Genomic DNA, 90812 nt, shown 5'->3' with positions numbered 1-90812 from the left:
ATCAAACCGTCCGCTAAGAAAATCGCAAAAGCATATATTCTAAAAGCGGACATTTTTACTTTGGAGAAACCGGACATTTCTATTTGGGGCTTACACATTGGTTTCGTATAATGTATATTATGTTAAATAGCGTACACATGAAAGAGGCCGTTTTCTTGTAGCTTTTTAACGGTAGCATATATTAAAAAGCTTTCTTTGAATTATTAATTATTTGAAATATTTTATGCATCAGCACTGTTGTAAATAAGAAGATAAGCTGTAATTTTCTATGTTAATTACGTTTAAATTCCAACCCTCTCATTTTCTAACTAGCTCAGGTTATAATAATGGCCTCCCAAAATATGGTTGATCTATTATGAACACCTCCAATGACCCTTTACACGGCAAAAAACTTGCTGACATTTTGGATGAATTATTGGATTACTACGGTGGCTTTGAAGGCTTAAATCGTAAAATTGAAATTAGATGTTTTTGCATAGATCCAAGTATTAAATCATCATTGCGATTCTTACGTACCACACCATTGGCACGTGAAAAAGTAGAAAGCTTATATCTGTATGTCTTACGCCAAAAAGCCAAACAGAATTAGTAGCTATCAAAACCCTAGTCTCAGCATAATATTTTATATCAAATAGTAAACTACACTTATTGAATAGCCACCGATTTTGTAGACATCTTTTAATTAGTGGTGGACTGCCACCACTCTCCTAGACAAACTTAGTCTATTCTTAAGACCTTTTTAGTAGGAAAATATGTATTCATAGCTAGGTTCATGAACCAAATATTTTATAATTTATCACTTTAGTGCTCTAAGTAATTAAATTTATTGTTTATTAAACATAAATTTAATTGTGAACTAGATTCTAGGTGAACATAAGACAAATAGAATATCCAAGACTGCGACCTACTACAGTTCGACTGTAGTCGCAGCTCAACATCATGAATCTGAACAAGTTTATTCATGATGTTGAGTAAGCTAAGTAACATAATATACATTATGCCGAAATCTGACGCGCTATCTCATACGCTCAACATGATGATCTAATTTTATAAAAAACTGTTTGAGCTGATCTATTTCTATATCGTTATCTAATTCTGAATTTTGCAGTTGCTCTAACACTGTCTCCAGCAGATCGCGCATGTACACATAATCAGCCTTGGTTAAAACTCCCTTTGATCTATCATACTGACTGTTTTGTATATGTGTCTGTTCACCAATCTTTACCGACATCTTATCTATGGACTGTGGTTCGTGGTAAATCTACTTTTTTATTTAATGTTTTCCTTAATGATCTTAACAACAAACTGGGATTATAAAAAATAGTCTGTATCACTCTGAATTTTAGGCGAAATATGCTGCTCAACCCACGTTAACCATGCTCTTGTTTTAGCATCAATAAAATGACGTGATGGTAGTAAGGTATAAACACCAATATCAGGTGATCTCCAATCTGCTAAGACGCGACGTAATCGTCCAGTACGTACAGCCTCAATCACAGCAAATGTTGGAAGCAATGCGATGCCCATATCTTGCTGCACCATGTCTAGTAATAGTTCTGGTGTATCTGCAATCAATGGCCCTGTAATATCAATTTGATACGAACAACTATTTTCACTTACGAGATGCCATTGCGGTGTAATAGATGGATTCACCAATCTTAAACATGCGTGTTTTTGTAGATCATCTAATGATTTCGGTTCGCCATATTTTTCTAAATAGGCTGGTGATGCGCAAAGTAATGAAAATATTGTCCCAACTCGACGAGCAACAAATCTTGAGTCCGCCAAAGATTCCGTGAGATATAAACTTACGTCAATTCCTTTACCTAAAAGGTCTGGTACATTCTGCGAAGTACGGTATTCAACCGTAAGCTCTGGATAGGTTTGACAGAACTCAGCCATCATCGGAGACACATAATGATGACCAAAACTCGCCATACTCAAAACACGTAACCGCCCCTGTGGTTTGCTTGCCATTCCCATTGCTTGAGCTTCGGCCTCTCCCACCATTGCCAGCACTTGACGGCATTGCTCTGCATAAGTTGCACCAATATCGGTCAACGCGTGCTGTCTCGTAGATCGTTGTAGTAATTTTGTTCCTAAACGCCCTTCTAACTCGCTAATGAGTCGGGACACTTGCGCTGTTGTAAGTTCCATCTGCTCTGCGGCAGCCGTAAAACTTCCACTATCAATGACTTTTAGGAAAGCATGCATTGCATGTAGTAATCCACCATCAAGATTTTTGCGCATAACGTAAATATCTTTTTCTAATTTACGCATTGTTGCACCAGTCTGGATCAACCACAATGACATTAATGTACATACATTGAACCGTTCTAATGCCTTAAATGAACTGATCAATTTTTATCTAAGTATGTCATTTACTCCAAATATTCAACCGGATGTTGAAATAAGAAAGTAGCTCGAACTACAAAATTCTAAGGAGACATAAATGAATATCGCGACAAAATTTACGCCAAATAAGATTCCAACCAAGGATGTATCACTTGAAGATAAATATTTAAGTGATGACGGTACTGCTTACATGACAGGTATTCAGGCAATGGTGCGTTTACCACTTGCGCAAACACGGCGGGATACTTTAAACGGTTATCATACTGCTGGTTTTATTTCTGGTTATCGTGGTTCCCCTGTTGGAAATTATGATAATTTTCTCTGGCAAGTTGAAGGCATACTCAAAGACCATCATGTTGTTTTTCAACCTGGCGTAAATGAAGATCTCGCTGCTACTGCAATTTGGGGTACTCAACAAGCCAATCTCGCAGGTCAAGGTAAATATGATGGTGTGACCGCTTGGTGGTATGGCAAAGGCCCTGGTGTAGATCGTTCTGGAGATGTTCTCCGTCATGCCAACCTTGCAGGAACAGCAGAACGAGGTGGTGTGGTTGCCTTCTTTGGTGATGACCACTCTTGTAAATCTTCAAGTATTCCACACCAGTCAGAACACGTCATGATCGGTTGTGGCATTCCAATTTTTTACCCGACCTCAATACAACAAATTCTGGATTTAGGTACTCATGCAGTCGCAATGTCACGCTTTGCGGGTGTATGGACTTCGATGAAGCTAGTCAGTGAAATTGTTGAAACCTCTGCTTCTGTGCATGTGGATTTAGATCGAGTCACTCCTGTTTTACCCAAAAATGTTCAAATGCCTGAAGATGGTGTCCACATCCGTTGGCCTGATCATGGTATTCAACAAGAAGAACGTCTTTATAAATATCGCTTACCCGCTGTATTGGCTTATGCACGTGAAAATGAACTGAATCAGGTGACATGGCATTGTCCTGATGCTCGTATTGGTATTGCAGCAAGTGGTAAAGGTTATTTAGATACAATTGAAGCGTTACGTATTCTAGGAATTGAAGGCGAAACAGCCCAACAGTTAGGACTTCGAATATATCAAGTTGCTTTAATTTGGCCCTTAGAGCCGCAAGGTCTTCGTGAATTTGCCGAAGGTTTAGAAGAATTGATCGTTGTAGAAGAAAAACGCCCTATCCTTGAAGCACAAATTAAAGATGAACTCTATGCACTTCCAGATGACAAACGCCCTCGCGTCATTGGTAAAGCTTGTGATGGAAAAGGTGAATGGAGTACATCTAGTGATGAAGCGCCTTTGATTGGTCACTATGAGTTCCAACCTGAACCTATTGCAAAAATGTTGGCAGCTCGATTCTTAAAATTAGATCTTCCAGAAAGCTTAAAAACACAAATTCAGAATAGAGTTGAGTTGTTAGAAAAAGCAGAGCAAGCGTCACGGCGTGTTCTTGATATTGCAGAACGCAAACCTTTCTTTTGTAGCGGCTGCCCTCACAACTCATCAACAGCATTACCCGAAGGTAGTCGTGCATTAGGTGGGATCGGTTGTCATTTTATTGCAGTCTCACTGGATCGTGGTACAGAAACGTTCTCGCAAATGGGTGGCGAAGGTGTGAGTTGGGCTGGCGCTTCTCATTTCACCAATGAAAAGCATATTTTTGCCAATCTAGGCGATGGAACGTATTTCCATTCAGGTTATCTTGCAATACGCCAAGCGATCGCTGCAAAAATCAATATGACCTACAAAATTCTGTATAACGACGCAGTTGCAATGACGGGTGGGCAGCATGTCGATGGTCATCTCAGCGTGGCACAGTTAACACGACAACTGGATGCTGAAGGAATCACAAAACAAGTCATCGTCACGGATGAACCTGAGTTGATTCATGCAGAAGAAGGGATTGCTGCTCACGTCGAGATTTACCACAGAAATGAGCTGGATGATGTGCAACGCAAATTACGTGAGATTTCTGGTGTTACGGCGTTAATTTATGTTCAAACCTGTGCCAGTGAAAAACGCCGTCGCCGTAAACGCAATGCTTATCCAGATATTGCAGAGCGAGTTTTTATCAATAGTGAGATTTGTGAAGGTTGCGGTGACTGTTCTAAAAAATCGAACTGTTTATCGATTGAACCCGTTGAAACAGCGTTAGGAACGAAACGTCAAATCAACCAAAGTAGTTGTAACAAAGATTTCTCTTGTGTCGAAGGTTTCTGTCCAAGTTTTGTGACCGTCCATACCCGCGATACGAAACGCCCAGAAATATTCGAAGGTATAGACGCTGGCTGGCCAGAAAAACCAATTATTCCTGAACTGGATCAACACCCCATCCGTATCATGGTCGGTGGTGTTGGTGGTACAGGTGTGGTTACAGCAGGTGCTTTACTTGGAATGGCTGCTCATTTGGAAGGTAAAGCTGCACGTATCATGGATATGGCTGGACTGGCTCAAAAAGGTGGTACAGTTTATTCCTACATACAACTCGCGACCGAAGATGATCAAATCTCTGCAACCAAAATCCCTGCGGGTCAATGTGATTTATTAATTGGTGCAGATGCGATTGTCGCAGGAAGTAATGCAGCACTTTCTCGTTTAAAAGCTGATGCTGTTGTCATCGTCAATGAAGATGGTTCCCCTACTTCTGATTTCCTTGAGTCTCGTGATTGGTATGCGCCAATTACGGATTTGATTCATCGACTTCGTGGTCGAACTACACAAGGAAAACTCGTATCCTTACCTGCAACACGTATTGCCACACAAGTGCTGGGGGATGCGATCTTTGCAAATCAGATATTACTTGGTATGGCTTGGCAATCAGGTCAAATTCCGTTGAAGCGTGAAAGTATTGAGCAGGCAATTCGTCTGAATGGCACTGCTGCTGAAAAAAACCTTGAGGCTTTCCGTATCGGCTGTCATCTGATGAGTGACCCTGACTTAGCCAAACGCATTATTGCAACCATACCAACAACGCGTAAACCAACCACATTGGCTGAACTCGTTGAAGATCGTTCTGCTCGTCTTGTCGAGTATTGGAATCAAGATTATGCGATTCAGTATCGAACGCTTATGGAACAAGCTGCCAAAGTATTACCTGAAGAATTAACGGGAACTATTGCGACACAATTATATAGAGTCATGGCATATAAAGATGAATACGAAGTTGCGCGCTTACTCACAGGTAAAAGCTTTAAACAATCGATTGAAGCTCAGTTTGGTCAAGGTCTACGTTTAACCTATCACTTAGCCCCTCCTGCTTTAGGTGCTCATGGCATCATACGCAAACGTGCTTTCGGATATTGGATGCGTATTCCGATGATGATTCTTGCTCGTCTACAGTGGCTTAGAGAAACTTTTCTTGATCCATTTGCTTTACAGCAAGAACGTCAAAAAGAACATGCTTGGCGTGACCGTTATATCGCATTTGTCAAAGACATTAGTTCTGCACCTGAAAATTACGACTTATCTGTTGCTGAGAAAATCGCTAAATTACCAGCAGATGTACGAGGTTTTGGTCATGTCAAAACGCAAGCGATGGACGCAGCGATACAACGTTGGGATGAGCTTTCATTGAGTCTTCGTAAAGAACATGAATAAAGGAAATAGCTTTATCTAAATAAGTAGCTGAAACAGGATCAAACTTAGGTTGTATTGATACTAAGGTTATAGATCAGGTTCAGCTACTTCATATTTATTTGTTGCCAAGTCGACTAGATATAAAAATTACTTGGTAATCTGAACGGTTACAGCAAGACAAAGAGGTTATTTATGTTTCTTTGCGATGCACTATTGAAAATGGTTCAATTAGTTTTGAATTAGGTAAAAGTCCCAAATTTGAGACTAGACTCCACCATTAGATAACGTGGAATCTTTTTTATTAACGAACATAATTGAATGATATACCTCTTTTATGAAACTCAGCGACATAAGCTCCTAATATTTTCATAGAAAAGACAAAGTACAAAAATACAATTCTGTCTTTAGTGGAAATATTTATTCCATTCCAAGATAAAATTTTATCTCCGACTGGAGTTTCAAATAATGGATCATCACATTTTGGTATTGGCTGTGATCCAAAATTTGGAAGGCTATCTATTTTAATTCTAATATCATTTAATTGCTTTATCGTAATTTTGGCAGAAGTATCATGCGCATACTTATTACGAATAGAATTAAATAATTTAAAAATAATTGATAAGTTTTCGGGTAAACCTAATTTTACTGCAATCTTTATTTTTTTATCAAATCCAATAAAACCGAAATCAAAAAAATCCTTATTGTCTGTAACTTTATTACACCAAATATTTAAAAACTCCTCTAAACAAAAGTGGACCCTTAAAACTGCACCAATTAAATCTTGAGTATTCGTAAGTGCAGTAATTACTTCATCATTAAAAGCTCCCAATACATCACCACCAATACGCACTACTCCTTGATTCATCATGTTCATTTCTTGATCTGGTGAAGTAACCCCAATTCCATTAATTTTCATATAAAACAATTCACTGATTAAGTCATTCTGAAATTGCATAACTTCATTTTATATTAAATAGAATATCTAAAGATTGTAGTCTGCACAATTATATGCACGCTTTCCATTATCAATGTCATTAATCATTCTCCCTTTCTTTCATGCTAAGCGTATATTATTAGGTCTAGTTTATGATTTATTTAATTCTCATATGAAGAATACATTTTCTGACAACAATCAAATTAAAGTGGTTTCTACTCTTTCTGAACTTGTAAATTCGAGTTTTCAAGCAGATATGAATGCACTTTGCTGGTATAGAAGTTTGGTTGGCGATTTTAAAGAGATTGTGGCTAAACTTGAGTTAAAAGAGAATATTACAGAAGTTTCTGTTGAAGATCTTTTAGTATTACAACTTTCAGAAAATGGTCATTTTGCACGGGAAATTATCTTAAAGGATATACAGCTCTTAACTGATTTTGGAGCATCCCCTTCGCTTAATTTACTTAAAAGTTACGAACGGGATGATGAGCTAGATTTTATTTCAACAGATGTATATTCGTTTCACATTGATCGCTCACCCATCGAAACAGATACTTTTCTATGTACCTACCATGGTGCTGCAAGTGATATTCTGCCCAATGCTCAAGTTGAGCAAAAGATTTTGATTCCAGAAATCAGGGAACAGCTCAAAAAATTACATGACGGCCCAGAAATTGAATTTGAAACGTTCCTAAAAGACTATTTTTTTGATCTGCATTATCAACCTAAACCCAATGCAAAACCTGTGAATTTAGGCTCAGGACATCTTTGGCGGCTGGCGGTAGATCATCCAACGCAACAGGTTTTGCCCTGTGTTCATAGAGCACCTGCTGAAAAGGATGGTGAGTATAGACTGCTATTGATTTGTTAAATATTGATTTGTTATTAAGAATTTTTTAATCCTCCCCATCCCTCCTTTTTCAAAGGAGGGATGAGCAGCACTGCTGCGCAAGGAATCTAAAATTATTTTAAATTATCGATAGTTCCCCTCTTTTGCCTTGCGCCATATATGGCTCAGGGTTAGGGGAGATTTATCAATCAGTAATAATGAAATTACGCTTAGTTGATCAGCATTACTCTAATGGGCTTTTTATCACAGGAATTAACTTAATATATTTCAACGTATTCCTTTAAAAAGGAAAAAGCATCCTACGATAAATAACAATGCGGCAAAACATTTTTTAAGCACTATTGGTGATAATGCATGTGCCACTTTAGCACCTAACTTCGCTGTAAAAAAACTCATTGAGCTTATACCCAAAAAAGCATAAATATGAACATAGCCAATACTGTTTGAGACCAAAACTTTGTCTTGTACCCCAAAAAATATAAAGCCTAGCGCACCAGCGACTGCAATTGGCAAACCACATGCTGCCGATGTTCCAACAGCTTTTTGCATGACCACGCCATAATGGTTTAGGTAAGGTACTGTTAAACTCCCTCCTCCAATCCCAAAAATTGCAGAAGCCACTCCTATCCCTGTGCCTGCAAATACTTGTTTAGTCACCGGTGGAAGTACTTTATTCTGATCTACTGCCTTTTTTGCACCATCAAACATCTTATATGCAACCCAAATTGCAAATAAGCCAATAATTAACTGCAACTTAGCACTCGATAGTAATCCAGCAACACCAGCCCCCAAAAATGCACCCAAAACCAAACCCGGTGCTAAATTTTTAAATACTGACCACAATACAGCTCCATTTTTATGATGCGCCATCAATGAACTTATCGATGTCACAATAATGGTCGCTAATGAAGTACCTAAAGCTAAATGCATCACAACTTCAGGGTCATAACCCATTTGCGTAAAGACCACATATAAAAGTGGTACGATGATAAGCCCACCACCAACACCAAAGAGCCCAGCGGTAAATCCCGCTAATGCGCCTATGGCTAAGAAAATAATTAATTCCACGATATATTTACTTGCTTAAGAATTGATATGAATTGAAAAGTGACTTTAGGCAATTTCAACTTGCCCGACATGATGATAAGCGCGATTAAAATAAACTAAACTTTGATCCTGTTCACTGCGCTGAATCGCGGCAACACGGCACATGAAAATACTATGCGTTCCGACTTCTTGAATTTGTTCAATCTCACAATCAAAACTCACCAAAGCATCCTCTAAAACGGGTGCGCCAGTTTCTAATTCTGTCCAACGGCCATATTCAAAACGCTCTTCTGAACTCATTTTAGATGCAAATACGTTAGAAATATGCTGATGATCTGCGCCTAAAACATTTACAGTCAAAATTTTATTTTCTATAAAATATTCATGTGACCGAGATGCTTTATTCATACAAACCAATAATGTCGGTGGTGTATCCGTGACACTACATACGGCAGATGCAGTGAATCCATAACGACCAGACACCCCTGCTGTGGTAACAACATTGACCGCACTTGTTAACAAAGACATTGCATTTTTAAAGTCTGTTGCTTGAATCATCACTTTGTTCCTAAATTGCACCGCATCTTTTTTTTATACTTCGCTATAACGCGTAATTTCGTTACACTGGCATAGCATCTGAATGAGTTCTGATTTGAGCGAGTTCTGAGTAGAACACTTAATCTTGATTGAGCTTAGGGTTAGCGTTTGGCCATTGAATATCAAATCCAATCAAGCCGAAACAGCTAACCCTGCACACATCACTCAATCAGTGATTAGTTGTTCGAGAGCTCTTTACGAACAATTTCCGCGCCAGCACTTAAAGCATTGAGTTTGCCGCGCGCCACTTCACGAGCTAAAGGCGCCATACCACAGTTGGTCGATGGATAAAGCTTATCAGCATCTACAAACTGAAGTGCTTTGCGTAAGGTATCAGCCACTTCTTCTGGCGTTTCAACCGTATTGGTTGCCACATCAATCGCACCGACCATGACTTTTTTACCGCGAATCAGTTCAATCAGATCCATTGGCACACGAGAGTTTTGACATTCGAGTGAGATGATATCTATTTTCGATTGTTGCAGTTTAGGAAATGCTTCTTCGTATTGGCGCCATTCTGAGCCTAACGTCTTTTTCCAATCTGTATTGGCTTTGATGCCATAGCCATAGCAAATATGAACCGCTGTTTCACACTTCAAACCTTCAAGTGCTCGCTCGAGGGTGGCAACACCCCAATCATTCACTTCATCAAAGAACACATTGAATGCAGGTTCATCAAACTGGATGATATCTACACCAGCAGCTTCTAACTCGCGCGCTTCTTGATTGAGAATTTTGGCAAATTCCCAAGCCAGTTTTTCACGGCTTTTATAGTGACCGTCATACAGTGTATCAATCATGGTCATCGGGCCAGGCAGCGCCCATTTAATCGGTTGATTGGTTTGGCTACGTAGAAATTTGGCATCTTCAATAAAAACAGGTTTTTGACGGCTCACCGCACCAACCACTGAAGGTACACTCGCATCATAACGATTACGAATTCGCACTGTTTCACGTTTCTCAAAATCAACGCCATCCAGATGTTCAATAAACGTGGTGACAAAATGCTGACGAGTTTGTTCGCCATCACTGACAATATCAATCCCTGCGTGCACTTGTTCTTGCAAAGATAAACGCAGCGCATCTTGCTTTGCTTCGATTAATGCATCACCTTCTAGTTTCCAAGGTGACCAAAGTTTTTCAGGCTCTGCAAGCCAAGACGGTTTCGGTAAGCTGCCAGCAGTTGATGTTGGTAATAAAATTGCCATTTTTAATCTTCTATCTCTATTTTAGGTGAATTACGCAGCGTTCGTTTTAACGTCATTACGCTCTACAGCGTAGTTGGCAGCCCATTGCTCAAGAATATTTTGATAAGGTTTAATGAAGTTTTCTTCAGTCCATTTACCTTGTTTTACCGCTAACTGGCCACGCTCAACACGGTCATACACAATTTGCGTCAATGAATAATCTGGGTACTCCAGACTTGCTTGATACACTTGCGCCGCTGAAGAATTTGCATTGTAAATTTCAGGGCGATAAACCTTTTGGAACGTTTCCATGGTGCTGATTGCGCTGATCAATTCAAGATCGGTGTAATCACGCAGCAAATCACCCGCAAAATAGAATGCTAAAGGTGCTGCGCTGCCTTTTGGCATAAAGTAACGAACCTGCAAGCCCATTTTGTGGAAATAGTCATCTGTACGTGAGTATTCATCTTGCTTATACTCAACACCTAAAATAGGATGCAGATTGGCAGTACGGTAATACGTTTTGGTCGTTGAAACACTTAAGCAAATCACAGGCGATTTTTTAAATTCTGCTGTAAATGCATCTGAATTCACCAAATATTGATAAAGCTTGCCATGTAAATCACCAAAATTTTCTGGTGCATTCGATTTAGGCTGATTTTGAAAATATGCTGGCAGCACCACGCTAAAGTCATAATCACGTACATAAGAAGAAAAACTGTTGCCAATCATGCCATCAATACGTTGATTTGTTTTGTGATCTGTAATGGTGCTTTTCAGCATTTCAATGACAGGGAATGTTTTACCATTACCCTCAATATCTAAATCTGCAGAAATAATATCAATTTCAATTGTATAGCGATCACCGTTAGGATTATCACAATCGGCTAAAGCATTAAAACGATTGTTAATCATTCGAAGCGTATTACGCAGGTTCTGTTCACGGCTTTCACCACGAGCCAAGTTGGCAAAGTTAGTCGTCAAACGTGTGCTTTCTGCTGGCTGATAGCTCTCATCGAAACGAATGCGTTTAATTGAACATGCAAATTCTTTACTCATGGTGATCCGCTACCCTAATTTTTAAAATAAAAGCAAAATTTCTGTATGGAATAATTTATACTTGAAATAGAACATGAATAAAAATGATTTAATCTAACCACAAGATGAGTAAAATTCATTGTTTGTGTTCTATGGTACTCATTAAGCATGAAAAGTAGAAAAGTTGGATATAGCTATCCTTGATAGATTGACTTATCAAATATATGGTTAAGTTATTGACAATAAATACTTATTATTTATTTTAACTTCGATGCCAACAACATGGAAAATTGAAATAGCTCAACATCTGTTTAGGAACAATAGGTGTTACTTGCTATGAAGTCCAAGAGCTCTTGTGATGAATACACTTCATCTTAAACTGAGGAAATATCATTATGTTCATCCTCTTAAGCTTATCCAAATAGCTGTATACCCCATCTTTAGGTGAAGCTCTGGAAATCCGAATAGAATCCAGTATCAACTTTCTATCTTTTTCTATAATTCCAATATTCACCCAATAAAGGAATATCTGATCGGTAGGAAGGCAATATTCGCTGTGCAGAGAATTACATATCCCTTTTATTAACAGCGAATTACGATACCAAAAATTGGTTTGAGCGAGCAAAGGTATGGAAGAATGAACTTGGAAAAGGTATTCGCTATTATGTGCTTCGATTATGTATTTCGATATGTGCTTGTGAGCGCACTACTTTTTTAAATCCACTTATAGCTTTAGTGTATCCACCACCAATCTCAATGCTGGTGAAACATTTTTGTGAGGATAGTATAAAAATAGACCTTCATAATGATGGTTGTACGGTTTTAATACCTGAATGAGATTTCCTTTACCGATGTCTTCGGCAACCAAACTATAGTGTTACTGTATTTTTATTATCTAGAAAAAAAGATAATGAATTTATTTAATATATTTATAAACTAAACTTAGATGAATATAAGTTAAATAGCATATCCAGAACGATAATCTAACAGAACCTCAATTGTTGCTACAGCTCAGCAACATAAATCTATAACAGTTTATTCATGTTGCTGAGTATCGTAATAAATCTAATAATCTGTTCTAAATTTATAAATTACTTCGCTTCAAATTCTTTAAAATCTGCCTTACGAATTTTAGCGTGAATTCCTTTCGTTTTATCTACGACTTGGGAAACTTCAAAATCTGTAGCAGCACTGAGATAAGCATAAGCCGTTGCTTCATCAATACCATACTCTTTATTTAAGAATCGAATTGCTTCACGTGTAGACTTTCTCATCGCTTCATCCAAATCCTCATCTAAACCAGGAGTAATCCAAAACTCAGCATTTTCTGCTAAAGGTTGAACGATTTCTTTACCCGGTATTTTATCCTTCCCTGTCTTGAGTAGCGTAAATTTAAGTGTAGCTCGAGCAGATGCTTCTAGTGCTGTTAAAGCGACTTCGCCATCACCTTGTGCGAAATGACTATCGCCTGTATAAAAAAGAGCTCCAGGTACTTGTACAGGGTAATAAGCTGTTGAACCCGCTCCTAATTCATTAATATCAATATTTCCACCATACATTGCAGGCGGAACTGAATGTACAGGCTCAGAAGTGTTTGCAGCTACCCCCATGATGCCCATAAAGGGATAAAGCGGAAAACGAATAGATTTCCCTGACTCTGTTTTAAGAACACCTTCGTACTCACCATTCGTGTTTTTTTCAATTGGTGTAAAAATAGATACATTACCAAATCGTTCAGGATGTGCCGCAGAAGCATTTTCTAAAACTTGTTTTTTAGGAAACTCTCCAACTAAAGCACCCTTACCGTGACGGTTTGAGATAACCCCATAAGGCACACGAGGTTCTACTTTTATAACTTCCACTTTTAAAATATCGCCAGGTTCAGCACCATCAATAGCAATAGGTCCTGTAACAATATGAGGGCCATCTTTATGAAAGTCATGGTTTAATTTAGATTGAGTAATTGTTTTTGCCTCATCTAAAATAAATTCAGATTTAACTCCTTTAGATTTGAAAAATTTTTCTGCATCGCGTCCTTGATCCTCAAGTAAACCTTCATGTGAAACAGTATCAAAAGTCACAACACTTCCTGAAGCAACGTTTAAAACTGGTTTAGAGTTTTTATTTGGCAAATAACCCCATGTAATTGTATTAAGAGTTGAAGGAACATAATAATTATTTTTATATGTACCATTTTTGATAAGCGTAGGAGTCTCAGAAATTTGTTTTAAAACCTTAAAATCTTCAGCATGAGTTAAGTTAACTGATGTTGCCGTCATTATAGCCAATGAGAGAAGCTTAAATTTTAACATTGTTTAAAATCCAGATATATTTAAAGTATTGAATATTTAGCAAATATTATGCCAATATAAATATTTATATAATTTATCGTTCTTTAAATTTTTTTAACTACCTATGAATAAATTAACTTATCCATAAAAAACTTTCCTTAATGATGCAAACTTAAGCTATTTATAAATGAGTCACTTTTTATTTTTTAAAATAAAAAAGACAATAATTTTGTCATCTATATTTCAATTTTTGACAAAAAACTTAGGAAATTTCTTATTAAATAAAATGTTGATTTTTATTACTTTAATTTAATTGTTATGGCTTTACGTATCTGTAAAATAAAAACTGCCTGAGCTAAATACTCAGACAGTCTTGTGGAGCACAACTACAGCATTAAATTAGAAGTTCACAGTCCATGACAGCTGTGCTGTACGTGATGCACCAAGGAATAAATAGTCATCTCCAAAGAAGCTACCTGCATCTCGCCAGTATTTTTTATTGAACAGGTTGTCAATGTTAAAGCGAAGCATATTGTCATAACCATACGCATGAAAGTTATAAGCTGCACCTACATCGAACACAGTATAATCCGATACTTTCACTGTGCCTGATTTATTGGCATATTTGCTACTGCTATATTGCATGCCTGCCAGTAAACGTAAGCCCTCGACTTGAGGCATTTGATAAGACAGATGGCTAGCAAAGCGGACAGTCGGCACATTTTGAGTTTGATGCCCTTTATACTCATCTACTTGTACACCTTCCAAACGTGAACGAGTCAGTGCCAAAGTAGATGTCATATCCAGATTTTCAGCAACGCGACCTTGCAATCCCAACTCCAAACCTAAGTTGTGTTGTTCGCCATCGGTGACATAGTAATTATCTAAGTTGGTATATTGGTGGTCTTGTGTTAAGTCAAACAAAGCGGCAGTAAAGAGCAGCCCTTGCCACTGTTGTTTAAGACCCAACTCATACTGGGTTGAATGTCTTGGTGCTAATGTTGCAAAGGCATTTCCTACGATGCCTTTGTCAGGATTACCATAGGCAGACCACGGCGCTTGACTGCCATCACTTAAACCTTTGGCATAAGAAGCATACAGATGAGTGTTCTGCCAAGGCTGATACATCAAAGCCAGCTGTGGCAGGAAGCGATTGAAGTCGGTGTCACGAATACTGTTACCATCCGCAGCATAGGCACTTTCATTTAAATGCAAAAGCTTCCCACCCAGCAAAACTGACCAAGTATCATTAAAATCAATCTGGTCGAGCAAGTTTAGCGCTGTTTGCTGACTATCTAATGATTTGTAATGATTACCTAGAGCTTTGTTCGTAGGTGTGTAGGTGATCGGATCATGATCAATATTTCCTGTACCCACCCATTCATTAATTGCATCATACTGTGCATGACGTTTGTAAGCATGTGACAGTTCTAAGCTAAGGTTATGTTGCCATGTTCCAGTGTTGAATTTACCATTTAAGCCTGTTTTAAATTGATTAGTCAGATAGCTATCATCAGGGCTACGGAAATCATAAATGTCATAGTTACCATTTTGGTCGAAGGTATATGCAAAGGATGAATAGTCATCCACAACTACACGGCTTTGTGAAGCTGACAGGTTCGTAGTCCAGTTATTATTGATTTGATAGCTATATTTTAGGCTGGCATTTAGGCTTTCATTGGTTACAGGGTTGCTCCAGTTTTGATACCCCAGCAAACGATCCCATTCAACACCAGTGGGTACAGTTTTACCACCAAGCAACTGATAACCAGGTACTGAGCGCTGTTGTTGGCGCTGTGATTCAAGATCAAATTCTAATTTTGAACGATCCGAAATTTTCCAGTCCAAAGCCAAAGAACCGAACGAACGTTTTCCATCAGCATGCTCAACATAAGGATGGATTTCTTCATGCGCCAAATTCACGCGATAGCCAAGCTGCTGATCGTCCCCTAACCAGCCACCAAGGTCAGTTGCTACACGATTGCCACCATGACTGTCGGCTTCAACACTTATAGAGCGAATATCTTTGGGACGTTTGCTGACATAATTGACCACACCGCCTGGCGTCGACATGCCACTTTGAATGGCACTAATGCCTTTTAAAATCTCGACTTGTTCTTTGTTTTCAAGCGCCACATTTTGCTCACCACGAAGTAAGTTGCCATTCAGCAAATAACTTGATCCCAAATTTAAAGCAAAGCCGCGCATGACAAAGTTTGAATAGTAACCAATTGGCGCATAGCCATCACCGACGGCGGCATCATTTTTAACCACATCGGCGAGTGTTTTCGCATGTTGATCTGCCATAAGTTCGGCTGTGACTGTGCTGATGGATGCTGGAATTTCTGCAAGGTTTTGTTGAGTAAACCCTGATAAATTCACTTTTGGTTGATAATAAGCAGTTTCTGCTGCTTGAGCTTTTACTGTGATCGTTGCGAGTCGTTGTGTATTATTTTCGACTTCAGCATGTGCCAATACTGGACTTAGCTCAAGACAAGAAAATGAACCAACTGCCAGTAATGCTTTTTGTAAACGAGAAAATGGATACGTTTTCACAATAGTTGCCTAACCCCAAAAGATAATCTTACAGCCTGAATTTTGTGGGCACGAGTATTCACAATTTTCTCAGATTGAACAAGCGTTTCTACAACATATCTAAAATTTAAAAAATTATCCCGATATGGTTATCTCAATGATAGTGAGGTTCAGAATCATTTTCTGAAGTCCGTGACCTATTTTAATTTTCAACCATTCAATTCATTTTCTTGTTTGAGCATAAAGCTTTTAACTGAATGAAGAATAGTTAAAGCAAATTCATGATTAACCGCACGTGCCAAGATTAAAGAACCTGAAAGCAAGCTCAGTTGTACAATAGCCTGCTGAGTAATTTCCTGTTCTTCGCCCTGCCCGCCTAATTGACTCAGGATGCTCAGTAACGAATGAATGCCTTCCTCAAAAGATTTTTTAACAGGTTTATCTTGTTGTTCTCTGGCCACATCAATGGTCAGGCTTGACAAAGGACAACTTTCAGCAGGATTTTCTATATTTTTTTCAGCCAGATAACTTTGAATAATTTTATTCAATGCCATGTCATTATTGTTGGATTCAGCAATGATCTTCTCCCATTTGGCAAGTGATTCAGCAAAAATGTGCTGACAGGCAATATCAATCAATTCATCTTTATTTTGAAAATGCTTATAAAAACCACCATGAGTTAAACCTGCTGCATTCATCAGGTCTGCAACACTAATAGCAAAGCCTTGATCCCGAATCAGCTGTGAAGTAATTGCTTCTATATTCTTTTTGTTCTCGATAGCTAACTGTTTTGAGGCACGAGGCATAGATCTAGCTCCCTGTAAAAGATGTCATGTGCATAAAGTAAAGAACACCTTATTAGAAAATAAAAATACTTACTCATTATAGATTGTTTATGAAATCTATTTCAAAAATTATAGATTATAACTATAATCTATTTTGATAGTAGAAATGATTATTCCTATAAATTAGCAATTAAATTCCTAATGAATGAATAACTTGATACTGCAATGGTTGATAACAGCACCTCTCCGTTGATCCTCACGGTGCTATTCTAATTTTTAATAGGATAAACATATGGAAACCGTTGAACACCACAATAAATTTTCCAAGTCTTTAATTTATATGTTGATTGGTAGTGCTTTAATTCTCGGGCTCTCGTTGGGTATCCGCCACGGTTTTGGCTTATATTTGGTTCCAATGAGCGACGAATTTGGCTGGGGTCACAATGTATTTAGTCTAGCAATTGCCATGCAGAACCTAGTTTGGGGAATTGCACAACCCTTTACTGGAATCCTTGCTGATAAATATGGCAGTAAAATTGTGGTTATAGTCGGTGGCGTGCTCTATACACTGGGCTTATTGCTCATGGCTGTGAGTTCAAGTAGTACTTTACTTAACGTCAGTGTGGGTTTGATTTTAGGACTGGCATTATCTGCGACCTCTTTCACCATATTATTATCTGCGGTTGGTCGAGCAGCCCCACCTGAAAAACGTAGTTTCGCGATGGGCATAGCCAGTGCAGCAGGCTCTTTTGGGCAATTCATTATGTTGCCGTCCACCCTACTCTTATTACAAAGCATTGGTTGGTCTGCTGCATTAATCGTCAGTGCTATTCTTGCTGCTTTTATTATTCCGCTAGCTTGGATGCTGAAGGCCCCTATTTATGTCAGTCCAAAATCGGGCAATCATTCGGATAAACCGACCTTAAATTTTAAACAAATTTTAGTGATTGCAAAAAACCATAAACCTTTTTGGTTTTTATCTCTTGGCTTTTTAGTTTGTGGTTTCCAAGTTGTCTTTATTGGAATTCACTTACCTGGTTATTTAATCGATCATGGCTATACTGCAACGACAGGCACTATTTTCTTAGCTTTGGTTGGGCTTTTTAATATCATTGGTACATTTGGAGCGGGCTGGCTCGGTGGAAAATACTCAAAAACCAAATTACTCATGGGCTTGTATGGACTTCGTGGAATTACCATTAGCACCTTCCTACTATTACCGTTAAGTCTATGGACGGTATATAGCTTTGGCATCATTATGGGGCTATTGTGGCTTTCTACGGTTCCGTTGACCAATGGCATTGTTGCAAATATGTTCGGGGTAAGATACTTAAGCATGCTGACGGGTATTGTGTTTTTTACCCACCAAGTTGGCTCATTTTTTGGTGGCTGGCTCGGTGGCATAAACCATGATATGAGTGGTAACTACAATATGATTTGGATGGTGTCGATTGCTCTAAGTGTTGTTGGCGTTTTGGTGCATTTTTTTGTTAATGAAGAGGCGATTGTTCATGACTAAATCCATATTTTCTCTCCAAACAGGTATCATCTTCGTCATCATTATGCTGCAAATTTTTGCAATCTTTTTGTGGTTAAAAACTCCGTTGTTGTTTGAATCTTTCAATCAAGCTTTTTGTGCACATTAATCATTCAGTCAATAGTTTAAATTTTTCAACGTGCTTCTTTAAATTTATAATGAGTTGCTTAGATATGAGCAATATTCATTACAGGTTAAATTCAGCACTTAAAAATATTGAGTACCTTTGAGCAAAATTTCAAAGCTTTCTTTTCATCTAAATTTTCATGAAAACTACGCTACTGCTGCAATATGTACAGATAAAGAATCTCATGAAGATCCCTCAAAATGCTGGGAAGCAAGCCATTGCTCAGCAATGTACACGTTTATATTGGCATACGCAGGAAATCAACCATACTGCCCAAAAACTGTATGACTGGGTTGCTGAAAAACCAGGTGTAATTGAATATCGTATGTCCCTAGAATAAAAAGTTTTATGTGGAATAAAAAAACACCTTCATAGAAGGTGTTTTTTTAAGATTAATTTTTTTAAATTTCAATCTGGCTGCCTAATTCGACGACTCTGTTCGAAGGAATTTTATAAAAATCACTCACAGGGCTGGTATTTTTTTGCATAGTCACAAATAGCTTCTCACGCCAATTGGACATCTTATTTGACATGCTTGGAATCAGCCTTTCTCTAGACACAAAGAAACTTATATCCATTAAATTATATTCAATTCCTAATGTATCGAAGGCTTTCTCTAGTGCTTTAGGTACATCAGGTTCTTCTTTAAAACCATAATTTAAACGTATTCTATAAAAGCCTTTATCCAGTACTTCTGTCTCAATCCTATTTTCCGAATCGACATAAGGAATTTCCATAATATTTATGGTTACCAATAAGTTACGTTCATGAAGAACCTTATTGTGTTTTAAATTATGTAAAAGAGCATGAGGTACGACTTGTGGTGTTCCCGTTAAAAAGACTGCATTTCCGCTAATATTTTGAGTTGTAGCACCCATATATTGAATAAAAGTATTCAAAGCAAGCGTATCCTTCTGCAATTTTGCTTGAAGAATTTCTTTGCCTTTTTTCCAAGTCATCATTAAAGTAAAAACGATAATCGCAATAAATACAGGCACCCAACCACCAATAAAGACCTTGAGCAGATTAGAACTCAGTAAAATAAGGTCGATAAAGACAAAAGGAATAATGAAAAGTAATACTTTCCATGTTTGCCATTTCCAATAACTGTAAGCAAGAAAAGCAACTAATAACGTGTCACAGAACATAGTGACTGTCACTGCTAAGCCGTATGCGCCTGCTAGACTGCTACTATTCTCAAATATTAAGACTAAGATTGTAATAGAAATAAATAAAAGCCAATTCAGTAAAGGTATATAAATCTGCCCAATTTCTGAATCAGAGGTATGCAAAATTGTTAGGCGAGGTAAATATCCCAATTGAATGGCTTGTTTTGCCATAGAAAATACACCGCTGATTAAAGCTTGAGACGCGATTACTGCGGCTGCTGTTGCAAGAATAATCATCGGATAGAGAAAAGCTGAGGGTAAAAGTAAGTAAAATGGGTTGGCGATTGCGCTTGGGTCTCGTAACAATAATGCGCCTTGACCAGCATAATTCAGGATTAAACAGGGCAAAACGATTAAAAACCAGCCTAATCGAATAGGCAAAATTCCAAAATGTCCCATATCAGCATACAACGCTTCTCCACCTGTAACCGTTAGAACGACTGCTCCCATCACAAAAAATGAAATAAAAGGATTATTCACTACAAACAAAAAGGCCCAATGTGGACTAAGTAATGCGAGCACAAACGGACTTTGAATAATACTGCTAATACCTATAGCCCCAATGGAGAGAAACCATATTAAAGTTATAGGACCAAAAAATTTCCCCATGACTGCAGAACCATGTCTTTGAACAGCAAAAAGTGCGACTAAAATTCCAATACTGATTGGAATAATGAAGCGATCAAAAGCTGGTGTTGCAATGGAAAGACCTTCTACTGCTGAAAGTACAGAAATTGCAGGGGTAATAATTCCGTCCCCAAAAAATAAAGAAGCTCCCACAAAACCTAAGATAATTATTATAAATTTCTTTCGAGAAGAGAGACCTTTTTGGCGAAGATTTAACGCCAATAAAGCCATAATTCCCCCTTCACCATTGTTGTCAGCTCTCATGATGACCAATACATATTTAATTGAAACAATTAACGTGATAGTCCAAAAAATCAAAGACAGAATGCCTAAAACATTAATTTCATTAATAGGTAATCCACGCGTTGCATGAAAGCTCTCTTTTAATGCATATAAAGGACTCGTTCCGATGTCACCGAATACCACTCCTAGTGCAGCCAGTGTCAATGCTGGTACTGCCGGCTTACTCACTTTATTCTGCATGATATGCGAATCATAAAATTGATAAGCCTATAATTTTATCATTAGAGTGGTGTTAAAATTTCTTAGACATAAAAAACAATGCTTTATCAGAAATTAATAGATTTTTTATGTAAGTCTGTTCCATATAAGTGCACATTCAAAGAATTTTAATGGAAATAATGTTGCCCTAGCGCTAAATATTATTTCATCTATACACATATACATACGTTTTAAAAAGTACGATCATGACCAAAATGCTTGAGTGACAACACGAATTAATGAAACAGTTCAACAAAAATAGCTAAAAGATTTGCTTTAATAAGACTCCATGTTTTGCTTCATCTCCAATAGCAGCATGAAAGATTAAAAAGACAAAAAATCCTGCTCTAAAAAAGTATGCTTAACCAGAAAGCAATCATTAAACCCCGTAACTAAAATCAGTAATTTAGATTCTGTGCTTGATTATTTGATCAAAAAGACATTTCCTGTTATCGCTTAGATATTCATTTCATACTAGCTGTACTATATGAATTGTATGCAATTCAAACAAAGCCTTATCTAGATAAATTTTTTATGGCTTTTGCACATATTCTTATTCAAGAAAAACCATTTTTCAATCCTGTAAAATTGTTATAAATTAAACAAAATATGTTGAGTTTATAACATGAAATTAGTATTACTTATCTCATCACTTCCCAGTCAAAGCACAACCGCAAGAATGCGAATTTGGCGTTCATTAAAGTCAAATGGTGCAGCAACTTTAAGAGATGGTGTCTACCTATTACCAGCAATACATTCTGAAAAATTCCAATCCGTTGTTCATGATCATCTCAATGAACATGGTCATGCCTATATCTTTCAGACCGAAGCGCCTGAAAATTTAGACCTTGCCCAACTTTTTGACAGGACTGAAGAATATGAAGAACTGAGAACCGAGATTTTACAAATACAAAATAATCTTGAGGAAAACAAGAAAAAAGAACATCTGAAACAGATTCGAAAATTAAGAAAAAACCTCAATTCACTGATAGAAATTGATTTTTTCCCCAATACGCATCAAAGCAAAACATTAAATGAACTCACTCGATTAGAACATGCCATTGCTCGGTTAGGTGAATACGATGAACCCAATAATTTTGAGCAGCCATTAGACGTCCTATTCAAGCAAGATTTTCAAAATAAAATCTGGGCAACCAGAAAGCGTCCTTGGGTTGACCGCTTGGCATCTGCATGGATCATTCAAAAATTTGTAGACCCTCAGGCAAAGTTTATTTGGTTAGAGCACCCCAATGATTGTCCCAAGGATGCCTTAGGTTTTGATTTTGATCATGCCCAATTTACCCATGTGAATAATCTAGTCAGCTTTGAAGTTTTAATACATAGCTTTGAATTACAAAATCCTGCGTTAAATAAAATCGCTGAAATTGTGCATTTTTTAGATGTTGGAGGAAATGAGCCTGCCGAAGCCCTAGGCATTGAAAAGATTTTACAAGGGCTTAGAAGCACAATCACAAATGATGACCAATTACTTTATCTTTCAAACCATATTTTTGATGGCTTATATGCAGACTTTCAAAGGAATCTAACATGAATAATAAGCCATCTTTAGCAGATCAAACAGAAATTGAATCTATCAGCTTTTGGCAAGCCTTCAAGTTTTGGTTAAAACTTGGATTTATTAGCTTTGGCGGCCCTGCTGGGCAAATCGCGGTTATGCACCAAGAGTTGGTTGAAGAAAAAAAATGGATTTCAGAACAGCGTTTTATGCATGCATTGAATTATTGCATGCTCTTACCCGGCCCCGAAGCTCAACAACTTGCCACTTATATTGGCTGGTTAATGCATAAAACCAAAGGTGGCATCATTGCAGGGGTTTTCTTTGTTCTACCTTCGCTTTTTATCTTGATTGGACTGTCTTGGATCTATGTGAAATATGGCAATGTTCCCATCATTGCAGGTCTGTTTTATGGCATTAAGCCCGCGGTTGCCGCCATTGTATTTCACGCCACTTATCGTATTGGCAGTCGATCATTAAAGAACAAATTCTTATGGGCGATTGCGGTTGTGGCTTTTCTGGCAATATTTATTTTGAATATCCCTTTTCCTTTAATTGTTTTATGTGCAGCAATATCGGGTTATCTGGTCGGTAAAAAGTATCCTGATTTATTCATGCTCAATGCACATCAGTCCAGTCAAAAATCTTATGGCCGCGCCATTATTGATGATGATACCCCTACACCTGAACATGCTATTTTTAAATGGTCTCATCTAATCAAAATAGCGGTAATTTCAGCACTTTTATGGGCAATTCCACTCGCTTCTTTAACAGCAGTTTTAGGATGGAGTCATTCTTATACTCAACTGGCGTGGTTTTTTACTAAAGCTGCACTGCTGACATTCGGTGGTGCTTATGCTGTTTTACCTTATGTTTATCAGGGTGCGGTTGGTTTTTATCATTGGTTAACACCTACTCAAATGATTGATGGCCTAGCTTTAGGTGAAAGTACTCCTGGCCCCTTGATCATGGTGGTGGCTTTTGTCGGGTTCTTAGCAGCTTATAACCATTCACTGCTTGGAGCTGAACATCAATTTATTGCAGGTGCATTAGGTGCAATCATCGTCACGTGGTTCACTTTTATTTTCTCGTTTTTCTTCATTTTAGCAGGCGCACCTATTATAGAATCTACGCATAATCAAATTAAATTCACCGCCCCTTTAACCGCCATTACTGCTGCCGTGGTGGGAGTCATTTTAAATTTGGCACTATTTTTATGTTACCACGTACTTTGGCCACAGGGTTTTGAGGGGAATTTCGATTATATTTCTGCCATTATTGCTATTTTAGCTGTAGCCGCACTGTTTAAGTTTAATCAAAGTGTGCTCAGGGTCATCATCGGTTCTGCTTTAGTGGGTTTAACGATTAAACTTTTAATGTAATTTCTATTTGAAGCCTAAATTTTTCGCTATAAAACCTCGACAGGATGTCGGGTTTTTTATTGCCAAATGTTTATTCTGTCGTGAGTTAAAGAATACATTTACATATTAAAACAGAGCCTGTTTTAAACTTTGTTATGCTAAATAGATAAGCTGTGGTACAAAACTCTAGCAGCAAGATTGAAAATGATAAAACAATAACAAAGGAGAATCAGCATGGCACAGACCAGCCAAGACCGTAATCCAACTCCTGACTTAGCTGAAGATAATGCCTTTTTCCCTTCACCTTATTCACTTTCCCAATACACCGCCAGTAAAACTGATTTTGATGGAACAGACTATCCAACGCCTTATATTGGGCATAAAAAAATTCTGATGATCGCAAGCGATGAACGCTATTTATTGATGAAAAATGGTAAGTTTTTTTCTACAGGCAATCATCCAGTGGAAACTTTACTGCCGATGTACCATTTAGACCGTGCGGGCTTTGATATTGACATTGCCACTTTATCGGGCAATCCCGTTAAACTTGAAATGTGGGCAATGCCACATGAAGATACTGTCGTGCCTGCAACATTCCAAAAATACTTAACTCAGTTTAAAAAACCTTTAAAATTAGCAGATGTATTGAAAAGCAGTTTAGGTGACAACTCTCCTTATTTGGCTGTTCTTATTCCTGGTGGACATGGGGCTTTAATTGGTCTACCAGAAAGTGAAGACTTAAAAACCTTACTAAAATGGGCAGTAGCCAAAGATAAATTTGTCATTTCCTTGTGTCATGGGCCAGCAGGTTTATTGGCTGCTGCATTGAATGAAGCACCCGAAAACTATATTTTCAAAGGTTATAAAATGTGTGTTTTCCCCGATGCACTGGATCAAGGAGCCAATTTGGACATTGGTTATATGCCGGGCGAATTACCTTGGTTACTGGCAGATCGCTTAGAAAAGTTGGGTGTCCAAGTGGTTAATAAAGAAATGTCTGGGCAGTGTATTCAAGACCGTAAGTTAATTACCGGAGACAGTCCTTTGGCATCAAATACTTTGGGTAAAATGGCAGCGCAAGCACTCTTGGCTGAGGTTCAATAGTTAAATTTTGTTAAATCAAGAGCGCCCAGGCGCTCTTTTTGATGCATGCATTGCCTATAAAAGATTCTATTTACGCATCAATACTGTACTTTTAATGTGTAAGTTATATTTCGTAGAATTTAGCCATTAGATAACCTGCATAAATCACAAATTTTTTCATGAAGAATAAAAGTTAAAGAATTTATGTCTAAATTCTTTAACTAACAGACATTATTTGTGCCCTAAGATTAACTAAAATTTAATGTATGGCTGAAATAGCAACGGACTCTATTTATTTAAAATAGCATTAAGACAAAGCGTAATTTCCACCCAATGCTGCAATCAATTGTGCTGTATTTTTAAGCTGCAACTGCTTGAGTTCTAAAGCAGCCTGTTCTGCTTGCAGTCTTAAATTTTGAGCACTCACCACTTCCAGATAGCTCACCAAACCTGCATTATAGCGCCGTGTAACGACTCGCTCATTTTCCACAGCCAGCGCAGATAATTTAGCTTGCTCTGCCTGCTGCTGCCTGAAACTGGCAGACTGCATCAGTGCATCTTCCACTTCTTTCAAGCCTGTCAGCACAGCCTGTTTATAGGCTAGAGATTTTTCATCATGATTTGCTTGCGCGGCAGCGATGTCGGCTTTTCTTTTACCACCATCCCATAGCACAGCAGCGGCTTTTAGCCCAGCCGACCATAAATACTGCGGAGACTGGAACAACTGACTGAAAATCTGGCTGTTCACAGCGCTGTTCAAACCAATACTAACGTCTGGTAGCCATGCAGTTTGCGCCAATCCCAGCTGCGCATGGGTCGCAGCTAAATCACGTTCAGCACGTATGACATCAGGTCGCTGTATTAATAAACGACTAGGCAGTTGTGTCGGCAACTTCGGTACTTGAAATACTATTTTTTGTGGCAGCAGTTGAAATTGAGCAATGCCCAGACCTTGTAAAATAGCCAAAATATTTTCTTGTAAATTACGTTCTCTTTGCTTTTCAAGCTGCTGTATCTGCACCTGTTTGAGCTGGGTTTCGGCCTGTATCACATCTGCACGCGCAATCATGCCAGCAGCATATTGATTCTTTAAAATCTGTACTGAACGGACATAACTTTGCTGTGTTTGCTGAAGAATATTGATTTGCGCATCCAATACACGAATATTCCAATAGGCTTCTGTGGCCAGCAGCTGCTGGCTTAATTTGACCGCCTGCAATTCTGCGCCAGAAGCTTCAAGATTGGCTTGCTGTCCTTCTATAGCCTTTGCAACTCGCCCCCATACATCTGGTATCCAGCTGGCCTGAATTTCGCTGCTGAATTGACCACTTGAAGCTGCATTTTTTCCGCCACTGCGGTTTGCAGAGGCCTTCAGCGCCAAACTCGGCTGGCGGACAGCCCGCTGTTGTTCCAGCAATGCATTGGCATAACGGAAACGAGCTTCCGCCTGTCGCAGGCTTAAATTTTCCTGATTCAACTGCTGTATCAGTTGGCTGAGCATCGGGTCATGATAAATCTGCCACCAATCTGCCTCAATTGGCTGTAGCGCGTCGGTTGCTGTCCAGTTTAGGCTGGCATATTTATACTGTTCATCTATCTGAACCTTAGGCACCTGATATTCTGGTGGCCGCAACACAGCGGTCGAAGCGCATGCTGTCAATATCATTAAGCCACTGAGGCAAACTGCATTTTTATAGCGCAAACTCTGCATCCACATTGTTCCTATTTTCCTAAGCTCAAGGCATTTTTTATATTTAATCGTTGAAATTGCTGCGCTGTTTTTTCCAACAGCAAATACATAATGGGTGTGGTATACAGCGTCAGCAGTTGCCCCAGCGCTAAGCCGCCAGCAATGACCACGCCTAAAGGCTGGCGCAGTTCCGCACCTTCACCCCAGCTGAATGCCAAAGGAATAGCGCCCAGCAAAGCCGCTGTATTGGTCATTAAAATCGGGCGGAAGCGCAATGCCGCTGCCGACAGGACTGCGTCACGGGCAGATTTTCCTGCACGGCGTTCCTGCAAAGTAAAATCAATCAGCAGAATGGCATTTTTCACCACAATGCCAATCAGCAGAAACATACCCAGCAGTGCAATTAAGGTGAATTGAAAATTAAACAACCACAGCGTCAGCAATGCACCTAAGGCGACCGCTGGAATCGTGGATAAAATCGTTAAGGGATGCATTACGCTTTCATACGTCACCCCCAGTAGAATATAAATCAGACCAATCACTGCTAAAATTAGTAATGGTGTACTTAATCCTGCCTGTAAGCTTTCTGCCTCTACATCTTTGTCTGCGGTCATGAAAATCTCATTCGGCAGCATAATTTCTGGCAAAAGGCTGCGAATGGCTGCATCCGCCTGTTCAGCACTGTAGCCTTGCTTCACCACATAGCCAATGCCCATGGCAGCATACTGATTACGTCGGTAAACCCGATCATTACTAATGCCATAAGACCATGTAGCGAAGTTGCTGAGCGGCACATATTCGCCTTGCTGATTTGGAATTTTCACATTGGTCAGTGATTCTGGCTGCTGGGTAAACTGCTGATCAACTTCCATCACCACATGAAATTGATTGCTTTGATCATAAATCGTAGAAATCTGGCGCTGCGAAAATGAGTTGTTCAACACGCTGGAAATGCTTTCAATATTCACGCCCAAACGCTGCGCTGCTTCACGGTCAATATCCAGCGTGACATGCTGTGCGCCTTCATCGCCCGTAGTTTCCACTTCTTCCAACTGCGGCAGCTTCTGCATCGCTTGGGTAACTTTTGGCGCCCATTCACGTAATAGTGCAATATTATCTGACTGGAGCAGTAGCATATGATCTTGACCGCTGCTACTGGAAAATGGATCATCCAGTTCAAGCTCCTGTTCAACCCATGCTGAAAAAACTGCGCCAGCCTGCCACGGCGCATTTTGCTTCATCCGCTCGACAATTTCATGTGAAGCTTTACCCTCACGCTCGGCCTTAGGCTTGAGGTTCACCATTAAAAAGGAATTGGTTGTTCCGCCTGCACCGCCCGATGTGCCGATCACATCTTTGACTGCTGGATCGCTTAACAGGCTTTGGCTAAACGCCGCAATTTTCGGCTGCATAATCTGGAAAGAAAATCCGTCATCACCGCGGATAAACGCTTCAACGCGCCCAGTGTCCTGTTCGGGCAGTACCCGTTTCGGCAGTGCCTGATATAGATAGACCGAAGCTGCAATGGCACTGCCCCACAGTAAAATTACCACATAGCTATGCCCGATCATCCATTTTAAGGAATGCAAATAGCCTTGGCTGAGTTTCTGCATACAGCCTTGGCTGATTCGGTATAAAGCATTATGTTTAGCGCTTTCAAGCGGTTTCAGGCAGCGTGCCGACAAACTTGGTGTCAGTGCCAGCGAGATGAAAACCGATAAAAGCACGATAAATACCAGCGTTAAAGAAAACTCCCTAAATAGCCGCTCGATCACACCGCCCATAAACAGCACGGAGATAAAAATCACCGCCAAGGCCAGATTCATGGCAATTAAGGTCATGCCGACTTCCTGAATGCCCTTAAGGGCAGCTTGCACAGGCGGCTCTCCCTGTTCAATGTGACGCTCAATATTTTCCAGCACCACAATCGCATCATCCACCACCAAGCCAATCGCCACAATTACCGCCATAATGGAGAGATTATTCAGCGAAAAACCCGCCAAATAAATCAAACTGCACGCGCCAATCAGGGTAACCAGCATCGTAATGCTTGGAACCAAAGCACTTTGCAGACGCCCCAGCATCAACGCCACCACAATAATCACCAGTAGCATCGAAAACAGTAAAGTATCACGCGCTTCATTTAATCCAGCGCGGATCATTTCCGAACCATCCATCACAATGCTGAGCTGCGCATCGGCGGGAATCTGCGAACGTAGCTGCGGCAGTTTCTGTTTAATTTTTTCAATTACAGCCACGGTATTGGCATTCGGCTGCCGGCTGATTTTAAGAATCACCGCAGGTTCACCATTATGAAAACCACTGACATAACGGTTCTCTACCGCATCCTGAACTTCGGCTACATCTTTAAGGCGAACGGCGGTCTGACCATGCTGATGAATAACCAAATTGGCAAAATCCGCAGCATTTTTCAAATTGGCCGAGAGCGCCACCTGCCAGCGCAGCTGCTTAGTTTCCACCACACCCAAAGCCTGCTGCACATTGCTTTTGACAATTGCTTCACGCACTTGCTCCAGTGATATGCCTTGCGAAATCAGCGCATTCGGATTTAAAGTAATCCGCACCGCTGGCATGGATGCCCCATCAATGCTGACATCACCAACACCGCTAATTTGTGCCAAATTTGGCTGTAACTGATTGCTGGCAATTTCATACAGCTTGCCAGCCGATAGATGCTTTGAACTGAATGCCAAATAAAAAATCGGGCTTTGGCTCGGATTGATCTTAAAATATTCAGGTGGACTGGGCATGCCAGAAGGAAGCTGCGACATGGCGGCATTAATGGCTGCTTGCACCTCTCGCGCTGCTTCGTTGATATCAGTATCTAGGTCGAAATGTAAAACCACCTGTGTGGCATTTTGGTTGCTAGATGAATTAATGCTTTTTACCCCAGAAACGCCCATCATGGCACGTTCCAGTGGTGCGGCAACCGTAGCCGATATACTTTCAGGGCTGGCCCCTGGCAAGCTGGCCCGAACCACAATAGTTGGAATATCTGCCTGCGGCAAGGCCGCGACTGGCAAGCGAAAATAGGCCAATATACCCAGCAGCACAATCGCGATTACCAGTAAAACACTGGCCACTGGACGGTGAATAAAAGTGGAAAGTAGGCTCAAGGCGCATCTCCCGTTTCATTCATGGCTGGCACTGCCGACTGGGCTTGTTGCAAGCGGTCAAAGAACAGATAAACTACGGGTGTGGTGAATAATGTCAGCAACTGGCTTAAAATCAAGCCGCCCACCATCACAATGCCCAAAGGCTGGCGCAGTTCAGCACCAGAACCTGAAGCCAGCATCAGAGGAATGGCTCCAACGAGAGCTGCCAGCGTGGTCATCAAAATTGGCCTGAAGCGCATTAAGGCAGCTTGATAAATCGCCTGCTGCGCTGAGAGACCGTCATTACGCTGTGCTGCTAAGGCAAAATCCACCATCATAATGCCATTTTTTTTGACCAAACCAATCAGCAGAATGATGCCAATTAAAGCAATCATATCCAGTGGACGGCCAACTATAAACAGCGCCAGCAGCGCACCAATGGCCGCTGAAGGCAAGGTCGAAAGAATGGTAATTGGATGAATAAAGCTTTCATACAGCATGCCCAACACCAGATACATGGTCACAATGGCTGCCAACACCAGCCAAAAGGTATGCTGCAATGAGTTTTCAAAGGCCGCTGCTGCGCCCTGTAACTGCACGTTGACCTCTGCTGGCAGATTCAGAGAATCTTCAACACGGTGAATGGCTTGAATGCCTTCACCAAGGGAAACTCCCGATGCTAAATTGAAAGACACACTATGGGCGGGGAACTGCGCCTGCTGCTGCAAAAGAACTGGAGTGCGCTTTTGCACAACCACAGCCACGGAACTGAGCAGCACTGGCTCACCGCTGGCATTTTGAATATAGGTTTGATTCAGCGCATCAATGCCTTGCGTCAAGCTGGGGTCAAGTTCCAGCACAATGCGGTACTGATTCGCCTGCGTATATAAAGTAGCAATTTGGCGCTGCGCAAACAAATTCTGTAAGGCTCGGCTGATATCTTCAATACTCAAGCCTAAACGCGCAGCCGCATCGCGGTTGACATCAATAAATGCTTGCAGACCTTGACCTCCGTCTTCACTAGCAACGTCCGAGAACTCTGGCTGCTGCCGTAGAGCTTCGACAAAGACAGGACTAAACTGCTGCAAATCTTCCACTTTGGCTGCGGTTAGACTCAGTTGGTATTGAGTCCGACTGATTTTGTCCTCAATGCTGAGCTCCTGCACTGGCTGCATCCAGCCTTTAATTCCCTGCACATGGCTGAACTGCTGTTTCAGGCGCGCTATGACCTGATCTGCACTGTCGCGCTCGGCATGCGCTTTCAGGTTAATCAGAATGCGTCCATTGCTGAGTTTTGGATTATTGGCATCAATGCCGATAAATGAAGATAAGCTCTCAACCGCAGGGTCTTTTAAAATCTGGCTGGCCAGTGCCTGCTGCCGTTCACCCATCGCCGTAAAGGAAATATCATCTGGTGCTTCGGTCACCACCTGTATGACTCCACTGTCCTGTATGGGGAAAAAACCTTTAGGAATGATCCAGTACAATGCACCAGCCAAAACTACGGTGCCAAGCATCACCGCAAGCATTAGTGCCTGATGCTGAAATACCCATTGCAGCGCCTTGCCATAGCGCTGAATAATCCGATCCAAACTCCAGCGGCTACGGCGTGGCGCATGTTTTGCATCTTTAAGCAAATAAGCGCACATCATCGGGGTCAAAGTTAAAGATACAATAAGCGATAAGCCAATTGCCGCTGCTAAAGTCACAGCAAATTCATGGAACAGCCGACCAACAACATCGCCCATAAACAACAAAGGAATCAGCACGGCAATCAGCGAAATAGTTAAAGAAATTAAGGTAAATCCAATTTCCCTTGACCCTTTGAGCGCAGCCTGTAGCAGACTTTCCCCCGATTCGCGGTGCCGTGCAATATTTTCCAGCATCACAATCGCATCATCCACCACGAAGCCTGTCGCGATGGTTAAAGCCATCAACGTCAGGTTATTGACCGAAAAGCCAAGAAAATGCATCAGCACAAAGGTGCCGATGATTGACAGTGGCACCGCAATGCTCGGAATAATAGTGGCAGACAGGTTTCTTAAAAACAGGAACGTCACCATCACCACAAGGCAAACTGCAAATACCAGCTCTTTCTGTACATCCTGAATGGCGCTGCGGATGCTTTCCGTGCGGTCTGTCAGTACCCTAATTTGCACATTTTCAGGCAGATTACGCTGTAGTTCTGGCAAAACCTGCTTAATTTGATCCGCCACCTGAATAACATTGGCATTCGGCTGGCGCTGCACATTAACCAGAATGGCAGACTGGCTGTCCGCCCATGCCGCCATGTATCGGTCTTCACTGCCTTCAATCACTTTCGCGACATCTTTTAGGCGGATCGGCGCACCGCTGTTCCAGCGTAAAATCAGATTTTCATAATCCGTAATAGAGCGGATTTGGTCGTTGGCATCTAGCATGGTGGTGCGGTAAGGCCCATCAAAACTGCCCTTGGGTTGATTGGTATTGGCCGCATTAATTGCTGCACGGACATCCTCAGCGCTCATTTTATAAGCCGCCAAAGCAGCAGGATTCATCTGCACCCGTATGGCTGGACGCTGCCCGCCAGCAAGGCTGACCATACCAACCCCTGAAAGCTGTGACAGTTTTTGCGCAACCCGTGTATCTACCATGTCATAGACTGTAGTGAGCGCTAAAGTTTTGGAGCTGACCGCCAGCGTAATAACCGGAACATCGGCTGGATTAACTTTGCGATAAATTGGTGGTGTAGGTAAATCACTAGGCAGTTTGCTGCTGGCTGTGCTGAGTGCTGACTGTACTTCCTGCTCCACCACACCCAGTTCTGCGCTTAATTCAAATTGCAGCGTGATGACCGATGCTCCGACTGAACTGTTCGAAGACATTTGCTTCAAGCCTGCAATTTTGCCCATTTCCCGTTCTAACGGCACCGTCACCGTGCGCTGCACCGTATCTGGATTAGCACCCGGCTGAAAGGTATAAATTTGAATAATCGGATAATCCACCTGTGGCAAGGCGGAAACTGGTAGAAGACGCCACACCAGCAGCCCACTGAACAGTAACGCCAGCATCAGCAGCACGGTGGCGACGGGGCGCAGAATAAAGAAACGTGAAATATTCATGCTTTATCCAGCAGTCGGTGGAATTGAAACAACCGCTTGCGGACTGTTCTGCACAATTTGTACCTCCTGCCCATCCGATAGCCGATCTATCCCCTCTAAGACCACACGTTCTGTTCCATTTAGCCCAGCTAAAATTTCGGTTTGGCCCTGCGAAGTCACGCCCAACTTCAGCATGCGTATTTCAGCTTTATTTTGAGTATTGATCACATAGACATAAGTGCCTTTTGCACCATGCTGAATAGCATCATTCGGAATACTGACCGCATCCCGAATGGTTTGGGCATTCAAGCGGATATTGACAAACTGATTCGGAAACAGCGCATCATCGCGGTTATCAAACACCGCTTTTAATTTCAATGTCCCCGTATTGAGATCAATCTGATTATCCAAAGCCTGCACCTGTCCTAAAGCCAATTGCTTTTGCTCGGCTTTGTCCCATGCACTGACTTGCGCTTTCTGCCCTTTGCCGGCTGTTGTGCGCAAGGTGTCTAAATAGTTTTCCGCCACCGCAAACTGCACATAAATTGGATGAACCTGTGTCACGGTGACTAAGCCAGCTTCTTCATTGGCCTGAATTAAATTACCAGCATCTTTTTGCTTAAATCCAACTCGCCCTGCAATGGGAGAATAAATTTTGGTATAAGACAGTTGCAGTTTCGCGGCATCCACTTGTGCCTGATTGGCCTGAATTTGTCCTTTCAGTTGATTCACCAAAGCCTGCTGTTGCTCCACCTGTTGTTTCGCAATCGAGTCCTGCTTAAATAGCAATTGATAGCGCGCCAGCTCAGTTTCGGCATTGCGCAGCTGCGCCAAATTTTGCTGCTGCGTGCCTTGCGCCTGAGCCAATTCCACCTGAAAAGGTGCAGGATCAATTTGCGCTAGCAATTGACCTTTGCTAACCAAATGGCCTTCCTGAAAATAAATACGTTGCAACGTGCCCGAAACCTGACTCTGAACATTTACCGTATGCGCAGGAATAACCGTGCCAATGGCTTTTAATTCAACGCTTAAATCACGGCGCTCAACCGCAACGACCCGCACGGGAACAGGCTTACTCCATTGGCTAAACTCCTCTGTAGGCTTAGAAGATGCGGCTGCCCAATACCCATAGCCTGCGCCCAAAGCCAGAATAAGAATCAATCCAGTTAAATATTTAAATTTAGGGGCAAGAGGCTTTTTTTGGTGGTTTAAATTTTCAGTTAGATCACTCATGAACAACGCTTACCCATATATTCGAAAAAATTGCAGCCCAAGCGCCAAACACAGCAGGACTACAGAAAAATGTAAATTCAGCCGAGGTCGGTAAGACTGAATAAAAACGATGCAGCCTGCGGCCGCAGTGGCAATGCCAAAGCATGCCGTAATGCCGACCGCCCAGCCCCATGCCAAAATGCCAGCACATAATGCAAGTAGTAAACTGCACCAGCCCAAGCCATAGCTGAGCTTGGCCAGTCTGAAAGGAAGCACACGGTTCAGGACTAATTTGGCATTGCGCTCCATAGAAAGGTTCAATGCGAACATGCCCAAATAGCAAAGCGCGCAGGCAGTTAAAATATTGACTGCATCAAGGCTCATGGCAGCTCCTCACTGACCAGAACCGCAGCAGCTTGAGTTTGTTTTGGCAGGCGCTTGGCCTTGGCTACGGGCTTTTTTAAAATTGCTTCACGCTTTAGCCAAACTTTATAGGCAGCCCAAGCCAGAACACTGCCTAAAAACACAAAGCCAAGGTCAATACTGGCCAGCACATAGTCCTGATGTGCCAGCGAAGCCCCCAAATGCCGTTCTGTCGTCAGCGCATTCAGAAGCGGCAGTAACAAATAAGCAAGGGAAGCAGCGCTCAGAATTTCCAGCCAAGCGCGTACAATTGGCCTGCACAGCGCATAAAGAAAACTTAGCGCCAAAGTGATATATAAACTGTGGATTTCCCAAGCGGCCCGATCAGCCAGATGTGCTGGAATTAAACGATTGGCCCAAAAATATACGGCAATCGCTAAAGGTAGCCCCGCAATCATGGCAATATTCAATCGCTCCACCAGTGCATGACCAAAGCTCATACGTTCGGCTTTTAGCTGTTTTGGTCTACGCTTTACTGTCCACAGCACCAAACCTGTCGCAATCATCGCTGTACCCAACAGTCCTGTGATGACATACAGAATCCGAATTAGCGGTGAGGCAAAAGAGCCTTCATGTAATCCCAATACAGTCGTGGCAAATTGCATTGGTGCTTTGTCCTGATTAGATGGATTGTCAGCAATTTTTTTTCCATTGGATAAATCAAAATTTAGCGAGGTGCGTTGTCTAGCAATGCTGTCATGGCTGATTTGATAGAGCTCTGCTTTGGCAGGTACTTCACCTTTGGCTGGATAGAAATTCACGCTGCCAATGCTATGCGCTCCCCATTCCCGCTGCGCCTGCTGCAATACAGGTTGGATTGGCACAAAATGCTGCGCGTTCTGTCCCATCGACTGCGAAGCGATAGAAGTCTCTGCACCAAAGCGTGAGTTAGGATACAGTTCTGCGTAGTAGCGCTCTGAATTTTTCTCGTCAAAACCATAGACCATCGGCACACCAAAGGGCATATAGGCATTGGCAAAGAAAATCAGCCCGCTATAAGTGATCATCAAATAAAACGGCAAAGCAATTACGCTGATGACATTATGCGCATCCAGCCATGAACGCTGACCTTTGGCGGGACGGAAAGTGAAAAAGTCCTTGAAAATCTTTTTGTGGGTGATGACACCCGAAATAATCGCCACGAACATGAACATGGTACAGATCCCGACGATGCGGATGGCCCAGTCATAAGGCAGATAATGTAAAGCATAATGCATGCGGTACAGCGCATCTCCGCCAGCGGTTTCCCGCGGCTTGAGCTGCTGTACTGGCGGCTGTCCAGTGTTTATATCCAAAACTTGAGTGCGGTATTCACCGTAGCGCTGGCCTTCCTGCGCAGGCAGCGACCAGTTCACGGAGAATTCATCCCAGCCCCGCGCATTTGACAGTAAATTGATGCCCCAACGCTCAGCCTGCTGTGCTTCTTGCTGCTGTTTCAGATAAGTATAAGCTTTGTCCAATTGATCTGCTTCAGCTGGAACGGCTGCAACCTGCATAGCCCTTTCTGGCTGCATCCAACGCGTCAGTTCAATCTGCACATAGCCTGCTGTTCCAGTTAAAAATACAAAAAACAGCACCCAACCGACCACTAAGCCAGTCCATGTATGTAGCCAAGCCATGCACTGGCGGAAGCCTTCCTTCATAGCGTTCCCCACGGCTTGAGTAATACTGCCAATAAACCTAAACCCGCAATGCAGCCTAAAGTCAGGCAGAACGCATGAAACACATTTTTAATACTGAATATGGCCAAGATAAAAACCAGCCACACCACAAAACTCAGTTGCAGTCCAGCATATACAGCAAGCGCCAATTGCTCTGGAAACATTAGTCCAATGACTGGCACGGTTAAATTGGCAATACAAAAACCGCCCAAAGAGGCAAGCAAAATATGCAGCAGTACCATAAAGCGGTAATGCTGCTGATCATTCAGTCTAAAAATCATGGGCTTCATTTATCTATTCACTACTAACATGCAGAAACTGCTGTACAGCCATTACTGGCATTTACTACTAAGACGAGTGAAATAAAAAAAAAGCTCATCACAAATGTTGCGATTTGTAACTTTTAGTTGTTGCGTTTAAGAATGATTCTTATTAAGATTATCAGGTAAATCATTACCTCCTAATTTTCAGTACAAATTTTAGGATTGTTGTCGCCAAGCCAATAGGCAAAACTATGAATCTGAATGTACAAAAACAGCTCTGGCTGAGCCATGTTTATCAAACGCATCAAACAACCTTATTGTCTTGGTTTAAGCATAAACTTCAGCATCACCATCAATCAGAAGATTTAAGTCAGGAAGTTTTTTATCGCGCTTTAAAAAGTAATTATTGTTTTACCAGTATTAAAGAACCGCAAGCTTGGTTAATGGGTATAGCAAAACATGTGATTATTGACCATTGGCGTCGTCAACATATTGAACGTTTATATTTAGAAGCACTGGCTCATTTACCCGAAGAATTTTATCCCTCTGCTGAGCATGAAGTGTGTATTCGGGAAACGTTATACCAAGTTCATTTAATGCTAGAAAAACTTCCACAACGTACAGCTCAAGTTTTTTTATTGTCACAATTGGATGGTCTGACCTATTACGCCATCGCTGAAAAGTTAAATATTTCTGAAGCAACGGTAAAACGTGATATGAAACAGGCTTTTCTCGCCTGTATAAATCTTTATAATTCTGAACATTAATTTAATTTACCACGGGTCTTTATGTCTGCTTCTCAGCCCATTCCTGAACATGTTATAGATGAAGCTACAGATTGGCTGGTCTTGTTACATTCAGGAGAAGTCACTGAATTGCAACGTCAACAATTCGAGCAGTGGAAAGCAGAAAACAAACAAAATGCCTTAGCCATTCAGCAAATCGAAAGACTGACGCACGGCCTATCTAACCTTCCAGCAAACTTCCAACCTGAACTGTTGGTGAATTCCGAACAAAAATTTCATTCGTCACTCAAAAGAAATATTGTATTTAGCCTTTCAGGACTATTTTTCCTTGGATTCATGGCATCTTGTTTTCCATGGGCAAAATGGCAAGCGGACTATCACACTGAAGTGGGTGAAATTAAATCAGTGCTATTAGAAGATGGTTCACAACTGATTTTATCCAGTAACAGTTATGTCAATATTCAATTTTCAGCACAAAAACGTCAGGTTAAGTTAATAGAAGGTGAAGTTTATATTCAAACCGCTAAGGATCAAAAAAGGCATCGTCCCTTTATTGTGAAAACACAAGATGGTCAAGTTGAAGCTCTAGGTACACAGTTTACGGTTCGTCAGGAAAATAGTCACAAAACAAAAGTGAGCGTTTATCAACATGCCGTAGCCATACGTGCTGATCGGCTGACAGAAACCCGTATTATTCAGCAAGGTCATCGCGTTGTTTTTGATGACAACAATATTTCGAAATCAATCGTACTTCAAAATGATCATCCTTATTGGACGCAACGACTTTTAGTGGTTGAAAAATGGCCTTTAGAAAAAGTTTTATCTGAACTCTACCGTTATAGGAAAGGAACTTATTTTCTGGATGAGAGTCTTAAAGCACTACCTGTATCTGGTGTTTTCTCACTCAAAAATACACAGCAAAGCTTAGAAACATTGGCTTATACACATCAACTTGAGCTGAATTTTTATAGTCCTTATCTTTTGAAGATTAAAAATAAATAAAGATTTGACCTTTTTTTCTGCGACATCCGACTTATAGAGAAATACACTCTTAATCGAGAAAGCGCATGACGGATTATCAGGCAAAAAGTACCTTGGCAATAGCGATACGGGCAGTATTATGGGGTATGCCCTTGGTTGTAACCAGCTTTACCACCAGCGCTATCTATGCTGCCAATGTGCATCCTATATCTATTGCTTCTACATCCCTTGACCAAGCTCTTAAACAGCTCGCTATTCAAACAGGAACAACCATTAGTTATGACACCGCCTCTCTGTCGAAAATAAAGAGCACAGCACTTAAAGGAAATTATTCTGTAGATCAAGCCTTAGCTTTCTTACTGCAACCGCATCAGTTAAATTCCGTGAAAACAGCCAGTGGTGGCTATAGCATTCAAGCCAAAACCAATACAGAAAAACCTCAAGTTACCACTCAGCATCAAGCAAATGAACGACCCGCGACAGGAACAGATTCGGCACAATTAGCAACCATCTCTTTAACAGCCAATCAAGGCAGGACTTTAACTACTGAGGGTTCTGGTTCATATACGGCAAAAGCAACCACGGCTTCCACAGGCTTGGCACTTAGTTTAAAAGAAACACCGCAATTGGTTAGTGTCATTACTAATCAGCAAATGAAAGATCAAAATCTAACACAATTGACAGATGTCGTTAATCAAGCTGCGGGTTTGACGATTAATCAGGGTGGGAACATCGGTAGTGATAACTCGCCAATTTATGCACGTGGTCAACAAGTAGATAGCTATTTACTCGATGGTGTGAAGCTACTTAATTCATATTCAAGCATTTTCCAAAGTCAGGATATGGCACTGTTTGACCGCGTTGAAGTGGTTCGTGGTGCAAATGGATTAATGACTGGAGCTGGTACAGCCAGTGCAAGTATTAATATGGTACGGAAAAAACCTTTACAGAATGCCAAAGCCTCTATCAGTGCTAGTGCTGGATCTTGGGATACCTATCGAACAGATATTGATGTGTCATCCCCACTAAATGCATCTGGCAGCATTCGAGGTCGTGCAGTACTGGCCTATCAAGATGGCGACTCTTATATTGACCGCTTGAGTGAAGAACGCAAAGTGGCTTATGGTGTGGTAGAAGCAGATTTAACTGATCAAACCAAAGCGAGTCTTGGTGTCAGTTATCAAAAAATTGATATTTCAGGTATTGCCCGTGGTGGCTTACCGTCCTTTTATACGGATGGCACATTAATTAATTGGTCACGTTCAGATTCAGCAGCAGCAAACTGGACGTATTCGGATCGTTCAACAACGGCTTATTTTGCAGATATTGAACACCAATTCAATGAAAATTGGAAAATCAAAGGTACAGTATCTCGAACCATTACTGCTTCAGATGAAGTTGTCGGCTATACATATAGTTCTGGTATTAATAAACAAACTGGTGCTGGTGCAATGCTTTATGCAACACGCTGGGACTATGAACCGACTCAAGATTTATTCAACCTAACACTCAATGGTTCTTTTGATTTATTTAATCAAACCCATGAAATGGTTTTAGGTGCAACTTATACCAAAAGTGACAATGAACGCCCAACTTATTCAGGCTGGAATAATGGAATGTCTTGGGATGGTGTTTTAGGTAATATCTTCGCATGGAATGGCAGTACGCCAAGTCGTCCGGCAACACAAATTAATGGCTGGTATGGAAGCGAAGACAGTAGCCAATCTATTTTTGGTGCAGTTCGCTTAAAACCATCGGATCAGGTAGCCATTATTTTAGGGGCACGACTTGAAGATTGGAAAAGTGTAAAAAAAGAGCATATCAATGCATCTAACAAGACCACAATTACACCACATGAAGAAAATGGTGAGGTTATTCCCTATATTGGCCTAACCTATGATTTTACTGACCATTGGACAGCCTACACCAGCTACACCACTATTTTTTCGCCTCAAGATAAAAAAACCACCGCTGGGACTTTTATTGATCCATTGGTGGGAAATAGCACCGAAATTGGGATAAAAGGTGAATTTTTTGATAACCAATTAAACATTGGTGCTGCCATTTATCAAACCAAAGAAGACAATAAAGCGATTGCACTAGATATACCCGCTCTAAATGGAACTAGATTTTATCGAACTGAATCAGGTACAAAAAGCAGAGGATTTGAGTTAGAAACCACAGGAAAGTTAACGGATTTGTGGCAAATTTCTACCAGTTTTACGCGAAATATATCTAAAGATAGTAAAGGTGATGCACTCAATACCAATATCCCAAATAACACGGCCAAGCTATTTACAACATACACACTACCCTATTTTGACGAAGCGTTGACTATAGGCGGTGGCATACGTTGGCAAAATGAAATCCATTCTGCGGATCGAAAGTTCACACAAAGTGAATATAGTGTTGTGGATTTAATGGCGCGTTATAAAATCACGAATAATTTGACGACAAACTTAAATCTAAATAATCTTTTTGATAAAAAGTATTATTTAACAACAGGAAATAGCTATTATGGCGCGCCAATAAACTTTAGAGTTGGGCTGGAATATGACTGGTAACAGTTAACGCTATTGGCGCTTTTTAATAGGCATCTTTAGATGCCTATTTTTATAAAACCTAGAGTTTTAGTTCAATTAAATTATAAATTAAAAAAAACTACATAAAAATGAGCTTTTATTTGTTCTTGTCCGACTTATAGAGAAACATACTCTCAGACGAGAAATCTCATGAAGGAATATCGAGCAAATAATGCCTTGGCTCTTGCTATCCGTGCAATCTTTTTAGGCATGCCACTCGCTGTATGTAGCATGACAACGACATCTATATATGCAGCGACTGAGCACAATATTTCCATTGCAAAAAAATCACTGGATCAAGCTTTAACAGCGTTGGCTATCCAGTCAGGTATTACCCTTAGTTATGATTCCGCTACTCTTTCTAAATTGCAAAGTTCAGGCTTAAACGGTCACTATTCAACTGAGCAAGCTTTGGCATTATTGTTAGCACCACATCAATTAGAGCCAGTAAAAATAGCCAGTGGTGGATATAGTATTCAAGCTAAAGCAGCTACTGCACCTCAAGATGCTCCAGTCGTTCAATTAGCACCGATTCATAGCCAAGCTGCACATTTAGACAGTCAAAACCGAGTATCTAGCAGCAAAAATGAATTGGGTGTATCACAATTACCCACTATTTCAATGGTTGCAGCTTCTGACAAACATATGGTTAATGTCGGAAAGTCAGCACAAAATTTAAAAGAAGTACCTCAATCCGTAACGGTTATTTCGCGTGAACGTATGGATCAACAAGGTTTAAAAACATTAGATGATGTCATGCTACAAACCACAGGTGTGACACGAGAACAATTATGGCTAAACAACAACTACACTTCGCGCGGCTTAACAATTAAGAATATCCGCTACGACGGCGGCGGCGTATCCGATATTCAGGATCGGAATAACAGCGCAGATATGGCGCAGTATGACGCTGTTGAATTGCTGCGCGGCGCCGATGGCCTCTTTGGTGCTGGTGAAGCTGGAGGGGTAATCAACTTAAGCCATAAACGCCCTCAGGCAGAAACGGCTTATCAGGCAGTGCTGTCAGCAGGCAGCTGGAATAACTACCGAGCTGAACTGGACGCAACTGGAGCCTTAAATGCCAATCAGACTATTCAAGGGCGTGCAGTTGCAGTACTTCAAGATCAGGACTTTTTCTATAAACCGACCCATAATCGCCGTGAAATGCTTTATGGTGCGCTTAATTTTGACTTAACGCCGCAAACCCGCCTGTTTACAGGAGCCAGTTATCAAAAAGATAAAACCGATGCCTTCAATGCCAGCTTACCCCGCTGGCAAGATGGCGCAGATATTGGATTTTCCCGCAGCACAACAATGGGCGCGCCGTGGAGCTGGATGGAAAGAGAAAATATTGCAGTTTTCGCCAACCTTGAGCATGACCTGAATGATCAGTGGAAGACCCGCTTAAACTTGCGCTACAACATGGGGGATGACGGCATTAATGGCGCGGAAATGGAAGATGCCGTCAACTACCAGACCTTAGAATCTACATGGTGGCGTTATCAGGATGATACGGAATTTAAAGAATTTACTGCTGATGCAAATTTACAGGGAAGCTTTGACTGGCTGGGACAGCAGCATGAACTAATTATAGGTTTGGATTCAAAATACAATACCAAAGATTACAAGCAAAATTGGACTTCGTACGGCAAAGGCAATCCCTTTAACCCTGCGCAGCCGCCTGAGTGGGATTATCCACCAAATTCATGGACAACAAACAGCACCAATAAAAGCGACACGACAGCCGGCTATGGTTCTTTAAAGCTTAAGCCTGCGGATAAACTTGCAGTGATATTAGGCGGGCGCTACGCTTTTAAAGATGAAATTGAAATACAAAACCACAATACAGGTAATAAAAATATATATAAGGAAGATAAAAAATTTACGCCTTATTATGGCTTAACTTATGACCTGCTTGCTAATACTACAATTTACGGCAGCTTCGCAGAAATTTATACGCCGCAAGGGAAATATCTGGAAACGCAGACAGGGCCATCATTAATGCCGGTTGAAGGCAGTAATCTGGAATTCGGCATAAAAACTGAATTAGCGCCGAAGCTGCTGGCTTCTTTAGCGTATTTTAAAATTAAAAAAGACAATGAAGCGGTAAGTTTAGGCTGGCAGTCTATTGCCAACAGCAATTCATGGTGCTGCTATGTTGCAGCCGGAAGTAAGCGTAGTGAAGGCTTTGACGTTGAATTGAATGGTTTAATTACCGACAGCTGGAATATCTCTTTCGGCTATACATTTAATGAAAATGAAGACCGTCGAGAGAATGATGCGCAGTTCAGCACCTTAACGCCAAAACATTTATTGAAAATATGGACAGATTATAAGTTTTCAGAATTTCTTGAAGGCTTAAGCATTAGCGGCGGGGTAAATGCGCAGAGTAAAAGCTTCCAGTCTGGCAGAGTACCAACATACGACCCTGTAACCAATCAATATGGCAGTCCTATGATTGATTATCAGTTTGCACAGGAGGCCTATGCGGTCTGGTCATTGCGGACAGCATATGAAATCAATCCTAACCTGAATGTTTCTTTAAATGCTAATAATATATTTGATAAAAAATATTACAGCACGATTGGCACCTCCGGCTATGGAAACTTTTATGGTGAACCAAGAAGTTTCCTGTTAACACTAAAAGCTAAATATTAAAACAATCAAGTCAGTCATATGCCTATATGACTGACTTGATGCAATGCTGCCCCAAATAATTCAACTTCTATTGTAGAAAAAGTAGCCGGTTTCAGGTGAACTGGCACTCGCCATACGTTTACGTGGCATACGTCCAGCAAGAAAAGCCTCACGCCCAGCTTCAACGGCTTTTTTCATTGCCGATGCCATCAGTATCGGATTTTGTGCTGCTGCAATTGCAGTGTTCATGAGTACACCATCACAGCCTAGTTCCATAGCAATAGCAGCATCACTTGCTGTTCCCACACCCGCATCGACCAATACAGGAACTTTGGCATTTTCTTTAATAATTGAAAGTGTATGTGGATTTAAAATCCCCAACCCAGAGCCAATTAAACTCCCCAAAGGCATAATTGCAACACAGCCCATGCTTTCTAATTCTTGAGCAACAATTGGGTCATCCGAGGTATACACCATAATTTCAAAACCATCATCAATCAATGTCCGTGCAGCTTTTAGCGTTTCGATAACATTTGGATAAAGTGTTTTTTCATCACCTAGAACCTCAAGCTTGACGAGGTTATGTCCATCCAACAGTTCACGCGCCAACATACAGGTACGCACAGCACTCTGCGCGTCAAAACACCCTGCGGTGTTCGGTAAAATGGTATATTTGTCTGGCGCAAGAACTGTCAATAAATTGGGCTGGTCAGCATGTTGACCAATATTGACACGGCGAATCGCCACCGTCACAATTTCTGCACCACTGGCTTGAATGGCTAAATCTGTTTCCTTTAAGTCCTGATATTTCCCAGTTCCTACCAATAAACGTGACTTAAATGTTCTTGAACCAATAATAAGTGTGTCGTCTTCCATGTACGCTCCGAATTAACCGCCACCTACGGCATGAATAATTTCAATACAATCGTGATCTTGCAAGAGAATATGTTGAAGTTGAGATTTTGAAATAATCCTGTGATTATGCTCAACAGCAAAACGCTTACCCTCAAGTTGCAGATCCTGAATATGCAAATACAACGGGTTGTTGTTTGTCACCCACGCTTAGCGATATACAATCCCGCCATCGGTTAAAATGGATTGCCCTGTAATATAGTCAGAATCCTCACTGGCTAAAAATGCAACCAGTGCCGCCACATCTTCGGGTGTTTGCGCTCGACCTAAAGCAATTCCTTCAACGTATTTTTTATAGGTTTCACCCATCGGTGCACCTGTTATTTCAGAAAACCGCTTATCAATTTCCACCCACATGTCTGTACCCACAATACCCGGACAATAGGCATTTACAGTAATGCCATGACTGGCATATTCTTTTGCTGCCGCTTGCGTTAATGCACGTACGGCAAATTTAGTCGCGGAATACACACCCAACAGAGCGAAGCCATCATGCCCTGCAATAGATGCGGCATTAATAATTTTCCCTTTTTGCTGACGTTCAATAAACTTCTTGGCAGCAGCCTGAATACCCCACAACACACCTCCAACATTAATATCCGTAATTTTGCGGAACTCTGCTGGACTCACATCACTGATTGCCTGCACTTGAGCAATTCCCGCATTATTAATCATAATATCGAAGCCACCTAATTGTTGCTCGGTATGTTGAATGGCTTGGGTAATCTGCTCCAGTTGACTGATATCGGCATTAAAAATTGTCGCTTTTACCCCCAATGCTTCAACCTCAGTCTGCACTTTTTTTAATTTATCTACTGATAAATCCACCAAAGCCAAATGTACGCCTTCTTGCGCTAAGCGTAAGGCAATACCACGACCAATCCCTTGTGCTGCACCTGTAATTAGAGCGACTTTATTATTTAAACCTCTTGGCATACTACGTTCCTTTTATATTGCAGTTTATTTGCGTCAAACCCTCACTATCCCCACTGCTTATTCATTTTCCTGTACTTTTTAAGTCATAGCTTGTTTGACGCGCTTTAATCTTGTTTTTTAAATCTGCTACGGATGAACAATAATTTTAACTGCCGATTCATTGTTGTGAATAAGCGTTTCAAAACCTTCCGAAACCAAATCATCCAGCGCAATACGCTGGGTAATAAATGGCGCTAAATTAATTTTGCCTTGTTCAACCAATTTAATAGTTTCCTGATGGTCATTGACATAGGCAATCGTGCCGCGGATATCTAGCTCTTTCATCACCACGCTATGCACATTGACTGTAGCAGGATGGCTCCAAATCGAAACAATGACCAACACGCCTGTCGGCTTAATTGCAGTCACCAAAGTATCCATGACTTTATTGACACTGCTGCATTCAAAGGCCACATCCACACCGCGGTCAGCGGTAATTTTCATGACTTCTGCAACCACATCGACTTCCGACGGATCAAGCACATAATCGGCAACACCAGCTTCTTTGGCTTTTTCCTTCCGCTTGGCGCTCAGTTCGGTAATGATCACCGTTAAACCTTTGGCTTTTAAAATAGCGGAAAGCAATAAACCAATTGGCCCTGCGCCGCCAACCAAAGCAATGTCTCCAGTTTTTGCACCACTGCGGACATAGGCATGATGCCCAACCGACAAAGGCTCAATTAAAGCTGCCTGATCTAACGGAATATCATTGGAAATGGGGTGTACCCAGCGGCGCTGCACTGCAATTTTTTCAGCCAAGCCACCGCCGCGCCCGCCTAAGCCAATAAAGTTCATATTTTTTGATAGATGATAGTTATCTTCTGGCCCTGTCGGCACATCATCGGCAATGATATACGGCTCAACCACCACATGCTGTCTAACCTGAATATCATCTACGCCGTCACCGACCGCATAGACCACACCAGAGAATTCATGCCCCATGGTAATTGGCGCAGACTCACCCGAAATAGGATGCGGATGCCCGCACGGTGGAATAAAAATGGGGCCTTCCATAAATTCATGCAAGTCCGTTCCGCAAATACCGCACCACGCCACTTCAATGCCGACAGTGCCTGCGGTCACTTGCGGTTCTGGAATATCTTCAATGCGAATATCGCCTCGATCATAAAAACGCGCTGCTTTCATAACTGCTCCCAAATTATTGCTTGGCTGCCTAAAATCGGCAGCACTATTTAAATGTGATTTAAGTGCTGTGGATGGGCTTATTCAGGACCTAGTTAAAACGCTATGCGTTCCGATTAGGCCCTAAAAAACCTATAGTTTTAAATATGAATTGCACGTTGCATGGCCGATAAAATAGATTCATGCATCGCTTCAGATAATGTCGGATGCGGGAAAATCACCTGAGCTAAACTGTCATCGGTGGCTTCAAGATACTTGGCAATTGCAAAACCTTGAATATGCTCGGTGACTTCATGCCCAACCATATGTGCGCCCAGCAATTCGCCCGTTTCACGGTTGATAATGGTTTTGACAAATCCAGCGCTGGCGCCTAAAGCCAATGCTTTGCCGTTGGCCTGAAATGGAAATTTTCCAATATTGACTGAATAACCCGCTGCTTTGGCTTGCTGTTCAGTTAAGCCAATACTGGCGACTTGCGGATGGGTAAAAATACAGCCCGGAATTTGGGTGCGATCCAGCGGATGAACATTGGCAATACCAGCAATTTTTTCCACACACAGAATGGCTTCATGACTGGCTTTATGCGCTAAGCATGGCGCACCCGCAACATCGCCAATCGCATACACGCCCACCACATTGGTTTTGCACCATTGATCGGTTTTAATAAAGCCTTTGTCCAATTCAATACCCAAACTGTCTAAACCCAGCTCGGCAGAATTTGGTCGCACGCCAATGGCAGACAGCACTTTGTCGAAAGTTAAGTGTTGCACTCCCGCTGCTGTTTCAATTTGGCAAGTGACTTGCTCATTTTGAATGTGCAAACTTTGCACTGTAGCTTCGGTCAGAATTTTCATACCGCGCTGCTCAAACTGCTTTTGCACATACTGCGCCACTTCCGCATCTTCTGTCGGCAGAATCTGCTTGGCGATGTCCAGCAAAGTGACTTCACAACCCAAGTCATGATACAAACTGGCAAATTCACTGCCGATTGCTCCCGAACCAATCACCAGCAATGATTTCGGCAACTGTTCAGGTATCAGCGCTTCTTTATAGCTCCAGACATATTTTCCATCGACAGGCACTTGAGGCAGTAACGCTGCATGTGCTCCAGTTGCGACAATAATATGCGGTGCAGAAAGCTGCTGCTTGTTCCCCGCAGCATCGGTCAATTCTAAGCGTTCTTTCGCAGTAAACTTAGCCTTGGCATTAAAAACCGTGATTTGATTTTTTTGCAGCAGCTGCCCAATGCCTTGCACCAATTGGCTTGATACTTGTCGGCTATGCTTCACCAATTGAGTTATATCAAAATCAACAGTACCTACACTAAAACCAAACTGCTGGCTATGCTTGAGCTGCTGAGCAAGTTCTGCACCATGCAATAGTGCTTTGGTTGGAATGCAGCCCCAGTTCAAGCAAATGCCACCCAAATGATTGGCCTCAACCACCGCAGTTTTTAGTCCAAGCTGGGCTGCGCGGATGGCGGCTACATAGCCACCCGGCCCAGCACCAATGACGATCAAATCAAATTGAATGTCTGACATGTTCAATCTCCTACACCAAAATCAATGCAGGATTTTCAACAAACTGCTTAAAAGCTGCTAAAAATTTCGCACCTAGAGCACCGTCAATCACACGGTGATCGCAAGACAAAGTTGCTGTTACCATTTGGCGGATCACGATCTGGTCATTTTCAATTACTGCACGCTGCTCCGATGCGCCTAAGGCCAAAATAGCACCCTGTGGTGGATTGATAATTGCATCAAACTGCTTCACGCCCAGCATGCCCAAATTTGAAATGCTGAAACTGCCGCCTTGAAATTCATCTGGCGCAAGCTTTCCTATTTTGGCGCGTGTGGCTAAATCCCGTACCTCGGCAGAAATTTCTGCTAAAGACTTTTTATTCGCCGCTTTCACAATTGGCGTGATCAAGCCATTTTCAATGGCAACCGCGATAGAAATATCGGCATGCTCAAACTGTAAAATCTGCTGATTTTCTTCATCAAACTGTACATTGACTTGCGGCACTTTCATCAAGGCAGCAGCGGCAGCTTTAATCAGCATGTCATTTATCGACAGCTTAACCTGCGGAACCGTGGCATTAATTTGGCTGCGCAGCGCCTGAATAGCATTGACATTTAAATCAGCAATTAAGCGGAAATGTGGTGCATTGCGTTTAGCAGACTGTAAGCGTGAAGCTATTGCTTTGCGCATGCCATTCATGGCAATTGTAGTCACTGCGGCAGATGGAGCGGGTGCAGACGCACATTCCGTATGGCTCACACTTGGATTGTCACGTGCATAAAAAGCTTCAACATCTTCCTTGCAAATACGGCCGCGCGAACCAGAGGCACGGCAGTCATGTAAATTAATGCCCCATTGTTTGGCTAGGCGACGTGCGACTGGCGTGGCGGCAATTTGGCTGTCATCGGCAGTCGATTTGACCGCTTTACCGCTGGCTTGATGACGAATATCTGGCCACTGACCGCCCGCTGTGATTACAGCGGTTTGAATATCATTGACACTGATGCGGCCTGAACGCCCAGATCCAGTAATTTTTGCCAAATTGACTTGATGCTTCTCTGCCAGCTTTTGCGCATGCGGGGTTGCGAAAATATCTTCAGACCGCTGATAGCCTTGCAGTGCTGTAGGAATCACATAACAGCCTTGAACAGTAGGCTTTGAGGCTTTTGAAATGCTATTTTGCACAGGTACAACTTGTGCTGCGGTTTCAGCCTGAACTGGTGCAGTTTTTTCCACAACGGCTTCAACTGTTTTTGTTTCGCTTTTTGTTTCGCTTGCAGCTACAGGTGTACCGCCCAAAGACTGAACAAAGGCATCAATCTCTGCATCTGCAACCTGCGGTTCAGCGCACACTGCAATAAAGCCACCGACAATTAAAGTATCCCCATTTTTTGCGAGAATTTTACGCAATGTGCCTTCGAATGGCGCTTCCAGCACATTGACGATTTTTGTGGTTTCAATCTCACAAATTTCCTGCCCTTTGGTAAAATGTTCACCCTCTTGGATGAGCCACTGGGCAATGGTGCCCTCTTCCATGGACAGCCCCCATTTGGGGATTTCTAAGGTTTTAATTTCGCTCATCCTAAGCCTCCAAAGTTTTACGTACAGCCTGTTCAATACGCGCTGCACTTGGCAGCCATTCTTTTTCTAGCACAGGGGAAAATGGTACAGGTGAATGCGGTGGAGTAACCAACTCAATTGGCGCTTTTAAATAGTGGAAGCCTTTTTGTGCAATCAGCGCTGCAACATCGTGGGCAAAGCCACAGCGGGCAGCAGATTCATCGACAATCACAACACGACCAGTTGAAGCAACCGACTCTAAAATACCTTCTTCATCCAAAGGTGAAATGGTTCGAGGGTCTACGACTTCAACTGATATGCCCTCTTTCGCCAGCTTGTCTGCAACTTCATTGGCGCGATGCACCATTAAGCTTAAGGCAATGATGGTGACATCCGTCCCTTCACGGGTATAGTTCGCCACGCCAAAAGGAATCGTATAAGCCTCATCGGGCACTTCACCCTTGATGTCATACAGCAATTTATGCTCACAGAACACCACTGGATCATCATCACGAATGGCTTGAATCAGTAAGCCTTTCACATCATAAGCACTAGACGGTACAACGACTTTTAAGCCGGGAACTGAGGCAAAGACATTATAAGGAGACTGTGAATGCTGTGCTGCGGCAGAAAAACCAGCACCGATCATGCCGCGTACCACCATTGGTGCTTTGGCCTTACCACCGAACATATAGCGGAATTTTGCTGCTTGGTTATACAGCATGTCATAGCACACACCGTAGAAGTCCATGAACATCAGGTCAGCCACAGGACGTAAGCCTGTTGCGGCTGCCCCCGCTGCCATACCGATAATGGCAGATTCGGTAATTGGAGTATCAATAACGCGCTCTGAACCGAATTCTGTCCATAAACCTTTGGTAACACCCAATACACCGCCAAAACCTTCCAGTTTATTGTCGTCGGTATTTTTGCCGCCATGACCGCCACGGACATCTTCACCCACCACAATGACCGAAGGATCACGGCGCATTTCTGATTCAATCGCTTCTTTAATCGCATTTCGATAACTTTTATTTGGCATTGCTTTACTATTCCTTTAGTAAGAGACGTAAACATCGGTAAGTAGTTGGGAAACTTCTGGATATTTTGCTGCGCGCGCTTTGGCTACAGCATCATCAACATTGGCTTTTGAAGCTGCATCAATCGCATCCAGTTTGGCTTCATCAATTTTGCCTTTGACTTTTTCACGGAAAATTTTTAGTGGATCTTTATGCTCTTTCACATAATCCAGTTCTTCTTTGGAACGGATCAGCCCCGGATCACCTTCAAAATGACCATAAAAACGGTTAGTGACCGTTTCAATCACGCTCGGCCCTTCACCACGACGCGCCCGTTCAATGGCCTTTTGTGCAACCTCATAAACCGCAAAAAAATCTGTTCCATCCACTTTTTCAGCCGGTAGACCAAACCCCGCGGCGCGCCCTGCAATATCTTTGCTGCCCACGGCATAATCATGCGCAGTACCTTCACCAAAGCCATTGTTTTCAAAAACAAAAATAACAGGAAGTTTTAAAACCACCGCCATATTGATTGCTTCAAAGGTGAGGCCCTGATTTGAACCACCGTCACCAGTAAAGGACAAACCGATGCCGCCCGTTTTTAATGTTTTGGCGCTTAAAGCCGCCCCAATCGCCAAAGGTGGGCCACCGCCGACAATACCGTTTGCACCCAACATGCCTTTATCCAGATCGGCAATGTGCATCGAACCACCTTTACCGCGGCACAGACCGTCATCCTTACCAAAAATTTCCAGCATCATGCCGTGAATATCGCAACCTTTGGCAATGCAGTGACCATGTCCACGGTGGGTCGAGGTAATAAAATCTTTATCGGTTAAATTTTCGCAAATCCCAACAGCAACGGCTTCTTCACCACTGTATAAATGAATGAAGCCGGGGATATCGCCAGTATTATTTTCATCGTGAAGCCGATCCTCAAATTCACGAATATCTCGCATACGCTTATATGCAGCTAGCAATTGCTCTTCCGTTAATTGCATATTCTTAATCCTTTCTCTTTACTATAAAAAGCAAAATTTATAATGTAAAAACTCTAAATTAATATTCAGAATTTATTTGTTTATATAAAAATATTTCTATTTATTTTAATATTAGACTAAATAGCAAAAGCACAATTACTCAAAATAAAGTAATTAAAAACAATAATTTGAAGTAATTTAATATTTGTAATTTTTTATTAATCATCAAAAAACCATCAAAACCAACTTTTAACCAACCTTTGTTTAATATTGTTGTTATTTTTATTTGAATTATTTAATTTAAGTAATATAAACAGGGTTTGACATTATAAATAATAATGTTCTCTCATATTTTAATTATTTTATTTAATGGACTATTTAAAATGGATTTAAAACACGCTGTTCAAACAGGTCAAAAATTAAGGGGTGCAGAGAAACTTGCACGCATCCCAGTTAAAATTATTGCCACCGAAAAGATCCTGCAAAAGCCAGAATGGATTCGTGCCAAAATCAGCCATCCTGAAGAAATCAGGCAGATCAAAGACTTATTACGCCAGCAAAAACTGCATACTGTCTGTGAAGAAGCTGCTTGCCCCAACCTGCCGCAATGCTTTGGCGGTGGCACCGCAACTTTTATGATTATGGGCGATATCTGTACGCGCCGATGCCCGTTTTGCGATGTCGCGCATGGCAGACCCAATATATTGGATCCTGATGAACCACGGCACTTGGCCGAAACGGTTAAAAATCTGGATTTAAAATATGTGGTCATTACTTCGGTAGACCGAGATGACTTAAAAGATGGCGGTGCTCAGCATTTTGCTGACTGTATTCAAGAAATTCGCCAAACTAGCCCAGAAACCTTAATTGAAGTTTTAGTTCCTGATTTTCGCGGTCGTCTGGATATTGCGTTAAAAATTCTCAGTGAAAATCCACCTGATGTTTTTAACCATAATATTGAAACCGTTCCTCGCCTGTACCGTGCTATGCGCCCCGGTTCTGACTATGCACATTCGCTTGATTTGCTGCGAAAGTTTAAAGAATACTGTCCAGATGTTTCAACCAAATGCGGGCTGATGGTCGGCTTAGGTGAAGTGGAAGCTGAAGTCATTGTTCTGCTGAATGACCTGAGTGATCACTGGGTCGATTATGTAACCATTGGCCAATATCTACAGCCATCTAAGTCACATGCGCCTATTCAACGCTTTGTTTCTTTGCAAGAGTTTGAACACTATCAAATACATGGAGAGCGTTTGGGCTTTAAAAATATTTGGAGTGCACCAATGGTACGTTCTAGCTATTTTGCCGACCGTCAATATTATGGTGAACCTGTGCCCAAGCCATTTAAACGGGATAAACGCACATAATGAGAAAATAGCTCACCAATTTTGCCAAAGTATATTTCTAGCAAAACAGTTACTTTTTTTAACATTTGAGTCAGAAATAAGTATTTCTTGTTGATCAAGAGGGTTCTAAAGTAAGCCTACAATAAGTACGACTAACCAAAGATCAGGCCATAGATAAAAAGATAGATGGCTTGTAATATGAGAATAGAAATAGGCACTGGGCATTATGGATATTGCAGCCCAATCATAAAGGAATATGATATGAACCTGTTCAATAAAGCACATGCTCAAGCATTGCAAACTACGCATTTGGTCAATCTGGCTGCGGTTCATGCAGCGCCTATTTTAACCCTGCCGCAAGAATCTCAGCCTTCATTGTTCCGCCGTTCTATTCAGCATAATTATGCTGATTTGCTTAAAATTGCCGATGATTCTGGCATGGCGATTGGTTTAACGGATCATCACGGTACATTGTTATGGACATGGAGCAGCTCAGCTATGCTTTCTTCTGCCGAGCAGGTTCATTTCATTGAAGGTGGACATTGGTCAACTCAGGCAGTTGGAACCAATGCCATTGGACTGACACTAAACAGCCATACCTCTAGCTGCGTTTACTCGCATGAAAATCAAATGGACAGCGTGCGGGACTGGGTGTGCTATGCAGCACCGATTCTTGATCCCAGCTCGGGTCAGTTTCATGGCATTATCAACCTTTCAACCAAATATAAAAAGCATACGCCACTCGGTTTACTTGCAGTTGAGCGTTGTGCAGATTTGGTACAACGTGCCATACAGTTTGAGCAGAAAAATGTCCTGTACATTAAAGCCTTAGGTACACCTTGGATTCAGTTTAATCAGCAGGTTTTAACCCTGAGTCACCGACAAATTGAGATCCTGTGTATTTTAGCCTTACATAAAAATGGAATTGGTTTAGATGAATTGCATTATGCTTTGTACGGCGAACGCGATGTCAGCATTAAGACACTTAAAGCCGAGCTTTCCCAACTGCGCAACTTACTGCCAAATTGTATTGAACCCCGCATTTACAAATTAAGCTGTGAAATTCAATGTGATTTTTTAAGAGCCGAACAATCCTTAAATGCAGGCTTTCTTGCCAGTACTTTCGCATTATATAAAGGAAGTTTTCTCAGCAAATCTGAAAGTCCATTTTTAAGTACATGGCGTAACTGTTTTGATGCACGACTCAGCCATCTTATTTATCAGATGCAAGATATTGATCAATTGTTACGAATTATTGGTCGTGTTCCTGAACGGATTGATGCGGTACAGCGTCTTTTGGAATTGCTTCCACAAGACAACAACTATAGAGATTATTTTTTAAAATTACTCTAAGCCGCATTCATCTTTATTGCACTTTATTTGAGAATCTAAGCATAAAAAAGCAAAATTGAATATCTGAGTTTTTCAATTTTGCTTTTTTAAACTTTAATAACTCAGCCAGCACTAGGCGCAACCCCGTCATACTTGTGGTTGCTCCTTGCGATGACTCTAATCTTAACTGGCTAAAGCTAGCGTTTTGGCACGTGCTGCATGCAGTTTTTTGTAACTTTCAATTAAACGTAAATGGCGGTCTAAGCCTTCAAGTTTCATACTTGTTTCTGTTAAACCGTAGAAACGTACACTACCGTCCATCGAAGCAATGACTGCATCCATACGTTCGTCACCAAACATACGGCGGAAATTGGCTTCATAATCATCCAAGTCCATGTCATCATCAAGTTCGACTTCTAGAACCACATTCATACACTGATAGAACAATCCACGTTCAACGGTATTGGTGTTGTACTGAAGGAAGGTTTCCACGAGCTCTTTTGCTTCTTCAAACGCTTGTAAAGCAATATAAATCAGCAGTTTCAACTCAAGAATAGTGAGCTGTCCCCAAACTGTATTGTCGTCAAACTCAATACCAATCAATGTGGTGATGTCGGTGTAATCATCCACTTCAACTTCTTCTAGACGTTCAGCCAATGCTTCAAGCTGTTCATCATCCAAGCGGTGTAAGTTCAAGATATCTTCACGGAATAACAATGCTTTGTTGGTGTTGTCCCAGACTAAATCTTCAACCAGATAAATTTCCGAATAACCTGGCACCAAAATACGGCAAGCTGTTGCACCTAAATGCTTATACACCGCCATGTAGACTTCTTTGCCCATATCTTCAAGAATGCCAAATAACGCCGTAGCTTCTTCAGCATTGGAATTTTCACCTTGATTGGTAAAGTCCCACTCGACAAATTCATATTCTGACTTCGAGCTAAAAAAGCGCCATGACACCACACCACTAGAGTCAATAAAGTGTTCAACAAAGTTATTCGGTTCAGTTACGGCATTGCTGCTAAAGGTTGGTTTTGGTAAGTCATTGAGACCTTCAAAACTACGACCTTGTAACAATTCCGTCAGACTACGTTCTAATGCCACTTCCAATTTTGGATGCGCCCCAAATGAGGCAAATACACCACCCGTACGCGGATTCATTAAGGTCACGCACATCACAGGATACTTTCCGCCCAATGAAGCATCTTTTACCAATACTGGAAAACCTTGTTCCTCTAAGCCTTTGATCCCTGCCAAAATACTTGGATATTTCGCCAATACGTCTTGCGGTACGTCAGGTAAGGTTTTTTCACCTTCCAAAATCTCACGTTTCACAGCACGTTCAAAAATTTCTGACAAACATTGTACCTGTGCTTCAGCCAAGGTATTGCCTGCACTCATACCGTTACTTAAATATAAATTTTCAATTAAGTTCGATGGGAAATACACCACCTCGCCATCGGAATGACGTACAAATGGTAGCGAACAAATGCCACGCTCAGTATTGCCTGAGTTGGTATCATATAAATGCGTACCTAGCAGCTCATCATCGGGATTGTAAATTTCTAAACAATATTCATCAAGAATTTCAGTCGGTAACTCACCTTCTGCACCCGGCTTAAACCATTTTTCATCTGGATAATGCACAAATTCAGCATGGGCAATGTCTTGACCCCAAAACTGATCGTTATAGAAGAAATTACAATTTAAACGCTCAATGAATTCACCCAGTGCCGAAGCCAAAGCACTTTCTTTGGTTGAGCCTTTACCATTGGTGAAACACATTGGTGATTGTGCATCACGAATATGTAAAGACCACACGTTCGGCACAATGTTACGCCATGAAGATATTTCAATCTTCATGCCTAAGCCTGCCAAAATACTGGACATATTGGCAATGGTTTCTTCTAACGGCAGATCTTTACCTGCAATAAAAGTACTGTTTTCTGAAGTCAAGCTTGGCATAAGCAACGCTTGTGCATCGGCATCAATGCTTTCTACTTCTTCAATAATAAATTCTGGGCCTGTTTGAATCACTTTTTTTACGGTACAGCGATCAATTGAGCGCAAAATGCCTTGGCGATCTTTTTCTGAAATATCGGCAGGCAGCTCAACTTGAATTTTAAAAATCTGCTTGTAGCGATTTTCTGGATCAACAATATTATTCTGCGACAGGCGAATATTGTCAGTCGGAATATCACGCGCTGCGCAGTACACTTTTACAAAGTAAGCCGCACATAATGCCGATGATGCCAGAAAATAGTCAAACGGACCGGGTGCAGAACCATCACCTTTATAGCGAATCGGCTGATCGGCAATCACCGAGAAGTCATCGAACTTGGCTTCTTGTCGAAGGTTGTCGAGATAATTAACCTTGATTTCCATGCTGGCACCTAACTATTCTTATGTGTCAGTACGGACACATAAAATTCCAAATATTGAGATATAAGCCGAATCACGGATAAGAAATTGACTTAAAAAAAGAGTGACTAGAGCAATGCGTTCAGTGACCACACTTAGCGACTGACTCTAGTAATGATGGGCGCTATTATAGAGTTATTTTGTGGAGTTGATAACTTTTGTCTGTCTTTCCAGCTTATTTATGAAATTTATTTAAAATAATAACAACTTAGACTCAAATTTTCCCCGACTTACTCTGCAAAAATCATGCATTGCAGTCAGGTACAAGCAATACTGCATTTAAAATAGGTGATCTAATACTCAAGCAGGCTGACCAAATCACCGTCAATGCATTTTTCTTGCTATGTACTTTTCATATATTCATAACCATCATTTAATTTTACAAAATTTAAGTGTATTAGATCGTGTGATCTTGTTGGATAAATTCAACAATAATAAGTGCTTGAATCACAAATATTTTGATCCATTGGTTAAAAACAAAAAGATCATTTATTGACGCGCTTAGTATAATAGGACGCATAATTTTAGGAATTTTGGTATTCCAAAAATTTGATTTGTTATCCCGCTCCAATTTTAGATATTGGAACAAGATTATGGATTAAACCTCGAGTCAAGCGAGTACCGAATATAATGAGAATGGATTTGAATGAAAAAACTTAAACCTTATTTAATATGCTCTATGCTTTTAGGAGTGACTGCATGTGGCAGTGGAAGCGAAGAAGCTTCAATAGAAATACCTGCTAAAGAATCACAAAATAGCGCTCCTGTTGCAATCATTCAATCACAGCATAACTTTGCATCTATCGTAGTCGGATCTTCAATTGTGCTAGATGGTTCGCAAAGTACGGATGATCACGCTCAAACGCTTCAGTATAAATGGTCTGTCAAATCTAAGCCTGAAAACAGCAATCCTTTTATAGGATCAACCAATAACCAAACATTGGAATTTACACCTGACACGATGGGTCGTTATGAACTTAGTTTAAGCGTTAATGATGGCGAATTAGAGAGTCAAAGTAGTGTAGTGTCGATACAGGTTGTGGAAAAACCGATTACACCACTTCAAAATGAATCGGGCAAAGTAGTATTTCGTGATGGGTTTTGGACAGGAAGCATCCTTGTTGATAAAGCAAATATCAATGCAAATGACTACACATGGAGTTCAATTGGACTTCAGATGGAAAATAGTAGTTCAGCAGAAATTGTTAAAGACCCTGCGGGCAGTGGGCAAAATGTTGCAAAATTTACAGTTCCTGATGATGGTCAATCTTACAGAGCAGAAATTCAGAGAAAGCAGTTTGAATGGGGACATTATAATTATTCAGTTTCCCATTATATTCCTTCTACATGGCCACGCTTTGATTATGGAACTATTTTAACCCAATGGCATGGTTACAGCCTGAACAATAAAAATTTGAATCCACCTATTGCGTTAGTCCTGTTTGGGAAAAAACCTGAATGGCAGCTACATGTATATCAATTAAAGCCTTTATCTTCTCCCTTAGCTGTACCCGAAACGGTCTTAAAGCGTTATGTTCTAGACGTACCTGTAAATTATGATCAATGGCATAATTGGAATTTTGATATTCAATGGTCTCAGCTAGATGCTCATCAGCAAGTGATTCCAGGGTTAATTGTGGTGAAACATAATGACAAGGAAGTGGCAAGAATTTCTGGAGAAAACAATTATCATCAAGCTTGGCCACCCTATTTCCAAATGGGGATTTATAGATCAAGCTGGAGAGAAGGTGAGCTAAACCGTCCAATAGAAGGACAAGCTATAGTGGTTTATCATAAAGATGTGGTGATCAAAGAGCTGAATTAACAGTTATTCATTGCCTAATACCCATATTTTAAGCGATAGCGAGTGGTCGATTTCTTTTGGTATTTTAAATTTTACCTCACTCGCTATTTTTATTTCAGCATTGTTCAATACGCTAAATCGCTAACTTTCTTAATGTTAAAATTTGCTCACTGCGACCAAAAGGGCCATGCACATCATGCAAAATTGAACTGGTCATTCCAATACCATCTGTACCAAATTGCTGGATCGCGTCGATACCCAACCACTTGCCTTGGGGTAAACGGTGTAAATGGATCTGTAAATCTAGATTTGGAAATGCCCAGCCATCTGTCGGTTTTTGTCTTGGAACAATACCATTGGCGGTATCGACCAAGCCCATTAAAGCGACAAAATCAGTGCTCTGTCGCTTTTCAATCATAGCCAAAGGCGTAGTAAGCCAAACAACGCCTTTACCTGCCCGATGCTCTGTATTTGCACGAGTTTCAATACTTTGAATAAATCCACCCGGCCAGTGTTTCATCCCTTCCCAAATTGCCAAATTTTCTGGATGCTCCACCCTTTGGTCTTCTAAACCTTCAATGGCTTTTGTATCCTGTGTCATCATTTTCCATGCTCGTGCCACAATACAGGTCTTACCATTGGCTTGCATTTCAGATTCAATGAGTTCAATGGTTTTCCCTGCTCGAATCATTCGCGTAGTAATACTGAATTCACCAAATGCAATTAAACCAAAAATATCCAAACTGATTCGACCAATACGCATGTCATTGCGCAACTGAAATTGCTCCAACTCAGCACAAATAATACCCGTTGCAGGTGCCATATGTTGTTCATGTGGATTCCATGCACCCTGTGCATGAATATTGGAGCGATAATAAGCCGTGACACTACCATCGGCATGTTGTTCACTGTTTAATAATGAATAATAAGCTGACATATATTCCCTATTTAGCTGTTGGCTTTTACTTTATAACATTGAATTTATTTATTTTTCATATCATCATTTAGATGTGGCATAAAGATCATTAAAAATAAAGATTGAAATTAAGCATTAAAATCTTGCTTCTCCTTTTATTTCTATACACTGAAATAAAAGGAGAAATACAGAACCTGATAATCAATACCTGATAATAAATATCAGGCAATATCTTCAATCAGGTTAAGCTCTTGACGCATAAATTCCTGCAATTTGAATTTTTGTGCCTTGCCAGAAGCCGTCATTGGAAACTCAGTAAAGAAACGGACATAACGTGGCACTTTATTATGAGAAATATGCTCTGCGCAATATCTACGGATTTCTTCTTCATTGGCTTGGTGATGATCGTGCAAAATAATACATGCACAAAGTTCTTCACCATAACGTGCATCAGGTAAGCCAATCACTTGCACATCAGAAATATCTGGATGGGTATAAAGAAAATCTTCAATTTCTTTAGGGAACAAGTTTTCACCGCCACGAATCACCACATCTTTAATGCGACCTTTGATTTTCACAAAGCCTTCATCATCCATTTCGGCAATATCACCCGTATGCATCCACTTGGCGACGTCAATGACTTCTCCAGTTTTATCATTATCTTCCCAATAGCCCAGCATGACGGAATAACCGCGTACACACAGTTCACCCAGTTTGCCACGTGGCACAACTTTACCATTTTCATCAACAATTTTGATTTCAAGGTGTGGATGGACGCGCCCGACTGTGCCGACACGACGTTCCACAGAGTCTGAAGTTGAACTTTGCGCACTTACAGGTGCAGTTTCAGTCATACCATAACAAATGGTGATTTCGGACATATGCATGCGTTCAATTACACGCTGCATAATTTCACGTGGACACGGACTGCCTGCCATAATGCCTGTACGCAAGCTAGACAGATCAAACTCATCGAATTGTTCATGTTCCAGCAGTGCAATAAACATGGTCGGAACACCATAAGCCGCGGTACATTTTTCTTGCTGAATCGCTTTAAGTGTATCAAGTGGATTAAACACAGCCGATGGATAAATCATGGCAGAACCATGCGTAATGCAGGCTAAATTGCCCATCACCATGCCAAAACAGTGGAATAAAGGCACAGAGATACAGACTCGGTCTTGTGGCGTTAAGTGAATGGCTTCACCGACAAAATATCCATTATTTAAAATATTATTGTGGGTCAGCATGGTGCCTTTGGGATTGCCCGTGGTGCCAGACGTGAATTGAATATTAATGGTTTCATCAAACTGAAGATCTGCGGCAATTGCCTGTAACTGGTCGAGCTGTACGGGTGTGGGTTCAGGCAATAAATCAGCAAAACGATGAATGCCAGCATGCGCATCTTCATCAATTTTAATGATATGTTGCAAATGTGGTAGTCGTTTAGCCGATAACAGTTTGCTGGTCGATTGCGTAATTTCAGGGGCAATTTTGGTTAAAATTTCCTGATAATTACTGCTTTTAAATTGTGATGCAATCACCAATGCCTTACAGGACACTTTATTGAGTACATATTCAAGCTCACTGCTTTTATATGCAGGATTCAAATTGACTAAAATAATACCGGCTTTAAATGCTGCAAATTGGGTAATGGTCCATTCCACGCAATTGGGTGACCAAATCGCAATTCTATCGCCCTTTTCCAAGCCTAATTTAAGCAGACTACAGGCAAAAGCATTGACTTGAGCCTGTAACTGCTTATAGCTTAAACGTACATTTTGATGCACGCTGATGACAGCATCCTGATTCGCATATTGCTGACAGGCTTGGTCAAACTTTTCACCAATCGTCATCCCAAGTAAGGGTTGACTGCTTGTTCCATAGGCATAACTTAACCGTACTTGTGTCATTGAATCACTCTCCTTGATTCTTTGTAATTATGATTCTTTCACTTTAATTGTTCATTGTTTTAACTCAGGACGACTTTCTCAAACAGCATTATTCTTGTGCTTAGCTTTTGTGTTTAACCGCTTATTCCTCCTCTGCTATGCATACTCCACTGACACAAAAATCGGCAATTTGTTTGACAAAGTAATCTTTATAAGTCTGATCAAACATGACATTTTTTGATGGATTTAACGGTTCAATGACCACGAAAGTCATTGCACCCACCACGCACAGCGCTGCGGTGTTTAAATCTTCAAAGCCAAATTCACCATTGATTTTCCCTTCGGCAAGAATTTGGTTAATACTTTGTTTAATCAGTTGTTTACTGCGAAAACGCTCATGTTCTATCAAAGGATCGACAGGTTCAAACATCAACGAATACGACAGTTGTGGACTGTTTAGAGCACGTTTAACAAAAGTGGTCACTGCCTTGTGTAATTTCTGCTTTGCTGAAAGTTCACTGGCAGCAATGGCATTCAGAATCTGAATTTCATGCTGGATGGCCTCTGCTAAAATTTCAATTAACACCTGACTCTTGTTATCGAAATAACGATAAACCAGACCACTCGATACGCCTGCACGTTCAGCAATCGCCTGTATTTGTGCATCTTTAAATCCACCTTGAGCAATCAGTTCACGTGCGGATTGCAAAATCGTCTGACGATTTTGTTCCATACGCTCCTGCATCAATGATGATCTTTTATAACTCATAATCGTATTCTCAACCAGATAAAATGAATTGTAAATCATTTTGTGAATTTTGATTCACTTTTTTGTAAAATCGTTGTATGGTAAAAATCAAGCACAATAAAAATGCTTTTTGGAACAACAAATATAACCATCAGGATGAATGAAGAAATGAATCTGCAAAGTTTAAATTTCGGTTTGGATGAAACCTTACTTGCCCTTCGTGATTCAATCGCTGCATTTTGTGCAAAGGAAATTGCACCCATTGCTCAGCAAGTTGACCGAGACAATAAATTCCCTGCTTACCTATGGAAAAAATTTGGTGATATGGGTTTGTTGGGTCTAACGGTTGATGAGGAATACGGTGGTACTAACCTTGGTTATTTAGCCCATATTCTGGCAATGCAGGAAATTTCCCGTGCATCTGCCTCTATTGGCTTGTCATACGGCGCACATTCTAACTTATGTATTAATCAGATTAAGCGTAATGGTTCAGAGGAACAAAAAAAACGCTATCTGCCTAAACTGGTTTCAGGTGATTTTGTCGGTGCACTTGCCATGTCGGAACCGAATGCTGGTTCAGACGTGGTGAGCATGAAATTAAAAGCTGAAGATCATGGCGACCATTATGTGCTGAATGGCTCAAAAATGTGGATTACCAACGGTGGTGATGCTGATGTCTTGGTGGTGTATGCCAAAACAGATCTGAAAGCTGGCGCAAAAGGCATGACTGCTTTTCTGGTGGAAAAAGATATGCCAGGTTTTAGTCATGGTACACATCTGGATAAATTGGGCATGCGCGGTTCAAATACTTATCCGCTATTTTTCGATAATGTTGCGGTGCCTAAAGAAAATATATTGGGTGGCGTGGGTAACGGCACCAAAGTTTTAATGAGCGGTCTGGACTATGAACGTGCTGTTTTAAGTGCAGGGCCACTGGGCATTATGGATGCCTGTTTAGATACAGTGATTCCCTACATTCATGACCGTAAACAATTCGGTCAGGCTTTGGGTGAATTCCAGTTGATGCAAGGCAAAATTGCCGATATGTATTCAACATGGTTGGCCTGTAAAGCGCTTGTATATGCTGTAGGTGCCGAATGTGACAAAGCGGAACATAGCCGCAGCTTACGTAAAGATGCTGCCAGCGCAATTTTATATGCTGCGGAAAAAGCCACATGGATGGCGGGTGAAACCATACAAACCTTAGGTGGCAATGGTTATATCAATGAATTTGCCGCAGGTCGTTTATGGCGCGATGCCAAACTGTATGAGATTGGTGCAGGAACTTCTGAAATCCGTCGTATGTTAATTGGTCGTGAACTGTTTAACGAAACTAAATAAAACATTTTTAGCATTAACAGGGATGTTCAGAATGAATATATTACAAAGCAAAATTAATATCCGCAGTGATGATTTTAAAATCAATCAGGCTGCCATGCAGCTGCTGGTCGATGACTTAAAACAAAAAGCACAACAGATTGCCTTGGGTGGTGGTGAAAAAGCCCGTGAAAAACATTTAGCGCGCGGCAAGCTGTTACCCCGTGAGCGAGTCGATCATCTGATTGATACAGGCACTGCATTTTTAGAAATTGGACAATTGGCTGCCTATCAAGTCTATGCCGATGATGTCCCTGCTGCTGGTGTTATTGCAGGTGTTGGGCAGGTGAATGGCGTGACTTGCATGATTGTGGCCAATGATGCCACCGTTAAAGGCGGAACCTATTATCCGCTGACGGTTAAAAAACATTTACGTGCGCAGGAAATTGCCGAACAGAATCATTTGCCGTGCATTTATTTGGTCGATTCAGGTGGTGCTTACTTGCCGATGCAGGATGAGGTTTTTCCTGACCGTGATCATTTCGGACGCATTTTCTACAATCAAGCACGGATGTCAAGCCAAGGTATTGCACAAATTGCCGTGGTGATGGGCAGCTGCACAGCAGGTGGCGCTTATGTGCCTGCTATGTCGGACGAAACCATTATTGTTCGCAATCAAGGTACAATTTTCTTGGGTGGCCCTCCTTTAGTGAAAGCGGCAACTGGTGAAGTGGTCAGCAGTGAAGACTTAGGTGGTGGCGATGTACATACGCGCTTATCTGGTGTAGCAGATCATTTGGCTGAAAGCGATGAACATGCCATTGCAATTGCCCGCAACATTGTGGCAAACCTAAATAAAAAACCGAATCAAAGCGCAGCTGACATTGAAGCGCCGTTATTTGATGCAAAAGAGCTGTACGGCATTGTACCAAGTGATGCACGCAAACCTTTTGATGTGCGTGAAGTGATTGCCCGCATTGTTGATGGTTCTCGTTTTGATGAATTTAAAGCGCGTTTTGGTATTACCTTAATCACTGGCTTTGCTGAACTTTTTGGTATGAAAGTCGGCATCATTGCCAATAATGGGATTCTGTTTTCAGAGTCTGCGCAAAAAGGCGCGCACTTTATTGAACTGTGTACCCAGCGCAATATTCCATTGCTGTTCATTCAAAACATTACTGGCTTTATGGTTGGTCGCCAGTATGAAAATGAAGGAATTGCTAAAAATGGCGCCAAACTGGTGATGGCGGTTGCCAATGCCAACGTGCCTAAACTCACTTTAGTGATCGGTGGTTCTTTTGGCGCAGGCAATTACGGCATGTGTGGCCGCGCCTACTCTCCGCGTTTTCTCTGGACTTGGCCAAATTCACGTATTTCAGTCATGGGCGGTGAACAGGCATCAAGCGTATTATCGACCTTAAAGCGTGATCAAATTGAACAAAAAGGTGAAACATGGTCGGCAGAACAAGAAGATCAATTTAAACAGCCGATCCGCGATCAATACGAACGTCAAGGGCATCCTTACTATGCATCATCGCGTCTTTGGGATGATGGCGTGATCGATCCTGCACAAACGCGTCATGTATTGGGTCTGAGCTTAGCCGCAGCAATGAATGCACCTATTGTGCCGACTAAATTTGGCGTATTCCGCATGTAAGAGGATGAAAAAAATGACCTATCAATTTTTACAGCTCGAACAGGCCAATCAGGTGGCAACAGTTTGGATTAACCGTGCCGAATTGCACAATGCCTTTAATACCGCCGTTATTGAAGAATTACAGCACTGCTTTACTTATTTAAATACACAGAATGATGTACGTGTAGTGGTGTTGGCAGGACGCGGCAAAAGTTTTTCCGCAGGTGCTGACCTGAACTGGATGAAACAAGCTGGGCAAGCCTCGCAGCAAGACAATGAAGCCGATGCACTAAAATTGGCAAAAATGCTGCAAAGCCTTGCCTGTTTAAGACAACCCACCATTGCGCGCGTACATGGCATTGCTTTTGGTGGTGGCATGGGACTGGCTTCGGCTTGTGATATTTGTATTGCCAGCACTGACGCAAAATTTTCAACCTCTGAAGTTCGCCTAGGCTTAGCACCATCCACCATTAGCCCTTATGTGATTCGTGCCATTGGTGCACGTCAGGCTTCGCGTTATTTCTTAACCGCAGAACGTATTTCAGCAGAACAGGCCAAAAATATTGGCTTAGCGCATGAAGTCACTTTGCCAGAACAACTCGACAGCAAATTGGATGAAATTATACAAGCGCTGTTGTTGGGCGGCCCTCAAGCACAAGCATCTTCTAAACAACTGATTCAAATGGTGGATCAGCAGATTTTAACAGAACAATTGTTGCTGCAAACTGCACAACATATTGCACATGTGCGTCAGGGAAATGAGGCTAAAAATGGCTTAAGTGCTTTTTTAGATAAACAAAGTCCTTCTTGGATCAAGACAACAGCATAACAACAATAAGGAAATGACGATGTTTCAAAAGATTCTCATTGCGAACCGTGGTGAAATTGCCTGCCGTGTGATCCGCAGCGCAAAAAAATTAGGCATTGCAACGGTTGCCGTATATTCAGATGCAGATGCTAATGCGCAGCATGTTAAGTTAGCAGATGAAGCGATTTATATTGGCGAATCCCCTGCTGCACAAAGTTATTTACAGGGCGAACGTATTATTCAGGCGGCACTGGATACGGGCGCACAGGCGATTCATCCCGGCTATGGTTTTTTATCAGAAAACGACCAATTTGCATTGGCATGTCAGCAAAATAACATTACCTTCATTGGGCCACCTGTTGCAGCCATTCTAGCGATGGGCCTAAAAGCCACCTCTAAAACCTTGATGGAAAAAGCCGGTGTACCCCTCACTCCGGGTTATCACGGTACTAATCAAGACATCAATTTTTTAAAACAACAAGCCGATGCCATTGGCTATCCAGTACTGATTAAAGCCAGTGCAGGTGGTGGTGGTAAAGGCATGCGCTTAGTAGAACGCAGCGAGGATTTCCTCAGTTCGCTTAGTTCTTGTAAAAGTGAAGCTAAATCGAGTTTCGGCAATGATGAAGTATTGATTGAACGCTATGTGATTAATCCACGCCATATTGAAGTTCAAGTTTTTGGCGACACACATGGCAACTACGTGCATTTATTTGAACGTGATTGTTCGGTGCAGCGCCGTCATCAAAAAGTGCTTGAAGAAGCGCCTGCGCCATTGGTGTCCCAAGACAAGCTCGATGCCATGCGCCAAGCTGCGATTGATGCTGCTCGTGCGGTCGATTATGTTGGCGCGGGCACGGTAGAGTTTATTGTCGAGCAAGACGGTACAGCCTATTTCATGGAAATGAATACGCGCTTGCAAGTTGAACATCCAGTGACTGAAATGATTACCGGTGTGGACTTGGTCGAATGGCAGCTACGCGTCGCTTTTGGCGAACCATTGCCAAAACAGCAAGATCAATTGTGTATTCATGGTCATGCCATTGAAGCCCGCGTGTATGCAGAAGAACCTGAAAAAGGCTTCTTGCCTGCTATTGGTCAAATCAGCTATTTGCATTATCCAGAGCAAAATCAATTTGTACGCGTCGACAGCGGCATTGTTGAAGGTGATGAAATCAGCACCTATTATGATCCGATGATTGCCAAGCTAATTGTATGGGGTGAAAACCGTGAAGCAGCACTGGTACAAATGCACCATGCTTTAGGTCAGTTTCATGTCGAAGGTTTGGGCAACAACATTGCTTTTCTTGACCGTATTATACGCTGTGACTCTTTTAAACAGGCACAATTGGATACCAATCTGATTCAACGTGAAGATGCCTTTTTATTTCCAACGACACATAGCATTGCACCCCAATTGGTAATTACCGCTGCATTGACTGAACTGTTATCCCGTTTTAGCCAAAATAAAACTGCCAATAACCCTGTCTGGCAAACTGAATCACTTTGGCGCATCAATATTAACAGTAGCTATTGCTTAAAATTAATGCAGGATGAGCAGCTTGTTCAGGTACGCTTTACCGCTGAAAACGATGAATTTATTGCAGAATATTTGGGCAGTAAATATCGTATTGCTGGAGAAATCCTCAGCAGAAATAGCATTCAAATTAAAATAGATGGTAAACAGGATAAATTCGCCTTTAGCCGCAACCATCAGGGTGTAACGCTGTTTAAAGACAGTCAAAGTTATAAGTTTAATTATCTCAGCCAAAAATTTTCAACCGATGATACACAAAGCACTGAAGCGAATTTAAAAGCCCCTATGCCAGGGGTCATTACTCAAGTTTTAGTGGCTTTAAATGAACAGGTCAAAAAAGATGATGTGTTGATGACGCTTGAAGCCATGAAAATGGAATATGCCATTCGTGCGCCGCATGATGGCATGATCAGCTCTTGGTATTTTCAGGTTGGTGATCAGGTCAAAGCGGGTGATGAACTGGTGGAATTTCAGCTTTTGGAGGATGTTGCATGAGTGAATTTGTCAAAGTCGTGGAAGTTGGTCCACGTGACGGTTTACAAAATGAAAAGACACCGCTCACGCTGCAACAACGTAAAGCCTTGATTTTAGATTTGATGAAAACTGGCTTAAAGTCGATTGAAGTCGGTTCTTGTGTTTCGGCAAAATGGGTGCCACAAATGGCAGAAAGCGATGTGCTTTTTGCCCAATTGCCCAAAGACCCCAATATTCAGTTCAGCCTGCTTACTCCGAATTTAAAAGGTTTTGAATCTGCATGTGCTGTAGGCTGTCAAGAAGTTGCGGTCTTTACCGCAGCTTCTGAAAGTTTTACCCAAAAAAATATTAATTGTTCAATTGACGAAAGCTTGGAAAAATTTGCGGATGTAATGACAGCTGCGAAAGCCAATAACATTAAAGTCCGTGGCTATGTGTCATGTATGGTCGATTGCCCTTATGAAGGTGCGATTGACCCTGTACAAGTTGCTAAAGTCAGCAAACGTTTATTGGATATGGGCTGCTATGAAATTTCCTTAGGTGAAACCATTGGCACAGCGACACCAGACCGAGTCAAAAAAGTTTGGGAAGTATGTTTGGCTGAAATGGACAGTCGTGTTTTAGCGGGTCATTTCCATAATACCTATGGCATGGCCATTGCCAACATCTATCAATCCTTAACGCAAGGTATTCGTGTATTTGATTCATCCATTGCTGGCTTAGGCGGTTGTCCCTATGCCAAAGGTGCATCGGGTAATGTCTCAACTGAAGACTTGTATTACCTGCTGTCTAAAATGGGTTTTGAAACTGGTATTCATTTAGATGCTTTAATGCATGCTAGCCAAAATATCAGCCAAGTGTTAAATCGCCCCAATCCATCCAACTATGCCAATGCCTATTGGCAAACTCGTTGTGCTTAAAGCTAACATTGGCATGATTTTTAATGAAATTATGCCAAAGATTATTCTATTCATATTTAAAACCAAAATGTCATTACAAATGAATGACATTGTCAACAAAAATAGAGGTATCGGATGCCGAATAAAGTCTATGCAAGTGCAAATGCTGCATTACAGGATATTGTAAAAGATGGTCAAACCTTGGCAGTTGGTGGTTTTGGCTTATGTGGTATTCCTGAAGCATTAATTGTTGCATTGCAACAAACTGGAGCCAAACAACTGACCTGTATTTCTAACAATGCTGGAGTTGATGGTTTTGGTTTAGGTATTTTGCTGGAAACCAAACAAATTAAAAAAATGATTTCATCCTACGTGGGTGAAAACAAAGAATTTGAACGTCAGTATTTAAATGGCGAATTGGAAGTTGAACTGACCCCTCAAGGTACTTTGGCTGAAAAACTTCGTGCAGGTGGTGCAGGCATTCCTGCATTTTTTACTCCGACAGGTGTCGGAACATTGATTGCAGAAGGCAAAGAAATTCGTAAGTTTAACGGTCAGGACTTTATTCTAGAAGAATCTTTAACCGCAGATATTGCACTGGTTAAAGCCTATAAAGCGGACAAAGCAGGCAATCTCATTTTCCGTAAGACAGCACAAAACTTTAATCCAGTTTGTGCTATGGCAGGAAAAATCAGCATTGCTGAAGTGGAAGAAATTGTTGAAATTGGCGATTTAGATCCAGATGAAATCCATTTACCAGGCATTTATATCAACCGTATTGTGCTCAATGCACATCCTGAGAAACGCATTGAACAAATGACATTGAAAACGGAGGTGTAAACAATGGCTTGGACACGTAATGAAATGGCACAGCGCGCTGCACTTGAGCTTGAAGATGGTTTCTATGTCAATTTAGGCATTGGTTTACCGACACTTGTTGCTAACTATATTCCTGAACATATTAATGTTTGGCTGCAATCTGAAAATGGCTTGCTCGGTATTGGAGAATTTCCAACTGCTGATACCGTAGATGCCGATTTAATCAATGCAGGTAAACAAACCGTCACAGCGCGTAAAGGCGCAGCATTTTTCTCCAGCGCAGAATCTTTTGCGATGATTCGTGGTGGACATGTCAATATTGCAATTTTGGGTGCAATGGAAGTATCTGAAACGGGCGATCTTGCCAATTGGATGATTCCGGGTAAAAAAGTTAAAGGTATGGGCGGCGCTATGGATTTGGTTGCTGGTGTGCAAAAAGTGGTAGTGTTGATGGAACACTGCGCAAAAGATGGAACGCCAAAAATTGTCGGGCAATGTAGTTTGCCTTTAACAGGTCAAAGCGTGGTGCATCGTATTATTACCGATTTAGCCGTTATGGACATCACTGAACATGGCATTAAGTTGGTGGAGCTTGCCCAAGGCCTAAGTTTTGATGATATTCAAAAAGTTACAGGGGTCAACTTGATTAAATAATTGATTTGTATTACCGACCTACATGCCCTACTAAAGTTGATTAGAACTTTATAGGGCATTTTTTTGGCACAGAGATACCAGTAAAAAATGTTGAGAATAAAAAGAAGTTTTAAGTATGGATAACTCTTTGAGTATTTTACTCAAAATATATTGTAAAAATTTTCCTTGAGAGTTATTGGCTAATTAGAAAGATGGTCTCTGGAGACTAACTCTGGTTAGTATGCTAATTATAGTTAGTTTAAAAATTCTCAAACATGGTATTGCCCTTATTGTTGTCATGTACTAATTTTAATTAGATGTTTTTTAGTTACTATTGTATTGAGATGAATTTGATATTTTTTTAATTAATTTTTGATAAACAGTTTGGGGTTGATTTATATTTTATGATAATAGGAATTTAATCATTTGCCATTTTTAAAAAATCTTATTTTGCTTAGGCTATTTTGTTAAGATTTAAATATTCTGTTAAAAACACATATTAAACAAGCTATTACCTCAATATCTTTAAATCAAAATCCTACTTTTAGAATTGCTTTGATTTACTGAAAGTGGAATTTTGCTTAATAAGCCTAAAATAGGAATTTATTTTCGGTTATTTAAATCAAGTTTAATTTTACTTAGGCTAATTGGAATAGTGGGTTTATTTTAATGACATTACTAATAGGCACATAAAGAAATATAAATTCCCTACCAAAGAACCTAAAATGCAACGATGTTAACTGCTTACGCCCTTGTATCGATCTTTCAGTAACTCAATAGCATCTATCTCTATTTTATCAAGTTGGCTTAAGCTGTGGATTTCTCTAATTTGGGTAATGTAACTAATTGCATATTTTTACAATGATAGGCAATTAATTTAAAAACTTAACTCGAGTTTTTTTAAAGTTTATCAACCACAGCATAAAAATATGAGCATATATAGCGCAAGTACATGATGATTAGATCATTTAAGCTGTGTACTGCCCCCTCCCTAATGCTTTAGCTATCTTTATTTTAAGCTCATCTCCTATCCATAATTTTTGTTATTTATTAAATATTTAATTCCAATAAAAGAACCATAGGTATGGGACATGTATTTAGGGTACTTAAAACCTTCAAAATACGTCCACAGTACTATCGAAATAACGATAAAAGATGCGATTTAAAATTCAATTTGATTGCCGGAATTTATGGTATTGAGTTGGGTATAAATGAGTGATGAAAGAAATTTATTCAACAAAAAAGCCTGAAACTTATTTTAATGATTGATGAATATCATGTATAAAATAAGTTTCAGGCTATAAAATTATTTAACCAATTTATTCTTTAAGTGGCTCTTTTATATAATTCATATTTTCTGTTGGTGGAGTTTTAAGACTACTTAATACCGCATCAGAACGATTGTGATTAATAAAGGATAATGCCACTGCGCCAATTAAACCTGCCGCTGCAATCACCATGAAATTTTGTTCAATAGGTAGATTTAGCGCAACAATGAAACCAATCAATACTGGTGAAAGAATTGCACCCATACGACCAATACCCGCTGCCATGCCAATACCAGTGGCACGAATTCCACTTGGATAGAATTGACCACAATATGCATAAGCCACAATTTGAGCACCTGTTGTACATGCACCCACCATACCGATGTTGAAATACAATACTTCAATTGGCATTGGTAAGGTCATCATATACAAAAACACACTGCCCAACCCATACATACAGACCAGAACCCATTTAATATGGAAACGGTCTGCCAACCCTCCACCGATAATACAACCTGCAACTGCACCGACATTTAACGCAATAACAAAACTTAAAGCAGAACCTAAGGTATAACCTGACATTGCCATCAATTTGGTTAACCATGTGCTTAAGGCATAAACCATGAATAGGCCAGTAAAATACGCTCCCCAGAACATTAAGGTACTAAATGAACGACCCTCTTTAAAGAGTTGAACCATTGGAGTGTGTTCATTATCCGCTTTTATGGTTTGGGTAAATTCAACCGAAGTGTTCATTTGAATAGTTGGGTTAATGTCCTTAACTACTTTTTGTAAATCTTGCTGATTTTGACGTTTTAATAAATAAGCCAAAGATTCAGGCATTGATTTCATAATAAATGGCAGTAGTAAAACAGGAACACCCGCAGCAAAAAACACCACTTGCCAGCCAAACTCAACAATGAATTGTTTACCAATAACCGCTGCTAAAATACCGCCAATGGCATAACCTGAGAACATAAATGTGGTCATTAAACTGCGGATTTTTTTAGGAGAATACTCTGTCATTTGGGCAACAATATTCGGCATCACCCCTCCAATGCCTAATCCAGCGATAAAACGCAAAATACTAAAGGTCACTGGGTCATTGGCTAAACCAGCAGCTGCGGTAAAAACACTGAATAAAAATACACAAATTGCGATGGTCAATCGGCGGCCAATTTTATCCGACAATGCACCTAGAAATATGGCGCCAAACATCATGCCGAAAAGTGCAGAACTGGCCATAAAACCAGCCGTCGAGGCAGTCACGCCCATTTCGGTCATAATAGAAGGCAAGGCAGCTCCAGCAACTGCAATATCATATCCGTCGATAATAATAATGATAAAACACCAAGCTAGCACTTTTGCATGAAACTTATTAAATTTCGCTTCATCTGCAACTTTATGTACATCTATGTACTGCATAATCATCTCCTTGATATTTATGATCATTACATTAATTGTTCTAAATATTTTTAGAAAAAATCATTTTTTTGAGTTTTCCTAATTTTTATCCATTTTTTTAAAAACTGTACTTATTCTCATCAGAGATTTTTTCGATTTAAAATTTTTCAAGCCATTTCAATCAGGGAATCCATTTCCATTTAATTTTTTGATCTGGTCTATACCCCATCTAAAACATAGAATAAGTAAACAAACTAATTATAAAGCCAATATATGTCAACAGCATTACATATATTTTTTTAATTTATTTTTTATTTTATATAATTCAATAAGATATAATTTTGATTTAAAGTTTAAATATCATCTAACTGACCTATTCGTGAATTTTAATTGATAAATAATGATGATTTAAACAGATCGGATTTAAGGCATTTTTTACTAAATTTGTTGCGCTAAATTAAAAACATAAAAGTAATATTGGAATAATAAATGAAATTTCACGTGATGATATTTTAATAGATTGAATATGCAGTGATTATGGTTCAATAGAATAATAATTTGCCCAATGAGCAGTTTTCTCTGTGAGTTGTGATAAATTTGCCAAATAAAAAGCTAAATCTAAAAGATTTAGCTGGTATGAAAAAAGAATCAATACATTTGGGAACTGTAGTCGATCAGATTTTATTTTAGCTCTGAATCCGTCAGATTCACTTTCGCAATACTGGCATTTAATTTATTCATTAAATGAGCAAGTGTCACCATGTCATCAAATAAAAAACCTTCGAAAGTTTGTTGATAAAAATCAGCAACTTTAAGTTGTAATTGTACCCATGCATGTTGACCATTTTCAGTGAGGGCTACATTTTTAACCCGACGATCCTGTGTATCGCTAACACGTTGAACTTCCCCATCGCGTTCAAGACGCTTTAATACGCCATCCAAACTTTGTCGGCTAACCCCTAAATAATTGGTTAAGTCAGAAAAAGACATGCCCGTCTTAACTGATGGCCGTGATAAAGCCCCCAAAACAGCCCAATGTATAGATGAAATACCTAATTCTTTCTGACATTGGCGATCTAAGGTATTGCTAGCCTGAAATAAACGAAAAAAAAGTCGATTATGAATTGGAGCTACTGAATTCTGATAGACATTTTGGTCTACTTGACTCATTTTTTAAAACCTATCGTCATTATTTAAATTAATATTGCTTAATTAGCATAGATAAATGAATACGCAAAGTGCTTAATTGATATTTAGCAAATCAAGTATCTTAATTTTCACTGTGCTGAATGCTACTTAATTTAAGTTTGTTAATAAATATCACGTTGATAACGCTTGTTTTTCTTTAACTGTTCTAGTTGTTCTGCATCTAAAATATTGATCAAAGTTTTCTCCACCTCTTGTGCCATTCCTTTTAAGCTACCACAGACATAAATTGCGGCACCCGCTTCTATCCAATTTACAAGCTGTTCCGATTTCTGTTGTAAAATATGCTGTACATACACTTTTTCAGTTTGATCACGGGAAAAAGCATAGTCCACATCGGGTAAGAAACCTTGTTCTTGCCACAGCCCAATCTGCTGTTTATAAAGATGATCAAATTGCTGTTGGCGCTCACCAAAAATAAGCCAGTTCTGCCGATTGCCGTATTGTTGTTGTTGCGCCAAATGAGCCACTAAGCCAGCAATACCAGTGCCATTACCAACCAAAATAAGCGGTTGTTTCGATGCTTTTAAATGAAATGATGGATTAGAACGAATTTTTGCAGTAATGATTTGCCCAAGTACAGCATGCTCGGTTAACCAGCCTGAACCTAAACCAAGACCAGTTACTGTTTTTTCCTGTCGTACCACCAATTCTAATATTTTTTGTTCAGGAATACTGGCAATCGAATATTCACGTATTGCTAAATCATCAAAAGCTAAAATCCAATCTTGAAAGGATTCATTAGGGCGTTGCTCTGGTAATTGTCTTAAATCTTTAAACTGCAATATCGCAACTGAATTTTCGTTGACTGTTTGTTGCTGTGCGGCTAAAAAACACTGTATCTCTTTAAGCGAGTTCCCGCACTGAATTTCAAGAATATCTCCAGATGACCAGCTTAGAGCATCATCATAGGAGAGCTGAATTTGGTAAATTGGATTGCCTTGACTGCCGCTATTGAGACAAGTTCGATTTTTTAAAATCAATGAAGTCCAATCATTCTGTTGTGCTATTCGAGATAATTTTTGCGCGCTTAACTGTTCTAATTGTTTGAGCCAGCAATCTAAATCGGCCTGTTTTAAATGATCGATACACACCATTTCAAATAAAGCTTGAGCATGGGACTGCTGTAAATGTTGATCTAAAACTTGTCCAAAACGACAAAAATGGCTATAGCGTTTATCCCCTAAAGCTAAAATTGCATAAGACTGATGTGACAAATCTAAATTTGCATGCTGAAAGATGTGCTTGATTGCGAACTGTGCAGTATCAGGCGCATCTCCTTCACCATAAGTACTGACACACCAGAGCACTTTCTGAGCTTGGCACAATTGTTCTACTGTCAAATATTGCATATCGACAAGGCTGACCTTTTGCCCCGCAGCGTGTAACTGTTGTGCCGTCTGCTGAGCAATATTCTCTGCCTGACCAGACTGACTGGCGAAAACTATCAAATAATCATTTTGATTGAAAGTCGCTAGCCGTTTTTGCTTACGATTGTTTAAACGATTACTTAGAATCAGGTAAGCAATGATCACGACATAAAGCACCAGTAAGCTCACTAATGCAATTAAAACAACAGCCACAGAATATGTCATTAAATGATATTACCTATACCGCAGACCAAATCAGCAAAATAATCAACGCTAAGCTTGCAGCAGTAAGCACAAGATGAGTAACCAAGCGGGTTTTAATGCTTAAAAATAGAATATAGCCGACTAAGGACAATGCGATCACAACAATAGCACTGATATCAATGAGCCAGCTCCAAGCCGAACCTGAATTTTTACCACGGTGTAAATCATTCAGCATAGAGACTGTTGAAGCTGGTTTTTGAGTAATTTCCGTTTCACCAGTATCTGCCATAACCCAAATATCTGTCGCGCCAGCAGGACTTTCTAAGCGAATCATCACTTCATTGTCCATCACTTCACTACTTTGATAACGTCCCACCACATTTTGCTGTTGGCGCACGTAATTTAAAATAGCATCGCTTGGGTTTTCTTGCTGCTTGATCGACTTTAAAACGGACTCAGGCAAAATCAATTGAGTGGTTTGTTCTGTTTTTGCGGGTTCAAACCACTCAGGATGATTTAACAATAATCCTGTCACAGAAAAAAACAGTAAAGTCAAAAATGCGAAAGCAGAAAGCCAGCCATGCACATAGCGTGAATGGCGGTAAAAATCACGACGTTGATACACGAATTAAGCCTTAGTTCACTTTCTGAAAATTAAGTTTGACTGCACCAATTTCTTTTTGCGCAGGTAGGGTTTGGTTTGAGCCTTTGGCTTTAACATCCAAAGCAAAAGTTTGATAAGAATGCTCGCCATGCTCACGTGATGTTTCAATATGAATCAGGTACTTTCCTGCCGCTACTGCTTTACCAGTTTCATCTTTACCATCCCAAGCTAACTTGTACTGACCAGGCTGACGTGATGGTTTAGCCGTTGCATCCAAGTTTGGCATTTGACGACCATAACGGCGCCACCAAACATAGTTGGAGTTAATCCATTTCTCATCTTTACCCCAAACTGCCAAAGTACGGACAATTTGCTTATTGGCATCCGTGACCCAGACCGAAACATAAGGCGCGCGGTATTTTTCCACATCCATTTTAGGAATCGTCAAGTCAATCACGGCTTGATAGCCTGCTGGCCATTTAGCTGCGGATTGACTCGCTGCGACAGTATGCATTTCTGCATTTTGTGGCATTTGAACCAAGCTGTTCCAGCCCGAACTTTGATGAGCTTGCCCATCGGTTAAAGTCAGTTTAGCTTCATAACCAATAAGTGCCTCAATCAACTCTAAGCCTTCTGCTGGGCTCATTGCAGCTAAAGCCGTGGCTAAAGCATCGGCATCTGCGGCACACGTTCCGACCACGACACATTGTTCAACATGTTGTAAAGGCATACCAGTTTTTGCGTCAAGTAAATGACTTTGTCTTGCCAATGTACGGTAGCCCTGTCCACTAAATGCAATCGCTTGATCATTTAAATTCAAAACTTGTTGTGGCGCGCTATTGTCATTATGCGCAAAGGCATCTTGCACCCCAATTTTCCAGCCCTCTTTTTGCGGTGCATTACCCCAGACACGGATATCACCCCCAATATCAACCAACAAACCTTCAATGCTTGGTACGGCTTGACGTGCTGCAACCAATGCACGGTCAATAATGTAACCTTTCGCATAGGCATCAGGTGCAAATTTCACAGCTGAATCAATTGCGATGCTACGCTGTTCTGCGTCTAAGTTGACACTGTCAGATTGCAACTGATTTAACACTTGTGTACGAGTTACTTCATCCAGTTTAACCACACCTTGTGATTGTTCCCACAAGGTAATGAGTTGCCCCAATCGTGCATCAAAAGCACCACAAGTTTTATCACGCCAAGTTTCACAAGCTGCAATCACCTCAAAAAGTTCTGCTGAAACATTCGCCTGTTTATTGTTATTTAAAGCCGTAATTTCACTGTCATCACGCCATGTCGACAACACCTGATCTAATTGGCTAATTTCTTTTTGAATGGCATCTAAAGCACGTTTGGCATCTTGCTTAGAAGCACCTTGAACCACTACATCTAAAGACGTACCCAATATATGGTCACGATGGAAACGATGTGTTTGTGTTGCAATCTGTTCTGATTGTTCTATTTTTTCACTTTGCTCAGCAGCATTTGTGTGAAAAGGAGAAATCAGTGCCAACGCCATGACCAATGGCGAAAGACGAAATGCCTTACGAATAGGATAAAAATTTCTAACAGCAGATGACATGCTGATTCTCCGGAATATTTTTAATGAATTTTATTGATAATGATAGTAGTTATCAAGTAGATTACGTGCATTCTATTAAATAAAGTTGATCTGGAGTCTCAAACAATGAAACATTGGTTCAAAATTGCTTTACTTACGTCATTACCTGTACTTAGTCATGCACATACCATGAGTCCATTTCTGCTTCCTGAAGTGTTTGACACCAAAGCAGCGCAAAGCATAACGTTCCAAAGTGGCATCACGATAGAAAAATTCTTTGTTGCAGGAAATAATTTTAAAACCACTTATGTCATTACTGAACCTGATGGTCAACAAAAACCGATCAATGCTGCTGCTGCGTTAAAACGCTTTAATATTGCAGAATTTGATTTACCGAAAGAAGGTACTTACCGTATCCGCACACAAGATGCAGTGGGTAATAATGGCAAATATGCATTGGTTGATGGTCGTTGGTTGCGTGTCCGCCCAGCTCGTGCTCCAATGCAAGCACCTGCGGATAAACCTGCTGAAACAGCCGCAACACCAAAAGCACCTGTCAATACTCAACCACCACGCGTGATTGCAGCGGATCAGGTTCCTGAAAATGCACAGACCCTTGAAGTGACCAATCATTTTATTGCTGAAAGTTATGTCACTAAGGGCAAACCTACTGCTATTCCAGTACCAAGTAAAAAAGGCTTTGAATTCAAATTATTGACTCATCCAAATGAATTATATGCAGGTGAGTCACTTAAAGCTCAAGTATTAATGAATGGAAAACCTGTTCCAAACCTTGAAGTAGATGTATTTAAAGGCGCAGGCAGTTATGAGCCAAATGCAAAACGCGAACAGCCACATGTAAAAACCAATGCTAAAGGCGAAGTTGAAATTAAATTTGAGCAATCAGGTATTTATTTAATTACCACGGCTTACCCAGAAGCAAATCCTGATGCGACAAAAAAACCAGCCACTGAAAACTTTACTTATGGTTTAACTGTAGAAGTTACAGAATAATGTTGATGGGTCGATAAAATCTAAAAAATGATTCATATAAAAAAGCCTCTATTTTCAAATAGAGGCTTTTTTTAGCAATTATAGAAGATTAAAAGTTATAGATGGCAACTGCATTTACACGATTATCTTCACCCGTCTTGCTACCATTTGGTGCTGCACCAAATGCTTCACGTTCACCATAGACATATTCAAGACCAAAACTTAAAGGCTTGCTTGGACTATAAAAAACATTTGCCCAAGCTTGCCATAAGTCTTTATTGGCTTTCGTTTTATCCGCTAATGCATTGATATAGTTTGGGTCTTCATCAAAAGTCATATAACCATAACCGACAGTACCACGTAGTTTCTCATTAAACTGCTGAGTAAGACCGACAGTAATCGAATCAAACTCACTTTGTACAAGGCTACCATCCGCCTGTGTCACTACGCCACTGTTCGTAAATGAAACAAAACTGCTATCGCCTTTGACATGGTAGTAGTCTGCTTTTAAAGTTGTTCCCGGAACCACTTCGTACTTAGCCCCTAAACCCACACCCCATGCCATTTCTTCATCTGTATTGGTTCTTTTTTCATGCCCCATGGCACGTGCACTGACATTAAAGTTGTTGGCAAATTGATGATTTAGACGTGCAGTTAAAGCAGGTAGACGTTGCGTAATTGAAGCATCTTTCGGGTCTTCAAGCGCCATAACCAGATTGGTTTGTGGGGTAAATTTAGTGGTATGACGTACCTGTGCAGTACGTTTCACAGCTCCACCCACATAGGCCAATGCATCTATGGTTTCAGGCATATAATCAGGCACTGCAAAATTTGACCAAGTTTGACCAATGAGCCAATCGGCATACGTTAAGTAAGCATGACGGATACGTAAATTATCAAGGCTTGCTCCTCCCAGAAAATCCACCTCAATTTTACCCTTTACTTCTTGATCAGCCACTTGGCTTTTAAAATCAACACCTAAACGGGTAGCAGCCAATGTCGATTTTAAGCGATCACTGTTTTCAGCATTTCCTTTCAGTGGCACCGAATTAATTTGATTGTACGGCATATTAACATTACCGCCACCTTCAGATTGATAAGATGCATCTAAACGAACATTTCCGTAAAAATTAAGCTCGGCACCTTTGGCAGTTTTTGCTACAGGTGCTATAGCCACAGGCGCTGGGCGTTGAACCGCTGCAATGGCAGTTGCAGTCTGCGCTGTCTGTACTTTTTGTTGTTCAATAAGCTCACGTAAAGCTTGGACTTCTTGTCTTAGCTGTTCAACTTCTTGACTCTGCTTGCTTGGTAGTTCGGTTTGCGCTTGAGTTGATAAACTCATACCACCCATACTTAAAGCAATCATGCTCATCATAAGGTTACGTTTTACTGTTGGTTGGGTTAATTGCGTGGTGTTCATCCTAAACTCACTTATGATTATTCGACAATACTTATGATTGTTCAACAAGAGTCTAGCAATAGATCACCAGTGCTACGATGGCGATCTATATCACCTAGACTATTGTCTATATTGAAAATTACTGCGTCACTTTACGTTCTAGTGATGGCGTTTGAATGCTGTGCTGCACGTGGGTTTGACCATCTACAGAAGCTTTTAAATTCACAAGGAATATAGCGATTGCTGCCAATACACCAGGAATGGCGATGACCAAAAAGTTCATTTGATGCGGAAGTTCAAACGTTAATAATGCACCTGTCAGAACGGGCCCAACAATTGCGCCTATACGACCAATACCTGAAGCCCAACCCATACCTGTAGAGCGAACGGCTGTTGGGTAAAACTGTGCAACAAAAGTATAAAGTAAGATTTGCGAGCCAATCGTTGCGGCACCAGCAACGGCAATAAGGGTATAAAGCACAGCTTGTGGACTATTAAAACCCAGTAAAATAAGCGCAATCGCACCGACAGTAAACATAGTCGTGAGCACTGGTTTTAAATGGAATTTATCTGCTAGAACTCCGCCACCAATCGCGCCAATCATACCGCCAATATTCAGTGCGAATAGGAACATTAAGCTTGCACCTAACGAATATCCGGCTTGAATCATAAGTTTTGGTAACCAGCTTCCCAATGCATATACCATAAGCAAGCACATAAAGAATGCAGCCCAAAACATTAAGGTACTAAACATACGACCTTGCTGAAACAAAGCACGTAACGGTGCATCATCACCCACAGTTGCTTCGTTTAAAACAAAAGTTGTTTCCGCAGTCATCTCTTGTTCTGGTGCAATTTTTTGCACAATCGCACGCGTCTGTTCTGTTTCACCCTTTTTGGTTAAGAACATCAATGATTCTGGTAAAAATTTCCAAATCAACGGTAAAGTAAACAAAGGAATGCTGGCAAGGTAAAACATGATTTTCCAGCCATAAGTGGGTACTAACCAAGCACCCAATAATGCTGAAGCCATGCCCCCAATGGCATAGCCACTAAACATAATGGCAACCAAAGTACTGCGAATACGCTTAGGTGCATATTCAGTCATGAGCGCCACAACATTTGGCATGACCCCACCTATGCCTAAACCCGCTAGAAATCTTAAAGTTCCAAATTCAGTTGGCGTGGTTGCAAATGCACCTAGAAAAGTAAAACCACTAAAAATGGTAATACAAATCATGATGGTCTTTTTACGACCCAGTTTGTCTGAAAGCGTACCAAAACTCATGGCACCAAACATCATTCCAAATAACGCGGTACTGGCAAGCAATCCAGCTTGTACTGTCGTTAACGCCCACTCTTGCATGAGAATCGGTAAAACCACGCCATAAATGACTAAATCATAACCGTCGAAAATAATAATCATTAAACACCAGATAAGTACCCCCCAATGAAAAGGGGTAAATTTGGCTTCATCCACTAAAGTATTGATGTTCAGTTTATTTGTATTCACTTTGCGCTCCTGCATATGAATCTTTAGATTGAGCAAAGAATGGGGCAAAGCATTTTTTTTGTCCAAAACCGATTACATATATATTCATACCTTAAAAGTTCGTGTTTAATTTTTTCATTAGAAAAACAATACTTTAAAAATATCAAAAAAATAAAAATGCGCTTTATTTGCTCTAAAAAAAGACCTGTTCATCAAATCATGTGACTTAATGAGCAGGTCTTTTTAAAAATGATGGGTTTAATTTGCTAAGTAGTGGACTAAAACTGGGGGGAGCATTTCCTTCTGTTTTTAAATAACAGCACGATCATATTTAATCGCTTCTAGATCATAAACCTGATAGATGCAGTCAAATAATGAACGAATATCTTCACTTTCATCCATACTGCGTATTGCCAAAAAGATTGGACTGACAGCAGCATCATCAAGTAAGGGAATATAGTGCAAATGTGATAGCTGAATGGTTTTAGCACTTTCAGGAACAATACAAATCCCCTCACCAGCGGCAACCAAGCCGAGTGCGAGCTGGATTTCACGGACTTCTTTTAAATTTTTGGGATCTAAACTATATTCAGAAAAAAGTGATCTGACTTGCGTAGAAAAATTAGGTTTAGGATGGCTCGGGTATAAAAATAATTTTTCATCAACGATATCTGTCAGATATACCCCTGCCTTTTGCAAAGCCAGTGGATGACTCGCATGTACCGCCACCATTAAAGGCTCTTCTCGCAAAAGTATACGTCTGATGGCGGGATCCGAAATTCGTAATCGACCAAAACCAACATCTATACGACCTTCTTTAAGTGATTGTATTTGTTCTTTAGTGCTCATTTCAATCAGCTCAATTTTTAAATGTTGCTGCTGTTGACGAAATAAATAAACGATTTTGGGCAATAGTCCATAAAGCAAAGAACCAACAAAGCCCATTGTGACTGTTTTCTCAACCATGCCCACACGTTGAGTCATCGCTTTAATTTCTTCAGCATTAGACAAAAGTTTAACAGCGTGTTGATAAAAAAATTGACCTGCTTCAGTCGTTAATAAAGGACGACTTCCTCGCTCAAAAAGCTGTATACCCAGCTCTGCTTCTAGGTTCTGGATCTGACGACTCAAAGGAGGTTGAGCAATAAACAGCCTTTCGGCTGCTTTCGTGAAACTTTGCTCTTCCACAACCGCCACAAAATAACGTAAATGTCTCAGTTCCATAATAATTCATACCTTTAAAGCATAATAAAATGCAAATTTGATCTTAGACAGCAAATGTTTATTCTTTTAAGGTATACCACAAGAGATACACAAAGCAAGATTGAGAAGGCTAAAGATGTATAAATCTATAGAAACATTGCTTGTCGAAATTCCAACAATCCGCCCGCACAAGATGGCGGTTGCGACCATGCAAACCCAAACATTAGTTCTGATAAAAATTGTCACAGAAGACGGTTTTACAGGATGGGGCGAAGCGACCACGATTGGTGGGTTGGGATACGGTGATGAAAGCCCAGAAAGTGTAAAAACGAATATTGAGACATATTTTGCGCCTTTATTGAAATCACTTTCAGGCTTAAATTTCGCTCAGACCATTCAAAGCATTAAACGTAACATTAATGGCAATCGCTTTGCTAAATGTGCGATTCAAACGGCCCTACTTGATATTCAAGCACAGCGTTTAAATCTGCCTTTAAGTGAAATTTTGGGTGGGCGTTTGCGTGACAGTGTTCCCGTTTTATGGGTACTCGCTTCAGGTAATACTGAAAAAGACATTGCTGAAGCAAAGAAAATGATTGAGTTGAAACGTCATAACGTATTCAAACTTAAAATTGGATCACGCCCAGTTGAAGAAGATGTCGCTCATGTTTTAGCCATAAAACAAGCACTGGGTGCAGATATTTCTATTCGTGTCGATGTCAATCGTGCATGGTCAGAACTTGAAGCAGTTAAAGGTATTCAAGCATTACAAGACGGTGGAGTTGATCTGATTGAACAACCCTGCGCAATTGAAAACCTAGATGCAATGCAACGTTTAACGCGCCGTTTTGATATCGCCATTATGGCAGATGAATCATTAAATGGCCCACACAGTGCTTACCAAATCGCACGAAATAATGGTGCATCTGTATTTGCTGTTAAGGTCGCTCAATCTGGTGGTCTGATTGAAGGATGCGAAGTTGGAAAAATTGCCAAGCTTGCAGGCATTGATCTTTATGGCGGCACCATGCTTGAAGGCCCTGTGGGAACCATTGCTTCAGCACATGTTTTTTCAACCTTTGATCACTTAGCTTATGGCACAGAATTATTTGGCCCATTACTGTTGACTGAAGAAATTTTAAAAACACCACTTCAATATCAAAACTATGAGTTGGTACTGCCAACGGTATCTGGTTTAGGTATCGAACTTGATTTAAACAAAATTGACAATTTACGTCGTCAGTAATTGAAGGAAATCAACATGCTTTTCCAAGTACGTATGAATGTAAACATTCCACTGGATATGCCAAGCGATCAAGCCAATGAAATCAAGGCGATTGAAAAAGCCTATTCACAGGATTTGCAACGCCAAGGTAAATGGCGTCATATCTGGCGTATTACAGGTCAATATTCAAATACCAGTATTTTTGATGTTGAAAGCAATGAAGAACTGCATAGCATTTTACAGGGACTTCCATTGTATCCGTACATGGAAATTGAAGTGATGGCATTGAACCGCCACCCTTCTTCAATCCGTGAAGATGACACCTGATTTTTTACAATGAAAGTGTGCTGTATCAAACAGAGTCACTTTTAAATAAAAGCAATACCAATCGGTAACTCAACAAGGATGTGGCAGCTAATGTTTTCTCGCAGTCCAAAGGATGAGAAAGCTAGCCACCTCAAATAGATTACATACTTAAGGAGAATTAGTATGAACCGTCAACAAATTGATGCGCTTGTGAAAGAAATGAACGTCGATACAGCGACAGGTCCTGTCGATGCACGTGTACAACAAATTATTGTACGTTTATTGGGTGATTTTTTCCAAGCGATTGAAGATTTAGATATTTCACAAACAGAATTGTGGAAAGGTCTAGAGTACTTTACCGATGCGGGTCAAGCCAATGAGCTTGGTCTTTTGGCTGCTGGCTTGGGACTTGAGCACTATCTTGACCTTCGTGCAGACGAAGCAGATGCAAAAGCAGGGATTACAGGTGGTACACCACGTACCATTGAAGGTCCATTATACGTTGCGGGTGCACCTGAGTCTGTAGGCTTTACCCGTATGGATGATGGTTCAGAAACAGATAAAATTCCGACTTTATTCATCGAAGGTACAGTAACGGATACTGAAGGCAACCTTATTGAAGGGGCTAAAGTTGAAATCTGGCATGCCAACAGCTTAGGCAACTATTCGTTCTTTGATAAGTCACAATCTGACTTCAACTTACGTCGTACTGTTTTAAGTGATACAGCGGGGCAATATGTTGCACAAACCACAATGCCAGTTGGCTATGGTTGCCCGCCACAAGGTACGACTCAATTTGTTTTAGACAAACTTGGTCGTCATGGTAACCGTCCTTCTCATGTGCATTATTTTGTATCTGCACCGGGCTACCGCAAGTTAACCACGCAATTCAATATTGAAGGCGATAAATATCTTTGGGATGACTTTGCATTTGCTACCCGTGAAGGTTTAGTTGCGACCGCGGAAGATGTAACGGATGAAGCTGAAATTGCACGTCGCGGTTTAGACAAAGCATTCAAACACATTCAGTTCAATATTGAACTTGTAAAAGATGCTGCAACTGCACCTTCTACTGAAGTTGAACGTCGCCGCGCAAGCGCTTAATGACCTGATGATAAGGAACCGAGATGTCAATTTCATGACATTTCGGGAACTTGCTTAAATTTGGAAAGTTGGAGAACGGACATGCCTCGTATCCCTGTAATTAACACCAGCCATCTCGATCGCATTGATGAATTACTCGTTGAAAACTATGAAACAGGTGAATTTAAGCTTCATCGTTCAGTTTTTACAGATCAGGCCCTATTCGATTTAGAGATGAAATACATCTTTGAAGGCAACTGGGTGTACTTGGCACATGAAAGCCAAATTCCGAATAATAATGATTATTATACGACCTATATGGGTCGCCAACCGATCATCATCGCACGTAACCGTGCAGGTGAACTTAATGCAATGATCAATGCATGTTCACACCGTGGGGCGCAACTTTGTCGTCATAAAAAAGGCAATAAAGCAACCTACACCTGCCCATTCCACGGTTGGACATTTAACAACTCAGGTAAATTATTAAAAGTAAAAGATCCTTCTGATGCAGGCTATTCAGACTGCTTTAATCAAGACGGTTCACATGACTTGAAAAAAGTTGCTCGTTTTGAAAACTATAAAGGGTTTTTATTTGGCAGCTTAAACCCTGATGTTCCTCCGCTACAAGAATACCTTGGCGAAGCGACCAAAATTATCGATATGATTGTTGATCAGTCTGATCAAGGTCTTGAAGTTTTACGCGGTGCGTCTACCTATACCTATGAAGGTAACTGGAAGTTAACTGCTGAAAATGGTGCCGATGGTTACCATGTTTCTGCCGTACACTGGAACTATGCAGCCACCACTCAACACCGTAAAGAAGCTCAAGCAACCGATAATATTCGTGCGATGAGTGCCGGTTCTTGGGGTAAACAAGGCGGTGGTTCATACGGTTTTGACAATGGTCACATGCTACTTTGGACGCAATGGGCAAATCCAGAAGACCGCCCAAACTTCCCTAAAGCAGAGGAATATACCGAGAAATTTGGCGCTGCGATGTCAAAATGGATGATCGAGCGTTCTCGTAACCTGTGTATCTACCCGAATGTATATTTCATGGATCAGTTTGGTTCACAAATTCGTGTCCTTCGTCCACTGTCTCCGAGCAAAACTGAAGTCACCATTTACTGTATTGCACCTATTGGTGAAGACAAAGAAGCACGTACACGTCGTATTCGCCAGTATGAAGACTTTTTCAATGCTTCCGGTATGGCTACCCCAGATGACTTAGAAGAATTCCGTGCTTGCCAAGCGGGTTATGCCGGTATTGCGCTTGAATGGAATGATATGAGCCGTGGTGCAAAACACTGGATTCAAGGTCCAGATGATGCAGCCAATGAAATTGGTTTAAAACCAAAACTTTCAGGAATTAAAACTGAAGACGAAGGTTTGTATCTTGCTCAGCATGAACACTGGTTACATCTGATGAAAGACGCTATTACTTCTGAAAAAGAACTTGCTGCAACTGAAGGAGAAAACGCATGAGCGCGATGACTTTAGAAAAAATTGCTCAATTCCTCTACAAAGAAGCCCGTTTTCTGGATGATGAACAATGGGATGACTGGTTACAGTGTTATGCCCCATCAGCAGAATTCTGGATGCCATCTTGGGATGATGATGACAAACTGACTACAGATCCTCAGTCTGAAATCTCTTTGATTTATTACCCTGACCGTCAAGGTTTAGAAGACCGCGTGTTCCGTATCAAGACTGAACGTTCTTCTGCAACGATGCCGGATACACGCACTAGCCACAACATTTGCAATATTGAAATTGTGGAACAAAACAGTGACTTAGTTACGGTACGTTTTAACTGGAATACACTCAGTTTCCGTTATAAAACCAATTACAGCTACTTCGGTATGTCACGTTATGTCATCGATTTTTCTGGTGCAGAACCAAAAATCGTCAATAAATATGTGGTACTTAAAAATGATTATATCAATCAAGTGATTGATATCTACCACTTGTAAAGAACAAACAAAAATTCTTCAGTCAAATGGAAAATTGGCTGAAGAAGAACACCAGTTTTAAATATTTATAGGATTCTAGCCATGTCAAACCTTAATGTTGCACTTCAATTTGAAGATGGCGTTACACGTTTTATCAGCGTCGTTCAAGGCGAAACTTTATCTGATGCTGCTTACCGTCAAAAAATCAATATTCCTTTGGACTGTCGAGATGGGGCTTGTGGAACGTGTCGTGCATTTTGTGAATCAGGTTCGTTTGACATGCCTGAAGAAACTTATATTGAAGATGCATTAACACCTGAAGAAGCCGCTGAAGGCTATGTTCTAGCATGTCAGTGTCGCCCGACTTCTGATGCTGTATTTCAAATTCAAGCCTCTTCTGAACTGTGTAAAACAGAAATTCACCAATTCCAAGGCACACTTGAGCGTGTTGAAAAATTATCAGATTCAACCATCACTTTTGATATTCAGCTCGATGAAGATCAACCTGACATTCACTTCCTTGCAGGTCAATATGTGAATGTCGGATTGCCGAATACTAACGAAACGCGTTCTTATTCTTTCAGTTCTAAACCGAGTAATCGTTTAACCAGTTTTGTGGTACGTAACGTACCGAATGGAAAAATGAGTGAGTTTTTAAGTGCCACGGCCCAAGCGGGTGACAAAATGACTTTTGCGGGTCCATTTGGCAGTTTCTATTTACGCCCAGTGACGCGTCCTGTACTTATGCTGGCGGGTGGTACTGGTATTGCACCGTTCATGTCGATGCTACAAGTTTTAGAAGAAAAAGGTTCAGAACATCCAGTCCGTTTAGTCTTTGGTGTTACCAATGACTTTGACTTGGTGGCGATTGAAAAATTAAACCAACTTCAAGACCAATTTTCTTGGTTTGAATACCGTACTGTGGTTGCAAATCCAGAATCTGCGCATGAGCGTAAAGGCTATGTAACGGGTCATATTGACAATGATTGGTTAAGTAATGGTGATGTTGATATCTATTTATGTGGCCCAGTGCCTATGGTGGAAGCTGTTCGTGGCTGGCTCGATGCTGAAGGTGTAAAACCAGCGAGTTTCTTATTTGAAAAATTCTCTGCAAACTAATTCGGGAATCCATCAAATGTCTAATCGTCAAAGATTTACAAACAAAGTCGTGATTGTGACGGGTGCTGCTCAAGGGATTGGTCGTGGTGTTGCACTGCAAGTGGCATCGGAAGGTGCACAAGTGGTCATGGCAGACCTTTCTCCTTACGTGCAAGAAGTCTTAGCTGAAATTCAAGCATCAGGTGGTGATGCTGTCACCATCCATGCCGACTTGGAAACATTTGCAGGCGCACAATCGGTGGTTGAAAAAGCCATTGCAACGTATGGTCGTGTCGATGCCCTGATTAACAATGTCGGTGGTGCCATCTGGATGAAGCCTTTCCAAGAGTTTTCTGAACAGGAAATTATCAAGGAAGTAAATCGTTCATTGTTCCCAACCATGTGGTGTTGCCGCGCAGTGTTACCTGAAATGATTAAAAATCAGAAAGGTACAATTGTAAATGTATCTTCTATTGCGACACGTGGCATTAACCGTGTGCCGTACTCAGCATCCAAAGGTGGGGTAAATGGTTTAACAGCCTCCCTTGCCTTTGAACATGCCAAAGATGGCATTCGTGTCAATGCTGTTGCAACGGGTGGAACTGAAGCACCACCCCGCAAAGTACCGCGTAATGCCAACCCACTTTCTGAAAATGAACAACAATGGATGCAAGAAGTGGTTGATCAAACCATTGATCGTACGTTCTTAGGTCGTTATGGCAGTATTCAGGAACAGGTCAATGCCATTGTATTCCTTGCTTCAGATGAATCTTCATATATGACAGGAACTGTGGTTCCTGTTGGTGGTGGTGATCAGGGTTAAATCTGATTTCATCAAAGATCAGCAGGTGCATTGAATTCTACGCATGGAGGCAATAGCCCAATGGCAACCCTGTTTAAAACGTTAAAAGAGGATTGGTCAATTTCAGCCACTGTCGCAGGATTTTTGGCAGTACTGATTTCCTACGCTGGTCCTTTAATTATCTTTTTCCAAGCGGCCCAAAAAGCAGAAGTCTCAAATGCCATGATGATTTCATGGATTTGGGGAATTTCAATAGGCGCTGCGGCGGCTGGTATTTTTCTATCGATTAAATACAAAGTGCCTGTGATTACCGCTTGGTCTGCTCCCGGAACAGCTTTACTGGTCACGCTATTTCCGCATATCTCTTTAAATGAAGCCGTAGCAGCTTATATCACTTCTGCTGTGGTCATTTTTCTGATCGGAATTACTGGCTGTTTTGACAAACTATTGAAATGGATTCCCCAAGATGTCGCAGCTGGCATGATGGCAGGCATTCTTCTTCAGTTTGGTTTAGGGCTGTTTACGGCTACAGATACCATGCCAATCATTGTCTTTGGCATGTTAATGGTATTTTTGATTGCCAAACGCTTTGTGCCGCGCTATGCCATGGTTTGGGTAATTGTTTCAGGCGTAGTGTTGAGTCTATTTTTAGGCAAGATGAATCCTGTCGATGTCAATTTCACCCTTGCGATTCCACAGTTTATTGCACCCGAATGGACTTGGAATTCAACCCTGAATCTCACCATTCCACTTATTTTAGTCAGCCTTTCTGGACAGTTTTTACCGGGTATGGCAATCATGAAATTGAGTGGTTACGACACCCCTGCTAAACCCATTATCACGGCAACCAGTATTGCATCTCTTGCTGTCGCTTGTGTCGGTGGCATCACCATTGTTCTTGCATCCATTACTGCTGCGTTATGCATGGGTAAAGATGCACATGAACTAAAAGAAAAGCGTTATATCGCAGGCATTGCCAACGGTATTTTTTATATTTTAGGCGGTTTATTTGCAGGCAGCATTGTCATGTTGTTTAGCTTACTGCCGAAAGAACTCGTTGCAGCATTAGCAGGGCTTGCTCTGCTCGGTGCAATTGCAACCAATATTTCAGTTGCGATGAAAAATGAATCTCATCGTGATGCAGCCCTAATTACATTCCTTGCTACTGCATCGGGTATGCATTTTTTAGGGCTGAGTTCAGTCTTTTGGGGCATTTGTATCGGTGTTATTGCACATTTATTTTTGACTAAACGCGAACCGAATACCACTGCTCTGCCCTCAACTCAAAGTTCAAAAAGTTAATGGGCAAACACTTGTCTAGGAAACATTATGATTGATAAAAGCGCTGCTTCGTTAACCGAAGCCTTATCCCAAATTAAAGATGGCTCAACCATCATGATTGGTGGTTTTGGTACAGCAGGTCAGCCTGCTGAACTGATTGATGGTTT

General features: G+C 41.0%; 68 protein-coding genes and 1 pseudogene. 32 read left to right on the top strand and 37 right to left on the bottom strand.

Translation table 11 applies throughout. The features are described 5' to 3' along the window. The first annotated feature begins 355 nt into the window (after positions 1–355). The gene (locus BLV99_RS12420; protein ID WP_092691130.1) at positions 356–589 is read left to right on the top strand and encodes a VF530 family protein; all 234 of its coding nucleotides are present in this window, start codon (positions 356–358) and stop codon (positions 587–589) included. A gap of 722 nt (positions 590–1311) precedes the next feature. On the opposite strand, the gene BLV99_RS12410 is transcribed toward BLV99_RS12420, so the two are convergent. Continuing rightward, a complete protein-coding gene (locus BLV99_RS12410) occupies positions 1312–2250 on the bottom strand; it encodes a LysR family transcriptional regulator (protein ID WP_092691142.1) in 939 nt (312 codons plus the stop codon). 202 nt (positions 2251–2452) lie between these two features. Between BLV99_RS12410 and BLV99_RS12405 the strand changes: the two genes are divergently transcribed. Continuing rightward, a complete protein-coding gene (locus BLV99_RS12405) occupies positions 2453–5932 on the top strand; it encodes an indolepyruvate ferredoxin oxidoreductase family protein (RefSeq protein WP_092691125.1) in 3480 nt (1159 codons plus the stop codon). A 280-nt stretch (positions 5933–6212) separates the two neighbouring features. On the opposite strand, the gene BLV99_RS12400 is transcribed toward BLV99_RS12405, so the two are convergent. Continuing rightward, positions 6213–6827, bottom strand: a complete 615-nt coding sequence (locus BLV99_RS12400) for a hypothetical protein (protein WP_244516314.1) — start codon at positions 6825–6827, stop codon at positions 6213–6215. Between the two features lie 190 nt (positions 6828–7017). On the opposite strand from BLV99_RS12400, the gene BLV99_RS12395 reads away from it, so the two are divergent. Beyond that, positions 7018–7716 carry a DUF1826 domain-containing protein gene (locus BLV99_RS12395; protein ID WP_092691119.1) on the top strand — a complete coding sequence of 233 codons (699 nt, stop codon included), beginning with the start codon at positions 7018–7020 and terminating at the stop codon, positions 7714–7716. A gap of 246 nt (positions 7717–7962) precedes the next feature. Here the strand turns inward: BLV99_RS12395 and BLV99_RS12390 are convergent, their stop codons facing one another. The 7 genes from BLV99_RS12390 to BLV99_RS12360 form a co-directional block, all read right to left on the bottom strand. Beyond that, positions 7963–8763, bottom strand: coding sequence for a sulfite exporter TauE/SafE family protein (locus BLV99_RS12390; protein WP_092691116.1), 801 nt, complete (start codon positions 8761–8763; stop codon positions 7963–7965). 45 nt (positions 8764–8808) lie between these two features. After that, positions 8809–9300, bottom strand: a complete 492-nt coding sequence (locus BLV99_RS12385) for a flavin reductase (protein ID WP_092691114.1) — start codon at positions 9298–9300, stop codon at positions 8809–8811. 215 nt (positions 9301–9515) lie between these two features. After that, positions 9516–10547, bottom strand: coding sequence for a methionine synthase (locus BLV99_RS12380; protein WP_092691112.1), 1032 nt, complete (start codon positions 10545–10547; stop codon positions 9516–9518). A gap of 30 nt (positions 10548–10577) precedes the next feature. Continuing rightward, the gene (locus BLV99_RS12375; protein ID WP_092691109.1) at positions 10578–11585 is read right to left on the bottom strand and encodes a DUF1852 domain-containing protein; all 1008 of its coding nucleotides are present in this window, start codon (positions 11583–11585) and stop codon (positions 10578–10580) included. Positions 11586–12655: 1070 nt separating this feature from the next. Continuing rightward, positions 12656–13876, bottom strand: coding sequence for an acetamidase/formamidase family protein (locus tag BLV99_RS12370; protein ID WP_086185266.1), 1221 nt, complete (start codon positions 13874–13876; stop codon positions 12656–12658). A 378-nt stretch (positions 13877–14254) separates the two neighbouring features. Continuing rightward, positions 14255–16411, bottom strand: a complete 2157-nt coding sequence (locus BLV99_RS12365; protein WP_092691106.1) for a TonB-dependent siderophore receptor — start codon at positions 16409–16411, stop codon at positions 14255–14257. Positions 16412–16599: 188 nt separating this feature from the next. Next, positions 16600–17196: a TetR/AcrR family transcriptional regulator gene (locus tag BLV99_RS12360; RefSeq protein ID WP_092691101.1), complete on the bottom strand. Its 597-nt coding sequence runs from the start codon at positions 17194–17196 to the stop codon at positions 16600–16602. A gap of 271 nt (positions 17197–17467) precedes the next feature. Between BLV99_RS12360 and BLV99_RS12355 the strand changes: the two genes are divergently transcribed. After that, positions 17468–18694 carry an MFS transporter gene (locus BLV99_RS12355; RefSeq protein ID WP_092691097.1) on the top strand — a complete coding sequence of 409 codons (1227 nt, stop codon included), beginning with the start codon at positions 17468–17470 and terminating at the stop codon, positions 18692–18694. A 299-nt stretch (positions 18695–18993) separates the two neighbouring features. Further along, positions 18994–19179: pseudogene (locus tag BLV99_RS12350) on the top strand (hypothetical protein); the annotation flags it as partial. A 61-nt stretch (positions 19180–19240) separates the two neighbouring features. On the opposite strand, the gene BLV99_RS12345 reads toward BLV99_RS12350, so the two are convergent. Then, positions 19241–21118: a potassium transporter Kup gene (locus tag BLV99_RS12345; protein ID WP_092691094.1), complete on the bottom strand. Its 1878-nt coding sequence runs from the start codon at positions 21116–21118 to the stop codon at positions 19241–19243. A gap of 643 nt (positions 21119–21761) precedes the next feature. On the opposite strand from BLV99_RS12345, the gene BLV99_RS12340 reads away from it, so the two are divergent. The 3 genes from BLV99_RS12340 (at position 21762) to hchA (ending at position 25117) form a co-directional block, all read left to right on the top strand. Further along, a complete protein-coding gene (locus BLV99_RS12340; protein ID WP_092691092.1) occupies positions 21762–22688 on the top strand; it encodes a chromate resistance protein ChrB domain-containing protein in 927 nt (308 codons plus the stop codon). Then, positions 22685–24034: a chromate efflux transporter gene (gene chrA, locus BLV99_RS12335; RefSeq protein ID WP_092691089.1), complete on the top strand. Its 1350-nt coding sequence runs from the start codon at positions 22685–22687 to the stop codon at positions 24032–24034. The genes BLV99_RS12340 and chrA overlap by 4 nt, the downstream gene beginning before the upstream one ends. A 213-nt stretch (positions 24035–24247) precedes the next feature. Then, positions 24248–25117 carry a glyoxalase III HchA gene (gene hchA, locus BLV99_RS12330; RefSeq protein ID WP_092691086.1) on the top strand — a complete coding sequence of 290 codons (870 nt, stop codon included), beginning with the start codon at positions 24248–24250 and terminating at the stop codon, positions 25115–25117. Between the two features lie 286 nt (positions 25118–25403). On the opposite strand, the gene BLV99_RS12325 is transcribed toward hchA, so the two are convergent. From BLV99_RS12325 to BLV99_RS12295, 7 genes are read right to left on the bottom strand one after another with little or no spacing between them, the layout of a single operon-like run. After that, positions 25404–26807, bottom strand: a complete 1404-nt coding sequence (locus BLV99_RS12325; protein WP_092691139.1) for an efflux transporter outer membrane subunit — start codon at positions 26805–26807, stop codon at positions 25404–25406. A gap of 11 nt (positions 26808–26818) precedes the next feature. Then, positions 26819–29923, bottom strand: coding sequence for an efflux RND transporter permease subunit (locus BLV99_RS12320; protein ID WP_092691083.1), 3105 nt, complete (start codon positions 29921–29923; stop codon positions 26819–26821). Then, a complete protein-coding gene (locus BLV99_RS12315; RefSeq protein ID WP_092691080.1) occupies positions 29920–33003 on the bottom strand; it encodes an efflux RND transporter permease subunit in 3084 nt (1027 codons plus the stop codon). The genes BLV99_RS12320 and BLV99_RS12315 overlap by 4 nt, the downstream gene beginning before the upstream one ends. Positions 33004–33006: 3 nt before the next feature. Continuing rightward, a complete protein-coding gene (locus tag BLV99_RS12310) occupies positions 33007–34215 on the bottom strand; it encodes an efflux RND transporter periplasmic adaptor subunit (RefSeq protein WP_092691077.1) in 1209 nt (402 codons plus the stop codon). Between the two features lie 9 nt (positions 34216–34224). Beyond that, positions 34225–34578: a DUF3325 domain-containing protein gene (locus tag BLV99_RS12305; protein ID WP_092691074.1), complete on the bottom strand. Its 354-nt coding sequence runs from the start codon at positions 34576–34578 to the stop codon at positions 34225–34227. Beyond that, positions 34575–36260 (bottom strand): PepSY-associated TM helix domain-containing protein, encoded by a 1686-nt coding sequence (locus tag BLV99_RS12300; RefSeq protein WP_092691070.1) that lies wholly within the window; start codon positions 36258–36260, stop codon positions 34575–34577. Before BLV99_RS12300 ends, BLV99_RS12305 begins: the two co-directional genes overlap by 4 nt. After that, positions 36257–36568 (bottom strand): hypothetical protein, encoded by a 312-nt coding sequence (locus BLV99_RS12295; protein ID WP_139243544.1) that lies wholly within the window; start codon positions 36566–36568, stop codon positions 36257–36259. The genes BLV99_RS12300 and BLV99_RS12295 overlap by 4 nt, the downstream gene beginning before the upstream one ends. Positions 36569–36792: 224 nt before the next feature. Here BLV99_RS12295 and BLV99_RS12290 point away from each other — a divergent pair, with 224 nt between their 5' ends. From BLV99_RS12290 to BLV99_RS12275, 4 genes are all read left to right on the top strand, one after another. After that, positions 36793–37308, top strand: coding sequence for a sigma-70 family RNA polymerase sigma factor (locus tag BLV99_RS12290; RefSeq protein WP_092691066.1), 516 nt, complete (start codon positions 36793–36795; stop codon positions 37306–37308). A 21-nt stretch (positions 37309–37329) separates the two neighbouring features. Further along, positions 37330–38289: a FecR family protein gene (locus tag BLV99_RS12285; RefSeq protein WP_092691064.1), complete on the top strand. Its 960-nt coding sequence runs from the start codon at positions 37330–37332 to the stop codon at positions 38287–38289. A 65-nt stretch (positions 38290–38354) separates the two neighbouring features. Beyond that, entirely contained in the window at positions 38355–40832 is a 2478-nt protein-coding gene (locus BLV99_RS12280; RefSeq protein ID WP_092691061.1) for a TonB-dependent siderophore receptor, read from the top strand. A gap of 168 nt (positions 40833–41000) precedes the next feature. Further along, positions 41001–43508, top strand: a complete 2508-nt coding sequence (locus BLV99_RS12275; protein ID WP_092691059.1) for a TonB-dependent siderophore receptor — start codon at positions 41001–41003, stop codon at positions 43506–43508. A 60-nt stretch (positions 43509–43568) separates the two neighbouring features. Here BLV99_RS12275 and BLV99_RS12270 read toward each other — a convergent pair whose 3' ends face one another. The 8 genes from BLV99_RS12270 to BLV99_RS12235 all read right to left on the bottom strand — a co-directional run bounded on the left by BLV99_RS12270 (position 43569) and on the right by BLV99_RS12235 (position 51618). Then, the gene (locus BLV99_RS12270) at positions 43569–44363 is read right to left on the bottom strand and encodes a thiazole synthase (protein ID WP_092691057.1); all 795 of its coding nucleotides are present in this window, start codon (positions 44361–44363) and stop codon (positions 43569–43571) included. Between the two features lie 12 nt (positions 44364–44375). Further along, positions 44376–44543, bottom strand: a complete 168-nt coding sequence (thiS, locus tag BLV99_RS12265; RefSeq protein WP_092691054.1) for a sulfur carrier protein ThiS — start codon at positions 44541–44543, stop codon at positions 44376–44378. 6 nt (positions 44544–44549) lie between these two features. Beyond that, entirely contained in the window at positions 44550–45335 is a 786-nt protein-coding gene (locus tag BLV99_RS12260; RefSeq protein WP_092691052.1) for an acetoin reductase, read from the bottom strand. 126 nt (positions 45336–45461) lie between these two features. Next, complete coding sequence (locus BLV99_RS12255) at positions 45462–46520, bottom strand: 2,3-butanediol dehydrogenase (protein ID WP_092691049.1); 1059 nt, start codon at positions 46518–46520, stop codon at positions 45462–45464. A gap of 137 nt (positions 46521–46657) precedes the next feature. Further along, positions 46658–48058 carry a dihydrolipoyl dehydrogenase gene (gene lpdA, locus BLV99_RS12250; RefSeq protein ID WP_092691046.1) on the bottom strand — a complete coding sequence of 467 codons (1401 nt, stop codon included), beginning with the start codon at positions 48056–48058 and terminating at the stop codon, positions 46658–46660. Between the two features lie 10 nt (positions 48059–48068). Continuing rightward, positions 48069–49619 (bottom strand): 2-oxo acid dehydrogenase subunit E2, encoded by a 1551-nt coding sequence (locus BLV99_RS12245; protein ID WP_092691044.1) that lies wholly within the window; start codon positions 49617–49619, stop codon positions 48069–48071. A 1-nt stretch (position 49620) separates the two neighbouring features. Further along, the gene (locus tag BLV99_RS12240; RefSeq protein WP_086166653.1) at positions 49621–50640 is read right to left on the bottom strand and encodes an alpha-ketoacid dehydrogenase subunit beta; all 1020 of its coding nucleotides are present in this window, start codon (positions 50638–50640) and stop codon (positions 49621–49623) included. A 15-nt stretch (positions 50641–50655) separates the two neighbouring features. Beyond that, the gene (locus BLV99_RS12235) at positions 50656–51618 is read right to left on the bottom strand and encodes a thiamine pyrophosphate-dependent dehydrogenase E1 component subunit alpha (RefSeq protein WP_086185291.1); all 963 of its coding nucleotides are present in this window, start codon (positions 51616–51618) and stop codon (positions 50656–50658) included. Between the two features lie 362 nt (positions 51619–51980). Here BLV99_RS12235 and lipA point away from each other — a divergent pair, with 362 nt between their 5' ends. Beyond that, positions 51981–52964, top strand: coding sequence for a lipoyl synthase (gene lipA / locus BLV99_RS12230; RefSeq protein WP_092691136.1), 984 nt, complete (start codon positions 51981–51983; stop codon positions 52962–52964). Positions 52965–53204: 240 nt separating this feature from the next. Beyond that, complete coding sequence (locus tag BLV99_RS12225) at positions 53205–54296, top strand: transcriptional regulator (RefSeq protein ID WP_092691041.1); 1092 nt, start codon at positions 53205–53207, stop codon at positions 54294–54296. A gap of 162 nt (positions 54297–54458) precedes the next feature. Here BLV99_RS12225 and BLV99_RS12220 read toward each other — a convergent pair whose 3' ends face one another. Beyond that, the gene (locus BLV99_RS12220; RefSeq protein WP_092691039.1) at positions 54459–56663 is read right to left on the bottom strand and encodes an OsmC domain/YcaO domain-containing protein; all 2205 of its coding nucleotides are present in this window, start codon (positions 56661–56663) and stop codon (positions 54459–54461) included. 682 nt (positions 56664–57345) lie between these two features. Here BLV99_RS12220 and BLV99_RS12215 point away from each other — a divergent pair. Beyond that, on the top strand, positions 57346–58524 hold the full coding sequence (locus BLV99_RS12215) for a heparin lyase I family protein (RefSeq protein ID WP_092691037.1): 1179 nt from the start codon (positions 57346–57348) through the stop codon (positions 58522–58524). 112 nt (positions 58525–58636) lie between these two features. On the opposite strand, the gene BLV99_RS12210 is transcribed toward BLV99_RS12215, so the two are convergent. The 3 genes from BLV99_RS12210 to BLV99_RS12200 all read right to left on the bottom strand — a co-directional run bounded on the left by BLV99_RS12210 (position 58637) and on the right by BLV99_RS12200 (position 62080). Beyond that, positions 58637–59440 carry a thioesterase family protein gene (locus tag BLV99_RS12210; RefSeq protein ID WP_092691034.1) on the bottom strand — a complete coding sequence of 268 codons (804 nt, stop codon included), beginning with the start codon at positions 59438–59440 and terminating at the stop codon, positions 58637–58639. Between the two features lie 200 nt (positions 59441–59640). After that, positions 59641–61332 carry an AMP-binding protein gene (locus BLV99_RS12205; protein ID WP_092691031.1) on the bottom strand — a complete coding sequence of 564 codons (1692 nt, stop codon included), beginning with the start codon at positions 61330–61332 and terminating at the stop codon, positions 59641–59643. 121 nt (positions 61333–61453) lie between these two features. After that, entirely contained in the window at positions 61454–62080 is a 627-nt protein-coding gene (locus BLV99_RS12200) for a TetR/AcrR family transcriptional regulator (protein ID WP_092691029.1), read from the bottom strand. 147 nt (positions 62081–62227) lie between these two features. Here BLV99_RS12200 and BLV99_RS12195 point away from each other — a divergent pair, with 147 nt between their 5' ends. The 7 genes from BLV99_RS12195 to BLV99_RS12165 all read left to right on the top strand — a co-directional run bounded on the left by BLV99_RS12195 (position 62228) and on the right by BLV99_RS12165 (position 70203). Continuing rightward, positions 62228–63400 carry an isovaleryl-CoA dehydrogenase gene (locus tag BLV99_RS12195; RefSeq protein ID WP_092691133.1) on the top strand — a complete coding sequence of 391 codons (1173 nt, stop codon included), beginning with the start codon at positions 62228–62230 and terminating at the stop codon, positions 63398–63400. 31 nt (positions 63401–63431) lie between these two features. Further along, positions 63432–65033, top strand: a complete 1602-nt coding sequence (locus BLV99_RS12190) for a carboxyl transferase domain-containing protein (protein ID WP_092691027.1) — start codon at positions 63432–63434, stop codon at positions 65031–65033. 13 nt (positions 65034–65046) lie between these two features. Continuing rightward, the gene (locus tag BLV99_RS12185; protein ID WP_086185299.1) at positions 65047–65841 is read left to right on the top strand and encodes an enoyl-CoA hydratase/isomerase family protein; all 795 of its coding nucleotides are present in this window, start codon (positions 65047–65049) and stop codon (positions 65839–65841) included. Positions 65842–65860: 19 nt separating this feature from the next. After that, on the top strand, positions 65861–67852 hold the full coding sequence (locus BLV99_RS12180; RefSeq protein WP_092691023.1) for an acetyl/propionyl/methylcrotonyl-CoA carboxylase subunit alpha: 1992 nt from the start codon (positions 65861–65863) through the stop codon (positions 67850–67852). Further along, the gene (locus BLV99_RS12175) at positions 67849–68751 is read left to right on the top strand and encodes a hydroxymethylglutaryl-CoA lyase (protein ID WP_092691019.1); all 903 of its coding nucleotides are present in this window, start codon (positions 67849–67851) and stop codon (positions 68749–68751) included. Before BLV99_RS12180 ends, BLV99_RS12175 begins: the two co-directional genes overlap by 4 nt. A 114-nt stretch (positions 68752–68865) precedes the next feature. Then, positions 68866–69570, top strand: a complete 705-nt coding sequence (locus tag BLV99_RS12170) for a CoA transferase subunit A (protein ID WP_086166831.1) — start codon at positions 68866–68868, stop codon at positions 69568–69570. Positions 69571–69573: 3 nt separating this feature from the next. Further along, positions 69574–70203 (top strand): CoA transferase subunit B, encoded by a 630-nt coding sequence (locus tag BLV99_RS12165; RefSeq protein WP_092691016.1) that lies wholly within the window; start codon positions 69574–69576, stop codon positions 70201–70203. Between the two features lie 1298 nt (positions 70204–71501). On the opposite strand, the gene BLV99_RS12160 is transcribed toward BLV99_RS12165, so the two are convergent. From BLV99_RS12160 to BLV99_RS12140, 5 genes are all read right to left on the bottom strand, one after another. Beyond that, on the bottom strand, positions 71502–72875 hold the full coding sequence (locus tag BLV99_RS12160; RefSeq protein ID WP_092691014.1) for an MFS transporter: 1374 nt from the start codon (positions 72873–72875) through the stop codon (positions 71502–71504). A 660-nt stretch (positions 72876–73535) separates the two neighbouring features. After that, complete coding sequence (locus BLV99_RS12155; protein ID WP_086185305.1) at positions 73536–74024, bottom strand: MarR family winged helix-turn-helix transcriptional regulator; 489 nt, start codon at positions 74022–74024, stop codon at positions 73536–73538. A gap of 140 nt (positions 74025–74164) precedes the next feature. Continuing rightward, positions 74165–75655 carry a sulfite reductase subunit alpha gene (locus tag BLV99_RS12150; protein WP_092691011.1) on the bottom strand — a complete coding sequence of 497 codons (1491 nt, stop codon included), beginning with the start codon at positions 75653–75655 and terminating at the stop codon, positions 74165–74167. A gap of 13 nt (positions 75656–75668) precedes the next feature. Then, complete coding sequence (locus BLV99_RS12145) at positions 75669–76259, bottom strand: PepSY-associated TM helix domain-containing protein (RefSeq protein WP_092691008.1); 591 nt, start codon at positions 76257–76259, stop codon at positions 75669–75671. A 10-nt stretch (positions 76260–76269) separates the two neighbouring features. Continuing rightward, a complete protein-coding gene (locus tag BLV99_RS12140; protein WP_092691006.1) occupies positions 76270–77829 on the bottom strand; it encodes a DUF2271 domain-containing protein in 1560 nt (519 codons plus the stop codon). A gap of 105 nt (positions 77830–77934) precedes the next feature. Here BLV99_RS12140 and BLV99_RS12135 point away from each other — a divergent pair, with 105 nt between their 5' ends. Next, positions 77935–78822: a DUF4198 domain-containing protein gene (locus tag BLV99_RS12135; RefSeq protein WP_092691004.1), complete on the top strand. Its 888-nt coding sequence runs from the start codon at positions 77935–77937 to the stop codon at positions 78820–78822. Between the two features lie 88 nt (positions 78823–78910). On the opposite strand, the gene BLV99_RS12130 is transcribed toward BLV99_RS12135, so the two are convergent. The 3 genes from BLV99_RS12130 to BLV99_RS12120 all read right to left on the bottom strand — a co-directional run bounded on the left by BLV99_RS12130 (position 78911) and on the right by BLV99_RS12120 (position 82916). Further along, positions 78911–80221, bottom strand: coding sequence for a DcaP family trimeric outer membrane transporter (locus BLV99_RS12130; RefSeq protein WP_092691001.1), 1311 nt, complete (start codon positions 80219–80221; stop codon positions 78911–78913). A gap of 118 nt (positions 80222–80339) precedes the next feature. Then, a complete protein-coding gene (locus tag BLV99_RS12125) occupies positions 80340–81713 on the bottom strand; it encodes an MFS transporter (RefSeq protein ID WP_086185335.1) in 1374 nt (457 codons plus the stop codon). Positions 81714–82001: 288 nt separating this feature from the next. Next, entirely contained in the window at positions 82002–82916 is a 915-nt protein-coding gene (locus BLV99_RS12120) for a LysR family transcriptional regulator (RefSeq protein WP_092690999.1), read from the bottom strand. A gap of 115 nt (positions 82917–83031) precedes the next feature. Between BLV99_RS12120 and BLV99_RS12115 the strand changes: the two genes are divergently transcribed. From BLV99_RS12115 to BLV99_RS12075, 9 genes are all read left to right on the top strand, one after another. After that, a complete protein-coding gene (locus BLV99_RS12115; protein ID WP_092690996.1) occupies positions 83032–84141 on the top strand; it encodes a muconate/chloromuconate family cycloisomerase in 1110 nt (369 codons plus the stop codon). A gap of 15 nt (positions 84142–84156) precedes the next feature. Continuing rightward, positions 84157–84447 carry a muconolactone Delta-isomerase gene (catC, locus tag BLV99_RS12110; RefSeq protein WP_086185312.1) on the top strand — a complete coding sequence of 97 codons (291 nt, stop codon included), beginning with the start codon at positions 84157–84159 and terminating at the stop codon, positions 84445–84447. Between the two features lie 162 nt (positions 84448–84609). After that, positions 84610–85530: a catechol 1,2-dioxygenase gene (gene catA / locus BLV99_RS12105; protein WP_092690994.1), complete on the top strand. Its 921-nt coding sequence runs from the start codon at positions 84610–84612 to the stop codon at positions 85528–85530. Positions 85531–85611: 81 nt separating this feature from the next. Further along, on the top strand, positions 85612–86997 hold the full coding sequence (gene benA / locus BLV99_RS12100; protein WP_092690991.1) for a benzoate 1,2-dioxygenase large subunit: 1386 nt from the start codon (positions 85612–85614) through the stop codon (positions 86995–86997). Further along, positions 86994–87485: a benzoate 1,2-dioxygenase small subunit gene (gene benB / locus BLV99_RS12095; protein ID WP_092690989.1), complete on the top strand. Its 492-nt coding sequence runs from the start codon at positions 86994–86996 to the stop codon at positions 87483–87485. The genes benA and benB overlap by 4 nt, the downstream gene beginning before the upstream one ends. An 81-nt stretch (positions 87486–87566) precedes the next feature. Beyond that, positions 87567–88583 (top strand): benzoate 1,2-dioxygenase electron transfer component BenC, encoded by a 1017-nt coding sequence (gene benC, locus BLV99_RS12090; RefSeq protein WP_092690986.1) that lies wholly within the window; start codon positions 87567–87569, stop codon positions 88581–88583. Between the two features lie 16 nt (positions 88584–88599). Beyond that, positions 88600–89385: a benzoate diol dehydrogenase BenD gene (gene benD, locus BLV99_RS12085; protein WP_092690984.1), complete on the top strand. Its 786-nt coding sequence runs from the start codon at positions 88600–88602 to the stop codon at positions 89383–89385. A 60-nt stretch (positions 89386–89445) separates the two neighbouring features. Further along, on the top strand, positions 89446–90666 hold the full coding sequence (gene benE / locus BLV99_RS12080) for a benzoate/H(+) symporter BenE (RefSeq protein ID WP_092690981.1): 1221 nt from the start codon (positions 89446–89448) through the stop codon (positions 90664–90666). A gap of 27 nt (positions 90667–90693) precedes the next feature. Further along, positions 90694–90812, top strand: a 119-nt coding sequence (locus BLV99_RS12075; RefSeq protein WP_280138278.1) for a CoA-transferase, incomplete at its 3' end; no start/stop codon positions are given.

This window comes from Acinetobacter kyonggiensis (assembly GCF_900107285.1).
GTDB lineage: Bacteria > Pseudomonadota > Gammaproteobacteria > Pseudomonadales > Moraxellaceae > Acinetobacter > Acinetobacter kyonggiensis.
This window is presented reverse-complemented; position numbering and strand designations above follow the sequence as displayed.

Coding starts and splice junctions, on each gene's coding strand:
- BLV99_RS12420 (WP_092691130.1), top strand. CDS start 356: ATGAACACCTCCAATGACCCTTTACACGGCAAAAAACTTGCTGACATT.
- BLV99_RS12410 (WP_092691142.1), bottom strand. CDS start 2,250: ATGCGCAAAAATCTTGATGGTGGATTACTACATGCAATGCATGCTTTC.
- BLV99_RS12405 (WP_092691125.1), top strand. CDS start 2,453: ATGAATATCGCGACAAAATTTACGCCAAATAAGATTCCAACCAAGGAT.
- BLV99_RS12400 (WP_244516314.1), bottom strand. CDS start 6,827: ATGAAAATTAATGGAATTGGGGTTACTTCACCAGATCAAGAAATGAAC.
- BLV99_RS12395 (WP_092691119.1), top strand. CDS start 7,018: ATGAAGAATACATTTTCTGACAACAATCAAATTAAAGTGGTTTCTACT.
- BLV99_RS12385 (WP_092691114.1), bottom strand. CDS start 9,300: ATGATTCAAGCAACAGACTTTAAAAATGCAATGTCTTTGTTAACAAGT.
- BLV99_RS12380 (WP_092691112.1), bottom strand. CDS start 10,547: ATGGCAATTTTATTACCAACATCAACTGCTGGCAGCTTACCGAAACCG.
- BLV99_RS12375 (WP_092691109.1), bottom strand. CDS start 11,585: ATGAGTAAAGAATTTGCATGTTCAATTAAACGCATTCGTTTCGATGAG.
- BLV99_RS12370 (WP_086185266.1), bottom strand. CDS start 13,876: ATGTTAAAATTTAAGCTTCTCTCATTGGCTATAATGACGGCAACATCA.
- BLV99_RS12360 (WP_092691101.1), bottom strand. CDS start 17,196: ATGCCTCGTGCCTCAAAACAGTTAGCTATCGAGAACAAAAAGAATATA.
- BLV99_RS12355 (WP_092691097.1), top strand. CDS start 17,468: ATGGAAACCGTTGAACACCACAATAAATTTTCCAAGTCTTTAATTTAT.
- BLV99_RS12345 (WP_092691094.1), bottom strand. CDS start 21,118: ATGCAGAATAAAGTGAGTAAGCCGGCAGTACCAGCATTGACACTGGCT.
- BLV99_RS12340 (WP_092691092.1), top strand. CDS start 21,762: ATGAAATTAGTATTACTTATCTCATCACTTCCCAGTCAAAGCACAACC.
- chrA (WP_092691089.1), top strand. CDS start 22,685: ATGAATAATAAGCCATCTTTAGCAGATCAAACAGAAATTGAATCTATC.
- hchA (WP_092691086.1), top strand. CDS start 24,248: ATGGCACAGACCAGCCAAGACCGTAATCCAACTCCTGACTTAGCTGAA.
- BLV99_RS12325 (WP_092691139.1), bottom strand. CDS start 26,807: ATGCAGAGTTTGCGCTATAAAAATGCAGTTTGCCTCAGTGGCTTAATG.
- BLV99_RS12315 (WP_092691080.1), bottom strand. CDS start 33,003: ATGAATATTTCACGTTTCTTTATTCTGCGCCCCGTCGCCACCGTGCTG.
- BLV99_RS12310 (WP_092691077.1), bottom strand. CDS start 34,215: ATGAGTGATCTAACTGAAAATTTAAACCACCAAAAAAAGCCTCTTGCC.
- BLV99_RS12305 (WP_092691074.1), bottom strand. CDS start 34,578: ATGAGCCTTGATGCAGTCAATATTTTAACTGCCTGCGCGCTTTGCTAT.
- BLV99_RS12300 (WP_092691070.1), bottom strand. CDS start 36,260: ATGAAGGAAGGCTTCCGCCAGTGCATGGCTTGGCTACATACATGGACT.
- BLV99_RS12295 (WP_139243544.1), bottom strand. CDS start 36,568: ATGAAGCCCATGATTTTTAGACTGAATGATCAGCAGCATTACCGCTTT.
- BLV99_RS12290 (WP_092691066.1), top strand. CDS start 36,793: ATGAATCTGAATGTACAAAAACAGCTCTGGCTGAGCCATGTTTATCAA.
- BLV99_RS12285 (WP_092691064.1), top strand. CDS start 37,330: ATGTCTGCTTCTCAGCCCATTCCTGAACATGTTATAGATGAAGCTACA.
- BLV99_RS12280 (WP_092691061.1), top strand. CDS start 38,355: ATGACGGATTATCAGGCAAAAAGTACCTTGGCAATAGCGATACGGGCA.
- BLV99_RS12275 (WP_092691059.1), top strand. CDS start 41,001: ATGAAGGAATATCGAGCAAATAATGCCTTGGCTCTTGCTATCCGTGCA.
- BLV99_RS12270 (WP_092691057.1), bottom strand. CDS start 44,363: ATGGAAGACGACACACTTATTATTGGTTCAAGAACATTTAAGTCACGT.
- BLV99_RS12260 (WP_092691052.1), bottom strand. CDS start 45,335: ATGCCAAGAGGTTTAAATAATAAAGTCGCTCTAATTACAGGTGCAGCA.
- BLV99_RS12255 (WP_092691049.1), bottom strand. CDS start 46,520: ATGAAAGCAGCGCGTTTTTATGATCGAGGCGATATTCGCATTGAAGAT.
- lpdA (WP_092691046.1), bottom strand. CDS start 48,058: ATGTCAGACATTCAATTTGATTTGATCGTCATTGGTGCTGGGCCGGGT.
- BLV99_RS12245 (WP_092691044.1), bottom strand. CDS start 49,619: ATGAGCGAAATTAAAACCTTAGAAATCCCCAAATGGGGGCTGTCCATG.
- BLV99_RS12240 (WP_086166653.1), bottom strand. CDS start 50,640: ATGCCAAATAAAAGTTATCGAAATGCGATTAAAGAAGCGATTGAATCA.
- BLV99_RS12235 (WP_086185291.1), bottom strand. CDS start 51,618: ATGCAATTAACGGAAGAGCAATTGCTAGCTGCATATAAGCGTATGCGA.
- lipA (WP_092691136.1), top strand. CDS start 51,981: ATGGATTTAAAACACGCTGTTCAAACAGGTCAAAAATTAAGGGGTGCA.
- BLV99_RS12225 (WP_092691041.1), top strand. CDS start 53,205: ATGAACCTGTTCAATAAAGCACATGCTCAAGCATTGCAAACTACGCAT.
- BLV99_RS12220 (WP_092691039.1), bottom strand. CDS start 56,663: ATGGAAATCAAGGTTAATTATCTCGACAACCTTCGACAAGAAGCCAAG.
- BLV99_RS12215 (WP_092691037.1), top strand. CDS start 57,346: ATGAAAAAACTTAAACCTTATTTAATATGCTCTATGCTTTTAGGAGTG.
- BLV99_RS12210 (WP_092691034.1), bottom strand. CDS start 59,440: ATGTCAGCTTATTATTCATTATTAAACAGTGAACAACATGCCGATGGT.
- BLV99_RS12205 (WP_092691031.1), bottom strand. CDS start 61,332: ATGACACAAGTACGGTTAAGTTATGCCTATGGAACAAGCAGTCAACCC.
- BLV99_RS12200 (WP_092691029.1), bottom strand. CDS start 62,080: ATGAGTTATAAAAGATCATCATTGATGCAGGAGCGTATGGAACAAAAT.
- BLV99_RS12195 (WP_092691133.1), top strand. CDS start 62,228: ATGAATCTGCAAAGTTTAAATTTCGGTTTGGATGAAACCTTACTTGCC.
- BLV99_RS12190 (WP_092691027.1), top strand. CDS start 63,432: ATGAATATATTACAAAGCAAAATTAATATCCGCAGTGATGATTTTAAA.
- BLV99_RS12185 (WP_086185299.1), top strand. CDS start 65,047: ATGACCTATCAATTTTTACAGCTCGAACAGGCCAATCAGGTGGCAACA.
- BLV99_RS12180 (WP_092691023.1), top strand. CDS start 65,861: ATGTTTCAAAAGATTCTCATTGCGAACCGTGGTGAAATTGCCTGCCGT.
- BLV99_RS12175 (WP_092691019.1), top strand. CDS start 67,849: ATGAGTGAATTTGTCAAAGTCGTGGAAGTTGGTCCACGTGACGGTTTA.
- BLV99_RS12170 (WP_086166831.1), top strand. CDS start 68,866: ATGCCGAATAAAGTCTATGCAAGTGCAAATGCTGCATTACAGGATATT.
- BLV99_RS12165 (WP_092691016.1), top strand. CDS start 69,574: ATGGCTTGGACACGTAATGAAATGGCACAGCGCGCTGCACTTGAGCTT.
- BLV99_RS12160 (WP_092691014.1), bottom strand. CDS start 72,875: ATGCAGTACATAGATGTACATAAAGTTGCAGATGAAGCGAAATTTAAT.
- BLV99_RS12155 (WP_086185305.1), bottom strand. CDS start 74,024: ATGAGTCAAGTAGACCAAAATGTCTATCAGAATTCAGTAGCTCCAATT.
- BLV99_RS12150 (WP_092691011.1), bottom strand. CDS start 75,655: ATGACATATTCTGTGGCTGTTGTTTTAATTGCATTAGTGAGCTTACTG.
- BLV99_RS12140 (WP_092691006.1), bottom strand. CDS start 77,829: ATGTCATCTGCTGTTAGAAATTTTTATCCTATTCGTAAGGCATTTCGT.
- BLV99_RS12135 (WP_092691004.1), top strand. CDS start 77,935: ATGAAACATTGGTTCAAAATTGCTTTACTTACGTCATTACCTGTACTT.
- BLV99_RS12130 (WP_092691001.1), bottom strand. CDS start 80,221: ATGAACACCACGCAATTAACCCAACCAACAGTAAAACGTAACCTTATG.
- BLV99_RS12120 (WP_092690999.1), bottom strand. CDS start 82,916: ATGGAACTGAGACATTTACGTTATTTTGTGGCGGTTGTGGAAGAGCAA.
- BLV99_RS12115 (WP_092690996.1), top strand. CDS start 83,032: ATGTATAAATCTATAGAAACATTGCTTGTCGAAATTCCAACAATCCGC.
- catC (WP_086185312.1), top strand. CDS start 84,157: ATGCTTTTCCAAGTACGTATGAATGTAAACATTCCACTGGATATGCCA.
- catA (WP_092690994.1), top strand. CDS start 84,610: ATGAACCGTCAACAAATTGATGCGCTTGTGAAAGAAATGAACGTCGAT.
- benA (WP_092690991.1), top strand. CDS start 85,612: ATGCCTCGTATCCCTGTAATTAACACCAGCCATCTCGATCGCATTGAT.
- benB (WP_092690989.1), top strand. CDS start 86,994: ATGAGCGCGATGACTTTAGAAAAAATTGCTCAATTCCTCTACAAAGAA.
- benC (WP_092690986.1), top strand. CDS start 87,567: ATGTCAAACCTTAATGTTGCACTTCAATTTGAAGATGGCGTTACACGT.
- benD (WP_092690984.1), top strand. CDS start 88,600: ATGTCTAATCGTCAAAGATTTACAAACAAAGTCGTGATTGTGACGGGT.
- benE (WP_092690981.1), top strand. CDS start 89,446: ATGGCAACCCTGTTTAAAACGTTAAAAGAGGATTGGTCAATTTCAGCC.